The sequence below is a fragment of the Billgrantia endophytica genome (genome assembly GCF_002879615.1).
Classification (GTDB): Bacteria; Pseudomonadota; Gammaproteobacteria; order Pseudomonadales; family Halomonadaceae; genus Halomonas; species Halomonas endophytica.
Genome location: NZ_PNRF01000028.1, coordinates 55,273 through 157,195 on the forward strand (window position 1 = coordinate 55,273; position 101,923 = coordinate 157,195).

A 101,923-nucleotide genomic window follows, 5' to 3' on the forward strand; every position below is an offset into this window, starting at 1 on the left:
TGGCACGACCGCCAGGCGCCGGGCGGCTCGCTACTCGCTCCGAGGCTGTTGTCGATGCCGTAGCCGGTGGGTCTGCCCAGGGCTGTTCGTCGTTTTCTCGCCTGCCACCACCGTGTTGCGCCCCGCGCGCTTGGCGCGATACAGGCCTTCCATGTCATCGCCCGGCAGGTACTGGGTGATGCCCAGGCTGATGGTGATCGACAGCCCCTGGAGCCGGGTGTCGGCCACCAGCTGACGCAGCCGTTCGGCAAACACGGCGGCTCCCTTCAAGGAGGTGTCATGGAGCAGGATGGTGAACTCCTCTCCACCCCAGCGTGACAACAGGTCCGTACTTCTCAAGCTGCGCCCGACCAGTTTCGCCAGGCGCTTGAGAATGATGTCCCCGGTGTCGTGGCCGTGCAGATCATTGACTGCCTTGACATGGTCGATATCGAAGATCAGCAGCGAAAACGTATCGCCGCTGCGTTCGGCCTGGAGGATGGCCGCCAGGGGACGACGGAGCCTTCGAGGGGCCTGCGCGGGTGACGGCTGGAGCCTATCTGTCGCCCAGCGCTGCCAGCAACACAAAACGGCCACCGCGATGATTCGCTAAGTGGCCGTTTCATATGTTCTTTTTGGTCGGAGTAGCAGGATTCGAACCTACGACCTCTGCCTCCCGAAGGCAGCGCTCTACCAAGCTGAGCTATACTCCGATACTTGCCGGTTTTCAGCCGGTTTTCACTGTGCTGCCAGGCTCTTGGCGCCCGACGAGATCGGCATTATACGCAATTGCCTTGTGCTTGCAAGCCCCGGCGGCATGACCTCAGGTCTGCCGATCCACCGCCAGGCGAGCCAGTTCGGCCATGCTGTCTCGGTAGCGGCTGGCCGGCAGGGCATCGAGCTGCTCCAGGGCCTTGGCGGACATTTCCTCGGCCCGGGCGCGGGTGTAGTCCAGTGCGCCGGTATCGCGAACGATGGTCATCACCTCGTCAAGGTGGTCGAGGCCGCCCTGGCGGATGGCCTGGCGAATCGCCCTGGCCTGCTCGGGTGTGCCGGCGGACATGGCCTGGATAAGGGGCAGGGTCGGCTTGCCTTCGGCCAGGTCATCGCCCACGTTCTTGCCCATGGCGTCGGCGTCGCCCTGGTAGTCGAGCAGGTCGTCGATCAACTGGAAGGCCATGCCCAGGTAACGGCCGTAATGCTGCAGGGCGGCTTCCTGCTGGGGGTCGGCCTCGGCAATGATCGCGCCACTGTGCGATGCCGCCTCGAAGAGCATGGCGGTCTTGCCCTGAATCGTCTCGAAGTAGGTGGCCTCGTCAATGTCAGGGTTGCCCACATTGGTCAGTTGCTGCACCTCGCCTTCCGCGATCACGCAGGTAGCCCCCGAGAGCACGTCCATGATTCTCAGCGAGCCGATTTCCACCATCATCTGGAAGGAGCGGGAATACAGGTAGTCGCCCACCAGCACCGAGGGGGCGTTGCCCCAGGCATCGTTGGCGGTGGCCTTGCCGCGGCGCATATGGGATTCGTCCACCACGTCGTCGTGCAGCAGGGTCGAGGTGTGCATGAACTCGATCAGTGTGGCCAGCGAGATGTGCTTGTCGCCTTCATACCCCAGAGACCGGGCGGCCAGCAGCACCAGCAATGGGCGAAGCCGCTTGCCGCCGCTGGCGATGATGTACTGCCCGATGGTTTCCACCAGCGGCACGCGCGAGGCGAGTTGGGTCATGATGGTGCGGTTGACCGCGGCAAAATCCTCGGCAACCGCGGCATGAAGCGACGAGGCGGTGCTGGCTTTCGAATTCGAAGAGGCGTTGGCAGGCATGGAGTCGTTGTCATCAAGCAGTTGGGCCGGCACGCCGGAGACGTCGCCTGTGGCCTTGGGTTGCAGGCCATGCTATGGGCCCCCCATGGGGGCGTCAAGCGGCGTCACGAGCCGCCGCTACGCAGTGTGAAAGACAGTCGTGCTGCGACTTGAACGCCTTGCTGGCTACGGTTATAATGCGCGGCCCACTCATCCCGCTCCCTGTCAGATGGCTGCCGAAAGGGGCGCCACTCGAAGCAGGCCGATGAAGAGCCAACCCCGATGAGTTCTGGAGAGACACGCACATGTACGCAGTAATCAAGAGCGGTGGCAAGCAGTACCGCGTTCAGGAAGGCCAGACTCTCAAGCTCGAGAAGCTGGAAGTGCCGACTGGCGAAACCGTCGAATTCGATCAGGTGCTGCTGGTTGCCGATGGCGAGAACGTCACGGTTGGCGCACCGCTGGTTGACGGCGCCAAGGTGGCGGCCGAGATCGTTTCCCACGGTCGTGGTGACAAGGTGACCATCATCAAGTTCCGTCGCCGCAAGCACAGCATGAAGCGTCAGGGCCACCGTCAGTGGTTTACTGAAGTCAAGATCACCGGGATCTCCGCGTAAGGGCACCCGCGCTAGCGGATTGTTCTGCGAGATACCCCTGAACGAGCGAGGACTTTGCAATGGCTCATAAGAAGGCAGCCGGCTCTACCCGTAACGGCCGCGATTCAGAATCCAAACGCCTTGGCGTCAAGTTGTTCGGTGGCCAGGCCGTGACCGCCGGCAACATCATCGTGCGTCAGCGTGGCACCAAGTTTCACGCCGGCACCGGTGTCGGCCTCGGCCGCGATCACACCCTGTTCGCACTGAGCGACGGTGTGGTCAAGTTCGAGACCAAGGGTCCGAAAAACCGCAAGTTCGTCAGCGTCGTCTCTGCCTGAGACCGCACGAACCGGTAGTAGGAAGGCCCCGCCAAGGCGGGGCCTTCTTGTATCATGACGGCAGATGCCGTCGGGAGAGCAACGATGCAGTTCGTCGACGAAGCCTCGATCATCGTGGAGGCGGGCAGGGGTGGCAGTGGCTGCCTGAGCTTCCGCCGCGAGAAATACGTGCCCAAGGGTGGCCCCGATGGCGGCGACGGCGGGCATGGCGGCAGCGTCTACCTGGTGGGCGACGATTCCCTCAACACCCTGATCGACTTCAAGTTCCAGCGCTTCTACCAGGCCGAGAACGGCCGGCCGGGGCAGGGACGCCAGATGAGTGGCCGTGCCGGTAACGACCTGGTGGTCAAGGTGCCCGTGGGCACCACGGTGATCGACGAGGACACCCTGGAGGTGATCGTCGATATCACCGAGATCGGCCAGCAGGTGCTGGTGGCCCAGGGCGGCCGGCGTGGCCTCGGTAATATCCACTTCAAGTCCTCCACCAACCGGGCACCGCGCAAGACGACGCCGGGAACGGAAGGTGAACGGCGCAACCTGCGCCTGGAAATGAAGGTCATGGCCGACGTGGGGCTGCTCGGCATGCCCAATGCCGGCAAGTCGACGCTGATCCGGGCGGTATCCGCGGCGAAGCCCAAGGTGGCCAACTACCCCTTCACGACGCTGGTGCCGAACCTGGGCGTGGTGAAGCTGGGCCACCATGAGCATTTCGTGATGGCCGACGTGCCGGGCCTGATCGAAGGCGCTTCCGATGGCGCCGGCCTCGGGCTGCGTTTCCTCAAGCACCTGACGCGTACCCGGCTGCTGTTCCACGTGGTGGATGTGGCTCCGTTCGATGCGTCCGATCCGGTGGAAGCCGCTCGGGCCATCGCGCTCGAGCTCAAGACATTCTCGCCGACCCTGGCCGAGCGGCCGCGCTGGCTGGTGATCAACAAGCTCGATCTGCTACCCGGCGACGAGCATGAAGCCAGGGTCCAGGCCATCGTCGACGGCCTGGGCTGGGAAGGGCCGGTCTTCCGCATCTCGGCGATCAGCGGCGAAGGCACCGATGCCCTGGTTCAGGCGGCGCATCGCTGGCTGACCGATCAGCGCCGTCTCGAACACGAGGACGAAGCGGCCGCCGAGCGTGAGCGCGACATGCGTGCCCGTATGGAAGCCGAGTCGGTGGCGCGCACCGAGGCGCGGCTGGGTCGCAGGCGTAAGCCGCGCGACGAACATGACGACGATTTCGATGATGATGATTACGATGTCGAGGTCGAATACGCTCCTTGAGGTAACAATTGGCTGCGCTCGGCCATACAGCGTTAAAAATTGACTTAGAATACTCATTTACAGCTTGTAACTCCGTTTCTTCGTCAATTTTTGCCTTGTCTGGCCTTCGCGCGCTCAGTTGCGCTGACGTGACTGATTTGCTGGATGGGAGAGCAGGGTGTGAACGAGCGAGTACCGGGTCGTGATGCGCTGCGTGGCGCGCGCCGTGTCGTGGTGAAGATCGGCAGCGCGCTGCTGACCAATGACGGCCGTGGCCTCGACGAGACGGCCATTGGCGACTGGGTTGATCAGATCGCCGAGCTGCATCGTCGTGGCATCGAGGTGGTGCTGGTCTCCTCCGGTGCGGTAGCGGCCGGCATGGTTCGGCTGGGCTGGCAGGTGCGCCCGTCGGCGGTGCACGAGCTGCAGGCCGCGGCGGCGGTGGGGCAGAATGGCTTGACCGAGTGCTACGAGGGCCACTTTGCGCGCCATGGCCTGTTGACGGCTCAGGTACTGCTGACCCACGACGACCTTTCCAACCGCAAGCGCTACCTCAATGCCCGTTCGGCGCTGCGCACCCTGGTCGGCCTGGGGGTGGTGCCGGTCATCAACGAGAACGACACCGTTGTCACCGACGAGATCCGCTTCGGTGACAACGATACCCTGGGGGCCCTGGTCGCCAACCTGCTGGAAGCCGATGCGCTGGTGATCCTGACCGATCAGGAGGGGCTGTTCGATGCCGACCCGCGCCACAGTGCCTCGGCGCAATTAATCCACGAGGGACATGCCGATGACCCATCGTTCACCGCCATGGCCGGTGGCGGCGGGGCGCTGGGGCGTGGCGGCATGACCACCAAGGTGCAGGCGGCTCGCCTCGCGGCACGATCCGGCGCCTATACCGCGATTGCCAGCGGGCGTCAGCCTCACGTGTTGATCCGCCTGACCGAGGGGGAGCGCCTGGGTACGCTGCTCTGCCCGGAGCAGGCGCCCATGGCGGCGCGCAAGCGCTGGCTGGCCGGCCAGTTGCAGGTGCGTGGGACGCTGACGCTGGATGCCGGTGCGGTCAAGGTGCTGCGCGACAGCGGCTCCAGCCTGCTGGCGGTCGGGGTCAAGGCCGTCTCGGGAGGTTTCGTCCGCGGCGACATGGTCGTGTGTGTGGACGAGCAGGGCGCTCGGGTGGCCAAGGGGCTGGTCAACTACGGCGCGGAGGATGCCGTCCAGCTCATGGGCAAGCCGAGTCATCGGATCGAGGCGATCCTGGGCTATATGGAGGCGCCGGAGCTGATCCACCGGGACAACCTGGTGGTACTTTGAGCCCCGCTTCCCCAGTAGCAAGGCGATGGACGGCATGATAGAATATGCCATCCTCTCAGACACGGCCCGTCGACAACCTTCGCGTTGGCGGATGGCCAAGCCGGTTGGAAACGCTATTTTTCCAATCCGGACAAATCGTTATCAATGCCGCCGTATCGACACGGCGGCGTTCAAGTTTTCCAGGAGATAGTCAGTGGCGAACAGCAAGCAAGCCCGCAAGCGTGCCCGTCAGGCGGAAGGTCGTCGTGTTCTGAAGGCGAGCCAGCGTTCCATGGTGCGCACTTACCTCAAGCGTGTCATCAAGGCCATCCAGAGCGGTGACCACGCTCAGGCCATGAGCGAGTTCCAGCAGGCGCAGCCGGTCATCGACCGTATCGCCGACAAGGACGTGCTCTCCAAGAAGAAGGCCGCGCGCCTGAAGAGCCGCTTGAACAAGCGAATCAAGGCGCTGGCTGCGTAAGCCGGGCGTTCAGGAGAGTCGCGACGCGGTTGCGCCAGTGCGCCCACGTTTCACGATATCTCGCAAAAAACCGGCCGCGGCCGGTTTTTTTGTGGCCCGCCCTCCATGGCGGCCACCCTGCGGGCCGTCGCCGGCGCGACGTCAAAAATCTCTTCCGGAGATTTTTTGTGCCTGTTCCACAGTGGGTGACTCTCCATTGAGTGATTTTGCCGAGGAAGAGACAGCGTGACGGATCGCGAACAGCCGCCCGAGTCGCAGCAGCCGGACGCCGAGCATGCCTCGGTAGCGGTGGCCGATGACGACCGGGCCGTGGCGCCGAAAGCCGGAGGGCTGATGCGCTCCGGGCTGGTGGTCAGCGTGATGACCATGCTGTCGCGGGTCATGGGCCTGGCTCGCGACGTGGTGGTCGCCACCCTGTTCGGCGCCGGCAGCGGCGCCGATGCCTTTTTCGTCGCCTTCAAGATTCCCAACTTCATGCGGCGACTGTTCGCCGAAGGCGCCTTCAATCAGGCCTTCGTGCCGGTGCTGTCGGAATATGCCACCCGGGGCAGCAAGCGCGAGGTGCGAGAGCTGCTCGATGCGGTGTCGGGCAGTCTCACCGCGGTGCTGGCCCTGATCACGGCACTGGCGATGCTGGCATCGCCCTGGCTGGTATGGATCTTCGCTCCCGGCTTCGGCCGCGATCCGGACAAGCTGGCGCTGACCGCCGACATGCTGCAGCTCACGTTTCCCTATCTGTTGCTGGTCTCGCTGACGGCCTTCGCCGGCAGTGTGCTCAACACCTGGAACCGTTTCGCCGTGCCGGCCTTCACGCCGGTGCTGCTCAACCTGTCGCTGATCGGGGCGGCGCTGTTGCTGACGCCGCTGATGAATGAACCGGCCATGGCGCTGGCCTGGGGCGTGCTGATCGCGGGCGTGGCCCAGTTGGCCTTCCAGGTACCGTTCCTGGTTCGCCTGGGACTGATGCCGACACCTTGGCCGAACTTTGCCCACAGCGGGGTGAAGCGCATTCTGGTGTTGATGGTGCCTGCCCTGTTCGGGGTCTCGGTCTCGCAGATCAACCTGCTGCTCGATACCGTACTGGCCTCGTTGCTGGCGCCAGGCAGCGTTTCCTGGCTCTACTATTCCGACCGCCTGGTCGAGCTGCCGCTGGGGGTATTCGGCATCGCCATCGGCACGGTGATACTGCCGGCACTGTCGAAGCGGCACGCATCCCAGTCCAGCGAGCACTTCGCCGCCATGCTCGACTGGGCGGTGCGGACGGTACTGCTGCTGGGCCTGCCGGCAGCCCTGGCACTGGCGGTACTCGCCGAACCCCTGCTGATCTCGCTGTTCCATTATGGCGCCATGACCGGGCACGATATCACCATGGCCGCCATGAGCCTGCGGGCCTACGCCTTCGGCCTGGTCGCGTTCATGCTGATCAAGGTGCTGGCGCCGGGCTTCTTCGCACGCCAGAACACCAAGACCCCGGTGAAGATCGGCATCATCGCCATGGTGGCCAACATGGTCTTCAACCTGATTCTTGTCTGGCCGCTGGCCCACGCCGGACTGGCGCTGGCAACATCGCTGTCGGCCTTCCTCAACGCCGGCCTGCTGGGCTGGTTGTTGTGGAAGGAGCGGGTACTGGTGTTCCAGCCCGGCTGGGGACGCTATGGCGTGCAACTGCTGGGTGGCTGTACGGTGATGAGCGTGGGGCTCGCTTGGCTCTCCCCCGACTGGCAGCAGTGGCTCGGCTGGGGAGTGTGGGTCCGGGTGCAGTGGCTGGCCTTGCTGGTGATCGCCGGTGCGGCGGTCTACTTCGCCTGGCTGGCGGCGCTGGGCGTGCGTCTGCGGCACTTTCGAATGAGAGGGTAGGGGCGGCACGCCGAGGGGCGCTGGCCTGCCCCTGGATCAGCCCCGGTCGTTCGGTGTCTCAAACACAGGCGGCCGGCTGTCAAGGGGCGGGCTGTCCGGTATAATCCGGCACTTTATCTTGTTTCGATCTTTACGGGGCTGCGGCGATATTCATGGAAGTGATTCGAGGACTGCACAACCTGCGCGACGAGCATCGCGGCTGCGTGGCCACCATCGGCAACTTCGATGGGGTACATCGCGGCCATCAGGCGATTCTCGATCAGTGCCGCGAGCAGGCCTCCAGGCTTCAACTGCCGGTAACGGTCGTGGTCTTCGAGCCCCAGCCCCGCGAATTCTTCGCCGGCGATCAGGCCCCGCCGCGCCTGACGCGGCTGCGTGAAAAAGTGCGCCTGCTGGGGGAGGCGGGAGTGGAGACCGTGCTCTGCCTGCCATTCAACGATGCGCTGCGAAGCCTGACGGCTCGTGAATTCATCGACCGGGTTCTGGTCGAAGGGCTAGGCGTCCGCCATCTGGTGGTCGGGGATGATTTCCGCTTCGGCTGCGACCGCAGCGGTGATTTCAACCTGTTGACCGAAGAGGGCGAACGACGCGGGCCCCATGGTTTCAGCGTCGAGCACACCCGCACTTTCACCCTGGACGACGAGCGGGTTTCCAGTACCCGGGTGCGCACCCTGCTGGCCAGCGGCAATTTTGCCCAGGCAGCCCGCATGCTCAACCGGCCCTACCGCCTGGGTGGTCGAGTCGTGGCGGACCAGAAGCTTGGGCGCACCATCGGCGTGCCCACCGCCAATCTTCCGCTGCTGCCATTACCCCTGGCCCTGCGGGGGGTCTATGCGGTGGTGACCGAACTGTCCGGAGGGCGCCGCCTGCAGGGTGTGGCCAACATCGGCTGGCGGCCCACGATGGGCAGCACCCGACCGGTGCTGGAGGTCCACCTGTTCGATTTTGACGGCGACCTCTACGGCAAGCGGCTGACGGTATTTCCGTGTGCCAAGCTGCGCGGCGAGGTGAAGTTCGAGGATTTCGAGGTCCTCAAGCGACAGATCGCTGCCGATCAGGTGCGTGCCCGTTGCTATTTTGCCGACGCTTACCGCTCGGCAGCGCGCGATGTCGAAGCCGGGACTTCTTCAGTAGAAGGCTTCGGCCTGTCAGACGACACACTTCCACTGGCATCGGCGCCGCTGGCGCGCGAGGCCGTGGCTTCCGAACTTTCGGCGGGAAGCTCCGCCGACCACGACGACGGCTGACTTCCAGGATATGAGCGACTACAAGCACACACTGAACCTGCCCGAAACCGACTTTCCCATGCGCGGCATGCTGCCCAGGCGTGAGCCCGACCGAGTGGCACAGTGGCAGGAAATGAAGCTCTATCAGCGGCTGCGAGAAGAGCGCCGTGGCCGTGAGCAGTTCGTGTTGCACGATGGCCCTCCCTACGCCAACGGCAGTATCCATATCGGTCATGCCGTCAACAAGATTCTCAAGGACATCATCGTCAAGTCGAAGAACCTGGCCGGCTTCGACGCCCCCTACGTGCCGGGCTGGGACTGCCATGGCCTGCCCATCGAGCACAAGGTGGAGACCACCCACGGCAAGCACCTGGAAGCGCAGAAGGCCCGCGAGCTGTGCCGCGAATACGCCGGAGAACAGATCCGGACCCAGTTGACCGACTTCGTGCGGCTGGGTGTGATCGGTGACTGGGACAACCCCTATCGTTCCATGGACTATGCCAACGAAGCTGGCGAGATTCGTGCCCTGGCCGACATGGTCGAGGCCGGCTACGTGTTCAAGGGGCTCAAGCCCGTCAACTGGTGCTTCGACTGCGGCTCGGCCTTGGCCGAGGCCGAAGTGGAATACCAGGACAAGCAGTCCGATGCCATCGATGTCGCCTTCCCGGCCGCCGACGAGACGAAGCTGGCGGCCGCCTTCGGCCTCGAATCGCTGGCCAGGCCCGCCGCCATCGTGATCTGGACCACGACGCCCTGGACCATCCCGGCCAACCAGGCACTCAACGTTCATCCGGCCTTCACCTATGCACTGGTGGACACCGGCGAGCGGCTGCTGGTGCTGGCCGAAGAGCTGGTGGAAAGCTGTCTCGAACGCTTCGGGCTGACCGGTCGCGTGATCGCCACGACCAGGGGCGAGGCGTTGGACCAGGTCGCTTTCCGTCATCCTTTCTACGATCGCCTGTCGCCCGTCTACCTGGCCGATTACGTGGAATCCGAAGTGGGCAGTACGGGTATCGTCCACTCGTCCCCTGCCTATGGCGTGGATGACTTCAATACCTGCCGCGCCTACGGCATGGATTTCAGCGAGATCAAGAGTCCCGTGCAGGGCAACGGCGTGTATGCCGACGACCTTCCCTTCTTCGGCGGCCAGATGATCTGGAAGGCCAATGCCCGGATCGTCGATAAGCTGCGCGAGGTGGGGGCGCTGCTGGCCCACCATCCGATCACCCACAGCTACATGCACTGCTGGCGCCACAAGACGCCGGTGATCTACCGGGCCACCGCCCAGTGGTTCGTGGGCATGGACGTGGCGGGCAAGGACGGCAAGAGCCTGCGCCAGCGCGCCCTGGAGGGCATCGAGGCCACGCACTTCACGCCGGCCTGGGGGCAGGCGCGACTGCACTCCATGATCGTCAATCGTCCCGACTGGTGCATCTCGCGCCAGCGTAACTGGGGTGTGCCGATCCCGTTCTTCCTGCACAAGACCACCGGTGAGCTCCATCCGCGTACCGTCGAGCTGATGGAGGAGGCCGCCAGGCGCGTCGAGAAGGAGGGCATCGATGCCTGGTTCCGTCTCGACCCGGCAGAGCTGCTGGGCAATGAGGCCGCCGACTACGACAAGGTCACCGATACCCTGGACGTGTGGTTCGACTCCGGCACCACCCACCGGCATGTGCTGCGTGGCTCCCACCCCCATGGACACGACCAGGGCCCGCGGGCGGACCTTTACCTGGAGGGCTCCGACCAGCACCGCGGCTGGTTCCATTCCTCGCTGCTGACCGGCTGCGCCATCGATGGCCATCCGCCGTATCGCGGGCTGCTGACCCACGGTTTCACCGTGGACGCCCAGGGTCGCAAGATGTCCAAGTCCATGGGCAACGTGGTAGCCCCGCAGGAAGTGATGGACAGGCTCGGCGCCGACATTCTTCGCCTGTGGGTCGCTTCCACCGACTACTCCGGCGAGATGGCGGTCTCCGACGAGATCCTCAAGCGCACTGCCGACGTCTATCGTCGTATTCGCAACACGGCACGCTTCCTGCTCGCCAACCTCAACGGCTTCGATCCGGCTCGGGACCAGGTGGCATTCGACGACATGCTGGCGCTGGACCAGTGGGTGGTGGATCGTGCCGCTCAACTGCAGGCACGTATCGAAGCCGCCTATGAGGAGTACCGTTTTCTCGATGTCTACCAGCAAGTCCACACCTTCTGTTCCCGCGAGCTGGGCGGTTTCTACCTGGACGTGATCAAGGATCGCCAGTACACCACCCAGGCCGACTCACTGGCCCGGCGCAGCTGCCAGACCGCGCTCTACCAGGTGGTGGAAGCGCTGACCCGCTGGGTGGCACCGATCCTGTCGTTCACCGCCGAGGAAATCTACGAACACATCCCTGGCAAGCGCACCGACAGCGTGCTGCTCGAAACCTACTACGAAGGGCTCTCGACCCTGGCGGACGATGCCGAGATGGGGCGCGACTTCTGGGAGCAGGTCCTCGAGGTCAAGCAGGCGGTCAACAAGTGCCTGGAGGACGCCCGCAACGCCAAGACCATCAAGGGCAGCCTGGCCGCCGAGGTCACGCTGTACGTCAGTGACGAGCTGCTGGCGACCCTCGCCAAGCTGGGCGAGGAGCTGCGCTTCGTGATGCTGACCAGCGAGGTGCGCCTGGCTCCTCTCGACGAAGGCCTGGACGCCGAGGCCACCGAGCTGGATGGCCTGAAGGTGGCCGTCTCGGCCAGCGAGCATCAGAAGTGCGAGCGCTGCTGGCATCATCGCGAGGAGGTGGGCTCGCACAGCGAATACCCCGACCTGTGCGGCCGCTGCATTGGCAACCTGCCGGATGGCTCCGGCGAAGTGCGCCACTATGCGTAAGGAGATGAACAAGGAAACGAGCAAGGAGAAGGGGGCCAGGGAGGACGCACCGAGCGTATCGGTGCCCCCCATGTCACGGCCGCTGCGCTGGCTGTGGCTGGCGGTGGCCGTGGTGGCGCTGGACCTGGGTACCAAGGCGCTCATGTCCAGCCTGCTTACCTATGGCCAGCCGGTTGAGGTGCTGCCTTTCTTCAATCTGACGCTGCTGCACAACACTGGCGCGGCCTTCAGCTTCCTGGCCGGCCATCCTGGCTGGCAGCGCTGGTTCTTCGCCGTCATTGCCGTGGGGGCCAGCATCGGCCTGACCATCTGGATGAGCCGGCTCAAGGCAGACGAACCGCTGCTGGGAGCCTCGCTGGCCCTGATCATCGGTGGCGCCCTGGGCAATCTCCATGATCGCCTGGTGCATGGCTACGTCGTGGACTTCCTCTCCTTCCATGTGGCCGGCTGGTACTACCCGGCCTTCAACGTGGCGGATATCGGTATCACCCTGGGGGCCGTCGGCCTGATCTGGGAATCCGTCTTCGAAGGGCGCAAGCAATCGCGCCGCCGTGGCTGATGCTGACACGCACACCCTGAGCCGCGGCCTGACAGTACAGAGCGAGAGTCACAATGAGCGAATACCGTATCGGTGAAGGCATGGAAATCACCCTGCACTTCACCCTCAAGCTGGAGGACGGCACCGTCGTCGACTCCACCCGCGACAAGCAACCCGCCACCTTCCAGTTGGGGGATGGCAACCTGCCGCCGGGGTTCGAGAATCCACTGAAGGGAATGACGGATGGCGAGCACGGCAGCTTCCAGATCACCCCGGAGCACGCCTTTGGCCAGCATAACCCCCAGAACATCCAGCGACTCGGCCGCGACGATTTCGAAGAGATCGAGCCCGAAGTCGGCACCGTGATGTCGTTCGCCGACCCTTCGGGTGGTGAACTGCCCGGGGTGATCACCAGCGTCGACGACAAGCAGGTGGAAGTCGACTTCAATCATCCGCTTGCCGGGCGTATCCTGACCTTCGAGGTCGAGGTAATTGACGTTAGGCCCGCGCAGACGCACTGAGCGGTTAGCTCTATGATCGACTGTCATAAGGGCGTCGGGGGCAGGTCGTAGTGGAGGCCTTTTGCCAGGGAAGGCAAAAGTAGCGCCCAGGGATGGGTTCACAGCGCCTCCGCGAAGACCTGCCGCCGAGATAGCCCTGGACTGGAATACCAACATCAGATGCCAAGGCATCAAGGCGACGTAACCATGCAAGCTAACTCCGTGCGAATCAAGCTGGCCAATCCCCGCGGTTTCTGTGCCGGCGTCGACCGCGCCATCGAGATCGTCAATCGCGCCCTGGATGTCTTTGGCCCGCCGATCTACGTACGCCATGAGGTGGTTCACAACCGCTTCGTGGTGGACACGTTGCGCGAGCGTGGCGCCATCTTCGTCGAGGAGCTCCATGAAGTGCCCGACGACGTCATCGTCATCTTCTCGGCCCACGGTGTCTCCCGCGCCGTGCAGGAGGACGCCGAGCGTCGCGGGCTCAAGGTCTTCGACGCCACCTGTCCGCTGGTGACCAAGGTCCACATGGAGGTGCTGCGCTACGCCAGGCGCGGGCAGGAGTGCATCCTCATCGGCCACGCCGGGCACCCCGAGGTGGAAGGTACCATGGGGCGCTACGACACCAGCCATGGCGGAGAGATCCATCTGGTGGAGGAGGAGGCCGACGTGGAGCGGCTGGCCGTCAAAGACCCCTCGCGGCTCTCCTTCGTGACCCAGACGACCCTTTCCATGGATGACACCGCCCGGGTGATCGATGCCCTCCGGGCCAAGTTTCCCGAGATAGAGGGGCCGCGCAAGGACGACATTTGCTACGCCACTCAAAACCGCCAGGATGCGGTGCGTGAGCTGGCGGCAGGCAGCGACCTGCTGCTGGTGGTGGGCAGCCCCAACAGCTCCAACTCCAACCGCCTGCGTGAACTGGCCGAGCGGGTCGGCACGCCGGCCTATCTGATCGACGATGCCGACCAGATCGATGCCAACTGGCTGGAAGGGGTACGAACCATTGGCATCACCGCTGGCGCCAGTGCCCCGGAAGTGCTGGTGAAGGGTGTCATCGAGCGGCTGCAGGGTCTGGGCGCGCAGGCGCCGGAGGAGTTGGCCGGCCGCGAAGAAACCATCACCTTCTCCATGCCCCGCGAGCTACGCGAGCGTGTGATCGTCAGCGATTAGCGATTCCCGGGGGCAGGCTTGGCCGTCTGGTGCCGGTGTGTAACAAGGTATTCTGCGCTTCAATGGGGCAAGAGCCGGGCAAACGCCCGGCTTTTTTGATGGTGCGGCTAGCAGATGGCGGTGTCATGATTCATAATGAAACAGAATGTAACTGAATGATGGGGAAGCGCCGAGTGACGACGTACGCCAGTCCGGCTCGACAACGATCTCGACACGACATGCCCTGGTCCGAGCGTGGCTTCACGTTGATCGAGCTGATGATCGCCGTCGCCGTGATCGCGATCCTGGCCGCGATTGCGATTCCCAATTATCAGAACCATGTCAGAAATGCGCGCGTGACGGATGGTCAGTCGAAATTACTGGAGATGGCCGGTCGCTTGGAACGTTGCTATACGGCTACCCATTCCTATGCGAACTGCTTGTCGCTACCCGTTGACTCTGAAGAGAAATTCTACACGATCAGTTTTTCAGGGACGCCGACTGCCTCAACCTTCACTTTGCGAGCGTCAGCCAACATTTCCGGGCAGGTCAAATGTGCTTGGCTTGAGGTTGACCAGACAGGTGAGCGGGACAGCGATAATGACTGCTGGTAGCCGTGATAGACAAGCGGATTCGTCAATGTGCCGGACGCCCGGATTGTGCGTCCGTCTGCGAACTGACTGTTGCAAGCGGAGGAAAATGAGCGCGTGACAGAGGTGGTTTCATCAGGGCGAGCTGGAAAGCCACCGTCGGACTGAGATCTTCAATGACATATCATCGGCAAGTCTCTGGTTTTACCTTAATCGAAGCACTGATCGCCTTGCTGGTGCTGTCCATCGGCTTATTGGGCGTGGCGGCGATGCAACTCAAGGCATTGCAGAGCGCCCATATGGGATACCAGCGTGCCGTGGTCAGCCTGGCGGCGATCGATGCTCAGGAGAGGGCGTGGCAAGCCTTGTCAGAAAATGACGCTTGTCCGGGCTCTTCGCAATTGGCTGGTATCAATGACGATTGGATCGATGAATGGTTCGGGGGAATCCTGATAGACGCCGGCAGCAGTCTTGGCACCACTGGCAATTGCGCCTATACCGTCACGGTGGATTGGGAAGAAGGGCGCTTTTCGGGAGGGGAGGAGAACCAGGCGTTCGTCTACCAATTCAGGCTTCCCGAATCATGAACGGTGGCAGGGGAATGACGGTAAGGCCAGGCAGAAAAAGGGCCGGAAGTGCGGGGCGACAGGGTGGTTTTACCCTGGTCGAGCTGATGGTGGCGCTGGTGATTGGTCTGATCATCACTCTGGGGGCTGGCCAGCTGTTCCTGATGGGGTTTCAGACCATTCGCCAGACTGAGCTGCTGGGCAACAAGCAGGCAGCGCTCACCTTCGCCACCGAAACGCTCATCCGTGATATTCGCAGGGCGGATATGGTCGGTACCACGCCGCAGATCTTCTTCACCGGGGGAGAGCTCCAGGTCAGCTTTCCCAATGGCGGTGACACGAATGCTTGTAATGAAGGCGATACGGTCGTCCGCATCTACAGGCTCAGCAATAACCAGCTCAATGCCCGAGAGGGGTGGGCCCTGTCCATGGCGCAGAATTGTGGGACGCCACCAAGCGGAGGGTTTGAGCCGCTGGTAAGTTCATTCGCCAGCGGGGGGTTCGGTTACGACGATAGCGCAACCGATGAAGCAAACGGTGTATGGGTGATCAATTTCTCGCTGCTCTCGGGCCAGGATGGGGAGACCGATACGTACGCATTCAGGGCGGTGAATCGGAATGCCGCGATAGACTAGTACGACTGTGTCAAAGGCACAGCCCTTCACTCACCCCTCGCCCGCAGTGGTAGCGGGTCTCGAGATGCTCGGCGTACCAGCCCCGGGTATCTCTTCGCATCTGTAGCCGGTAGTCCTGGCCCAGCACCGCGTCATCCTTGAAACCCCACTGCATCACGATGCCGGTAGCGGTGTCGTCCTCCAGGTAGATTCGCTGGGTCTGCTCCCAGGCATCCTGCCCCAGTGACGCCATCAGGTCTGCTTCGCTCATCCACTCCTGCAGCAGAGCGCCAGGTGATGCGTGTCGTTCGCCGCCGGCGCCAAGGTGCCGGGGGATGGGGCGCTGTGCCTCCTGCCAGGCGGTACTGCCGGGCTCGAAGCCGAGGTCGCCGGGGAGAGACGCACGATACATTGCCAGACGGGGCTGGCTGGTCAGGCCATCGCGGCTCCACTGCGGGGCGGGATGCTCGTTTCCTGCTGCCTCGCCACCTCTGCCGCTATCGGCGCTACTCGTCGTGTCGTGGTTGCTGGTAGTTGTGGTACAGCCGGCCAATAGGAGCACGGCAAGCCCCGAGGAGACGAGCCTGGAGTGGAATCGTTGCATGGCAGCCTTCCGATCGTGCGAGCACACGGGTAGCGGTCAATGGCATGTGTGATCAGGTTTTCGTGGGTGCCCGGTAGTGACCGGGAACTCTCACGCGTTCACCGTTGGGCAGTTGTCGAACATGGGTGGGTACGTAGACCCGCTTGATGATGCTTCTTTCCTGATGCTCTGTCATCGAGAATCCTCCTGCTTGCCTGTCCTTTACAACATAAGCCCCTGACGGCCCGGTAAGCAATGCCGATTCGCCGCGCTTACAGGGCGTTCTCCCCATACGGGTCGCGTTCTCCTTGTGCTGGAGGGAGTTCGCGCTACGTTTGGTGAGAGGGCGCCGCAGGTCACAGGGAGTGAACCCATGCAGGAGATCAATATCGCGCTGGCTGTCGTCGGGGGCCTGGTGCTCGTGGTGGGGCTGCTGTCCAGCCCGTTGGATCGCTCCTGGCTTTCGGTACCCTTGCTGGCCTTCCTGCTGGGCGTGGCACTCAGCCCGCAAGGGTTGGGGGCGCTGAATCCCGAGGAATGGGTCGACAGCAAGCGGCTGTTCGAGGAGACCGCGCGCCTGACGCTTGGCATCAGCCTGATGGGCATCGCGCTGCGTTTGCCGCCCAGCTATCCCTTTGTCCACTGGCGGTCGCTGCTGCTGCTGTTGGCCATCGGTATGCCGGCCATGTTCCTGGTCAGTGCATTGCTCACACACTGGGTACTTGGGCTCCCTCTCCTCATGGCGCTGCTGGTCGGTGGCGCCGTCTGTGCCACCGACCCGGTGGTGGCGTCGTCGATCGTCACCGGCGGAGTGGCGAAGGAGAACCTCCCCGAGGCGTTCCGCCACCTGCTTTCCACCGAATCGGGGGCCAATGACGGCCTGGCGTACCCGATGGTATTGCTGCCGATCCTGCTGCTGACCCTGCCGGCGGGAGACGCCTGGATGGACTGGCTCGGCAGGGTGTGGCTATGGGAGACGGGAGGGGGCGTGCTCATCGGCGCCGTGCTGGGATGGGCGGGCGGGCGTGCCCTGCAGTGGTCCGAGGATCGTGGTTATCTCGACCAGCCTTCCTTCCTGTCGATCACGTTGGCCTTGACGATACTGGTTCTTGGCCTGGGCTCGCTGTTGGAGACCAACAGTCTCCTGGGCGTCTTTGCGGCAGGGCTGGCCTTCGACCAGGAGGTGGGCGGCAAGGAGCGTAGCGAGGAGGACAACGTGCAGGAGGCGGTGAACATCCTGCTGATGCTGCCCGTCTTCGTTCTGTTCGGCCTGATCGCCCCCTGGTCCGAATGGCTGGCCCTGGGCTGGAAGGGCGTGTGGCTGGCGCTGCTGGTGCTGGTGCTGCGTCGCCTGCCGGTGATCGTGCTGATGCGGCCGTGGCTGCCGACGCTGAGGGACTGGCCGATAGCCTTGATCATGGGCTGGTTCGGTCCGATCGGGGTGTCGGCACTCTACTACGCCACGCTGGTGTCGAGCCGGACGGGCTACGACATTGCCTGGACCGCGGGCAGCCTGATCGTACTCGCCTCGATGATCGCCCATGGCATGACCGCCGCTCCGTTTGCCAAGCGTTACGGTCGCAGGGAAATGCGGAACTCCTCTTCTAGCGATGCCTGAACGCAAAGTGCGCACGTATCCTGTGGAGCTCTGCATCGGTCAAGTCGTCGGGCTCGGTCAGGGAGAGCCAGGCGTCGATGTAATGGCTGGCGGCGATGGCGTGGCCATAACCGGGCGGTGCTCTGCCGATGGAGAGATCCGCCAGCAGTTGCAGCATGGTCACGATCGGGTACCAGCGCAGGTCTGGCGATACGTCTGGCGCACGTGGTTCGCGCATCCATTCGGGTTCCCGGTAGAGGCTCTGGGGTTCGAAGAAGGTGACCGGGTCGCTGGCGTACTGGAGATAGGCCACGCGGAAAGAGCCCCAGTCGGCGTCGGGTTCTTCCAGGTCCTGGTACTGGTTCATGAACCGCACCACCGCGCCGTTTCTGAAGGTGGGTAGCCAGGCCGGAGAGCCCGGGTCGCGACTGCGGGTCACGGCATCCCAAGTGGTGCTGCGATATGGCGGGCCGCTCCACAGGGCACCATCGAAGGGATCGTCGATGATATCGTAAAGATCGAAGGAGCGGTCGGAGTTGAGGGCGCCCAGACTGAGACCGTGCAGGTAGAGCCGTGGCCGGCTCTCGTCGGGCAGCGTCGTCCAGTAGTCATAGATGGCCTGGAACAGGGCCCGTGCGCTCTCGACACCGTATGCGCTTTCCACGAGCAGTGACAGGTGGCTGGGCAGGTAGGAGTACTGGGCCGTTACCGTGGCAATGTCGCCGCGGTGCAGGTACTCCACGGTGTCCTGTGCGTTGGGGTCGAGCCAGCCACGGCCGGTAGGGGTCGCCAGCAGCAGCACCGACCGCTCGAAGCCACCGACCCGTATGAGTTCCTCCAGGGCGAGCCGAGCCCGGGCTTGCGGGGTTTCCGCCGCATTCAGGCCGACATAGACCCGGATCGGAGAGGGTGCCGCTTCACCGAAGAAGGCGCTCAGTTCTTCGGCAGATGGCCCACGGGTGACGTATCGACGGCCACGGCTCCCCAGGGCTTCCCAACTGATCAGGGAGTCGGCGCTGCCGGTTGCCATCGGGTCGCCGGGTGGCAGCAGGTCGTCCTGCATCAACTCGTCCAGCTGCTGGTAGGAGTTGTCCGCAATACGCAGGGCCTGGGTGAAGATGACGCCATCGATGATCGACCAGAACAGTATCGCCGCCACGGCCAGGCCGATGACATTGGAGACCCGGTGGGGAATGTAGCGACGGAGATGCCGGGAAAAGAACCGGAAGGTTCTCCGGAACAGTCTGGCAAGCTGCAGCAGGACGAGGAAGATCAGCAGGGCGATGAAGGCAATGACCGGCTGGAGCCCGCGCACTTCACCCATCTCCATGAGGCCGCGGATGGTGTTCTGCCATTCCGACGCCCGCCACAGGAAGAAGGCGGCGATGACCACACAGATGGCCGCCGCCACTCGCTTGATGGTGCGCTCCGCGCGCGGACCGGGCTCGGGCAGCTCCAGGTAGGCCCAGAGCCAGTGGCCGGCGTAGCCGAGCGCATAGCCGGCGGAGAAGGAGAGCCCGGAAATGATGCCCTGGGTGTAGAAGGTCCGGGGCAACAGGCTGGGTGTGAGCGAAAAGGCGAAGAACAGCGTGCCGACCAGCAGACCTATCGTCGAGAATTGCCTGAGCACATGGAGAGAGACGTGTTTCATGTCGTCCTTGATGGCAGTACCGGCCGTATCAGCATCGAGCCTAGCTATCGGTGGCAGTGAAGTCCAATCGAGGCAGGCTCTTCGGGTGGGGCAGGCAGGGATGGTCTTGACGGTATGCCAGTGCAGACCGACCAGGCCCGCGACAAGCCGAACTGGCAGCAGCGTCACCAGACGCTCCACCCATTGGCTTGCTCGGATTTACCGCCGTTTTTCTATTCTGCTGCCGCTCCTAGGCCCTGCTTGTTTCACGCTGATCTGCGATGAACCAAAAATTCCAGCCCTCGTTATTTCGAATTTAACCCTTTTTATCACCAATCCCAGACCAACGCGCAGCCCACCTGATACTCGGTGACGCGTCGTCAGTGGTAGCTGCCCGGCAGCCGGGTGAAGCGAACCGGTGGGCTATATTTCTCGCCCGAAGGTGCCCGCTCCGGTGCCGGGCGGACACGCCAGCCACGCGAGGTCGCCCATTCCTTGAGCTCCCGGTAGTTGAGCAGCGGATACTCTCCCGAGTAGGGGTTGGGGGATGGCGAGGGAAAGGCGAAGGCCACATGGGGGTAGTGGGCCAAGGCGTCTTCGCTGTCATGGGCAGCGAGTGCCCGATCCAGGGCGGTCTGCCAGGCCTGGGGATCGCGACGTGCTTCTACGGATCGTGTTGCATGCATCGGATTGTCCTCCAAGGGTGGGGTAGAGTTCACTACCCCTTGGTAGCTTGAGTGTTATCGAGTATGACATTGAGGGATACAGTGAGCGCAGCCGTCTACGTTACCGTATATGGATCTGGCATAAGTAACTGCTGACCGACAGGTGGCGTGATGGCCAAGGTGGGTTTTGCTGTTGGCCTGTCCTAACCACCAGCATTCCTGTAAATGGACCTCTCGCTCTCCAGTGGGCTGGGGGGTGTCGTTTACGTAGTAATTTCCCATGACCTTCACCTCGTTTTTGCACTGTCGATAGCCTTGCTAAAGTATGCGAGATGGGGGTTATTTTGGTGGCGGGCGGCGATAAGGGCTTACCGGCACAGTTTTCGGACCGGGCTTGGGGGAGGGCTTGGCTGGTTGGGAGGGTGTTGAGCGGCGATGTGGTTTCACTGGAACAGTTTTACTAGACATAACGCACCTATCGAGTGGCTAATTTGGACTAGCGAAACAGCAGTAGACTCCTTTATCAGAGTGGTAATAGCCTCACCACTGAATGGTGAGGCTTGCAAAGTTCATATAAGGCTCAATCCCAGCTCAGCGCGCCGCCCACCTGGTACTCGGTGACGCGGGTCTCGAAGAAGTTCTTCTCCTTGCGCAGGTCGATGATCTCGCTCATCCACGGGAAGGGATTCTGGGCGCCGGGGAACTGCTCCTTGAGGCCGATCTGCGCCAGGCGGCGGTTGCAGATGAAGTGCAGGTACTCTTCCATGATCGCCGCGTTCATGCCCAGTACGCCACGGGGCATGGAATCGCGGGCGTAGGCGATCTCGAGCTCGGTGCCCTCGAGGATCATCTGGGTCACCTCGTCCTGGAACTCGGGGGTCCAGAGATGCGGGTTCTCGATCTTGATCTGGTTGATCATGTCGACACCGAAGTTCAGGTGCATCGACTCGTCGCGCAGGATGTACTGGAACTGCTCGGCCACGCCGGTCATCTTGTTGCGCCGGCCCATGGAGAGAATCTGGCTGAAGCCGCAGTAGAAGAAGATGCCTTCGGTGACGCAGTAGAAGGCGATCAGGTTGCGCAGCAGTTCCTGGTCGGTTTCAGGAGTGCCGGTGTTGAAGTCCGGGCGCGACAGCGACTGTGTGTGCTTGAGGCTCCAGGCCGACTTGGCGGCGACCGAGGGCACCTCGCGGTACATGTTGAAGACCTCGCCCTCGTCCATGCCCAGCGACTCCACGCAATACTGGTAGGCGTGGGTGTGGATCGCCTCCTCGAAGGCCTGGCGCAGCAGGTACTGGCGGCACTCGGGGTTGGTGATCAGGCGATAGACCGCCAGCACCAGGTTGTTGGCCACCAGCGAGTCGGCGGTGGAGAAGTAGCCGAGGCTGCGCATCACGATCAGCCGCTCGTCCTCGGTCAGGCCCTCCTGGCCTTTCCACAGGGCGATATCGGCGTTCATGTTGACTTCCTGGGGCATCCAGTGGTTGGCGCTGCCGTCCAGATATTTCTGCCAGGCCCACTCGTACTTGAATGGCACCAACTGGTTGAGGTCGGCACGGGCATTGATCATGCGCTTGTCGTCGACCTCGATGCGCGCCGCGCCCATTTCCAGCTCTTCCAGGCCGGCGGCCACGTCGAGCGCTTCCAGCGACTTGCGGGCGCGCTCGAGGCGCTCGGCTTCGGCGACCTGGTAGTCCCCGCCGGCCTCGTTCATCTCACCGGCTTTCGATGCCGGCACAGGCGCCGGTTGCGACTTGGCGGCGGGTGCCGGTTTCTCGGCGACAGAGGTGTCGTCTTCGTGGAATTCGTCCCAGTTCAGCATGTGTTCTCTACTCCCTGTGATGTTACTGGCAGGCTTCGCAGCCCAGCTCATCGATCTCGCCGGCCGAGGGGGGGCGCTGGCCACCCTTGCCATGCAGGAAATCCTCGATACCGCGGGGCTCCGCTGCGCCCGCCTGGGCAGGGGCCGCCGTGGGAGCCGGTGTGCCGCTGCTCACGGCGTTCAGCGTGCCGCGATCCACCGTGGATTTCTCCACCGAGGTGGCGCCCAGGGCACGCAGGTAATAGGTGGTCTTGAGGCCGCGGAACCAGGCCATGCGATAGGTCACGTCGAGCTTCTTGCCGGAGACGCCCTTGATGTAGAGGTTCAGCGACTGGGCCTGATCGATCCACTTCTGGCGGCGCGAGGCGGCCTCGACCAGCCACTTGGGCTCCACTTCGAAGGCGGAGGCGTACTTGGCCTTGAGGTCGTCCGGCACCCGGTCGATGGGCTGCACGCTGCCGTCGTAGTACTTGAGATCGTTGATCATCACCTCGTCCCACAGGCCGCGTGCCTTCAGGTCGTTGACCATGTAGGCGTTGACCACGGTGAATTCGCCCGAGAGATTCGATTTCACGAAGAGGTTCTGATAGGTCGGCTCGATGGACTGGGTCACGCCGCAGATATTGGAGATGGTTGCCGTAGGGGCGATGGCCATGACATTGGAGTTGCGCATGCCCTGCTTGGCGACCTTGTTGCGGATACGCCCCCAATCCTGGGTGCTGGACGTGTCCACTTCGATGTACCGCTCGCCGCGCTCGACCTTGAGCTTCTCGATGGAATCGATGGGCAGCACGCCCTGGCTCCAGAGCGAACCCTCGAAGCTTTCGTACCGGCCACGCACGGTGGCGAGATCGCTGGAGGCTTCGATGGCGTGGTAGCTGACCAGCTCCATGGAACGGTCGGCAAATTCGATGGCTTCGTGGCTGGCGTAGGCGACACCCAGGGCATAGAGCGCATCCTGGAAGCCCATGATGCCGAGCCCCACCGGACGGTGCTTGACGTTGGAGTTGCGTGCCTGGGGCACCGCGTAGTAGTTGATGTCGATGACGTTGTCGAGCATGCGCACGGCGGTACGCACGGTTCTGCGCAGCTTGTCGTTGTCGAGCCGGCCGTCGACCACGTGCTGGGCCAGGTTGACGGAACCCAGGTTACAAACCGCGATTTCGTCTACGCTGGTGTTCAGGGTGATTTCGGTGCACAGGTTGGAGGAGTGGACCACACCGGCATGCTGCTGCGGGCTGCGCAGATTGCAGGGGTCCTTGAAAGTGATCCAGGGGTGCCCGGTCTCGAACAGCATGGAGAGCATCTTGCGCCATAGGTCCTTGGCGCGGACCCGCTTGTAGAGCTTGAGCTGGCCGCTATGGGTCATGGCCTCGTACTCTTCGTAGCGCTTCTCGAAGGCGGCGCCGTAGAGGTCATGGAGATCCGGGCAGGTGGAGGGCGAGAAGAGGGTCCATTCCTTGTCGTCGAAGACCCGCTTCATGAACAGGTCCGGCACCCAGTTGGCGGTGTTCATGTCATGGGTGCGGCGGCGATCGTCGCCGGTGTTCTTGCGCAGCTCGAAGAACTCCTCGACGTCCAGGTGCCAGGTTTCCAGGTAGGCGCAGACCGCGCCCTTGCGCTTGCCGCCCTGGTTCACTGCCACGGCGGTATCGTTGACGACCTTGAGGAAGGGCACCACGCCCTGGGACTTGCCGTTGGTGCCCTTGATGTAGGAGCCCAGCGCGCGCACCGGAGTCCAGTCATTGCCCAGGCCACCGGCCCATTTGGAGAGCAGGGCGTTGTCGCGGATGGCGCCGTAGATGCCGTCCAACTCGTCGGGCACGGTGGTGAGATAGCAGGAGGACAACTGGCTGCGCAGGGTGCCGGCATTGAAAAGGGTCGGCGTCGAGGCCATGTAATCGAAGCTGGAGAGCAGCTCATAGAACTCGATGGCCCGCGCTTCCCGGTCATCCTCGTTCAGGGCCAGGCCCATGGCCACACGCATGAACATCACCTGGGGCAGTTCGTAGCGCACGTCATCCTTGTGGATGAAATAGCGATCGTAGAGGGTCTGCAGGCCCAGGTAGGTGAAGGCGTTGTCGCGGGTGTGGTCCAGCGCCTCGCCCAGGCGAGCCAGGTCGAATTCGGCAAGGCGTGGGTCGAGCTGCTCGAACTCGATCCCGCGGGCCACATAGGCGTGAAAGGCGGGGGCGTACAGTTTGGCCATCTCGCCGAAGGTGGCTTCATCGGCCACGCCCAGGAAGGAGAGCGCCTCGCGGCGCAGGTTGTCCTGCAGCAGGCGAGCGGTGACGTAGGTGTAGTTGGGGTCCTTTTCCACCAGGGTGCGGGCGGTCATCGTCAGCGCCTGGGAGACCCCGTCGATGCTGACACCGTCGTAGAGGTTCTTCAGCGACTCCTCGACGATACGATTGGGATCGACGTTGGCGAGACTCTCGCAGGCGTCGTACACCAGGGTCTCGATGCGGCCCAGGTCCAGCGGGCGGCGGCTGCCGTCGGCGGCGGTGACATTGAGGGTCGGGTGGGGCTTGGCAATATCGTCGCCCGCAGCCGCACGAGCGCGGGCATGGGCTTCGCGATAGAGCACGTAGGCGCGGGCGACCTTCTGTTCGCCGGCGCGCATCAGGGCCAGCTCTACCTGGTCCTGGATATCTTCGATGTGCACCGTGCCGCCATCGGGCATGCGTCGCTGGAAGGTATCGGCAATGGCTCGCGAGGCATTGGCGACGAAGTCGCGCACCCGAGAGGAGGTCGCGGCATTGTCGCCTTCCACGGCGATGAAGGCCTTGGACATGGCCACGGCGATCTTGCCGACATCGAAGGCCGCCACGTCGCCGGTGCGCTTGATGACGCGTAGTGTCTGTGGAGCGGTGATCGATAGCGTGGCCGCATCGGGGGTCTGGAGTCGTTCCATGGTCTGGGAGCCTCTTCGATTCGTCAGGCATGCCGTGAGCATTGACAGGCAAGTCACGGCTTGTTAGAAGCACATCATCTTGTGGTCAGGCTATTGGTGAGCACAAGATAGAGTGCTTTTTGCCACTCATCAAGTGGATAACCTGTGGGCTACCTGTGACTCTTCCAATGCCTCGTCGGGATTCGAGTCCCGGGGCGCAGAAGAGGGTTGTCTGGACGGGATAACACGACGGGAAGGCGAAATGTCGTATTTCGGGTATCCTTGATGGAGTAATGGCGGGACAGGGTGTCCCGGTAATGCAACGAGTGCCCAGCACGGGGATGACTAGGATGGATGACAACCTGCAAAGCAGCGACATGGAACACGTGCTGATTATCGAGGACGACGTACGTCTGGCGGAGCTCACCCGCGACTATCTCGAGGCCAATGGCTTCCAGGTGACCGTGGAGGCCGAGGGTTCGCGAGGCGTGGATCAGATCCTGGCGCTGCAGCCGGATCTGGTGATCCTCGATCTGATGCTGCCCGGAGAAGATGGCCTGTCGATCTGTCGCCGGGCCAGGCCCGACTATGCCGGGCCGATATTGATGCTCACCGCCCGCACCGACGACATGGATCAGGTGCTTGGGCTGGAGATGGGCGCCGACGACTATGTACCCAAGCCGGTCCAGCCGCGGGTGCTGCTGGCACGTATGCGAGCCCTGTTGCGCCGCGCGGACCACTCCGAGCAGAGCGGAGAGGTGCGGCTCGCCTTCGGCAACCTGGACATCGACAGCGCCACCCGGGAAGCCTGGCTGGAAGGCGATCGCATCGACCTGACCAGCGCCGAGTTCGACCTGCTGTGGCTGCTGGCCAGCAATGCCGGGCGAGTGCTCACCCGCGAAGAGATCTTCAGCGAACTGCGCGGTATCAAGTACGACGGCCAGGATCGCTCCATCGACGTACGGGTATCACGGATCCGGCCCAAGATCGGTGATGACCCCAACCATCCGCATCGTATCAAGACGGTGCGCAGCAAGGGCTACCTGTTCGTCAAGGATGCCTGAACGATGCGGCGGTTCCTGGCCGATGGCTCTTTCCTGCGTGTCTATCTGCTCCTGGCGCTGGCCCTGCTGCTGACCTTCGGGCTGGCGTTGATGGGGCTGGCCCTGGTGGACCGGGTGCGTATCGAGCAGTATCGCGAACAATTGGCCGAAGCGCCGCTGCAGCTGTTGACCCTGAAAGTGTCCGCCCTGCCGGCCAATGAGCGTGGCGACTGGCTGACCCAGCAGTCGGATCTGCTGGATATGCGGCTCTCGCTGCGTGGGCTGGATAGTGGGAACCTGGGCTGGTTCGACCACCGGCGTCTCGAGCGTGGTGGCGTTCTGGTAAAGACGGAGGGCGAGGATGGCTGGCGCCTCTTTCGCCGTCTGCCCGGTGAAGAGAGATTGCTGGAGGCTCGCCTTTCCGGGCTGAATGAGCGTCAGTTGCGCGGCCTGGCCCAGATGCTGGGCGACTGGCTGGCCGAGGTGAGCGGTGATGTACGAGAACGGCGCCTGGCAAGGGTGACCGGCGACGCCTTGCCGATTCAGCTCAGTGACCTGGCGCCGGCGGGACTGGACAGCCACCAATTATCCCGTCTCCGGGAGGGAGAGCTGGTCATTCGGCTACTGCCCGGCCACTGGGCGTTGACGGTCTATCTTTCCGTGCCGACTGCAGACGGCACTCGCCAGTGGTTGTCGATCGGTCCGGTGTCGGCGCTGGAGCCCACGCCGATCTCCCTGCTGCTACTGGTGTTGGTCATCATGCTCGCCGTTCTGGCGGCGATCATCTATCTGATAGTGCGCAGCGTGGAGGCTCGCCTGGCGCGGCTGGAACTGGCGGCCGGACGCATTGCGGGAGGGCGCCTCGATACCCGGGTCAAGGTGGATGGCGGCGGCTTCATCGGCCGTGTCGGCATGGCCTTCAACGCCATGGCGGCCCAGGTCCAGTCATTGCTTCGCTCCCAGCAGGAAATGATCCGCGCCGTCTCCCATGAGCTGCGCACCCCGGTAGCCCGCATTCGTTTCGCCATGCAGATGGTCGAGGACATGACTGACGACCCGGCCGTGCACCGCCAGCTGCATGGCATCGACGGGGATATCGAAGAGCTCGATCAGCTCATCGATGAGATCCTCACCTATGCCAGGCTCGACAGCGGCATCATCAATGGCACCGAGCTGGAACGTGCCCGGGTGGATTGTCGTGCCATCGCGAAGCGGGTCATCGAGACCCTGGCGCCGCTTCATGCCCATCTACGGCTCGAGCTGGCGCCGGGCGGCGAGGTCCAGGCCATGGCCGAGCCCCGTTACCTGCAACGGGCCCTGCAGAACCTGGTGGCCAACGCCTGCCGTCATGCTCAGTCCCGTGTCGTGCTGCGTCTTTCAGTCGAATCCCGCCTGGTGCGCCTGGACGTGGAAGATGACGGCCCCGGCGTGCCGGAGAATGAACGACAGGCGATCTTCAAGCCGTTTGCCCGGCTCGACGATAGCCGCACCCGCCGCTCCGGAGGCTACGGCCTCGGGCTCTCCATCGTGCAGAAGATCATGGCGTGGCATGGCGGCAGTGCGATCGTGGATACCAGCCACGACCTGGGCGGCGCCCGCTTCTCCCTGCTGCTGCCGACCCCGCCCGTTACCAGGACCCTGCCGGTCAAGCCGGCCTGATGCCATCCAGTACGGCAAAGGAGGTTTCCCGGGCGGTGCGCAGGAAGTCCTCCATCCACGGCTGTCCGCGGCTCTCCTCGCGAATGGCGGCGAAGAGGGTGCTCCATACCCCTTCCTCGCCTAGCGCCACGGCCTTCACATAGTCCCGTTCCAGGTATTCCGTCAGTGCCCAGTTGGGCAGCGCGCAGACGCCACGGCCGCTGGCCACCAGCTGCATCATCATGATGGTCAGCTCGGCGGTGCGTACTTCCCTGGGGCGCACGCCGGCGGGGTCGAGAAATTGCGTGAAGACATCGAGTCGAGTGTGCTCGACCGGGTAGGTGATCAAGGTTTCCTCGGCCAGTTCCTCGGGGGTGACGAAGGGCCTGCCGGCAAAGGGGTGCTGGCGGGCCACCGCCAGCAGCCCCTGGTAGCGGAACAGCGGCTCGTAGTAGACCCCGGCCAGGGGTTGGGGGTCGGCGGTGATCACCAGGTCGAGCTGCTCGCGGGCCAGTGCCGGCAAAGGGTCGAAGTGATGGCCGCCGGGAATATCGACTTCCACTTCCGGCCAGTGGTTGCGGAAGTGGTCGATGGTGGGCATCAACCATTGGAAACAGCTGTGACATTCGATGGCCATGTGCAGGCGGCCTGGCTCGTGCCCGATCAGGCGAGCCAGATCACGTTCGGCCATTCGCACCAGGGGCAGTACCTGTTCGGCAAGCACCAGCAGCCGTTGCCCCGCACGGGTGAACTCGACCGGTCGGGTCTTGCGAACGAACAGCTGGCTGCCCAGCCGCTCCTCGAGATCCTTGATCTGATGAGACAAGGCCGACTGGGTCAGGTGCACGCGCTCGGCGGCTTCCACCAGGGAACCGGCATCACGCAGCGCGACCAGGGTACGAAGATGGCGAAGTTCGAGCATGAGTGAATGGTTCTCATGTTTTGAATTAGAAACTTTAGTTTGATTCAGCGTGATCGGCCAGCGAGACTCTCCAGCATCATTCATGCAAGAGAGTCGTCATCATGACATTAGCTCATATATCTGGCTATCCGCGAATTGGCGCGAACCGTGAGCTCAAGCGGGCGGTGGAAGCCTACTGGCAAGGCGACCTCGATCGTCAGGCGCTGGAGGCGGAGGGACGTGAGCTGCGCGCGCGCCACTGGCAGGCGCAGCGTGAAGCGGGTCTCGACCTGGTCACGGTGGGCGACTTCGCCTTCTATGACCAGGTGCTCAATGTCTCCACGCTGCTGGGCGCGGTGCCGCCCCGCTTTGCCGCCGAAGAGGAAGTTGCCCGGGGCGACGTGGACCTGGACACGACCTTTCGCATGGCCCGTGGCCGGGCCCCCAGCGGCGAGTCGGCCGCCGCCTGCGAGATGACCAAGTATTTCGATACCAACTACCATTATCTGGTCCCTGAATTGCGTGAAGGGCAGGCCTTCCAGCTGGCCAGCACCCGGCTGTTCGACGAGGTGAAGGAGGCGCGCGATGCCGGGTATCCCGTCAAGGTAGTGCTGACCGGCCCCCTGACCTGGCTATGGTTGGGCAAGGTTCGATCAGAGGAAGGGCAGGGGGGCGATCGGGCGGGCGGTTTCGATCGCCTGTCACTGCTCGAGTCGATCCTGCCCGTCTACGGCGAGGTGTTGACGCGCCTGGCCAGGCTGGGCGTGGAATGGGTTCAGCTCGACGAGCCGGCGCTGGTCCAGGACCTGCCTCGCGAGTGGAAGCAGGCCTTCGAGGCCGGCTATAACGTACTGCGCTCATCGCCGGTCAAGCTGCTGGTGGCCAGCTACTTCGGTGGCCTGGGTGACAACCTGCGGCTGGCGGTGAACCTGCCCGTGGACGGCCTGCATATCGACGTGGTGCGGGCTCCCGAGCAGCTCGCATCGGTGATCGACAATCTGCCCGGCTACAAGGTGCTGTCGGTAGGGGCCATCGACGGACGCAACGTCTGGCGCGCCGACCTGGCCGCCCTGCGCGAACGGCTGGCCAGTGCCCGCATGCGCCTGGGCGAGCGGCTGTGGCTGGCGCCCTCCTGCTCGCTGTTGCACGTGCCGGTGGACCTGGCGGCGGAAACCGGGCCTGGCTCGAAGCTCGACCCGGAGCTCACCAGCTGGCTGGCCTTCGCCCGGCAGAAGCTCGATGAGACGGTAACCCTGGCCCGGCTGCTGGATAACCGCGCCACCGACGAGGATCGTGCGCGCCTGGAAGACGCCACCAGGGCGTTGGACGCTCGCCGCGCCTCGCCGCGCATCCACAAGGCGGCCGTAGCCGAACGCCTGGCCCGGGCGACGAAGGCCGATACCGCGCGAGCCAGTGCCTATGGCGAGCGGGCCCAGGCGCAGCGCCGTGCTCTGGACCTGCCGCTGTTTCCCACCACCACCATTGGCTCCTTTCCCCAGACGACGGAGATTCGTGCCGCCCGGCGCGCCTACAAGGCCGGTGAGCTGAGTCGCGACGACTATGACGCCCGCATGCGCGAGGAGATCGCCGATGCGGTGGTACGCCAGGAAGCGCTGGGGCTCGACATGCTGGTCCATGGCGAAGCCGAGCGTAACGACATGGTGGAGTATTTCGGCGAGCAGTTGGATGGTTTCGTGTTCACTCGCAATGGCTGGGTCCAGAGCTATGGCTCCCGCTGCGTCAAGCCGCCGGTGATTGTCGGTGACGTGACGCGCAGGGCCGCGATGACGGTGCGCTGGAGCGAACATGCCCAGTCACTCACCGACAGGCCGATGAAAGGGATGCTGACCGGCCCGGTGACCATGCTCCAATGGTCCTTCGTCCGTGACGATCAGCCCCGGTCGGCCACCTGTCGACAGATTGCCCTGGCGCTGCGTGACGAAGTCGCCGACCTGGAAGCGGCGGGAATCCCGGCCATCCAGATCGACGAGCCGGCGCTGCGGGAGGGCTTGCCGCTGCGCCGCGCCGAGTGGCAGCCGTATCTCGGCTGGGCGGTGGAATGCTTTCAGCTCACCGCTGCCGTGGCCGGGGATGCGACCCAGGTCCACACCCATATGTGCTATTCGGAATTCAACGACATCATCGATGCCATCGCCGCCCTGGATGCCGATGTGATCACCATCGAAACATCGCGCTCGGACATGGAGCTGCTCGATGCCTTCCGGAACTTCGCCTATCCCAACGAGATCGGGCCGGGTGTCTACGATATCCACTCGCCCAACATTCCCGATGTGGCCTGGATGGTGCGGCTGATGGAGAAAGCGGCGGAGCGGATCCCCGCCGAGCGGCTGTGGGTCAATCCGGACTGTGGCCTGAAGACCCGAGGCTGGGCCGAGGTGGAACCGGCGCTGAGCAACATGGTCGAGGCCGCCCGGCAACTGCGCCAGCAATATGGTTGATGGTCACGCCGGTGGTTTGCGTGAAAACGGGCGTCGGAGTCTTTGGCTCCAGCGCCTGTTATTCTGTGCGGGAACGAACAAACGATTCGCGCAAGGAACCTCCATGACCCTTTTTTCTTCGCCGCTTCCCGTCTTCCGGCCCGCACGCCTGCCGCTGGTGCTGGGTGCCATGCTGGTGCTGACCGGCTGTGTCGTTGCTCCGATGGATGGGCCTGGTCCCACGGTCAGCGAGTCGGCTTCGGTCACCATGCCCCAGGTCGACTCCAATGGACCCCAGGTGACGCCGCCGGCCGCACCGCTGATGCCTTCCCTGTTCTTCGCCGGCGGTGCCGACAGCTTCCAGGCCTGGCGCTGCACGCCGGCTCAGGACTTGGTGTCGGTCTTCACCGAGGATGAGCTGCGGCTATGGTCCGCTCATGGGGCCTATCGGTTACAGCCGGCAGTGGTGGCCAGTGGCGCGCGCTTCCAGCAGGGCGACCTCAGCTTCTGGTCGAAGGGCGACGAGGCGATGGTGGAGAGCGCCAATGGCCGCCTGGCGTGTCAGCGCGACGCCACGCGCAAGACGCTGTCCCGTCAGGACCGCCCGGGTGTCATGTTCCATGCTCGCGGCAACGAGCCGGGCTGGGTGGCCAACCTGGCCCATGATGCGCCGGAATTGACGCTATTGATGGATTACGGCTCGCGCGAGCTGACACTGCCCTATCGAGTGACGGAAATGGATAACGCCCTGGGGCGGGTGACCCTGGCCAGTGGCGAGGCGGAGCAGCCCTTCGAGCTCACGCTGGAAGCACGGGCCTGCTTCGACGACATGAGTGGCGAGCCGTTTCCGGCGCGGGCCACCCTCGCGATCGGGGGGCAGGTGTTGAGGGGCTGTGGCCAGGGCATCGCTCCCTGAGAGGGTGTTTACAAAAGTAGCGAGCGAAGGTCAGACAAGGCAAAATCAGTCGAAAAAGCGGAGTTTACGCGCTGTAAATGGGCATTTTTAAGCTGATTTCAACGCAGTATGGCCTAGCGCAGTAGTTTGTAAATACCCTCTGAGTCACCTTGGCGTCAGACGATAGGTGCAGCGGCGGGCGCCCGACAGCACATGATCGGTGCGCTCGACGCAGACCCGCTCGCCGAGTACGGCGCGAAATATCTGCAGTTCGGACCGGCAGAAGGCGGGGCAGGTGCGTGCTGCACTGCAGATGGGACAGTGGTTCTCGACCAGCATCAGGCTGCCGTCCTCCTCCTTCCACCACTCGGCCATGTAACCTTCCCGGGTGCGGATCCTGGCCAGGCGGGAAACTCGCTCGCGCAACGAGTCGGCACCGGCCAGTTCGCGGCGGTAGAGCGCCAACGTCTCGCTTTCGCGGGCTTCCACCAGTCGATCCAGCGCGCCCGGCCCCAGGGTATCGCGCACGCTGATGATCAGCTTGGCCGCCAGCTCGGCATGGGCATCAGGAAAGTGATCGTGGCCGGCTTCGGTCAGCCGCCACTCTGACACCGGTCGGCCGACACCGCCTGGCCGCGCTCGCTGGGTGACCAGCCCTTGCCGGGACAGCTTGCCTAGCTGCTGACGGGCATTCTCGCCCGTGGTACCTACCAGCTCACCCAGTTCGGAGGCGGAATGCGGCCCACGCATCTTCAGCAGGTGAAGCAACTGCTCGGCGGCACTGTTCATCGAACGGGAGGGCTTTTCATGGGGGTCGCTTGACATGGCGCCTGTTGGAATTAATCTAGTGTACACTTGGAAAATACCGACGGGGCGACCAATAGGCAAGTCGTAGTGTCATCGGCAAGCCGGGATCACCCCGATTCCCACCGTGAAAAGCAAGGAGCAAGACCCGATGGCATTTGAACTGCCCGCACTGCCCTACGAGAAGAACGCCCTCGAGCCGCATATCTCCGCCGAGACACTCGAATACCACTATGGCAAGCACCACCAGGCCTACGTCACCAAGCTCAACGAGCTGGTCGAAGGCACCGATGATGCCGGCAAGTCGCTCGAAGAGATCATCAAGAGCGTATCCGGTGGCCTGTTCAACCAGGCGGCTCAGGTGTGGAACCACACCTTCTACTGGCATTGCCTGTCACCCAACGGTGGCGGCGAGCCGACCGGTGCCCTGGCCGAAGCGATCGACGCCAAGTTCGGCTCCTTCGACAAGTTCAAGGAAACCTTCAATGCCAATGCGGCCGGCAACTTCGGTTCTGGTTGGACCTGGCTGATCAAGACCGCTGACGGTGGCGTGGATATCGTCAATACCAGCAATGCCGACACCCCCATCGCCCATGGCCAGACCCCGATTCTGACCATCGACGTGTGGGAGCATGCCTACTACATCGACTACCGCAATGCTCGTCCGAAGTATCTGGACAGCGTGTGGAACCTGATCAACTGGGATTTCGTCGCCCAGAACTTCAGCTGAGTCTGGCGCCGCTGCCGGCGCCGAATGGCTGATTGTCGAGGCCCTGCCCAAGCGGTGGGGCCTCGCGCGTTCGATGGTCCCATCCGTTCAGCACTGGGCGGGCACATCGACAACCCAGCGGTCGGCGACGAACCCGCTGGTGCACAGCGCCGGTTCGGGGCCAAGAATGCGTGATCCCAACTGCCCGAGCGCATCAAGGTCGGCGCGAGAGTGGGGGTGCAGTATCTCGGAGGTCTCCACCGGCCGCCAGTCGCCATCATCACGAACCGCCAGGGTGAAACTGAAAGGATGAAAGCCCGGGAAGCCCAGCCGCAGGTCGGTGGCGATCAGGGTCTCCCGCCCTTCGATCTCACGAGCTTCGTAGCGCAGGAAGGGGCCGGCGAACCAGTCGAGCCGTTGCCCCCGCTCGCTTGCCAATGCTGCGGGCTCCAGTTCGGCGCCGCGATCGAAGGTTTCAAACACCGGCCGAGTGCCCCCATCGAAGACGCTCACCAGGGTCTCGTGATGGTGCTCGCCATCGAGGATCGTCACGCGCCACAGCAGGGTGTTGAAGGGCGTGGGCTGTACCAGTCGCGGCGCATCCAGCAGCCCGCGATCTGCCAGGACCGGCTCGAGGCGAGTCTCCACCAGGCCCTTGGCCCCCATGGCGAAGACCAGGTAGGTGCTGGAAAGGGCTACCCCCCAGGCGGGGCCGCGACGGCCGTTGCCGGTGGCGAGCGCGACGACGACGCCGATCGCCAGCGGCAGGGTAAAGAGCGGGTCGATGATGAAGATGATTGGCCAGGCGCTGGGAGCCACGTCCAATGGCCACCATAGCTGGGTGCCATAGGTGGTCAAGGCGTCCAGTATCGGGTGGGTGGTCAGGCAGAGCACGAAGAACAGCCACCAGTGATGGAAGGCGATGTCGCGTGTTGGAGAGAACCTGGCACTCAATGCCGCCATCAAGGTGCCCAGCCCCGTCAGCACGAAAAGGGAATGGGTAAAGCCGCGATGTTCGGTGATATTGGCCACCGCATCGCCGTAGTCAAGAAAGACATCCAGGTCGGGCAGAGTGCCCAGGGCCGCGCCGATCAGCACCGCCTTGCGGCCCAGCCGACGGCCTAGCACTACGCCACCGACGGCAGCGCCGAGTGCTACCTGGGTAAGCGAATCCATGTTGCCTCCTTGAATGATGGTGATCCAGCTCCGTGCGCCGTGTCGGGCGCTACGCCACTACCCGGTCGATGACGCGACGGTGGCCCAGGGCGGCCCCGCGACGAGGATATGTTCCTGCACCGGGCACGCCTCGTGATGGGCGCCGGGTAGATAGCCGGTACTCATCAGGAACTCTCCGACGATCTCGGGCCCGGTGAAGCGGAAGGTTTTCCGGAACAGCTTGACCCAGTCGGCATGGGACAGGGGGTGATGGTGGTCCAGCCAGCCCTTGAAACTGCCGTGTTCCCGGCGCAATGACTGGACGATGCCGGCGTTGTGTATCACCGCGTTCACCTTGAGCCGGTTGCGGATGATGCCGGCGTCGGCGAGCAGGCGCTGCCGGTCGTCTTCTCCATACTCGGCGATCCGGTCGATGTGGAAGTCATCGAAGGCGTGCCGAAAGGCCTCGCGCTTCTTCAGCACGGTGAGCCAGGAGAGTCCCGCCTGATTGATCTCCAGCACCAGCCGCTCGAAGAGAGCCTGGTCGTCAACGACGGGAAAGCCATATTCCTCGTCGTGGTAGGGGCCGTGAAACGGGTGACCCGGTGCCAGATCACAATAATGCGACATTTTGACGTCTCCACTGTCTTGGCTATTGGCAAGCTCGTACCGTCTTGTCAGGATTCGGGTGACCACTTCGGCTTTTGACAGGAGCCAATTCCATGAAGATCATATCCGTAAAACGCAGGCCAGTGACAATCGGGCTTCCCCGTGCATTGGCCGGTACGCTCCTCGGCCTGTTTGCGACCGCAGCCTGGGCAGTCCCCGTGGTGGAAATGTATCAGGATCCCAGCTGCGGCTGCTGCACGGCCTGGGCCGACCACCTCAAGGAAGAGGGGTTCGAGGTTCGCCAGCACAAGACCCGGGACATGCGTTCGGTGAAGGTCGAGCACGGGGTCACGCCCGAGCTGTCGTCCTGCCACACGGCGCTGGTCGACGGCTATGTCATCGAAGGCCATGTTCCCGCCGCCGATATCCTTCGTCTGCTGGAAGAGCGTCCCGACGTGGTGGGCCTGACCGTACCGGGCATGCCCCACGGCTCGCCAGGCATGGAGACAGGGCGCTATGATGACTATGCGGTGCTGACCTGGCGACATGAGGATCGCACCCCGGCGATCTTCAGCGAATATATTCACGACTGAGGGAGCCTTACCCCGACGAACCGACAAGAGGTGCCCAATGCAATTTCTTCACACCATGGTGCGTGTCAGTGACCTGGATGCGTCACTGCGTTTCTACTGCGACCTGCTGGGATTGAAGGAGGTGCGTCGCAAGGAGAACGAGAAGGGGCGCTTCACGCTGGTCTTCCTGGCGGCGCCGGAGGATGAGTCGCGCTCGGCCGAGCTCAAGGCCCCGGAGCTGGAGCTCACGTGGAACTGGGACCCGGAAGCGTACACCGGCGGGCGCAGTTTCGGCCACCTGGCCTATCGGGTCGATGACATCTATGCCCTCTGCGAGCGCCTGCGGCAGGGTGGCGTGACCATCAACCGCCCGCCCCGGGACGGCCACATGGCCTTCGTGCGCAGCCCCGACGGCATTTCCGTCGAGCTTCTGCAGAAGGGCGACGCACTGCCGTCCAGGGAGCCCTGGGCCTCCATGGAGAACATCGGCACCTGGTAGCACTACACCGCTTGATCACGGCATCCGAGGCGTTCTGCTCGGTAATGGTGCTCGATCGATCCAACCCTTGTGCGCTCGTGTAAACTCCGGCTTTGTCCTTGCCGGCGTTGAGCGGTCTCCCTACGCCCGTGGCATCGATCTGTGTGGACTCGAAAGCATAAGGAAAGATTCATGTACAAGACATCTCTGGGCCGCCCGCTGATGATGATTCTGGCGGCACTGACCCTGGTGGCCTGCGGCAGCCAGCCAACGGATGTGTCCCGCCAGGATGACAGGGGAGCGGACAAGCTGGAGGGGGCCATGGTGGGGCAGCGCTGGAACCTGCTGCTGGTGGGCACCGACGAGCGACTCTCGATGCCCACCACGCCTCATTTCACGATTTCGCCGGATGGCCGGGTAAACGGTCACGATGGCTGCAATACGCTCAACGGCAAGGTGCAGCTAGGCGACAGCAACCGCATCGAATTCAGTGAACTGGCCACCACCCGGATGGGATGCCCGCAGCTCGATGACGCCCGCCGCGTCACCGGGATGATGGAAAACGCCTACCGCTACCTCATCGATCATGACAGGCTGGTCTTCTTCGGCCCGGATCAACGGGTGCTGGGCGGCTTTCGCAAGGCCAACTGAGAGGGTGTTTACAAACTACTGCGCTAGGCCATACTGCGTTGAAATCAGCCTCAAAATGCTCATTTACAGCGCGTAAACTCCGCTTTTTCGACTGATTTCGCCTTGTCTGACCTTCGCTCGCTACTTTTGTAAACACCCTCTGAGGAGCTCGGCACGAGGCCCTGTGGCCTGTTCGGCGTCACTTGCCCGGAAGGGCATTGCGTGCCTTGATCATCCCCGCCGTGAAGGCCCGGGACAGTAGCGGTGCCAACGGCGTGAGGAGAATCCAGGGGGCCACGACCAGATTGATGGCCAGCGCCGCAAAGTAGACATCGCTGAACCAGTGGGCGCCGCTGAGGATCCGCGGGGCGCTGAGAATGATGGCGATCAGGGCGCTGACCAGCATCACCTTGTGGCCGGCGAAACGCCACATGAAGGCGGTGAACAGGAAGAGGTTCACCCCGTGATCACCGGGAAAGCTGCTGCCGGAGCTGTCCTTGGTGGAGAACCCCACCATCTGGGTGATCAGGTTGACGTTTTCGTATACCAGGGTGGGGCTGGGGTGGTTATAGGACACCACCATGCGCACGCCCTGGGCGATGAATACCGCTGCCAGGAGCATGGTGATACCGATACCGCCCCAGCGCAGCATGCGATGGTGCGGTTCCGGATCATGGCTGATGGCCCACAGGTAGATGGCGAGCAGGATCAGGAAGCTGAAGACGTCGAACAGGCGGTTATTGCTGGCCGCCACGAACAGTACCCAGGCTGTGTTCTCTTCGCTGAGCCAGGCGTTGGTCGCGAAGAAGACGGCATCATCCAGCTCGGTCCAGAACAGCAGGCCGGGTGAGATCCAGCTCAGGATCAGGGCGACGCCCAACAGATTGAATAACAGGATACGGCCAAGCGCGAAGGTCGGTTCGGTCTGAAGCATTGGGGAGCGAGGGTTGGGGGATGTGATCCCATTCTAGGCGAAACGCTCATTGCAGAACAGTGTTCCCTAATCATGCCGTTGCCGCGTTCTTCCCAGTGCGCTCGGGAAGAACGGGCTGGATGGCGCTGCCGCCAGGGCTGGCCCGAGGCATGGCGGATGGCTCCGGTACGGCCGCCCTAGAGGGCGGCGATCTTGTCGCGCTGTTCGACCAGCAGCCGGCGAGCGGCCTGGAAGTCGGCCAGCTTGCCGCGCTCCTTCTCGACAACCGCCTCCGGGGCCCTGGCGACGAAGCTCTCGTTGCCGAGCTTTTTTTCGATGCCGCCGATGAGCGTGTCCTGCTTGTCGATCTCCTTGGCCAGGCGGGCCAGTTCGGTGTCCTTGTCGATCAGGTCGGCCATGGGCACCAGCACTTCCATGTCACCCACCAATTGCGTTGCCGAGAGCGGCGCCTCATTCGGGTTGTCGAGCCAGATGACGCTCTCCAGCTTGGCCAGCCTGGCCAGGAACAGGCGATTGGCCTCGAGGCGTGCCTTGTCGGCCGGGCCGCCCTTGGTCAACAGCACCTCGAGCGGCTTACCGGGGGCGATGTTCATCTCGGCGCGAATGTTGCGTACCGCGACGATGACGCCCTTGAGCCACTCGATGTCTCGGGTGGCCTGCTCGTCGATCTTCTCCGGCTCGGCCAGCGGCCACGGTTGGGCCATGATCGACTCGCTGTCATCGCCGCTGGCCTTGCCGGCCAGGGGCGCCACGCGCTGCCAGATCTCCTCGGTGATGTAGGGCATCATCGGATGGGCCAGGCGCAGGACCGCCTCCAGCACGCGCACCAGCGTGCGACGGGTACCGCGCTTGGCTTCCGTGGACGCGGACTCGTCCCACAGTACCGGCTTGGAGAGCTCCAGGTACCAGTCACAGTACTCGTTCCAGACGAAGTCGTAGAGCGCCTGGGAGGCATGGTCGAAGCGGAACTCTTCCATCGCCCTGGTGACCTGGGCCTCGGTCTGCTGCAGGCGCGAGACGATCCAGCGGTCGGCCAGCGACAGCTCGACGGGGTCGCCCCCGGTGCCGGTGTCCTCGCCCTCGGCATTCATCAGCACGTAGCGCGAGGCGTTCCACAGCTTGTTGCAGAAGTTGCGGTAGCCGTCCAGGCGTCCCATGTCGAACTTGATGTCGCGCCCGGTGGTGGCCTGGGAAAGGAAGGTGAAGCGCAGGGCGTCGGTGCCGTGGGGCTCGACCCCCGCGGGGAACTCGGCACGCGTGGCCTTGGCGATCGCCTTGGCCCTCTGCGGCTGCAGCATGTTGCCGGTACGCTTTTCCACCAGGGCTTCCAGTGCGATCCCGTCGATCAGGTCGATGGGGTCGAGCACGTTGCCCTTTGACTTGGACATCTTCTGGCCCTGGCCGTCGCGCACCAGGCCGTGGACATAGACCTGCCTGAACGGCACCTCGCCGGTGAACTTCAGGGTCAGCATGATCATCCGCGCGACCCAGAAGAAGATGATGTCGAAGCCGGTGACCAGCACGCTGGAGGGGTGGAAGGTGGCGAGTTCCGGTGTCTTCTCCGGCCAGCCCAGGGTACCGAAGGTCCACAGGCCCGAGCTGAACCAGGTGTCGAGCACGTCCTCGTCCTGGGTCAGTTCGACATCCGCGGAAAGGCCGTGCTTGTCGCGGGCTTCGGTTTCGGTTCTCGCCACGTAGACGTTGCCGGCGGCGTCGTACCAGGCGGGAATGCGGTGGCCCCACCACAGCTGGCGCGAGATGCACCAGTCCTGCAGGTCGCGCATCCAGGCGAAGTACATGTTCTCGTAGTTCCTGGGCACGAACTGGATGTTGCCATTCTCCACCGCCTCGATGGCCGGCTTGGCCAGCGTTTCCACGGCGACGAACCACTGGTCCGTCAGCAGCGGTTCGATGACGTCGCCGGAGCGGTCGCCGTGGGGCAGGGTATTGTTGACGGCTTCGACCTGTTCGAGCAGGCCGGCGGCGTCCATGTCGGCGACGATCCGCTTGCGTGCCTCGAAGCGGTCGAGCCCGGCGTACTTTTCCGGCAGGCTCGGGTCGATGTCGGGCAGCGGTCGGCCCTGGATATCGAAGGCTTCCGCTTGCGCCAGGATGCTGGCGTCCTGGGTGAAGACGTTGATCAACGGCAGGCCCTGGCGGCGGCCGACCTCATAGTCGTTGAAGTCATGGGCCGGGGTGACCTTCACGCAGCCCGAGCCCTTCTCCATGTCGGCGTGCTCGTCGGCGACGATGGGGATGCGCCGGCCGACCAGCGGCAGTTCGACGAACTTGCCCACCAGCGAGGCGTAGCGCGGGTCTTCCGGGTTGACCGCCACGCCGGTATCGCCAAGCAGGGTCTCGGGGCGGGTGGTGGCGACGACCAGGTAAGGCTCGCCGGCGTCGGTGGTCACGCCGTCGGCCAGCGGATAGCGGAAGTGCCAGAAGCTACCCTGCTGGTCGCGGTTTTCCACCTCCAGGTCGGAGATGGCGGTATGCAGGGTCGGGTCCCAGTTGACCAGGCGCTTGCCGCGGTAGATCAGGCCCTCTTCATGGAGGCGCACGAAGGTTTCCTGCACAGCCTTGTAGAAGCCGTCGTCCATGGTGAAGCGCTCGCGGGACCAGTCGACGCTGGCGCCCATGCGGCGTAGCTGGCGGGTGATGTGGCCGCCGGACTCGTGTTTCCACTCCCACACCTTGTCGATGAAGGCGTCGCGGCCCAGGTCGTGCCGGCTCTTGCCTTCCTCCTGGGCGACCTTGCGCTCCACCAGCATCTGGGTGGCGATGCCGGCGTGGTCGGTGCCCACCTGCCACAGGGTATTGCGGCCCTGCATTCGCCGCCAGCGGATCAGGGTGTCCATGATGGTGTCCTGGAACGCATGGCCCATGTGCAGGCTGCCGGTGACGTTGGGCGGCGGGATCATGATCGTGTAGGGCTCGCCCTCGCCCGACGGGGCGAAGCGTCCGTCGGCTTCCCAGCGCTGGTACCAGCGGGATTCGATCTGCTCGGGTTGGTAGGTCTTGTCCATGGGGCGTTCCGGGTCCAGAAATGGTCGCCGCCGGTGTGGGCCGGGCGGCGGGAAGTCGTCGAGGCGGTTCGAAAAATGGGCTCGATTATAGCGCGATGGGGCACTTGGCGTCAGCCGGGCGTGATAACCCTTCAGAGGGGCGCCGGGGGTTTCATCAACGGGGCTGATCCGGGAGCAGGCCTGCGAGGAGGCGCTGTGAACCCATCCCTGGGCGCTACTTTTGCCATCCATGGCAAAAGACCTCCTCTTCGGCCTGCCCCCGGCGCCCCTAGCTTGGTGGTATTAGCCGCGTAGCTGATGCGCCTTGACGGGATAGCCGCGCTGCTTGTAGGTCTGCCAGCACTCGCGTTTGGCGACGAGCACCTGCTGATGCTGGTTGATGATCTCGGCGACCCGTTCGAAGCGCGAGAACCACTCGGGTATGCCGGGGTCGAGGTTGAGCATCGCCATGGGGCCGTCCTGGCCCGGCTCGGGCGGATGCTCCCAGCCGATGGTTACCGGCACGCTGTCGGCCATGTCGCTGCCGAGCAGGGCGTGGGGCAGGTAGGCATCGGGACGGAAGGTCCACAGCTTGTCGTCCAGCTCACGGGCCATGGCCTCGTCCTCGGCGTGCAGGTGCAGGCGGTAGCCCTTGCGCTGGATGGTCTCGGCCAGCCGGCAGGCGAAGGCCAGGCGGGCCTCCAGCGTGGTGTCGGGTAATACGTAGAAGTCTACCTGGGTCATGGGGCTCGCTGACCTGGGTGAAGGAGGGGCTTTCTCGACGACAGGATTACGAGGAGGCGCTGTGAACCCATCCCTGGGCGCTACATTCGTCATCCCTGACGATGACCTCCTCTTCACCCTGTCCCCGACGCCCCTCGTCAAGGGTTCCGGATGAGCACAAACATCGATCAGACCAATCGGGTCAGCCAGCCGTGGGTGTCCTCGGCGCGACCGTACTGGAGGTCGAGCAGCTTGGTGCGCAGGCGCTTGGCGATGCGGTTGTCGCTGCCGGCGGCCAGTCGGATAGGGCCCTCTTCGGTGACGAGCTCGCCCACCGGGGTGATCACCGCGGCGGTACCGCAGGCGAAGACCTCGGTGATCTCGCCGGAGGCCGCACCTTCGCGCCACTCGTCGATGCTGATCGGACGCTCCTCGGGCGACAGGCCTTCGTCGCGGGCCAGGGTCAGCACCGAGTCGCGGGTCACGCCTTCGAGAATGGTATCGGTGAGCTTGGGCGTGACCAGGCAACCATCGCTGAAGACGAAGAACAGGTTCATGCCGCCCAGCTCCTCGATCCACTTGTTCTCGCGCGCATCGAGGAAGGCGACCTGGCCGCAGCCGTGGGTTTCGGCTTCCTTCTGCGCCGCCAGGGAGGCGGCGTAGTTGCCACCGCACTTGGCGAAGCCGGTACCGCCAGGGGCGGCGCGCTTGTAGTGGGAAGACAGCCAGATCGAGACGGGCTCCACGCCACCCTTGAAGTAGGCCGCGGCGGGAGAGGCGATGACGTAGTAGTCGACCTCGTGGGCCGGGCGCACGCCCAGGAACGTCTCGCTGGCGATCATGAAGGGGCGCAGGTAGAGGCTCGATTCGTCGGCCTCGCTGGACGGGGTTGGCACCCAGGCCTGGTCCTGGGCAAGCAGTGCGTGCAGCGAGCCGATGAAGGCCTCGTCATCCAGCTCGGGCAGTGCCAGGCGACGGGCAGACCGGCGAAAACGTTCGGCATTCTTTTCCGGGCGGAAGGTCCAGATCGAGCCATCGGCGTGACGGTACGCCTTGATGCCTTCGAAGATTTCCTGGCCGTAGTGCAGTACGGCAGCGGCGGGGTCCAGCGTCAACGGGCCGTAGGGGCGGACTTCGTGGCCGTGCCAGCCAGCATCCAGCGTCCAGCGGACATGCGCCATGTGGTCGGTGAAGTAGCGGCCGAAGCCGGGGTTCTTGAGGATGTCCTCACGGATCGGTGTCGCCGTGGGGGTGGCGTTGGGTAGTCGATCAAAGCTTGCAGTGGGCACGGCAAAGGGTCTCCGCAGTCCTTGGAGTCGGCGATCAGGCCTCTCCCAAGGGCGATACAGGAACATCGAGCCGGTGTGAGCCGGCCCGATGCGTTGACAATGTTTCAGATGTAAAGGTTGCCGAGCGTGATGGCAACCCTCATCGATCAGCTTGCTTGCTCCATCGGTGCATCCTGTCGGCTCAATCGTCACCGGTCTCGACGCGGGTGTCCGCCTCGCGATCGAGCAGATACTGGGTCAGAAGCCCCACCGGGCGGCCGCTGGCGCCTTTCTGCTTGCCGGAGATCCAGGCGGTGCCGGCGATGTCCAGGTGCGCCCAGGGGAACTTGTCGGCAAAGCGTGACAGGAAGCAGGCCGCGGTGATGGTGCCGGCCGGGCGACCGCCGATATTGGCCAGGTCGGCGAAGTTGGAGTCGAGCTGCTCCTGGTATTCGTCCCACAGTGGCATGTGCCAGGCACGGTCCCAGGCGGTCTCGCCGGCATCCAGCAGGTCCAGCGCCAAGTCGTCGTCGTTGGAGAGCAGACCGGTGGCATGGTGGCCAAGCGCGATGATGGCGGCACCGGTGAGGGTGGCGATGTCAATGACACTGGCCGGTTCGAAGCGCTCGGCATAGGTGAGGGCATCGCACAGCACCAGGCGGCCCTCGGCATCGGTGTTGAGCACTTCCACCGTCAGGCCCTTGAGGGTCTTGATGATGTCGCCGGGCTTGGTGGCGCGGCCATCGGGCATGTTCTCGGCGGCGGCGACGATGAAGACCAGATTGAGCTTGGGCTTGATGGCCAGTACCGCCTTGGCGGTGCCGAACACGCTGGCCGCACCGCACATGTCGAACTTCATCTCGTCCATGGCCTCGCCGGGCTTGAGCGAGATACCGCCGGTGTCGAAGGTGATCCCCTTGCCCACCAGTACGTGGGGCGCTTCGTCGGGATCCTCGGCGCCCTGATACCTCATCACGATCAGTCGCGTGGGCTCCTCGCTACCTCGGCCAACCGACAGCAGCGAGCCGGCGCCCAGCGCTTCCAGGGCCTCTTCGTCGAGGATCTCGACCGTGAGCGCACCGCTGGAGTCACGGCCCAGCCGTTCGGCCTGCTCGGCCAGGTAGCGGGGGGTGCAGACGTTGCCTGGCAGGTTGCCCAGGTTGCGGGTCAAGGCGACGCCCTGGCCCACGGCATCGCCGATCCGGGAGCCTTCGCGCGCCGCCTCCGCGTTATCGCCCTCGCTGACCAGCAGCGTGACACGGGCCAGCCTGGGAATCGGCGCCGGCTCCGACTTGAAATCATTGAAGCGATAGACGGCGCGATGGGCGGCCTCGGCTACCATGCGCGCCTTCCAGTCGCAGGCACGATCGGGTACCGGTACGTCGGTGAACGCGACGGCGGCATCGTCGACCGGCAGGCCGGCCAGGGCACCGAAGGCGGCATCCAGCGCCTTTCCGAAGGTCCGTTCCTGACACTTTTTCTGCTCACCCAGGCCCACCAGCATCAGGCGATCGGCGCCGAGGCCGGGAGCGAACGGCACCATTTGCACACTGCCCGGCTTGGCGTCGAAATCGCCACGCTCGATCAACTGACCGATCAGCCGCTCGCTGGCATCGTCGAGTTTGGCGGCGGCAGGCAGCAGATCGCCATCCTTGAACACCGGTACCACGAGGCAGGCCGTTTCGACTTTGGCGGGATTGGCCGTCTGAACTGGGAATTCCATGGTGACTCCACAAGACAAGCGATGGGGGATTCTGGATAATGCCGGCACGGCTTCAGGCCATTGCCGAATCTCACCAGTGTACTCAAGGCATGGCGCCATTGCATGGAAGACCGCCTCATGATCATTTTTCGTTACCTGACCCGCGAGATATTGCTGACCATGGCCGCCGTTGCCGGCGTCCTGCTGCTGGTGATCATGGGTAGCCGCTTTATCCGCTACTTTGCCGATGCCGCCGACGGTGATATTCCCGCCAGTATTCTCGGTACCCTGATGCTCTTCCATCTGCCGGGGTTTCTCGAGCTGATCCTGCCGCTGGCCTTCTTCCTCGGTATCCTGCTGGCCTACGGCCAGCTCTATCTGAACAGCGAGATCACCGTGCTGGTGGCCTGTGGCACCAGTCCTGCACGGCTCCTGCAGGTCAGTCTGGTACCGGCTGGCCTGGTTGCCATCCTGGTTGGGCTGTGCAGCCTGTGGCTGACCCCCGCCGGTGCGCTGCACAATGCCGTCATGCTCGAGGATCAGCGCAGCCAGCTCGATTTCACCGCTCTGGCACCGGGTCGCTTCCAGGATTTCGGCGGTGGGAGAACCGCCTATACCGAATCCTTCAGCAGCGACGGCAGCCGCATGGAGGAAGTCTTCATCAGCGAACGGCAGCGACGAGGCGACGGTACGCCGGATAGTGCCGTGACCCGGGCGACCAGTGGCTACCAGACCGTGGATGAGGAGACCGGCAGCCGCTTCCTGGTGCTGGCCGACGGCGAGCGCTACAGCGTCGAGCCGGGGCGCCACGAGGCCGAGCGGCTGGAGTTCGCAACCTATGCCGTCAGGCTCTCGCTCGGCCATGAACGGCGCGAGCTGGAGTCAACGGAGTACGCCACCACGGCGGCGCTACTGGAGGAGGACTCCGACCAGGCCCGGGCCCAGCTGCAGTGGCGGCTGTCATTGCCGCTGATGGTCTTCATCCTGACGTTGATGGCGATGCCGCTGTCACGGGTCAACCCGCGGCAGGGCCGCTTCGCCAAGCTGCTGCCGGCGATCTTCCTGCATGTCTGCTATCTGAGCCTGCTGCTGGCGGCACTGGACGCCATCGGGCGTGGTGTATTGCCTGCCGTGATAGGCATGTGGCCCATCCATGCCGCCTTCCTGATCCTTGGGCTGGGCATGATGATGCGGGCCCAGCGAAAGGGGATGCGCTGATGGGCGTGGATCGTCTCGACCGCTATATCGCCCGCAATGTCCTGGGGGCCATCATCGTCGTGCAGGTGGTGCTGCTGGGTCTGGATCTCGTGATTTCCTACATCAATGACCTGGACGACGTGGAAGGGGACTATGGTGCCTTCCAGGTGCTGCTCTACCTCGGCCTGCGCCTGCCCTGGCGTTTCTACCAGTATGCGCCGGTAGGGGTGCTGATCGGCGCGCTGATCGGCCTTGGCAGCATGGCCTCGAGCAACGAACTGACGGTCATGCGGGCGGCGGGCCGTTCGTTGACCCGTATCCTCTGGGGGGTGATGAAACCGATCATCCTGGTGGTGGCGGTGGTGCTGATCGTGGCCGAGTACGTCAGCCCGCGCACCGAACAGTTCGCCAGCGCCTGGCGCCTTGAGCAGTTGCAAGGCGAGGGGGCGATGGTGACCCAGAGTGGCGGATGGCAACGCGAAGGTGACAGCGTCTACCGCTTCGGTGCCATTCGCGCCGACAATACCGTGCTGGACCTGACGCGTTACCGGTTCGAAGGCCACCAACTGCTCGAGGCCACCGTGGCCGAGCGAGCCGTCTGGCGGGAGGGCGCCTGGGTGCTCGAAGAGATGGCCACGACGCATTTCACCGAGAATCGGACCGAAGTCGAGCGGCATGCCGAACACCCCTGGGAGACGAGCTTGACGCCCGCACAGCTCAATCGCTTGCTGCGTCCGATCAATAGCCAGGCGCCCAGTGAGCTGTGGGCCTATTCCCGCTTTCTGCAGAGCCAGGGGCTCCAGGCCACCCAGCCGCTGCTCTATTTCTGGCAGAAGATCCTGATGCCGTTGACCATGGCGTCGCTGGTGCTGGTGGCGGCCTCCTTCGTGTTTGGTCCCCTGCGCACCGTGGCCGCCGGCACGCGAGTCTTCTATGGCGTGGTCACCGGCCTCTCCTTCAAGTATCTCCAGGATCTGCTGGCCCCCGCCTCGACGGTATTCGGCTTTTCACCGGCCTGGGCGGTACTGGCACCGATTCTCATCTGTGCCGCCCTGGGGCTTTATCTACTGCGACGAACCGGATAGGGAAGCCAAGGACACTATGCAACGACGCTTTACTCAACTCGATGATGCCTGGCCAGCCGGTCTCGGACGGCGGCTGGGCGGCATGATGTACGATGCGTTCCTGGTCGCTGCCATCTGGATCCTGATCGCCATCCTGCACCTGGGATTCCTTCGCCTGGTGCTGGGCCTGGCGGCGGAGGAAGTGGGGGATGGCAGCCTGCAGCGGCTGACGCTTCAGCTGCTGTTGCTGGTCGGCGCCTTCCTCTTCTTCGCTTTCTCCTGGACCCGTGGGGGCATGACCCTGGGCATGCAGGCCTGGCGGCTGCGGGTGCAGACGCTGGACGGCCGGCAGATCACGTGGGCCCAGAGTCTCGTTCGCTATGTGGTGGCCTGGGTGTCGTTGGCCACCTTCGGGCTGGGCTATGCCTGGGTCCTGTTCGATAGCGAGCGTCGCAGCTGGCCCGATATCGTCTCCGGTACCCGCGTCGTGGTACTGCCAAAGCCGGCCCGATAGGTCCCGCGACATCTCGTGGAACGAGCTGATCAGAATCTTCTCGATTTCCCCTTGCGACAGCCTATGCGAATCATTTACATTACGACTAGTAGGCGATAGCGAGGTGACCTCATGTTCGTATGTCTTTGCAAGGGTGTGTCCGACCACAAGATCCGCGCGACTGTCGAGAGCGGAGCACGCAGCTGGCGTGAGGTGCGGGCCGAGACCGGCTGTGGTACCCAGTGTGGCAAGTGCGCCTGCGTGGCAAAGACCATCACCCGTGAAGCCGTCAAGTCGGAGCTGGTGGCGTCGGCAACCGACCTGGCCTACGCCGTATAGTGATCGCCAGCACTGTGACAACGCGAGGCTGATGCAGGGTTCGCCTCGGATGCCAATCTCTATCATTCTTGTTGTGCTTTATCCAAGCTCTTGTCGTTGTTGGACTTTTTGGCCAGCATGGCCAATAATGAATAATCCTCCGACATTCGACAAAAAGGGAGAAGCGCAATGAAAGGTGATGCCAAGGTCATCGAATACCTGAACACTTCGCTCGGCAACGAGTTGGTGGCGATCAATCAGTATTTCCTGCATGCCAAGATGTACAAGGACTGGGGCCTGAAGGCGCTGGCCAAGTGGGAGTACGACGAGTCCATCGAGGAAATGCAGCACGCCGACAAGCTGATCGAGCGGATCCTGTTCCTCGAGGGCCTGCCCAACCTGCAGGACCTCGGCAAACTGCATATCGGCGAAAATGTTCGTGAAATGCTGGAAGCCGACCTCAAGATCGAACATGAAGGTCGCGACGGCTATATCGAAGCCATCGCCTATTGCGAGCAGGTCAGGGACTACGTCACTCGTGACCTGTTCCGCGAGATCCTGGCCGATGAGGAAGACCACATCGACCATATCGAGACCGAACTCGGCCTGATCGAGAAGGTCGGTATCGAGAACTACCTGCTCAAGCAGATGCAGGAAGCCGGTAACGAGTAATACCGACGCCTCCAGAAACGGCTCTATCGCGATGCCTTCTTTCCCGACACCGGTGCCCATGGCGCCGGTGTCCGCCTTTCCGTCCTTCCGATACGGCACCCGCTGACAGGCTGCCGCTGGGAAACCCCGACCAGTGATCTATTCTGGTGCGTATGGGTGTGCATGAAGCCTGTTGTTGCACCTGTGCGGCGCTGCCGGCCGTCCATCATGCCCTTGTGTGAAGCATTTATCCTTCAGGGCCAGGGAAGTTCATGGTGTTGGCAGGATAACTGCATGACAACAACGACAACCAGAACCTTGCGAGGGCCAACCTTCATGAGCCGTTACCTTTCCCGTTCCTCCGGTCTGATCACCGGCGTGCTCGGCCTGTCCATGCTGTTCGCCCCACTGGCAATGGCTGACGAGACCCGCATTCGCTTTCAACTCGACTGGCGTTTCGAGGGACCATCGGCTCCCTTCCTGATGGCCATGGAACGTGGCTATTTCGCCGAGGAGGGACTCGACGTGCAGTTGGATTCCGGCAGTGGCTCCGCCGGCGCCATCAACCGAGTGGCGTCCGGCGCCTACGAGATGGGCTTCGGTGATCTCAATGCCCTGGTGGAGTTTCTTGCCGAGAACCCGGATGGCCCCGGCATTCAGGGCATATACGTGGTATATGACGGCACTCCGGCATCGGTCTTCGCCCGCAAGGACCGCGATATCGATACCCCCGCAGACCTTGCCGGCAAATCCATCGCCGCCCCGGCCTTCGATACCGGTTACCGGGCCTGGGGCATCTTTGCCGCCGCCAACGATGTCGATGCCGACGATGTCGAGTGGCAGAACGTCGATCCGACGCTGCGCGAGACCCTGCTGGTGCGCGGCGATGTGGACGCCATCACCGGTTTCTACTTCACCAGCCTGCTCAACCTGGAAGGGCGCGGCATGGGTGAGGATGAGCTCACCATCATGCCGTTCCCCGACTATGGCGTGCCGCTCTATGGCAATGCCATCATTGCCAGCGAGTCCTTCTCCAGTGAGAACCCCGAGGCCGTCGAGGGCTTTCTCCGCGCCTTCAACCGTGCCCTCGAGGAGACCCTGGCCGACCCGGATGGCGCCATCGACTATGTGTACAACCGAGACCCGCTGATCGACCGGGAGATGGAGACCCGGCGCCTGAAGCTTGCCATCGACAGCGTCATCGATACCGCGGATGCCCGTGCCAATGGCGCCGGTGCGGTGGACGAGGAGCGCTTGCGCGATGCCATCCAGCTGGTTGCGGACGCCTACGACCTGCCTTCGGTGCCCGACCCCGAACGGGTCTTCACCTCGCGCTTCCTGCCGCCTCAGGAAGAGCGGATGATCTTCCCCGGCCAGGGGGAGTGAAGGAATGCGCGAGGCGAACACCGAAGCGCCCTTCGTCTCTTTCGATCAGGTGAGCCTGGCCTACGACGGTTCGGGCAATGCCATCGAGGACATCAGCCTGACCGTCGAGGAGGGCGAGTTCGTCGCCTTCGTCGGGCCCAGCGGTTGCGGCAAATCGACCTTCATGAAGCTGTGTACCGGTCTGCACCCACCCACGGCGGGTAGCGTGCGGGTCGATGGTGAGCCGGTAACGGGGCCGCTGAAGATATCCGGCATGGCGTTCCAGAACGCCAACCTGCTGCCCTGGCGCACCACCCTGGACAATGTCCTGCTCCCGCTGGAGATCGTCAGACCCTATCGTTCACAGTTTCGCAAGCGGCGCACCGAGTTCGTCGGCTGGGCCCGCGACCTGTTGCGCACCGTGGGGCTGGAAGACTACGAGGAGCAGTTCCCCTGGCAGCTCTCCGGCGGCATGCAGCAGCGCGCCTCGATCTGCCGGGCGCTGATCCATCGCCCGCGCCTGCTGATGCTCGACGAGCCCTTCGCCGCCCTGGATGCCTTTACTCGCGAGGAGTTGTGGTGCGTGCTGCGCGATCTCTGGGAGTCCCAGCGTTTCACCGTGGTCCTGGTGACCCATGACCTGCGCGAGGCTGCCTTCCTGGCCGATACCGTCTACGTGATGAGTCGGCGACCAGGGCGCATCATCGAGCGGCGCACCATCGACCTGCCACGCCCGAGGGAGCTGGCGATCACCTACGGGGAGCCGTTTACCACCCTGGTGCAAAGCCTGCGCAAGCAGATCGGCGAGATTCGCGGAACCTGATCGAGGACGGTCACATGCAGCTAAGTGAAAAGAGCCGCCAGCGTATCGCCCCCTGGGCGGCGGTCGTGATCCTGGTGATGATCTGGGAAGCCACGGTGCGCCTGCTCGACGTACCGGAGTTCATCTTTCCTGGCGCCTGGGCCACGGCGCAGGCGCTGGTGACCTTCGCAGGCCCTATCGGCGTGCACTCCTGGCAGACCTTCTGGACTACCATGGTGGGGTTTGGCATCGGGGTCGTGGTGGGGCTGGTGCTGGGCTTCATCATCGGCTCGTCGAAGTTCCTTTATCACGCCTGCTATCCCTTGCTGGTGGGATTCAACGCCATCCCCAAGGTGGCCTTCGTGCCAATCCTGGTGGTGTGGTTCGGCATCGGCTCGGTACCCGCCATCCTCACCGCCTTCCTGATCTGTTTTTTCCCCATCGTGGTCAACGTGGCCACGGGCCTGGCCACCCTGGAGCCGGAGCTGGAGGACGTGCTGCGTGTGCTGGGCGCCAAGCGTCTCGATGTGCTTCTCAAGGTCGGCCTGCCGCGCTCGCTGCCGTATTTCTTCGCCTCGCTGAAGGTGGCCATCACCCTGGCCTTCGTCGGTACCGTGGTCTCCGAAACCGTGGCATCCAACCAGGGTATCGGCTACCTGATGATGAGTGCCGGTTCTCAGATGCGCATGGCACTGGTCTTTGCCGGCTTGATCGTGATCAGCGCCATGGCCATGGTGATGTACGAGCTGTTCGCCCAATTGGAGAAGCGCATGACCGCCTGGGCCCATCGCGGCCAACGCTAGAATGCCTTGTCGAGCTCGAAGCGCGGTACCGGCTCGCCCTGGACCTCCACGGTTTCGGTGAACATCTCGAGCGGTCGCACCCACAGGCCGTAATCGCCGTAGAGGGCGCGGTAGACGACCAGGGGTTCTTCGGTCTCGCTGTGGTGGGCTACGCCGAGCACTTCATAGCGATTGCCCTTGTAGTGGCTATAGATACCGGGGACGGGAAGCGGACGAGACATCAGGGGCTCCAGGAGCGGTGAGAGGAGTCGGGGTCAGGCGTTGGCCTGCCTGGCCAGTCGGGCGAGTACCCGCGACACGGCCACGAAGCCGAAGCTACCGGTCACGAAGGTGGCGGCCCCGATGCCCGAGGCGCAGTCGAGTCGGGTCGATTCGCCGCTTCCGGGCTTCTGGGCACACACTTCGCCATCCATGCCAGGATAGACCAGCTGTTCGTCCGAATAGACACACTCAACCGAAAAGCGCCGCTTCGGATTGCGCGAGAAGCCGTGATCGCGACGTAGCCGTGCGCGTACCTTGGCCAGCAGCGGGTCGTGCTCGGTGCGGGAGAGATCGGCGACCTTGATCCGGGTCGGGTCGGTCTGTCCACCGGCGGCTCCCGCGACGGTGATGGCCAGTTTCCTTCGCTTGCACCAGGCGATCAGGGCCGCCTTGGCCTCTACGCCGTCGATGGCATCCACCACATGATCGGTATCCTCGGGGATGCGCTGGCCAAGATTGCCAGGGGTGACGAAGGCCATGTCCGCCACCACCTGAATACCGGGCTGTATCGCCCGACATCGCTCGGCCAGCACCTCCACCTTGGGGCGGCCGATGTTTCCATCCAGGGCCGGAAGCTGGCGATTGACGTTGGAAAGGCAGACATCATCCAGGTCGATCAGCGTCAATTTGCCGACACCGGAACGGGCGAGCGCCTCGACCGCCCAACTGCCGACACCGCCTATGCCCACCACCACCACGTGGGCATGGCGAAAGCGCTCGAAGGCGCGCGTGCCATAGAGCCGGCGAATGCCGCCAAAGCGAAAGTCATGGTCGTCCCGGGACGCCGATGAAGCATCGAGGGGAGGGAGTGGAGCGCTCATGATGGGGCGTGGCCTCCTGTTCAGGCGGTGGGTTCGGGCTGGCGTGACGATGTGGCACGGTCGACTGGCAGGTGGCCCGCCCAGCCGAAGCGCTCGAACAGCGCTGTCATGCAGGCATCCAGCGCGCAGCTCACGTCCAGGCGATGGGCTTCCATCGGATGATCGAAGGACAGTCCGACAGCCGCCAACAGCAGGCGAGGGCAGTGCAGCTGCTCTCCGAAGAAACGATTGTGGTTTCCCTTGCCGTGCTTCGCATCGCCGATAATGGGATAGCCGCGCTGTGACAGGTGTCGGCGGATCTGGTGGCGTCGCCCGGTCAGCGGACGGGCCTCCATCAAGGAGTAGCGGCTCTGTGGGTAGCGGTCCACCCGCACCGGCAACTCCACACTGTCCAGGCGCCTCACCTCGGTCATGGCTTCCATGGCCGGCATTTCCGCCTTGGGCCGGCTGCCGTCTTCCTCGCGGAGCGGATATTCGAGCCGGTCCCGTTCGGGGCCGATACCACGCACTACCGCCAGGTAGCGCTTGGCGACCCGACGGGTGGCGAAGGCGTCACCCAGTCGTGTCGCGACGTCCGGGGAGAGGGCGAAGACCATGACGCCGGAGGTGGGGCGGTCCAGCCGGTGCACCGGGTAGACTCGCCGTCCCAACTGGTCGCGCAGTCGTTGCAGCAGGAAGTCGCGCTCGCCGCGGGCCAGGGGCGTCCGATGGACCAGTAGCCCGGCCGGCTTGTGCACGGCGACCAGGTGGTCGTCCTGATGAAGAATCGAGAGTGCTTCCGACATGACGGTCCGGCCTGTTCGATGAGGCGGCTATTGTCGCCGCCGCATTCGGCATTGTCATCCCGGCATTGGTGCATTGGTCGTCAAGGGGCGGGTCATTCGGTGTCCTGGCAGTTTCCACGCTCCAGGATGCCCTCGGCAATACGCTCGATGCCCTGCCGATAGGCCGCCTGTCGGTAGGAGATATCCTCCCGCTCTGCGCGTTCGAGCACCCGTCGGCCTTCGCGGACGATCTGTTCCTTGAGACGCTCGTTGATCGTCTCTTCGGACCAGCGCTCGCCGGTGAGGTTCTGCATCCACTCGTAGTAGCTGACGATGACGCCGCCCGTATTAACAAGCACGTCCGGCAGCACGGGGACACCCCGTTCGTTGAGCCGCTCGTCGGCCTGGCTGGAAACCGGGCCGTTGGCGATCTCCAGTAATGCCCTTGCCTGTACCTGGTCCACGTTGTTCGCATGGATCTGGTTCTCCAGTGCCGCCAGCGCCAGTACGTCGACATCCAGGGCCAGCAGGTCGTCCCGGTCGAGATGCTCCACATCCTCGGCGATGCACACCGACTCATCGCAGTAGACCAGGTCATGCAGGCGCTGGTTCTGGGTTTTCCGTTCCATGATGGCATCGGGGTCCAGTCCGTTTTCGCTGCGGATGGCCCCCTTCGAGTCGGAGAGAGCGACGATGCGATAGCCCCGTTCATGGGCCAGGCGGGCAAAGTGATATGCCGCATTGCCAAAGCCCTGAATGGCGACGGTGGTATCTTCGGGCTTGCGCTGTTCCTGTTCGGCCCACAGGTCCAGCACATGCAGGGCGCCTCGCCCGGTGGCAGCCACGCGGCCGTAGGAACCCCTCAGTGCCGTGGGCTTGCCGGTAATCGCGGCGGGTACCTTGCGACGAGCCAGGTGATCGTATTCGTCGGCCATCCACCCGATCACGGTGGCATTGGTGTTCACGTCGGGGGCGGGGATATCCCGGTCCGGGCCCATGATATCGGCGACGGCGCGGATGTAGCCCCGGGCCAGGCGCTCCAGCTCCAGGCGGGAGAGCCGCTTGGGATCGACCTTCACCCCGCCCTTGCCACCGCCATAGGGCAAGTCGACGACCGCGCACTTCACGGCCATCCAGAAGCTCAGCGTCGTCACCTCTTCCTGGTTGACGTCGGGGTGGAAGCGGATACCGCCCTTTGCCGGCCCCAGGGTGGTGTCGTACTGCACCCGCCAGCCGGGGAAGACGCGCAGGCTCCCGTCGTCCATGCGCACCGATACGCTCACCTGCAGAGAGAGGCTAGGCTGCATCAGGCGCTCCCTGACATCGTCGTGCACCTCGAGCGCCTCGCAGACTTCCTCCAGCCGAGAGCGAGCGTCGTCAAACAGGTTGGCATGATCCTTTTGCCGGGACATCGTCATCCTCCTTGAATTCGTGAACCTGACTGGCTTGCCAGAAGCGTAGCAGCCGGCAAGCCGATCCCGGTCAGGACCAGAGAGCCCTTGACGAAAAATTTCAGTCGCATACACGATGAAGCACTATCTTGGGCAGGTCACCGAAGGTGCTCTCGTCAAGCAGGGGGTCGCCCCGACCCGCATCTACTCGGACCGTTTCGATATCGTGTGAGGAGACCGCCATGCTGCACGTGTACGCCCATAGAGCCGGCAACCTCTGTGCGTTACTGCTCGTTCTCGTCGTCCTTGCAGCGGCACTGTGGCTGTCCCGCTAGGCTGACGCCTTTCCAACGGCAACGGACGCCTCACTCGGCGGTCAGGCTCACGACATAGCCGCCACTCTCACTGCCGCCGTAGGAGCGGGCAATGGCGCGATATTCGCCAGGCTCCAGGTGGGTATGAATGCGGGCATCGAGATGCTCGCCGCCATCGTCGTCGCTGAGAGAGATGCCTCCGCCTTCCAGCTCCAGGTAGGCATCCAGCTCGCTCGACATCATATCCAGGCGATAGTAGCCAGCTTCTTCCACTTGAAAAGAATAATGATCGCGGGCTCCGGCCCCCAGCCAGGCGTTCAGGGAGTGGCCGATCTCCAGGTGTCCACTGCTGGGCAGCTCATCGGGTTCCACGGCCATGGCCTTGAGTTCGAACATGCCGCTACCGCCGAAGCTGTGGCTGCGGGCGGTCAGGGTGTAGCTACCGGGCCCCAGGTGGTGCCGAATACGGGCATCGAGGCCCTCGCCACCGTCGTCGTCGCTGATGAATACCCCCTCGCCCCGCAGCTCGAGAAACGCATCGAAATCCGAAGAGAGCATGTCAATGGTGACCATGGCAGAGGTGTCGAGGGTCAACTGGTATTCCAGCCCCTGACCGTTGAGCCAGCCGTGCAGCGGCTCGTCGAAGGCCAACTCGCCGCTGTTGCGCAGGGAAGCGCCATCGGCCAGTGCGTGAGGGTCTACCGTCAGGGTGTAGAGGCCGCTGTCCTGTCCATAGGCACTGCGGGCGGTCAACTGATATTCCCCGGGCTCCAGGAAATCGGCAATGCGGGCGTCCAGGTTGCCGCCGCTATCGTCATCCTCGCGGTGATACCCGTGTGGCCCTTCCAGCACCAGGTAGGCATCGATATCGCCGGAGCGCATCTCGACCTGATAGAGACCGCTCTCCTCGATGGTCAACGTATAGGTATCAGCGCCGTCCTGCAGCCAGCCATCCGCACGTGAAGGCACCTCCAGGGCATCGCCGGTGGTGAGCTCCATGCCGCGGCTCGTGATGTCGAAGGGTCCATAACTGTGCTGGTCGTTACCGCTGACCACCAGGGTGTAGTCACCGCTTTCGTCGATGCGGCGGCGCAGCGCCGAGGGCTGCGACGGGTCGAGATGGTAGGAGCCGGTATACGTCGAAGCCAGGAGTCGATCCCGGTCGTCATACAGGGCCAGCCTGCCATGCAGCGGGCCACCCAGCTCGATCTCGACCAGGGCGCCTTCCTCCAGGGGCAGGATATAGCGCGAGAAGCGGCTCCCATCCTTGCCGTTGAGCTCACTGCGCGAGGTAATCTCGCCGCGGTGGCGTTCGCCCAGTTGAATGAGTTCGTTCACGGCGACCGTTTCACTGCCCGCTGCGTCAGGCGTGGAACCCGGCGCCGGTAGCTGCCAGCCAACGATGAAACCGGCGGCAACGCCGCCCAGAGCAATGAGGGTCAGGGAAGAGGCACGATTGGCCATTCAAGCATCCTTGTTCGATGGCAAGCACCGGGGATCGGAAAGCGGCGGCACGCCGGGCGGTTTTTTTACATTAAATGACTATTATATGATGCTTTCATCGTTGAGAGACACGCAGCGTATCGTAAGTTGACGTTCACGAGGTGAGCGTCGCTTCTATTCTGATAAGCAGCGGTTCATTCTGAACGTGACTCAACCAAGGAGACTGTCATGTCTGCCACTGTCTTGATCACCGGCGCCAATCGTGGCGTCGGCCTGGCCTTGTCCCGTCACTACCACGGTGCCGGCTGGTCGGTGGTCGGCGTGTGCCGCCGGGCATCCGCTGAGCTCGCCGAGGTCGCCACGCGTGTCATCGATGGTGTCGACGTGGCCAATACCGACGATGTGGCGCGTCTGGTCCATGAGCTGGAGGGACAGCGGCTGGACCTGTTGATCAACAATGCCGGCCTACTGCGCGACGAGCAACTCGGCGAGATCGACTTCGGCTCGATCCGCGAGCAGATGGAGATCAATGCCTATGCGCCACTGCGAGTGGCCGAGGCATTGCTCGACAATCTTGGTGAAGGCAGCAAGATCGCCAATATCTCCAGTCGCATGGGCTCTATTGCCGATAACGATTCCGGCGGCCGATACGGTTACAGGGCCTCCAAGGCTGCGCTGAATGCCTTCGGTAAATCGCTGGCCATGGACCTGGCCCCCCGAGGCATCGCCGTGATCCAGCTGCATCCCGGTTTCGTGCAGACCCGCATGGTCAACTTCGGTGGCCTGATCTCGCCGGAGGAAGCCGCTGCGGGCATCGCGGCGCGTATCGAGGCGTTGACGCTCGAGACCACCGGCTCCTTCTGGCACAGCAATGGTGAACCGTTGCCCTGGTAGGCGAGGCGGCGGGCGCCGATTCGCTCATGAACGGCAGGCGCTCGACCCAGCTCTCCGGTGGTCCAGTGGCCAGCAGCGACCATGCGATGGTGGCATGGGACTCATTCGCCCCACCTTCGCCGTGTCTTGTCGCGCAAGGCCTTTTCCCGGTCGCGCTTGCGCTGACGGGCCAAGGCGTTGCCATTGGCCAGTAGCGCCAGGAACTCGATTTCCTCGTCGCTGAGGGGGTCGCGTTTCTTGTTCGCCATGTCGGCACCGCTCCGTATGTCTCATACGCCTGTGGTGCCAGCCTAAACGTGCTGGATGACAGCGATATGTCAGTGCGGCGTCCCCCGCCGTCAGTCGATCAGGCCGTTGGCATCGAAGAACGGGTAGGGGCCAGGATAGGCGTCGATGAAGCCTTGATGGGTCAGCATGCCGGCGCCCGGAGTCCAATGGTGCAGCAGATAACCCGGGGGCTCCAGGGAGAAGGTCGCGGGGGCCTGGTGGCGCAGGTCCAGGGTGACCTGGTGCGAGATGCCGGGGCAGCTGTAGGCGATGGTATTGGCGAAGCGCCGCTGCACGCTGCGGTGCAGGTGGCCACACAACAGCCGTTCGACGTTGTGGTAGGCACCGAGGAGCTCTTCCAGGGCGTGCCGGTTCCTCAACTGCTGCCGGTCCATGTGGTCGATGCCGCTATCGAAGGGATGATGATGCAGCATGATCAGCGTCGGCGTGTCGGGTTTCTGCCTGAGCACCTCGTCCAGCCAGGCCAGGCGCTCCAGGCACAGCTCGCCATGCGGCTGGCCCGGTACGCTGGAGTCCAGGCCGATCAGCCGCACCGGGAAGTCATCGACCACCCACTGGACGAACTCGTCGTGCTGGTGCAGATAGGCGTGCCCGGCGAAGCGTTCCCTCAGGCGGCGGCGGTCGTCGTGATTGCCGGGAATCAGGTAGCAGGGCATCGTCAGGTCGGCGAGCAGTTCCTCGAGTACCGCGTACTCCTCCACGCGGCCGAAGTCGACCAGGTCGCCGCTGATCAGCAGTGCATCGGCCCTGGGCGTCAGGCGGTTGAGAAGAGCGATGGCATCGCGCAGGGCGCGCCGGGTATCCACCCGCCGGTAGGAGAGCTTGCCCGCCGCCTTGATATGGGGGTCGCTGATCTGGGCGATGAGACATCCGTTATCCATGGGCCGCTGCCTGTCCGAAAGTGAGGGGGTGGTGGGGGTGGAACAGCGCATCCGAGGCGACGCTGAGTCCGATGGCCTCGCCGCGCCGCCACTGCCGGCGCGCGGGGGCTTCCACTTGCAGTGGCGCGTCGCCGCCGGTGTCGACCAGCAGGCGCTGGCTCTGGCCGAGGAAGAAGCTCTGCACCACCCGGCCGCTGATGGGGGCGCTGGCGGGGTCGCCGACCTCGATGTCCTCGGGGCGGCAGTAGGCGTGGTCCGCGCCATGCAGGCGCGGACAGAACAGCCGGCCGCCGTCGACCTCGAGCCAGCCGTCCCGTGTGCCGCCGATCGCGATGCGGTTGACCGAGCCGATGAAGTCGGCCACGAAGGCGCTGTGCGGTTGGTGGTAGATTTCTCGTGGGCTGCCTATCTGGGCGATCCGCCCACGTTCCATCACCGCGACCCTGTCGCCCAGGGCCATGGCCTCGGCCTGGTCGTGGGTCACGTAGACCGCGGTGGTGCCGAGACGGCGCAGCAGGGTACCGATCTCCAGGCGCAGGCGGTCGCGCAGCTTGGCATCGAGTGCCGACAGTGGCTCGTCGAACAGCAGTACCTTGGGCCTGACGGCGATGGCCCGGGCCAGCGCCACGCGCTGCTTCTGTCCGCCGGAGAGTTCGTCGACACCGCGCCGGGCGAAGTCGTGCAAGCCGACCATCTCCATCACCTCGTCGACCCGCCGTCGGACCTCCCCGGCGCTCAGGCGCCTGATGCGCAGCCCATAGGCGATGTTGTCGGTCACATTCATGTTGGGGAACAGCGCATAGTTCTGGAACACCATGCCCACATCGCGCTTCTCGATGGGCAGGGCGGTGACATCGCGTTCGCCGAACCACACCCGGCCTCCCGGGTCCGGTGTTTCGAGGCCGCCGATGAGGCGCAGGGTGGTGGTCTTGCCGCAGCCGGAGGGGCCCAGCAGCACCAGGGTTTCCCCCGCCTCGACCCGCAGGTCGATCGGCTCGAGGGCGGTATGGCCGCTGGCGAAGGTGCGTCCGCACTGCTTGAGGGTGATGGCGATGGAGGATGACATGGGGGATTCTCGATGGTGGATGAGGACTCAGTGGCGACGGGTGACCAGGCTGCCCAGCCACTGCAGCGTGATCAGCAGGGGAACGATCATCAGCAGGAACAGCAGGGTGTAGGCGGAGCCGATCTCCAGCCGCATGGAGGCGTAGCTGTCGGCCAGGCCGACGGGCAGCGTCTTGTTGAGCGGGGTGTGCAGCATCCAGGTGATGTTGAATTCGCCGACGGAGAGCGTGACCACCATCAGCGCCCCGGCCAGGATGCCGCTGACGCAGTTGGGTATCACGATGCCCAGGAAGCGCTGCCGGAAACCGGCGCCGAGGCTGGCGGCCGCCTCCTCCAGGCGCTGCATGTCGCTGGCGCGCATCACCGACAGTACCGGCCTGACCATGAACGGCAGGGTGAACAGCACATGGCCGACCAGGATGAACAGCCAGCTGTCGCGGAAGTCGCGATGGTGTCCGTAGGCCAGCAGCAGCGCCAGCGCGGTGGCCAGGCCCGGGACGGCCACCGGCAGCAGCAGGGCCTCCTCGATGGCGTTGGCCCAGCGCCTGGAACTCTTCATCAGCGCATAGGCCGCCGGCACGCCGAGCAGCAGGGTCAGGACCAGGCAGGCCAGGGCCAGTTGGATCGATAGCCGGATGGTATCGGAATAGAGCCGCCACACTTCCTCGACCCAGCGCAGGGTCAGGCCGCTGCTCAGGCCGATGAAGTAGTTCTCGGTCAGGCCGGCCAGCACCGACATGACCACCGGTACGATCATGAACAGGCACACCAGCACGGTGAAGCCCAACTGGCAGTAGAACAGACCGCGGCGCTTCATGCCGATGCTCCCAGGCTGCCGCCGGCCAGGCGTCGTGCGAAGGACAGCGCGATCCAGGTGATCACCCCCAGGGTGACCGACAGCGCCGCGGCCATGGTGAAGTTGGCGTAGTTGGTGAATTCGCTGTAGATGCTCAGCGGCAGCACGCTCATGCGGGTGCCCAGGGTGAAGGCGGTGCCGAAGGCGCCCATGCTGGTGGCGAAGCAGATCGCACCGGTGGAGATCAGTGCCGGTGACAGCGCGGGTACGATCACGTCGCGGGTCACCCGCCAGGTACCGGCACCGAGTGAGCGTGCCGCCTCCTCGAGGCTGACGTCGAGTTTTTCACAGGCCGCCATCACCGTGGTGATTACCCGGGGAATGGAGAAGTAGAGGTAGCCGACGAACAGCCCGGCCAGCGAGTAGGCGAACATCCAGCGCTCACCGAACAGCAGCATGCTGAACTGGGCCAGGGCACCCTGGCGGCCACCGAGCATGATCACCAGGAAGCCCACCACCACCCCGGGAAAGGCCAGGGGAAAGGTCAGCATGGCGACCAGCATCGCCTTGCCGCGAAATCGGTTGCGAGCCAGGAAGAACCCCGCCACACCGGCGGTGGCCACCGCCAGCAGCGAGACACCGATCGACACCAGCAGGGTCCACAGCAGACTGTAGAGATATTGTGGCTGCGCCACGACTGCCCAGTAGGCAATCATGCCGCTGTTCTTGTCGGGCTGCATGCCCATCGCCACCAGGCGCGTGAATGGCAGCAGCCAGAAGGCGCAGAAGAAGGTCAGCGCCGGCACCAGGGCCAGCAGAACGGCCGGCTGACGCCTGAGCGTGCCCAGGTACGACCGTCGTCTCGCCGCCTTCGTCGTTACGTCGGCGGCGGCCCCCGACAGGGACCGCGCCTCGTGGTGTGACGTCAACGACATCAGCGCACCTCGGAGAGATACCGGTTGGAGAAGCCCGGCTGGGCCTCGGCCATGGCCTGGTAGTCGACCGGCTGGGCGCGTTGATAATCGCTGTCCGGCAGGAAGTAGCGACTCGCCTCCTCGGAGATGGCGTCCTCGCGCACCGGCCGCAGGAAGGCCTCGGCCCACACCGCCTGACCCTCGTCGGAGAGCACGAAGTCCAGTACCGCCTTGCCGTTGTCGGCGTTGGGCGAATCCTTGACCAGGCTCATCACGTAGGGCACCACCACGCTGCCCTCCTCGGGGATCACGAACTCGACGTTGGCGCCATCCTTGTACTTGGCGCGGTAGGCGTTGAAGTCGTAGTCGAGCAGGATCGGGATCTCCCCGGACAGCACCCGGGCATAGGCGGTCTGCCGGGGCACGATGGGAGCGTTGCGCGAAAGCTCGTTGAAGTAGTCGATGGCGGGCGTGAAGTCGTCGAGGTCGCCGCCCATGGCGAGGTTGACCGCCACCGCGCCGACGTAGCCGACGAAGGCGCTGGCGGGGTCGAGATAGCCGACCATGCCGCGATACTCGGGGTTCAGCAGGTCGTCCCACGAGGCGGGTACCGGCGCGCCGTCCAGGGCATCCACATTGACCATGAAGCCCATGGTGCCGGAATGGATGGTGAACCAGTTGCCGTCGGGGTCCTTGAGCCCGTCGGGGATCTCGTCCCAGTGCTCGGGCTGGTAGGGCTCGATGACGTCGGCGTCCTGGGCCTGGATGCCGAAGGTCACGCCATAGTAGACCACGTCCGCCACCGGGCTGTTGCGCTCGGCGACCAGTTGGGCCAGGGATTGGCCGGAATTCTTGTTGTCCTGGGGCACCCTGATACCGGTCCGTTCCTCGATCAGGCGCAGTTGGGTGCCCCAGTCGGCCCATTCGGGGGGGCAGTTGTAACAGATGGCCGAATCGCTGGCCTGGGCGGTGGACAAGGTGCCGGCCGCCAGCATGAGGGTGGCGGCAACGGCCTGACGTAGATAAGTCGACTGCATGGGGATCACCTGCGTTGAGTGGGAGAGGTCGAAGGGAATGGGGCGGCGGAGCCAGGCGTCGGAGGCCCGACGCTGTCGCCCTGGCGCAATGCATGGGACAGTCTTTCCCTCGTCGGGCTTTCGCCCTTGATCATGGCGAGCAGGGTGTTCACCGCCGCTTGCCCGATCGCCGCGCGAGGTTGCACGACGCTGCACAGGGATGGGTTCAGCAAAGCGCCCAGCGCGATGCCGTCGAAACCGACCACCGAGATATCCGCCGGGATCGAGAAACCGGCGCGTTGCAGATCGCCCATCAGGCTGATGGCCAGCATGTCGTTGGTGCAGAGCAGGGCGGTGAGTCGCTCGCTGCCGTACAGGTGCGGCTCGAGTACCGCCAGATCGGCATGCGTGTGGCGGGGCATCTCGATCAAGGGCAGCGGTGGCAGGCGGTGCGCCCGCATGGCCTGGCAGTAGCCTTCGTAGCGCAGCCGCGCGCGGTCGGATTGCAGTACCGGGCCGGCGATCATGCCGATGCGTCGGTGCCCCAGGTCGAGCAGATGGGTGGTGGCGTCGGCCATTGCCGCGCGGTTGTCGACGCTGATGGACGGCGTATCGGCATTCGCTGGCTGGTTGTAGACCAGCAGGCAGGGCACCGACTCCTTGCCCAGCTTGTCCAGCACGTCGTTGCTGTCGGCCTCGGCCACGGTGAGGATCAGTCCGTCGACACGCTGGCGCAACATCTCCTCGACGATCTCGGCTTCCTTGCTGGCGTCATACCCGGTGGTGGTGATCAACAGCGAATAGCCGGCCTGGCGCGCGGCGGTCTCCATGGCCTGCAACTGCTCGGCGAAGACCGGGTTGTCGAGGCTGGGAACCAGCACGCCGAGGATCCTGGTGGACCTGGTGCGCAGTTGCTGGGCAACCCGGTTGGGACGGAAGGCGAGGCGACGTGCCGCCTCCAGCACTCTCCTCCTGGTTTCCGAACGCAGCAGCTCGGGTTGCGAGAAGGCCCGGGCAGCCGTCGCCCGGGACACGCCGGCCAGTTTTGCCACGCTGAGCAGGTCCGCCATGTCGTTCGCTCACCCTCGAATCCGTGGAATGATATCGATCTCATTACGGCAGACTGTACGGGGCCAGGATGTCGGTTACGTGGCGGTTATGTGATCGTTTCGGGTTCCGCGAGGTGGGGGCGGTCAGCCTCTGTGGACTGAATGGCGACCCACACCAGACGGTGCTCGGCCATCTCGGCGAGTCTGGTGGCGATGGTCGTGTGTATCGAATGAGACCCGTCCAGCAGGACGAACAGGGTCAAGCGGCATACAACGGCAGCAGGAAACTGATCAGGATGATGATGCCGATGCCCAGCACGAATTGGAGTGGTACGCCGTCTTTTTCGGGTGGCAATTCCTCTTTGAGTATGTTCAGCATCATCCCTCCGGCGAGTGCCGCGAACATGAAGGCGGCGATTGGATAGCGATGCGGTGCCACCAGCCCGGCCGCCCAGCCGAGCAGGACCGCTCCCGCCAGGATCCATCGGTCAAATGCGAGATGCTTGCGCTGGCCGAGAAAGAGGCGGTCATTCATATAGAAATGCAGGCTCAACGCCGCCGTATAGGCCATCAGCCAAACTCCTCCCCGATCGGCATAGTTGGCCAGAACGAAGCCACCAGTCGCGCTGTAGAGCGCAAATCCGCCGATATGCAGCCAAGCCGCAGCGTATTTCTGGCGGCGGGCGTCAAGGCGGGTGACGCTGACTTCGAGCAGATAGTAGAGGCAAAGCCCCGCCATGGTGATGACGAAGACAAGCCGTTCGACCGGCATCTGCTCGCGCGCGTTGTCCTGCCATGTCGAAAGCGTGGGCAGAACGATGATGAAGATTATAACCCACCCCGACTCCGCCAGCGAAGGACCGCATCCTGGTCGGTGCGCTCCGCGTTGCGCCGCCCGCCAGGTGTGAACCCGCCAGAGTGAGTGCCGCCAATGCCGACCAGATCCAGATCATGCGAACGTTGCGGATCCCGCGCTCACGGCGCGAAACCCCAGGTCGAATTAGAGACAATCCCGCAAGACAGAGAGTCGGGGGCGTTCGGCGGATGCGAAGCGGCTGAACGGAATGGATTCAAGAAACGGCTCCGGCGAAAGTGACAAGGGGAAATGATAGCCAGCGGTGCCAAACAGGGGGCTTGAGACAACCCTACCCCCAAGTGCAGCATAGCGTCGAAGACGACACCGCACTACGACCTTCTCATCAGCACCTTTCGCTTGCCGTTATTCCGGCCATCGCCGAATCGGCGCGTGGAATACATCGTTCCCCTGTCGATTTTCTCCTTGCTCGTACGAGTGACAGGCACGCACTCATGAATTGCCCGAAGACGTATATGCTGATGAAGAAGCGTGCCCGAAAGCGAGAATCAGGAGAACGGTCATGACCTATGTGGATGGATTCGTTGCCGCGGTGCCTACCGCCGACAAGGCGCGATACATCGAGCACGCCCGCGATGCGGCCGTGGTGTTCAAGGAGAACGGTGCCCTGAAAGTAGTGGAGTGCTGGGGCGATGACGTGCCCGAGGGAAAGGTCACTTCCTTCCCCATGGCAGTGAAGTGCCAGCCCGATGAGACCGTCATCTTCTCGTGGCTGGTCTGGCCCTCCCGGCAGGTGCGGGACGAGGCCATGCCGAGAGTCATGGAAGACCCGCGCCTCCAGCCGGACGTCAACCCCATGCCGTTCGATGGCAAACGGTTGATCTATGGCGGTTTCGAGGTCGTCGTCGACGAGTGACAGGAATTGCAGCAGGAAGCCGTCGCACCCGGCATGGCGGAGACCGCCATGGTGGTATTGCCTTCGGCGTTTCTCCTGGCACAGACCTGCGCATAGAGCACGGCGAGTTCGGCGGCCTTGGCGTCCTCGTGCCAGCCCGCCGCGTAGGCCACGGCGCGGCACGACAGCTCGCTACGCAACGCGTTGTCCCCTAGCAGCCGGTTCACCTTGGCGGCGAAGTCGTCGAGATCCTCGTCGGCGATCAGGCAGCCCTCGCCATCCACCAGCACGTCGCGGGTGCCCATCATGGCGGTGGAGACCACCGGGGTGCCCAGCGCCATGGCTTCCAGCAGCACCAATCCCTGGGTCTCGGTGCGCGAGGCGAAGACGAAGGCGTCGGCGGCGCGGTAGGCGGCCTGCAACTGGCCGTGGCGGTCCAGGTAGCCGAGGAAGCGTACGGCATACTCCATGCCGATCTGTCGTGCCCGGCGCGCCAGCTCGGCCCGGGCCGGGCCCTCGCCGGTGACGATCAGGCGTGTGTCGGGATGTTCGGCGAGTACCCGGGGCAGAAGATCGATCAGGAAGGCGATGTTCTTCTCGAAGGCGAGGCGCCCGACGAACAGCAGCAGGCGGGCGTTGTCCGGCAGGTCGTAGTGGGTACGAAAATCCACTTCCTTGGTGGGACGGCTGAAACGCTCCAGCGCCAGGCCGGTGGGGATCACCACCATGGGCGTCTTGACGCCATAGCGTTCCAGCGTCTCGCGCATGGCCCGGGAGGGAGCCACCAGCGCCTCGAGCCGGCGGCACTGCCGCACCGAGAGGCGCCGGGCGACGAAGCGTAGCCAACTGCTGGGCACGCCGCGCACATAGTGGGGCAGGTATTCCTCGAACAGAGTGTGGTAAGTGGCCAGGACGGGGAGGCGCAGCCGTCGCGCCAGCGCCATGCCGGCATAGTGGGCGACGAAGGGGGTATGGATGTGCACCAGGTCGAAGCGCTCCTTGGCGAGCCGAGGCGCCAGCGCCATCACGTTGCGGTAGTGCATCATGCGGTCCTCGGGAGAGCCCGGCACGCCGCGCGAGGCGATGCGCAGCACGTCCGGCTCGTCCACCTGCCCCACGGGATAGTCGGGGCAGATCAGGGTGACCGAATGGCCGAGACGTTCCAGGGCGTCGCGGAAGCTGGCGATGGAGGTGGCGACGCCGTTGATGCGCGGAAAGTAGACGTCGGTGAGCATCAATATCTTCATGGGGCAGACTCGGCAAGGCGGCTGACCCCGCCATCCTGAGCCACCACGGTGACGCCATGGTGACAGTGCGGCGCTTTTTTCCCCGGTTTTCAGGAGGGACAGGCTCGCACTCATACTTCCCGGGGAAAGTGGTTTTGTCGTGCCGTGGAGCGAATCACATAGCCTTGCTTGGCATCGCCCGAGAACCCGCAGGCACGGTAAAAGGCGTGGGTCGTGGCCTCCTCGGAGCCTGTCAACAGCATCACCTTGTAGCAGCCACGGCTCCAGGCGTGTTCCAAGGCATGGTTCAGGAGGCGCTTGCCAATCCCTTGGTTGCGGTGGCTGGCACGGGTGACGACGTTCTCGATCAACGCATAGGGGCGACCGCCCCGCGTGAGGTTGGAAATGACGTTGAGATAGCAGGTCGCGAGTAGCTGACCGCCCGCTTCGACGACGAGCAATGTGAGGTCGGTGTGGCCGGTGATCCGCTCGAAAGCGTCCAGCGTATGGGCATCGGGGGCGGGATCGTCGGGATTGAGCTCCCGCAAGAGGTCGCAGAGCGGTTCGTAATCGGCGGCCTGTGCCTCTCTGATGGTGACGTGCATCTTCTCAATCCCCCGTGCGTTTGCCGCTTTTGCGGTCGAAGGGATGCAGCGCCTCTCGGGTGACATGAAAACGCAGCGTCTCGCCTTCGGCCACCGTGGGCTGGTGCTACCTGCCGAGGACCAGTGTCTTGAGGGTGATAGGCGGCATGGTGCGCTCCTTGAGTGGTGTCGATCACGCGGCCTCTGCGTCCGGTTCCATCTCGCGGGCACACCACGATGGCCATACGCTAGGCGGGCAAGATGACGCTGGAGTTACCTATGAGTGAAAGCTGAATGAAGCCTGAATGGTGACCTCGAAGTCGTGACGTCATATTGCTGTAAGGCTGTGGCACTAACGTGGGGCTGCTCATCCGACAGGAGACAGTCCCATGATGCTTCGCCCCTCTCGCTCGACGCTGGCCGTGGTACTGACCAGTGGCACCTTGCTGACCTGCGCCGTGGCCCAGGCCGACTCCCTGGTGCTCTATACCAGCCAGCCCAACAGCGATGCCCAGCAGACGGTGGATGCCTTCCAGGCCGCCCACCCCGGGATCGAGGTGGAGTGGGTGCGCGACGGCACTCCACGGCTGATGACCCGCCTGCGCTCCGAGCTGCAGGCGGGAGTCGCCAAGCCCGACGTACTCCTTATCGCCGACAGTGTGACCATGGAATCGCTCAAGCGGGAAGGGCACCTGCAGCCCTATCTCAGTGACGCCCGCGACGGCTATGCCCCCGAGCTGTATGACGCCGAGGGTTACTACTACGGTACCAAGCTGATCACCACCGGGATCGTCTACCACACCCGTGCCGAGCATGCCCCAGGGAGCTGGCGGGAGCTGGCTTCGCCGGACTATGCCGGGCAAGTGACCATGCCCAGCCCGCTCTACTCCGGTGCGGCGCTGATCCACTTGGCAGCCGTGACCGATTCACCGACGCTGGGCTGGGACTACTACGAAGCGCTGGCCGACAACCGTACCGAGGCCCAGGGTGGCAACGGGGGAGTATTCAATGACGTGGCGTCCGGTGCCAAGCCCTATGGCATCGTCGTCGACTACCTGCCGATCCGCGAAGCGGTCAAGGGCTCGCCGGTGGCGTTCGTGTTTCCCGAGGAGGGCGTCAGCGCGGTGACCGAGCCGGTCGCCATCCTCGAGCAGGCCGCCAATCCCGAGGCGGCGCGCAAGTTCGTCGATTTCCTGCTCTCCGAGGCGGGCCAGCAGTTGGTCAGCCGGCAGGGTTATCTGCCGGCCTTGGATGGTGTCGAGCCACCCGAAGGCTTCCCGGCCCGCGACGAGATCACTCTGATGCCGCTGGACGCGGCAAGGGCGCTGGAGAACGCCGAGGCTCAGCAGCGGCGCTTCAGCGAACTGTTCGGCGGCTGATCATGGCATCGGTCCTGTCTCACGGCGGCCAGCAGCGCCGGCTGTTTTCCCTGCTGCTGGTGCTGATCGTACTGCTCAGCCTTATCCCCAGTCTGCGACTGCTGCTGGAAGCGCTGAGCGATCTCGGGCAGGGCACCGGTTCGCCCCTGTGGCGGGTGCTCACCTCGACCAGCACCTGGCGCGCCTTGTGGCATAGCCTCTATACCTCCACCCTGGGCATGCTGCTCGCCCTGCTGCTGGGCGGGCTGTTTGCCTTTGTCATCACCCTCACCGACGTGCGCGGCAAGCCATGGCTGGTGTTCTGTTTCATGCTGCCGATGATGATTCCGCCCCAGGTCACCGCGCTGAGCTGGCTGCAGCTGTCCGGGCCGGCCAGCCCATTGCTCAACAGTCTGGGTATCGCCCCGGCGCTGGGTAGTCCCCAACCGCTCTACTCGGCGGGGGGCATCGCCCTGCTGCTGGGTATCCAGAGTGCGCCGCTGGTGTTTCTGGCGCTGCGCACCAGCCTGCTGTCGCTGCCCCGCGAGCTGATCGAGGCGGCGAGGATCAGTGGTGCAAGCCAGGCCCAGGTGTGGGGACACATGATCCTGCCGATCACTCGCAGCGGACTGATCGTCGGTGGCGCCATGGCCTTCATCTCCAGCCTCGGCAACTTCGGCATTCCCGCCATGCTCGGCATTCCCGCCGGCTACCTTGTGCTGCCGACCCTGATCTACCAGCGCATGGCCAGCTTCGGCACCGGCGTGCTGGCGGAAATGGCGGCATTGTCGATGCTGATCGGCTTGCTGGCCCTGGCCGGTGTGGCGCTTCAACAGTTCCTGTCGGGACGCAGCCGTTTCGGCCTGGTAGGCCACAGCGGCCGCCCCCATGACTTCGCCCTGGGTCGCTGGCGTGGTGGAGTGGAGGCTGTTCTGGTAACCATGCTGGCCGTCATTCTTGTCGCGCCGCTGGCGGCCCTGGTGGTGAGTTCGCTGGTGCCGGCCATGGGCGTGCCACTGACCCCGGAGACAGTCTCGCTCGAGGCATTTCGCGAGATGCTCGGTCGCCAGGGAGTGACGCGGCGAGCCATGCGCAACAGCCTGGTGCTGGCCGGTGGTGCGGCGCTGATGCTGATGGCGCTCAGCCTACCGCTGGCCTATCACCTGCAGCGCCTGCCTCGGCGTTGGCAGGGACTGACACTGAGCGCCATCGAGGTGCCCTACGCGCTGCCCGGCGTGGTGCTGGCGGTTGCCTGCATCCTGTTGTTCGTGCGCCCTCTGCCGATCGTCCAGGTCACACTCTACGGCACCCTGGGATTGATCTTCGTTGCCTATCTGGCGCGCTTTCTGGTGGTGTGTCTCAAACCGGTGGTCGCCAGCCTCGCTCAGCTGGACCCCTCGCTGGAGGAGGCCGCCCAACTGGCCGGTGCCGGTCCCTGGCGGCGTCTGGCGGGCATCATTTTCCCGCTGATGGCTCCGGCACTGTTCGCCGGTGGCATCCTGGTTTTCCTGCTGGCGGTCAACGAGCTTACCGTATCGGCGCTGCTGTGGAGTGCCGGCAACGAGACCCTGGGCGTACTGATCTTCAATCTCGACGAAGGCGGAGAGAGCGTGCTGGCTTCGGCGCTGGCGGTACTGGTCGTGGCCCTGGTCGCCGGCCTGATGCTGGCGCTGAATCTGCTGGCGGCTTGGCTACCCAAGGGAGTGATTCCATGGAAGGCCTGAGCATCGAGGGTGTCGGCAAGCGCTTCGGCGACCAGCATGCCGTGCGTTCATTGTCGCTTGAGATCGAGCCCGGCGAGTTCGTCGCCCTGCTGGGCCCCAGCGGCTGTGGCAAGACCACCATGCTGCGCATGCTGGCCGGCTTCGAACGGGTCTCGGCGGGGCGGATAGCCCTGGGCGGACGCCTGTGGGCCGATACCACCCATCACCTGCCACCCGAACAGCGCAACATGGGCATGGTATTCCAGAGCTATGCGCTATGGCCGCACATGAACGTGGCCGACAATGTTGGCTACCCGGTGAAGTTGCGCGGCATCGGCGGCAACGACTACCGGCGGCGAGTGCGCGAGGCCCTGGCGCTGGTGCGACTCGAGGCCTACGCCGAGCGCAGCCCTCAGGAGCTCAGCGGCGGCCAGCGGCAGCGGGTGGCCCTTGCCCGCTGCCTGGTCACCTCGCCCTCGGTGGTACTGCTCGACGAGCCGCTGGCCAATCTCGACCGTCACCTGCGCGCCTCGATGGAGGAGTGCTTTCGCGATTTCCACCATCGCACCGGGGCTACCCTGGTCTACGTCACCCATGACCAGAGCGAGGCGATGTCGCTGGCCGATCGGATCGCCGTGATGAAGGCGGGGGAGCTGGTGCAGTGGGCCACTCCCGAGACACTCTACCGTCAGCCGCGCAGCGAATGGCTGGCGGGCTTCATCGGCGATGGCAGTGTCCTGTCGCTGCCCGGCGGCACCCCGGGGCAGGTATTGGCGACTGACATGCTGATGTCGCTGGCAAGCCAGGCCAGCGGGGCGGGCCATCAGCCGGTGCTGGTGCGCCCGGAACACGTCCAACTGGGGGAGCAGGGGCTGAACGCCCGGGTCGAGCGCAGCATCTTTCGCGGCGAGCGCTACGAACTGAGCCTGCGCCTGGCGGACCTGACGCCGCTGGTGGCCTATTCCCCACGCGCCATCGCCGAGGGTAGCGAGGTCAAGGCGATGCTGACCCAGGGCTGGTGCCTGGAGGCTGACGCATGACGCATCGGAACTGTGGCGGCTTCGATCGGAAGGCCGTGGCGGCGATACCGGTGGAATGGCATGACAGCGACCTCGGTCACGACCGAACCCACTGCCTAAGGAGACCTATCATGTACCACTATCAACGCAGCTACCGTGGGCCGATTCGTGCCCTGATCATGGACCTGGCCGGAACCTGTGTGGACTTCGGTTCCACGGCCCCCATCCATGCCTTCAAGCAGCTTTTCGCCGACAACGGCGTGATGATCTCCGGTGTCGAGGCGCGTGCTCCCATGGGTAGCGAGAAGCGTGAGCATATTCGTGCCCTGCTGGCCATGCCGCGCATCGCCGAGGCCTGGCGAAGTACCCACGGCAGCGCCGCCGGCAAGGCCGACATCGACCGGCTCTATCGCGACTTCGTGCCGGTGCAGGTGGCGGCCATAGCCGAGCGGGCCCGGGCCATAGCGGGGCTTTCGGATCTGCTCGAGTACTGTCATCGCAGGGGGATACGGGTCGGAGTCAATACCGGCTACGGGCGGGAAATGATCGAGGGGCTGCTGTCGGCTCTGGCCGATCAGGGTTTCATGCCGGAATCGGTGGTCTGTGCCACCGATGTGGCGGCCGGGCGGCCCGCGCCTCACATGTGTCTGCAGGGTGCCATGGAGCTCGAGGCGCCCTGCGTGCAGGCGTGCGTCAAGGTCGACGATACCGTCGTGGGTATCGAGGAGGGGCTCAATGCCGGCATGTGGAGTATCGGCGTGGCGGTTTCCGGCAATGCCGTGGGCCTGAGCCTGGAGGCCTGGCGGGTATTGCCCGAACCTGAACGGCAGGTGCTGCGTGAACGGGCCCACCAGCGGCTGCGTTCGGCCGGGGCCCATGCGGTCATCGACTCCATCGCCGAGTTGCCGGACCTGCTGATCGAACTCGACGGCCGCCTGGCTCGCGGTGAGCGCCCGTAAGGCCGATGGCTTGATGCTGCCTCTTCCGTTGTTTCCATGATTTCAAGTATGTCATTCCGATGACAAAACCCATCTGGGGTAGATGCCGAATTCTCTACCCCTTTGTTTTATTGTTGATCCTGTTTTTTCCGCAAGAAATGCCAGCTGTTTCGGCAGGTAATTGTTCACGGTAATGAAATTATCTAGACAAGTCCTCTTCATCTGCCCCCCGTAATCTTGATCACAACAAACCACTGCATGACGCCATGCAAACCGGAAAGGGGTAAGGGCGATGCTACGAGTGGAAGGTGTCAGTAAATGCTTCGGCAAGACACGTGTGATTCATGATCTTCGCTTCGAGGTTCCCGAAGGCCAGATGGTCGGCGTTATCGGCCGATCCGGTGCGGGTAAATCGACGCTTCTGAGGATGGTCAATCAATTGACCGATGTCTCTGAGGGCATCATCACCTTCGGCGGAAGGCAGGTCAGCCAGTTGAAGGGAAAGTCGCTCCGCCGATGGCGGGGGCAGACGGCAATGATCTTCCAGCAATTCAACCTGATACCGCGCCTGGATGTGATCACCAATGTGCTTATGGGAAGGATATCCCACCACGCTACCCTGCCATCAATGTTCAAGGTTTTCACCCGCGAGGAGAAGGCGCAGGCGATCCAGGCCCTCGAACAGCTCGACATGGCTGACAAGGCACTGCAGCGAGCCGGCAACCTGTCCGGTGGTCAGCAGCAGAGAGTCGCCATCGCCAGAGCGATGATGCAGAAGCCTCGCATCATGCTTGCCGATGAACCGATTGCTTCGCTCGATCCGCGCAGCGCCGCGATGGTAATGGACTCGCTCAAGCACATCAACCAGTCACAGGGTATTACCGTGATGTGCAACCTCCACTCGTTGGAAACGGCGCGCCAATATTGCGATCGTGTGATCGGAATGCTTCATGGCGAAGTGGTCTTCGATGGCTCTCCACAGCAGCTTGATCGTGACTCAGTGCAGAGAATATATGGCATTGAAGATGGTGAGAAAGATGTGAATGAAAGTGTCACCTCTGGTGAGGTCTGGTCACGGCAGGGGCCTGACAATGTCGCCGCCTTTGCCTGATGTTCCTGCTTTGTTTGTACGGAAATTTCGATAATCCATGAGGCAAGAAATGAAACTGCATATGATCAAGACTACCCTGGCTACTGTCATGCTGGCCCCACTGGCTTTCACCGTGGCCCAGGCCGACTGGCGTGCCGACTATCCGATAGTGACCATGGGTGCCACCACCGTGGAGAACCAGGCCGCTACCATCGATCGCTTCCAGCCCCTTGCAGACTATTTCGAGGAGAAGCTGGGCATCGAGATGCGTATCCAGCAGGCCAACGACTATGCCGCTGTGGTGCAGGCCCTGACCGCCGGTCATGTTCACCTGGCTCGCCTGGGTGGATCGTCCTATGCGGCTGGCTGGATCGACAGCGATGGAGGTGTCGAGCCGCTGACGGTGCCGGCCGAGCTGGACGGTGAGCTGGGCTATCATTCGGTGTTGATCGTGCGCTCCGACAGCGACTACCACAACCTGGAAGACCTGGAAGGCAAATCCCTGGCCTGGGCCGACCCCAACTCCACCTCGGGCTACCTGGTGCCGTTGGTGAGTCTGCGTGAGGACGGTATCGAACCCAGCGATTTCTTCGGTAATACCGTCTTCTCCGGGGGGCATGAGCAGAGCGTGATTGGTGTACTCAACGGCTCCCTCGATTCCGCCTTCACCTGGACCTCCAAGGGGGACAATACCGGCCAGCTGCGCATGATGATGGATCGCGGCATGCTGGACCGCGAGGACATCCGGGTGATCTGGGAATCACCGCTGATTCCCAACCCACTCTATGCCGTTCCCAGCGACCTGCCCGAAGAGATGAAGCGGGACATCACCGAGTTCTTCCTGACCCTGCATGAGGAGCGTCCGGAGCTGGCCGATGCCGCCGCTTCCGGTCGTACCTCCGGTTTCGTGGTAGCCACCCATGAGATGTACCAGCCGATTCTCTCGGCGGTACAGGAACTGCGAGACTCCCGGCGCCAGCGCTAGTCGTCCTCGGGTTCGACCCCCGGCCGCCCAAGAGGATGCCTGCGAAAGGGCGGCCGGCAAAGGAGTCTCACAATGTCGACTCAGCATGACAATACCGGCTCCACGGCCTGGCAGAGCTTCCGGCGTCTCCAGCATCAGGCGCGAATAGAGAAGTACCGGGTCTGGCTACTGGGTGGTTCCGTGTTTCTGGCGCTGTTCATTACCTCTGCCTATCTCAGCCACTTCAGCCCCGGGAGGATCGCCGAAGGGCTGCCCAAGGTGCACGAGTACCTCGTCAAGATACTGCCGGAGCTTGGCGTCGCCACGTTTCGCGAGGACATGGCCTACTGGTTCTATGGCTTCCCCGGCTGGATGGTGCTGCTCGGCGAGACGCTGTTGATGGCCTATGTGGCCACGCTGCTGGGCACTCTTGGTGCCATCGTTCTCGGCTTCGTGGCGGCGCGCAACGTCAGCCCCGGTGCGTGGCTGACGGTACTGTCCCGGCGGGTGCTGGAAGTGGCGCGAACCGTCCCCGACCTGGTCTATGCGCTGATCTTCGTCTTCGCCTTCGGCCTTGGACCACTGGCCGGAATCCTGGCCATCGCGATCCACTCCATGGGGGCCTCGGGCAAGTTGTTCTCCGAGGCGATCGAAAACATCGACATGAAACCGCTCGATGGGCTCAGGAGTGTCGGTGCCGATTGGGTGCAGTGCATGCGCTTTGCCGTCTTTCCGCTGGTAGCGCCGAGCCTGATCTCTTACAGCCTGTGGCGCTTCGAAATCAATGTACGTACCGCCACGGTGATGGGCATCGTCGGTGCCGGCGGTATCGGTCAGGAACTGATCACCGCCATCCGCATGCTCTATTACGAGGATGTCAGCGCCCTGATCCTGCTTATCGTCGTCGCCGTGTCCCTCACAGACATGCTCTGCGAACGCATTCGGCATGGCTTCATCGGCAAGGAGAACTTCTCATGACGATTGCCCATCGTGCCGCCGGCCCCCTCACGGTGGCCATGGCAGAGCAGCGCTATCCCGAGATATTCGCCTTCAATGCCCGGCGCGGGATCGGTCTGGCGCTGGCCTGGGGCATACCTTTCGCGGTGCTGCTCTATGGCCTGGTGGTGTTCGATTTCTCACCGGTCAGGTTGTGGAACGGTCTGGGCCAGTTGGGGATGCTGATCAGATTCATGTTTCCCCCCTCCATTGATGGCGTGATGTGGGAGTTCATGAAAGCGATCTTCGAAACCCTGGCCATGGCCTTCATCGGCACCCTGTTCGCGGCCCTGATCGCGGTGCCCTTCGCCTTCCTGTCGGCGCGGAACGTGTTGCGTTTCAGCCCCGGGCGCTTCTTCGTGCGGCGCGGCATGGATTTTCTGCGCGGAGTGGACCAGCTGGTCTGGGCGCTGGTGTTCGTCAGGGCGGTGGGTCTGGGCCCCCTGGCAGGGGTGATGGCCATCATCATTTCCGATATCGGTACGCTGGCCAAGCTGTTCTCCGAAGCGGTGGAGGGAGCGGATCGCAAGCCCGGCGAGGGAGTCGCCGCCAACGGTGGCAACACCCTCCAGTGCGCCCGTTTCGGCATCCTGCCCCAGGTACTGCCGATGTTCATCTCCTCCACGCTCTACATCTTCGAGTCCAACATACGCAGCGCCACCATCCTCGGCATCGTGGGCGCCGGCGGCATCGGCTATCAGCTCTCCGAGCGCATTCGCGGGCATCACTGGGAGGAGGTCGCCACCATCCTGCTCATGATTCTGTTCACCGTCTATCTCATCGACTGGGTCTCCGGGAAGATCCGCAGCCGGTTGATCGAGGGGGCCTGAGCACACCAGAAGAGGTATCACGGAACATGTCTAGACAAAAGTCTCCCCCGGTCTATCGTCGCCTGGCCGACATCCTGGAAAGAGAGATCCGGCAACAGTATGGGCCAGGCGAGCTGTTGCCCTCCGAGAGCGAGCTGTCAGGTCGTTTTGACGTCAACCGGCATACCGTCCGGAGGGCGCTGGACGAGCTGGTAGCGGCGGGCATGGTGACCCGTCATCAGGGACGTGGCACCCAGGTCGTCGACCGGCGTCTCGACTATCCGGTCAGCGCCGACAGCAAGGTCACCCACAACCTGGCCGAGCTGGGCATGGCAACCGAGACACGCTGCCTGGCCCAGCAGTTGGCGGTGCCGCCGGAGTCGATCGCCCAGCGCTTCGTGCTGTCGGCCGGCGAGCCCCTGCTGTGCGTCGAAACCCTGCGCCATGTGGAGGCATCACCCCTGTTGCGACTGTGTCACTGGTTCGACCCGAGGCGCCTCCCCGACTGGCTGCGACGCTACCGTGGTGGCTCTACTCGGGCTTGCCTCGATCAGCACTACGGTCTGCGGCTTACCCGGCGGCGTGTACGCCTCGAAGCCGTCAGCGCGACGGCAGAGGATGCCCGCTGGTTGCAGTGTGCCTTGCATGCGCCGCTGCTGCAGCTGACCAGCGACAACATCGACCAGACCGGTGCCCTGGTGGAGGTATCGATCAGCCGAACCCGGGCCGACCGGATGGCTTATCACATCGATTTCTCGTCCACCAAGGACGCCTCCCCTATCGACGAGGTGGGTTCATGACGCAAATCCAACGCCAGCGTGTGCTGGCGCTGACGCCCCGGGAGCACCTGGAAACGCTTTGGGATGCCCTCGGCATTCGGGTCGACTACCGGCCGACCCGGGGACCGGAAACCGGAATGGCCATGGTTCGAGGCCGCATCGGCGGCACTGGCCGCACCTTCAATCTGGGGGAAATGACCCTGACCCGGGCCAGCATCGTCCTGATTGACGGTACCCCCGGAGATGGCTGGGTGCGTGGACGTGACAAGTCCCATGCCGAATTGATCGCCCTGGTCGATGCCTGTGCGCGCCATGAGCACTGGCAGCGGCGTATCGATGCAGAACTGATTGCACCGCTGGCCGATGAGTTGGCTGAGCGGCGTGAGGCAGCGTCGCGTACCGCCGCGTCCACGCGCGTCGATTTCTTCACCATGGTGCGAGGAGAGTGACCATGCCCTGGCAAGCCTTTGCCGATCCCGTTCACGACAGCCAGCGGCTGTTTCGCCAATTACTCACCGCGATGGCCGAACCGGGCACCCTGCACGAGGTGCTGGCTCCCTCCCCGCCCGGTGATTCACCGCTGGGCCCCGCTGCCTGGGGTGTGCTGCTGACGCTGTGTGACCTGGACTCCCGTCTTTGGATCGACCCTTCGATGGACAGTGACGAACTGCGCGAGGCCCTGGCCTTTCATGGCGGCTGTCGGTTCACGGCGCGGCCTGCCGAGGCTGATTTCGCCCTGGTGGTACCGGAGCGGTTCGAAGAGACGTCATTGGCTTTTGCCGAGGGTAGCGACAGCTACCCGGATCGCAGCACCACGCTCATCGTGCTGCTCGATGTCCTGGTGCCGGATGGCGCCTGGCAGCTCAGTGGCCCTGGCATCCGTGAGTCGCGTCGGCTCGGCGTGGGGCCGGGCGCAGCCCTGATGAAACGACTGCAGGCGAACCGGACTCGCTTCCCCCTGGGGCTGGATACGGTACTCACCTGTGCCGGCACGCTGACGGCGATCCCCCGCAGCACCCGTATTTTCCACATCCCCTGCAGCGAGGAGTCAGCCGCATGTATGTAGCCGTAAAGGGCGGTGAGAAGGCGATTGCCAATGCCCACCGGTGGCAGGCGGATCGGCGCCGTGGTGACCGTCGCCGGCCCGAACTCGAGGTATCCCAGCTTACCCGACAGCTGCCTTTGGCGGTGGACAGGGTGATGGCCGAAGCTTCGCTCTATGATCCTGAGCTGGCTGGCCTGGCGCTCAAGCAGGCCAGCGGTGATCTGATCGAGGCGGTCTTCCTGCTGCGTGCCTACCGAACCACCTTGCCCCGATTGGCGGTCACGGTGCCGTTGCAGACGGATGCCATGCAGATCGAGAGGCGTATCAGTGCCACCTACAAGGATATCCCCGGTGGCCAGATACTGGGACCGACCTACGACTATACCCACCGCCTGCTCGACTTCCTGCTGCTCGCCGAGGGCGAGACCCCTGGCCCCGAGCGTAGCGACCGTCCCCTGGACCCCTGCCCGCAGGTCCTCGAACTGCTCGACGCCGAGGGGCTGGTCGAGCGCGAGCGCGACGACGGCAGCGAGCCCGTCGACATTACCCAAGAGCCCCCCGGCTTTCCCGCCGATCGAGCCACCCGGTTGCAGATGCTGGCCCGGGGCGATGAAGGCTACCTGCTCGCCCTGGGGTATTCGACCCAGCGTGGCTATGGCCGTAACCACCCCTTCGCCGGTGAGATACGCCAGGGTCCGGTGGAGATCGAGATCGAAGTCGAGGGGTATGACGCGCCAGTCTGCATCGGTGAGATCGTCATCAGCGAGTGCCAGATGGTTAACCAGTTCTCCGGCTCCCGGGAAGAGGCGCCCTGCTTCACCCGCGGTTATGGGCTGGCTTTCGGACGTAACGAACGCAAGACCATGGCCATGGCGCTGGTCGATCGGGCGCTGCGTGCCGGGGAACTGGGCGAACCGATAGAAGGGCCGGCCCAGCAGATGGAGTTTGTGCTGGCTCACGCCGACAGCGTGGAAGCCTCGGGCTTCGTCTCCCATCTCAAGCTTCCCCACTACGTGGACTTCCAGGCGGAGCTCGAGTTGCTGCGGCGCCTTCGTCGCGAGCATGCCGAACGTCAAGCCGCGACAACATCTACCGACTCCGGGGAGGCGAGGGCATGAACGGTTACAACTTTGCCTATCTCGACGAACAGACCAAGCGGATGCTGCGCCGTGGGCTGCTGAAAGCCGTGGCGATTCCAGGCTATCAAGTTCCGTTCGGAGGCCGCGAGATGCCCATGCCCTATGGCTGGGGCACAGGTGGCATCCAGGTCACGGCGAGCATCCTGGGCCAGGACGACACGCTCAAGGTGATCGACCAGGGGGCTGACGACACCACCAACGCCGTGAGCATACGGGCCTTCTTCGAGCGCGTGGCCGGGGTGGCCACCACCACCGCCACGCATGCGGCCAGCCTGATCCAGACACGCCACCGTATTCCCGAGGCGCCTCTGCGCCGCGGTCAGATTCTGGTCTTCCAGGTGCCGATTCCCGAGCCGCTGCGCTTCATCGAGCCCAGCGAACAGGAGACCCGGCTGATGCACGCCATGGAGGAGTACGGCGTCATGCACGTCAAGCTCTACGAGGACATCGCCCGCCATGGCCATATCGCCACTACCTACGCCTATCCGGTCAAGGTGGACGGTCATTACGTGATGGACCCCTCGCCGATTCCCAAATTCGACAACCCCAAGTTGCACATGTCCGAAGCCCTGATGCTGTTCGGGGCGGGACGCGAGAAACGCCTTTACGCCATCCCCCCTCATACCCGGGTGGAGAGCCTCGACTTCGAGGACCACCCTTTCGACGTGCAGCGCTGGGACGCCCCCTGTGCCCTGTGTGGCGCATGGGACAGCTTCCTCGACGAAGTGATCACCGACGACGCCGGCGGGCGGCTTTTCGTCTGCTCGGACACCGACTATTGCCAGAGCCGTTGCGAGGAGGTGGCATGAATCGTCCCCCACTGGATCCGCCTGTGCTGCTGGAAGCACGCCGCATCAGTCGTCTCTATGGCCCCGGAAAGGGGTGCGAGGACATCGGTTTTCGTCTTCATGCCGGCGAGGTGCTGGGCATCGTGGGTGAATCGGGCTCCGGCAAGTCGACTCTGCTGAGGGTGCTCTCCGGGCTCGAGGCGCCAGACCGTGGACGAGTGCTCTATCACGGCCATGAAGGGGAACTGGACCTTTATGCCATCGGTGAAGCGCGTCGACGTGCCCTGCTGCGCCTGGAGTGGGGGCTGGTGCATCAGAATCCCCGCGACGGCCTGCGCCTCGGCGTTTCAGCCGGAGCCAACATCGGTGAGCGGCTGATGGCGCTGGGCGATCGTCATTATGGTCAGCTGCGCGCCGCTGGCCAGGACTGGATGGGCCGGGTCGAGCTGGACCCGCGACGCATCGACGATGTTCCCAAGACGTTCTCGGGGGGGATGCAACAGCGGCTGCAGATTGCCCGAACCCTGGTGACACGCCCCAACCTGGTGTTCATGGATGAGCCCACCGGGGGGCTGGATGTCTCGGTGCAGGCACGACTGCTCGACATGCTGCGAACCCTGGTGCGCGAACTGGGCCTTTCCGTCGTGCTGGTGACCCATGACCTTGCCGTGGCCCGTCTGCTGGCACACCGGTTGATGGTGATGCGCCGTGGCCGGGTCATCGAAGCCGGCCTGACTGACCAGATCCTTGACGATCCTCAGCATGCCTATACCCAGTTGCTGGTGTCGTCGGTGCTGACACCGTGAGGAGCCGAAACATGACGCTATTGACACAGCCCTTCCTGAGCGCCGTGGCCCTGGGCAAGACCTTCGTGCTCCACGGGCAGGGTGGACTGCGGATCGAGGTGATGCGTGACCTTTCGCTGTCGCTTCGGCCTGGCGAGTGCCTGGTGCTGACCGGTCGCAGCGGCATCGGCAAGAGTACGCTGCTGAAGATGCTCCATGGCAACTATCGCATCACCGACGGCGGCTTGCAGCTGCACTTCGATGACGGCCCCCTGGACCTGGCCGGCTTGCCCTCCCATGCCTGGCATGTGCTGCGCCGTGACGTGATCGGCTACGTCAGCCAGTTCCTGCGCGTGGTGCCCCGGGTTTCGGCGGAGGAAGTGGTGATGGAGCCCCTGTTGGCACGGGGAGCCGATGCCGTCGAGGCCCGTGGCCGGGCACAGGCCCTGTTGGCGCGACTCAACCTGCCTGAGCGGCTCTGGTCGCTTCCACCAGGCACCTTTTCCGGCGGTGAGCAGCAGCGGGTCAACATTGCCCGGGGCTTCATCGGCGAGCATCCATTGCTCCTGCTCGATGAACCCACGGCTTCGCTGGATGCCGCCAACCGTGAGGTGGTGGTGCAACTGATCCTCGAGGCCAAGGCTCACGGTACCGCGTTGTTGGGCATCTTTCATGACGAGGGCGTCCGTGACCGGGTCGCCGATCGCCTGCTGTCTCTCGACCGGCACATGAAGGCATCCATGACTGCCGCCACCGATCCGAACCCTGGGGAGTCGTTCCGATGAATGCTTGTGCTGAACAGGTCCTGACCCATGCTCGTCTGGTGCTCGATGACGAGGTGATCGACGGTAGCCTGGTAATCCGGGATGGCCGCATCGCCGAACTGGATACTCGGCCCAGCCAGGTGCATGGGGCGGTGGACTGCGGTGGCGATTACCTGCTGCCAGGCCTCATCGAGTTGCATACCGACAACATGGAAAAGTATTTCCAGCCTCGGCCCAAGGTCGCGTGGCCGGCCCGTCAGGCGGCGCTGGCCCATGATGCCCAGATGGCAGCCAGTGGCATCACCACGGTATTCGACTCGCTCTCCATCGGTACGATCGACATGAACAGCATGCGTGAAGGGGCGCTTCATGGCATGCACGATGCGATGCTGGACATTCAGGCGCATGGGATGGCGCGTGTCGACCACCGCCTCCACTTGCGCTGTGAAGTCTGCCATCCGGCTACGTTGGAAACCTTCCAGCGTCTCGTCGATTCGCCCCTGTTGGGCCTGGTGTCGTTGATGGATCATGCCCCAGGGCAGCGCCAGTTCATTAGCCTGGATGCCTACCGTACCTATTACCAGGGAAAGTACGGATTCTCTGATGAGGAAATAACAACCTTCATCGACAGGCAACTGGCCAATAGCGTCCGCTACAGCAGCGACCATCGCCGCGGCATCGCGGCAGAGTGTCAGCGGCGGGGCCTGGCACTGGCCAGCCACGACGATGCCACCATCGAGCACGTTGCCGAGAGCCGCGAATACGGCATTCGCGTGGCGGAGTTTCCTACCACCCACGAAGCCGCCGAGGCTTCTCACCGCGCTGGCATGGCGGTATTGATGGGCGCCCCCAATGTGGTGCGGGGCGGTTCCCACTCCGGCAATATCGCAGCGGCCGACCTGGTGAGGCTCGGAGTGCTGGATGTGCTGTCATCCGACTACTATCCGGCGTCGATGCTTGATGCCATCTTCCACATTGCGGGGATGGAAGAGGGCTATGGCCTTCCGCGCGCCGTCGCCACTGCCACGCGTAACCCTGCCGAAGCGGTGGGCCTGGCCGATCGTGGGCGGCTGGCCGAGGGGCTGCGTGCGGACTTGCTGCGGGTTCGCCTGGTCGATGGGCACCCCCTGGTCCAGCGTGTCTGGTGTGCCGGCCGGCAGGTGCACTGATGAGTCGCCTGGTCTATTTGATGGGTGCCAGTGGGGTGGGCAAGGACACCCTGCTCGATGCCGCGCGGGTTCGACACCCCGAGTGGCTCGTGGCCCACCGCTATGTCACCCGGGCAAGTGGCGCCACGGAGAACAGCGTGGCGCTTTCCCCGGAGGAGTTCGAGGCCAGGCGCCGTTCTGGCCTTTTCTGTCTGAGCTGGACTGCCCACGAGCTCGACTATGGGCTCGGGATCGAATTGGAGGCCTGGCTCGCGCGGGGGGCGACAGTGCTGGTCAATGGGAGCCGCAACGCACTTCCTCTGGCCAGGCAGCGCCTGGGAGATGCACTGTTGCCCGTGGTGATCACTGCGCCGGAGACGGTGCTGAGGGGGCGGCTCAGGCAGCGCGGAAGGGAAAGTGACGCACAGATCGAGGCGCGTCTGGCGCGTCACCGCGAACTCGCATCGGCGCTCCCCGATGCAGCGCGCATCGACAACGGCGGAACGCTGGCCGCGAGCCTGGACGCCCTCGACAAGCTGCTGATCCTGGAGTGCCATCCATGAGGTTCCGATTCGTGGGTACCGGCGACAGTGCCCAGGTGCCATGCTTCGGCTGCGACTGTCCGGCCTGTGCACGAGCCCGTGTGGTTACCAGCTATCGGCGCGGCCCCTGCTGCGCCGAAGTCTATGCCGATGGGCATCGCTACCTGCTGGATGCCGGGCGCATGGATCTGGCCGATAGCTGTGAGCGGGATCGCCCGACGGCCATCCTGCTCACCCATTATCATGCCGACCATGTCCAGGGACTCCTCCACCTTCGCTGGGGGAAAGGAGATACCATTCCGGTTCACGGTCCCAAGGATGCTCAGGGTTGCGCGGATCTCCATCGCAATCCCGGGGTGCTGGAGTTTCGCCCCGGGCTCAAGCCTTTCCGACCGTTACACCTCGAAGGGTTGACGGTGACGCCCGTACCGCTTGCTCACAGCAAGCCCACCCTGGGGTACTGTCTCGATGACGGTGGCGCCCGACTGGCCTATTTGACGGACACCCTGGGTCTGCCGGCCGAGACCGAGCGCTTCCTTCGAGACTGGTCGCCTGACGTGGTCATCCTGGATGCCACGCACCCCGCTTCGCACTCGGAACCGAGAAACCACAATACCCTGCCAATGGCGTTGCAGATCATCGAGCGGCTGAAGGTGCCCATGGCTTATCTCACCCATATCAGTCACGTCCTCGACGCAGAGAACCTGCATGCCGAGCCAGACCTGCCGGCCAATGTGCGTCTCGCCCGGGACGGAGAGGTCTTCGTTCCTGCCGCTGCCGTTGCTTGCTCGTCCCTGCCGTGAGGCGGCACTTGGCCTGGTAAGGCGTCGTGCACTGTCTCGAATGACTTGAGCCGGGAAGGGTACTCTGATAGATTTGCTGATAATCGTTATCATTAGCATGAGGCATTGAATCGCATGAAGCCGCCTGACGATTCATCCCGTGACGCGGCTAACGGCCTTGAGACATGTCCCGGCAATGGACAGGACCGCGAGGTCGACAGCCGCTCCCTTCTCGGCCCTGATGACAAGTTGATCATTCATCACGAGGGACGTCGCTATGTGCTGCGCCGTACCCGTCTGGGCAAGCTGATTCTGACCACCTGATACACCATTCGACATCCCGCCAGCCAGGCAGCGGCCACGCCGCCCCCAGTCAGCCGATCACGTCCTCTGTCGATATGGCGCAGCCTGTTTGCAGCCCTCAACCTTCAGTGGTAACTCAGGAGGATCGCATGACAACGCCATCTTCACGTCAACGTGCCATTCTGGAAGCCTTCGATGCGGCGCGCGAGGCGCGGCCGCGTCTGCCCGCCATCAACATCGCCGAGTGCCTGTCGATCAGCGAAGGGGAGTTGCAGGCGGCACGACTCGGGCGTGATGTCTGGAACCTGCCCCTCCCGCCTCGCGATCTGGCATCCCGCATGCATCAACTGGGGCGCGTCAAGGCACTGACCCGATCGCGACTGGCGGTGCTGGAGCAGGAGGGGAGCTACCCACGCTTGAGCGGCGGTGCCCATGCTGGCCTGATGCTGGCTCCTGGCGGCCTGGACCTGCGTCTGCTGTTCAGTCAGTGGCGCTGGGCCTGCCTGATTCGCGACGTATCGGCTCCCGGGGAAGGCGCCGCGAAAGTGCGCTGGAGCCTGCAGATCTTCGATCGCCATGGCCGTGCCCTGCACAAGTGCTTCGCTCTCGACGATGAGCTGGCGCCCACCTGGCAGACTCTCGTCAAGGTGGGGAATGGCGTGTCGCCCGCCTTTACGCAGATGGCGACCTGCGAAGCGCGACCGCTGCCCCGAGTGCCCGAACTGGCCGCCGAGTGGGAGGCGATGACCGATGTGCATCAGTTCTTCGGCCTGATGCGGCGACATGGGCTCGAACGCCGCGAGGCGAATGCACTGATGGAAGGCCGTTTTACCCAGGCACTGGCACCCAGCGCCGTGGAAGACGTGCTGACGCGCGCGGCGGAGCAGCGCCTGCCGATGATGCTGTTCGTGGCGAGTCCAGGCTGCGTGCAGATTCGCACCGGCCAACTGGTGACTCCACAACGTCGTCGTGGCTGGCTCAACCTGTTTGGCCACGACTTCACCCTGCACCTCGACGACTCGGCCATCGCAAGTGTCTGGCGTGTCTTCAAGCCCAATCGCGATGGCGGCGTCACCAGCCTGGAAGCCTTCGACGCCGAGGGGGAACTGGTGCTGCAACTCTATGCCGAGCGTCAGGAGGGACGACCCGAACGGTCCACGTGGCGTCGCCTGCTGGAGGGCTGCCAGCCACAGGCGGCGGTGGCATGACAGGGCCTCGCCGAGACAAGCGGCGAGACAAGAATTGGCGGGAACTGACTGATTGTGTGTAGGCTAACGGTTTTCTCCGCCTGGAACCGTTCCTATGCCTCCTCCCCAGCCCTCCGAACTCGAAACGTCGCCGCTGCGGGGTCAGGGGGAGGAGGGCCTTGCGGTACTGGTGGCCGCCACCTGGGTTCAGGCGCTGTGCAGCGCGGGAATGCTGCTGGTGCCGACCCTGGCGCCGCAGATTGCCGCTGCCTTCGGCTTGCCGACCGGGCTCGTGGGGCTGCAGGTGAGCCTACTGTACGGTATCGCCATGCTCGCCTCGTTGCAGGCGGCGGTGCTGGCTCGCCGGGTCGGTGCCTGCCGGGCCAGCCAGCTTGCCCTGTCGCTGGTCGTGGTGGGCTGTATGGTGGCGTTGGCCGGCACGCCTATGGCGCTGTTCGTTACCACCATGCTGCTGGGGGTCGCCTATGGAATGACCAACCCTGCCGCCGCCCAGCTGTTGGCCCGCTTCACGCCGCCCGAGCGGCGTAATCTCGTCTATTCGATCAAGCAGACCGGCGTACCGCTGGGTGGGATCCTCGCCGGCCTGGCGGCACCGCCCCTGGCGTCGCTATGGAACTGGCAGGCAGTGTTTCTGATACTGGGTGGGGCGACACTACTGACGGCTCTGCTGCTTCAGATACGCCGGCAGCGTTGGGACAGTGACCGTGATGCCGCCGTGCGCATGCAGGGTGTCGGAAGCCTGACGGTTCTCCACCGGCACCGGCCACTGTTCTGGATGGGGCTGGCCGGCTTCTGCCTGGCAGCAGCTCAGCTGTCGCTGCTCAGCTTTGCGGTAGCCTTCATGGTCGAGGAGCTGTTCATTACGCTGGTAGCCGCCGGGGTCATCATCTCCTTCATGCATGCGGCGGGCGTGCTGGGCCGCATCGGTTGGGGAATGCTGGCCGATCGCCTGGGGCGCAGCCTGCCGGTGCTCTTCGGCCTGTCCGTTGCCATGGCCGGCCTGTTCGTCCTCATCTCCGCGCTGGGTGGCGTCCTGCCGCAATGGCTGGCTGTCCTGTTGCTGGTGATGGCGGGCGCCACCGCCATCGGCTGGAATGGGGTCTACCTGGCCGAGGTGGCCCGCCGCAGCCACCCCGCCGAGGTGGGAGAGGCCACCGCGGCGGTGCTGGTGCTGACCTACATGGGGGTATTGGTGGGGCCGGCGCTGTTCAGCCTGATCGTCGGGCTGAGCGACAGCTACGCCCTCGGTTTCCTGCTGCCTGCCGTGGCGGCCATGCTGGCCATCGTCTGCCTGGCCAATTGTCGACGGGCAGGCGACGCGGGGGCGTCGCGCACCTGACCGAGCGGACCTCAGATGATCGCATGGCGCACCCGGGCGGAGATCCACTCGGAAACCAGCACCGTGACGAAGATCATCAGAAAGATCACGCTGACCTGGTTCCACGCCAGGCTGTTGATCGCGGCATTGAGCTGCAGGCCGATCCCTCCGGCACCCACCAGCCCCAGCACCGTGGACTCGCGGATATTGATGTCCCAGCGATAGACGCTGATACCGGCGAAGGCGGGCATCACCTGGGGCAGCACCCCGTAGCTCATCACCTGCAGGCGCCCGGCGCCGGTGGCGCTGATCGCTTCCACCGGGGTGGGGTGGATCTCCTCGATGGCTTCATAGAGCAGCTTGCCGATGAAGCCGATGGAACGCAGCGCGATGGCGATGATGCCGGCCAGCACGCCGGGGCCGAGGATGGTCACCAGCAGCATGGCCCAGATCAACGAGTTGATCGAACGCGACGAGACGATGATCACCAGTGCCACGCTGCGCACCAGCGGATGCGGCGTGGTGTTGCGCGCCGCCAGGAAGGCCACCGGAAAGGCCATGGCAATGCCCAGCAGCGTTCCCAGGGTGGCGATGTTCAGGGTGTCCCACATCGGCTTCCACAGGCGGTGGGCATAGCCCCACTGGGGCGGCAGCATGCGGCCGATGAGATTGCTGCCCTGGCGGCCGGCATCCTCGACGAACACCCACATGGTGTTGTCGGAGATCAGCTTCCAGCACAGCAGGAACAGCGAGATGCCGGCCAGCCAGGCCAGGTAGCCGAGCCACTGGGCGCGGGTGGTGCGCAGGCGCCAGGCCGGCTGGCCCTGCGGCGTCGTCGAAACGGGCATCAGTGACTCCTTCGGGGGTCGAGCAACACAGCGATTCGTTCGCGCAGCCATTGCATCACTGGGTCCAGCGGCGAACATGGCTCGAGCTGTACTCACACAACAGCACGATGGCGATGATGATCAGCAGAATGGCTGCCGACGTGTCGTATTCGTAGCGGCTGATCGAGGTGTTGAGCGTCGCGCCGATACCACCGGCGCCGACGATGCCGATCACGGCGGATTCGCGAAAGTTGATGTCCAGCCGATACATCGAAAGACCGATCAGACGCGGCATCACCTGGGGCTGGACGGCGTGATTCATGGTCTGCCACCAGCTCGCCCCGGTGGCGCGCACCGCCTCGACCTGGCGCCAGTCGAGATCCTCGATGTCCTCGGCCAGCAGCTTGGCCATGAAGCCGATGGTGGCGAAGGCCAGGGTGATCATGCCGGCGAGCGGGCCGAAGCCGAACATCACCACGAACAGGATGGCGATGATGATCTCCTGGAAGGTGCGAGACACGGTGATGATGCCGCGGCACACCAGGTAGACCGGCCAGGGCGCGATGTTGCGTGCCGCGCCCAGCCCCACCGGAATCGCCAGCGCCACCCCGATCACCGTAGAGGTGAGCGTCATGGTCAGGCTCTCCAGCAGGCCATTGACGATGTCGGTGCGGCGGCTGATGAAGTCCGGCTGGGCAAAGGCGGCCAGGAAGTTGAGCCCGCGGCTGGCGCCCTCGGCGACGCGCGCCCAGTTGACGTCCACGGTGGAGAGCGCCAGCACCAGGTAGATGACAGCACCGACGGCCAATCCCCAGCGCAGCGTCGGGTCGGCGATGAACGGCAGGCGTCGCCATTTTCCCTTGCTGGCGAGCTGTTCCCGACTCATCGAATGCCTCCCGCAGTCAGGCCCGGGGCCAACTGGCCCGTCCTGGCCAGTGGCGCCAATGGCTGGGCAGAAGGGGGCGCGTAGCGCTCATCCTCCGTGGCCTGGGTATCCCAGTCCTCCTCGCCGTAGATGGTGGTGAGTATCTCACTGGTCAGTTCGCCCGGCTTGCCATCGAAGACGATTTCGCCGGCGCGTAAACCGACGATACGATCGGCGAACTGACGGGCCAGCGCCACATCATGGATATTGATGATCGCCGCCAGCTCGCGCTCGGCGCACAGCTCGCGGATCAGCCGCATGATCTGACGCGAGGTCTTGGGGTCGAGGCTCGCGGTGGGTTCATCGACCAGCAGCAGCTTGGGGCTCTGCAACAGGGCACGGGCGATGCCGACCCGCTGGCGCTGGCCGCCGGAGAGCGCGTCGGCACGCTTGTCCAGCGCATGGGCCAGGCCGACCCGCTCGAGCAGGCGGAACGCCTCGGTCACGGTCTCCTGGGGGTAGCGGCGCAGGAAGCTGCGCCAGAAGCCCACGTAGCCGAGTCGTCCCGACAGCACGTTTTCCATCACCGTCAGGCGATCCACCAGGGCATACTCCTGGAAGATCATCGCCATGGTGCGGCGTGCTTCCCGCAGTTTGCCGCTGGAAAGCCGCGTGATCTCGGTATCATTGAGCCGGATGCTGCCCGTGGTGGGTTCGACCAGGCGGTTGACGCAGCGGATCAGGGTACTCTTGCCGGCCCCGGAAGGGCCGATCAGCGCCATCACCTGGCCGCGAGGCAGGGCCAGGTCGATGTCGGTCAAGGCCAGGTCCCCGGTGGGGTAGCGCTTGCAGACCGCCGATAGGGTCAACATGGGAAGTCTCCGTCATCAATCGCAGTCGTAGGTCACATCGTTGGCTTCATCGATGGTACGGATCACCGACCACTGCTCCTGGTAGGTGATGGGCAGGAAGCGGGTCATCCCGGCGGTGGCGAACTCCTCCTCCAGCGCGCTGCCGGCCCAGTCGAACGTCTCGAATGACTCGCGCACCCTGTCGGCCAGATCGGGATGCAGGTCATAGACGTGGCCATAGCCGGTGGTGGGGAAGGTCTCCGAGGTGTAGATGATCTCGTAGTCGCCCTCGTCGACCACGCCGCGCGCGATCATCCGCGTTGCCACCTCGTTGGCGATGGCCGCGGCGTCGTAGTCGCGATTGACCACACCGAGGATCGAGTTGTCGTGGGAACCGGAAAAGGCCGTGGCGAAATCCTCGTCGGGCAGCAGGCCGAATTCACTGCCCAGCAGCGCCGAAGGCGCACGGAAGCCGGAGTTGGAGGTCGGCGAGGTAAAGGCCAGGGTACGCCCGGCCAGGTCCTCGACACCCCCGATGCCACTCCCCGGATAGGTGATGATCTCCATCTCGTAGCCGAACGTCCCATCGTCATCGGCCATGATGGTGAATGGCACGAAACCGGCACAGTTGACGGCCAGCGGCACCCCGCCGGTATTGAAGCCAGCCACGTGCAAACGCCCGGCACGCATCGCCTCGAGTTGGGCGGCGTTGGACTGCACCGGGAAGAATTGCACGCGCTTGCCGGTCACCTCTTCCATATGCTCGAGGAAACCCGCCCACACCTCGGCATAAACCGCCGGATCTTCCACCGGGGTATAGGCAAACACCAGAGTATCGGGATCGACCCACTGCGACTCATCGCCCGGGGCATCGGCCACCAGGTCACCGTCCTCATCGGTCAAGTGCGATGCCAGGTCGGCGTTGACCAGCATCGAGAGGGACAGGGCGGCCACTGCGGTGGAAGCCAGCAGACAGGAGCGTTTGCGAGAGAAAGACATGAAGGCGCCTCGAAGGTGTTTGGATACATGAGGCAACACCCTAGGCAATGATCGTGACAGTGAGGCGACGCCCCCATGACGGTTCGACGACGAAAGCATGATACCGAACCGCCATGGCACCCGATTGGCCTCTTCAGGCAAGTGCCGAAGCTCAATCGCAGTCGTAGGTCACGTCATTGGCTTCGTTGATGGTGCGGATCACCTCCCAGTGCTCCTGGTAGGAGATCGGGATGAACTGCGCTTCGTCGGCGCTGGCGAACTCTTGCGCGAGCGCCGTGCCTTCCCACTCGAAGGAGAAGAACGCCTCGCGAATCTTCTCCGCCAGGTCGGGATGCAGGTTGTACAGGTGGCCATAGCCGGTGGTGGGGAAGGTCTCCGAGGTATAAAGGATTTCGTAGTCGCCCTCGTCGACCACGCCGCGCGCGATCATACGCCCGGCCACCGAATTGGCGATGGCCGCGGCATCGTAGTCGCGATTGATCACACCGAGAATGGAATTGTCGTGGGAACCGGAAAAGGCGGCCTCGAAATCCTCCTCGGCGACCAGGCCGAACTCGCTGCGCAACAGCGCCGACGGGGCGTTGAACCCGGAGTTGGAGGTCGGCGAGGTGAACGCCATGCTGCGCCCCGCCAGGTCCTCGACGTTCTCGATGCCACTCCCCGGATAGGTGATGATCTCCATCTCGTAGCCGTAGCTGCCATCCTCGGCCGCCATCATGGCGAATGGCACGAATCCGGCGCAATTGACCGCCAAGGGGTTGCCGCCGGTATTGACGCCGGCGACATGCAGTCGCCCGGCGCGCATCGCCTCCAACTGAGCGGCATTGGACTGTACCGGAAAGAACTGCACGCGCTTGCCGGTCACTTCCTCCATGTGTTCGAGGAAACCCGCCCACACCTCCACATAGACCGCCGGATCTTCCACCGGGGTATAGGCAAAGACCAGGGTATCGGGATCGACCCACTGCGACTCATCGCTTGGGGCGTCGGCCACCAGGTCACCGTCGCTGTCGGTGAAGCGCGGCGCTAGGTCGGCACTGGCCTGCAGGGCGGTGAATGCAAGGGCGCCGGCAAGGGTAGTGCCGAGAAGGGCGCGAGGGATGGTGGCAAGGGGCATGTTCTGGAATGGCATGGGTCTCACCTGCTGAACGGGAAGGAATGACAGGCATTATCTTGGTGCCCGCTTGTGACGATGCCGGGGCAGGAGGGTGTCGGTGAGATGAAGTTGGGATGACGCTTCCCTTAACCGACGAGATAAAGGCTTGCCAGTGCAAATGCCCAGCCAATGGCGGCACCGGCAAGCACATCGCTGATGTAATGCAGGCCCAGCCCTACCCGTGACAGGGCGATCAGCAGCGACAGGGGCACCAGGAGCGGCAGCAGCCAGGGGGCATGGGCGGCTGTCAGCACGCAGAACATCACAGCGTGCATGGTGTGGCCGCTGGGGAAGCTGTAGCGGTCGCGGGCGGGTTCGACACAGAGAATGCATTTGTGAAAGGTGATGAAGGGACGTTCGCGGCACAGACGGGTCTTGATCAACCGGTAGACGGCGATGGCGATCAGGGCCGTGATGCCGTACTGGAGCATATGCCGGGTGCCCGAGCCGGGCTGAAGCAGTGGCTGGATGGCTATCAGTGCCACCCATGCCGGCCAATCGCCCAGTTTGCTCGCCATCCGCAGCGTGGCCAGCCAGGGGCGGTAGAGGCTGAGATTGGCGAAGCGCTGGCAGAGCTGCCACTCCAGCAGGTCGAGCCGATCAAATACCGCAGGGGTGCGTGGTCGCATCGGCGGCCTCCCGGGACTGTTCGAGGACTGACAGGAACCTGTCGGCGATGGCCGGCCACCGGCAGCATAGTGCGCGCCGCCGCGCAGCGCGCCCCAGCCGTGCATAGTGGGCGGGCTGCTGGCACAGCGTGACGGCAGCCTCGCGAAACGCCTCGGCATCGCCGGCGGGCACGGTCACGCCGTTGACGCCGCTATCGATGAGCTCGGCGGCGGCGGCGTGGCGATAGGCCACCACGGCCAGGCCGCTGGCCATGGCTTCCGGTACCACGTTGCCCCAGGTCTCGGAAAGAGAGGGAAACAGGAACAGGTCGGCGCTGGCGTAGTGCTGGGCCAATGCTTCCGGCGAGATGAAACCGGTAAAGTGCGCGTCCGGCAGTGCCTTTTCGAGCGAGCGGCGCGCCGGGCCGTCGCCGACGATTACCTGGGCCATGTCGGGGTGCGCGCTGCGCATGGCGTGCAGGGTCTCGCGCAGCAGCGTGAGGTTCTTCTCTGCCGCCAGGCGGCCGACGTGCAATACCACCGGACGGTGCTCATCGGCGCCCCAGCTGCGACGCAGCTTGGCACAGCGCAGTGTCGGGTCGAGCCGCTGGTGGTCGATCCCGCGTCCCATGACCTCGAGACGCTGAAAGCCCTGACGGGAGAGCTCGCCCGCTTGTTGACGGGTGGGGATCAGGGTGGCCTGACAGCCGTTGTGGAAATGGCGCAGCGTACGCATCAGCGCCGGGGCCAGCCAGGGCACGCCATAGTCGCCGCAATAGTGGTCGAAATTGGTATGCCAGCCGGCCACGACCGGGATGGCCAGGCGTATGGCGGCGCGTCTCGCCGACCACCCCAGGGGGCCTTGGGTGGCCAGGTAGACGACATCGGGACGCTGCTTCTGCCACAGGCGCTCGATGCGTCGTGTGGCGGGCAGCCCGATGCGCACGGCACGGTAGCCGGGCATTGCCATGCCCCTCACTCGTAGCTCGGCCTGCATGCCTGGCGTATGTCGCGGGGCATCGGCATCCGCCGGGTGCGGGCGAATGAGCTGCAGCAATGCACCCCGCGCCAGCAGTTCGCGGCTCAGCTGTGCAAGGGTGTGGGCGACGCCATTGATCTCGGGCGACCAGGTCTCGCTGACAAGACAGATTCGCATGGCATCCTCGCTGCCGGAGAGCATGACGGCGAGAATGACAGTTGCATGTGACGACCCGGCGTCGATGACATGATGAAACCATGACAACTGGCTCCACTGCGGGGTGCAGGCTCGGTCACCATCCGGGTGATAGAGTTTTTCTACTACTGGAAATTTAATTAATTAAGAAAAACGTCATTTTTCTTACATGATCTCTTGCTAATTTTCACTTTATAATTAAAAGAAACATTTCGAATCTGTTGGCTTCTTCGGTGCTTTACCAGCAACGATAGCCCGCCTTTTCCCACTATCCCAAGAGATCATTCAGGAACCTTCTCATGTTCAAGAAATCACTCATCGCCACCAGTCTGGTCGGTGTCATGGCTGCCTCTGCCCAGGCGGCGACCGTCTACGATCAGGACGGTACCAAGGTAGATGTTTATGGCCGACTCAACTACATGGTTACCTCCGGTGGCCCGCAGGATCTGTCTCCCGACTCCCGCAAAGTCAGTGGTAGCCAGTTCCGGAACAACGGCTCGCGCTTCGGTTTCCGTGCAAACCATGCACTGAACAGCGACTTGAGCGCCTTTGCCAACATGGAGTTTCGCTTCAGGGCCGATGCGGTCAACTCCGATCCCATGACCATTCGCAACAGCTTCCTGGGGCTCCGGAGCCAGCAACTGGGAACGGGCACCGTTGGAAATTTCGACAGTGTCTATTTCCAGACAGTCAGCAGCCTGTTCGATGTCTATGAGAACGCTGGCTTTCTCAGCCTGGATACCGGGTCGATCGGCTCACGGGGCGATAGCCTGGCCTACTCCTCGCCGGTATTCAGCGGCCTGCAGGCCCATGCGCAGGTCAAGCACCTGAGCGGTAACAATACGGCTATCGGTGCTCGGGACAACAGCTCTGCGACCTCGGTGGCGGCGGCAATCTCCTACACCTGGAACGACCTCTACCTGGCCGCGGGCTACAACCAGTCGAAGGATGTCTCAGAGCGTGGCGCGAGTTATGATGGAGGTGCAAACAACGCAGCCGGTGAAGACATCTGGGGCGTGTCCGCTCAGTACAAGTTCCTGCCCAACTTCTCGGCGCGTATCAAGTACGAGGAACTGGGCTCGGTGAATGCGCAGGCCGCTGACACTGCCGTGAAGGAAATCTTCGGCCTGGGTGCTACCTTCAACTACGGTCAGGGTAACCTCTATGCCGACGTCTATGACGTCAGCTATGTGGGCGATAGCAGCAGCAACCCCTGGGCGGTCGGCATCGACTATCGCTTCAGTCCGGTACGCGTCTATGCCGAGATGTTCGATCAGGATGTCAACGGCGAGAACATCGACGATAACCCATTATATACGGTGGGAATCCGATACGACTTCTAGGGAAACACTGAACAAATGCCTACGCGAGCGAATCGCTGCGTTGCGTGGTGCTCGGAATCCTCACATATACCCCATATGCTCCGGTTCCTGTGCTCCATGCGCCTTGCGTTTCATCCCGCTCGTCGATTTGTTCAGCGCTTCCCTAAGCCTGGCCATGCTTGTTCCAACCGGCTTTCGTCACTGAGAGGGTGTTTACAAAAGTAGCGAGCGAAGGTCAGACAAGGCGAAATCAGTCGAAAAAGCGGAGTTTACGTGCTGTAAATGAGCATTTTGAGGCTGATTTCAACGCAGTATGGCCTAGCGCAGTAGTTCGTAAACACCCTCTGAGGGGATGACGAAAATCGACTGGATAGTCGCTTTCACGTTTGCATTGTTGTGTTTTTTTAGCGTGCTGTTTCGATTTTGCCGGACGGGAAACCTCCGGCTCTTTTCTGTGTTTTTTTCCTGTGATGCCTGCCAGTTAGCGGTCAACGCATGGCTGGCGAGCATGCCGTGGCGGCCCATCAGGCCGAACGGCAGGTTCTGCCGCACCGAGAGGTGACGGCCTGGCTCCGCGCTCGGTCGCGAAACTACAGCATGCCCCACCATGGTCGGCTCGCATCCCGGGCGAGAATTGGCGAAGCTGTCGGCCTACGCCTCCCGGAGTTTGCCATGAAGCACTCGCCCGCCTATCGTCTTGCCGCCACCATACTGCACGGTTTCGACGAGTACCGTTCACGCTTCAAGGAGATCACCGCGGACGCCAGCCGCCGCTTCCGCGATGCCGCATGGCGGGAAGCGCAGCAGGCTTCCGCGGAACGTATCAACCTCTACGACCAGAAGGTCGAGGAAACCCTCGACAGGCTCAAGCGTTCCTTTGGTGACGAGGACCTGACCCACTGCGAGTGCTGGCGCGAGGCCAGGAACCACTATGCCGAGTTGATCAGCCAGCGCCTCGACTACGAGTTGGCCGAGACCTATTTCAATTCGATGTTCTGTTCGATCTTCCATCACCGCCATATCCGTAACGACTGGATGTTCGTCTACAGCTCCCGGGACGCGGCGGCTCACCACTCGGGCATCGAGCGATGTCGCCGTCTGGCGGTGGAAGGGAAGTGGGAGCAGGCCATTCATTGGGCGCTGGCGGACGCTCCCTTCGAGACGCCCTTCGATGATCTGCAGCGCGATACGCGACTGGCCGCTGAATTCCTGCGTGACCACCTGCCGGCCGCCATCCTCGATGCGCCGGATACCGAGGTCGAACTGCTCAAGAGCGTCTTCTACCGAAACAAGGGGGCTTACCTGGTTGGGCGGGTTCGGGGTGGCGGTGAGCAGGTCCCGCTGGTGTTGCCGGTGCTCCACGACGAGGGGCAAGGCCTGCACCTGGACACGGTGCTCATCGAGTCCGACGAGGTCTCGATCATCTTCTCCTTCACCCGCGCCTACTTCCAGGTGGAAGTGCAGGTCCCGGGCGAGTTCGTGGATTACCTGCAGGAGCTCATGCCCGACAAGCCGGAAGGTGAACTGTATGCCACCATCGGCTTCTTCAAGCACGGCAAGACGGAATTTTTCCGCGCCTTGAACCGCCAGGTGGCCAAGCGCGAGGACAAGTTCATCATCGCCCCCGGGGTGCGTGGCATGGTGATGGCGGTATTCGTGCTGCCGTCGTTTCGTACGGTGTTCAAGATCATCAAGGATCGCTTCGACCCCACCAAGCAGATGAGCCGGGAGAACGTGCGCGAGAAGTACAGCCTGGTCAAGCGCCATGACCGGGTCGGGCGCATGGCCGATACCCAGGAGTTCTCCAACTTCATCGCCCGCAAGGATCACTTCGCTCCGGAGTGCCTGGAGGAACTGCTGGAGGTGGCTCCCTCCAACGTCCAGCTCAGGGGTGACAAGGTCATCATCAAGCACTGCTACACGGAGCGGATGATGACGCCGCTCAATATCTACCTGGAGCAGTGCGACGCGGACGAGACCCGCGCCGTGCTCAAGGACTACGGCAACGCCATCAAGCAGATGGCGGCAGCCAACATCTTTCCCGGTGACATGCTGCTGAAGAACTTCGGGGTCACCCGCCATGGCCGCGTGATCTTCTACGACTACGACGAGGTCTGTTATCTCACCGAGTGCAATTTCCGCCATATTCCGGAACCGATGTATCCCGAACAGGAACTCTCCGATGAACCCTGGTACTCGGTGGGGCCGAATGATATTTTCCCCGAGGAATTCGGCCCTTTCCTGTTCGCCGACATACGTCTGCGCAAGCTCTTCTATGAGTTGCACCCGGAGCTGCTCGATGCGGATTACTGGAAGGGGCTTCAGCAGGCCATCCTCGATGGGCGCGTCATCGATGTCTATCCCTATCGCAACAAGCAGCGGTTCGCCGGCACCGAGGGGAATGGCCTGGTCTATTGAGGCGAGCCGTCGTGAGGCCTGGCGAGGCGATACCCCCGGCTGGCAGCGGCAATGACGAGGCAACGAATGGCTGAGGACAGGCGCCCCCATCTGGTGGTCTTCACCGGCTCCGGCATCAGCGCCGAGAGCGGCATCCAGACCTTTCGGGCCGGCGACGGCCTGTGGGCCGACCACCCCCTCGAGGAGGTGGCCACCCCCGAAGCCTGGCGCCGCGACCCCCGGCGCGTACTGGCGTTCTACAACATGCGCCGGACCCAGGTGCGCCGGGCCCGACCCAACGCGGCCCACAAGGCCCTGGCGGCCCTGGAAAAGAGTGGCTTTCGGGTCAGTATCATTACCCAGAATATCGATGACCTCCACGAGCGGGCCGGTTCGCGAAACGTGCTGCACCTGCATGGGGAAATCCTCAAGGCCCGCTCCACGGTGGATGCGCGCATGCAGTATCGACTGCCGCGTGGCGGTATCGAGCTGGGAGACATCTGTGACAAAGGCAGTCAGCTGCGCCCGGATGTCGTCTGGTTCGGCGAGAGCGTGCCGCACTTCAGCGAGGCCTGTAAAACCGTTGCCGAAGCCGACCTGCTGCTGGTGGTCGGCACGTCCCTGGCGGTGATGCCGGCCGCATCGCTGCTGGACCATGCCCCGCTGGAGGCCCCCTGTGTGCTGGTGGATCCCGAGGCCGAGGTTCTCTCACCACCCGGTGTGGCGCGGCTCAGTCAGACAGCGGGAAAGGGAGTGCCTCGACTGGTGCGTTACTGGAAGCGGGAAGGGCGGCTGTGGATACCGGAGACCCTGATGGCCTAATGCCACTCGGCTTGCAGCCTCTCCCGAAGCGAGAGGCATGGTAGAATGCCGCCCCTTTCAGCACCCGCGACAAACCAACATGCCGGACGACACCCCCAGCGATTTCATCGACCGCGACCCCGCAACGGGCCATCCCCGGCCGCCACGGCGCGAGTTCAAGGCGCGAGGGAGTTCCGTCGAACGATGCCCGGGCTGCAACCTGCCCCGCCTGAACTGCCTCTGCCCCTACCGGGTCACGGTCGAGAGCACGGCGCGTATCTGGCTGCTGACTCACCCTCTGGAGCACCACAAGCCCACCAACACCGGGCGGCTGATCCGCGACGTGCTGCCCGACACCGAAGTATTCACCTGGTACCGGACCACGCCGGACGAGCGCCTGCTGACGCTGCTCGAAGATCCTCGTTACGCTCCCTTCGTCATCTTTCCCGACGACCAGCCGGACTACGCCGAACGCGTGGTGGGAATCGATGCGGTGACCGAGGCCAGGGCGGCGGGAAAGGTGCCGGCCTTCATCCTGCTCGACGGTACCTGGCGCCAGGCGCGGCGTATCTTCCGCAAGAGCGCCTACCTGGATAGCCTGCTGGTGCTGCCGCTGGCCACCGAGCGGCTGACGCGCTACCGGCTGCGCAAGCCGGCGTCAGCGGCGCACCTTTGCACGGCCGAGGTGGCGGTTGAGCTGCTGCGTCAGAACGGCGACGTCCTGGCCGGCCAGGTGCTGGACGATTACTTCGACGCCTTCAATGACAGCTACGCCGCCAGCCGCCGTTTCGAGAAGCTGGAGGCGCCGACGCCGGCGATGCAGCGGCTGTTGCTGCTAAAGAAAAGTTGAATGTGGCCGATGCTGATGATGGCGGGCAGGCTCGACGTTCATGCCCGTATGCCGAGGAGGCGTGGGTTCGCAAGGGGATCGAGCGTTGTCTGCCACGAACACGAAGCACTCATCCGCCCGTGGCATCGGGTGGTTATCCTTTCCGTTGCTGCTGCTGGGGGGCGTAATCGGGAGTGTCGGCGCCCAGGCCCAGACGCCGCCCGCCGATGACGAGTTGCTGCGCCAGCGCGAGCGTGACCGGGCCCTGCAGGAGCGCCAGGAGACGGTGCCGGATGTGCGCCTGTCGGTGCCGCTGGAAACGGTGGGGCGTTTCCCTGACCAGGAATCGCCATGTTTCGTGATCGATACGCTGGCATGGCAGGGCGAGGACCTTCAGCGTTTCCCATGGCTCGATGCTGCGGTGGCCGGTGACGGCGCGGACGATACGCCCATCGGACGCTGCCTGGGTACCCAGGGCGTCAACCTGGTGGTACAGCGCGCCCAGAATGCGCTGATCGAGCGCGGCTTCGTCACCAGCCGCGTGCTCGTGGAGCCCCAGGATCTCAGCGATGGCACTCTCACCCTCACGCTCCTGCCCGGGCGTATCGCCAGTCTGCGCGTCGCCGATCCCGACCGCCCCCATGCGTCCCTGCGCAACGCCGTGCCGGCCAGGCCGGGCGACATCCTCAACCTGCGCGACATCGAGCAGGCGCTGGAGAACTTCCAGAGCCTGCCTTCCGTGGACGTCGACATCCAGATCGCCCCCGCCGACGAACCCGGCAGCAGCGACCTGGTGATCGACTACGCACAGGGATTCCCGCTACGCCCCGGATGGTCGCTGGACAATGGCGGCAGCGATGCCACGGGCCGGTATCTCAATGGCGTCACCGTGGCCTATGACAACCCGCTGGGCATCAACGACCTGTTCTATGCCTACCTGGGCAAGGACCTGGGAGGCGGTGACAGCGGTAGGCGTGGCAACAAGAGCCGTACCCTGCACTACGCCGTGCCCTGGGGGTATTGGCGCCTGGCCGCCACCGCCAGCGACCACGACTACCACCAGACCGTGGTGGGGGCCTTCGAAGACTACGTCTACAGCGGCACCAGCCGCACGCTCCGGGCCGGCCTGTCACGTGTGATCCATCGCGATGCCTCGCGCAAGACCTCCTTCGACCTCGCCGGCTTCCAGCGCCAGTCGCGCAACTATATCGATGACCTCGAGATCGAGGTACAGCGGCGTAACGTGGGCGGCTGGGAAGCCGGCGTGGCACATCGCGAGTTCCTCGGCCGGGCGGTGCTGGACCTGGGGCTGGGCTATCAGCGAGGCACCGGCGCCTTCGGTGCGCGACCGGCTCCGGAAGAACCCTTCGGTGACGGCACCTCGCGTTTTCAGATCGTCACCTCGAATGCCGACCTCGACCTACCGTTCCAGCTCGGCGAACAGAGGCTGCATTATCGCGGCCACTGGCGCATGCAGCGCAACCTGACGCCGCTGTCGCCGCTGGAGCGTTTTTCCATCGGTAGCCGTTATACGGTGAGAGGCTTCCACGACACCAGCCTCTCCGCCGAGCGCGGCTGGCTGGTGCGCAACGAACTCGAAGCGCCACTGGGCAACAGCGCCCAGCGGCTCTATGCCGCGCTCGACCACGGCCATGTCGGGGGGCCAAGTACGGAATGGTTGTTGGGAACGCAACTGACCGGGGCCGCCGTGGGGCTGCGAGGGGCATTGCTGCGCCACCTGCACTACGACGTCTTCGTGGCCACGCCGGTCAAGAAACCGGACGGGTTTCGCAGCGACGGGCATGATGTGGGGCTCAGCGTGAATCTGGTGTTCTAGCGGTGCACTAAAGCTATCGTCGTGTTGGCCGATATCGGAAATATTCTCATTCAGCAAGGAGCTGAGCGATGAACAGGTATCGTTACCGCCTGGTGTTCAACCAGGCCAAGGGACAACTGGTCGTCGCCGCCGAGCTCGGCATGACGCGGGGCAAGGGCGGTAGCGTGGCGGCGGGGCCAGCAGGCGGCGAGCCGCCATCCACGTTCTTTCTCGGCCGTCTCACGCCCCTGTGCTGGGCCATCCTGGTCGCGTCGAGTCTGGCATGTGCGCTGCCCGCCCAGGCGCAGATCCTTCCCGATCGCAACGCGCCGGGGGCGCAGCGGCCGCACGTGCTGGAGAGCGCCAACGGTACCCCCCAGGTCAATATCCAGACGCCCAGCGCCCAGGGCGTGTCGCGTAACGCCTATCGCCAGTTCGATGTGGATGGCAAAGGCGCAATCCTCAACAACGCGCGCCAGGCCACCCAGACCCAGCTCGGCGGCTGGGTGCAGGGCAACCCCAACCTCGCCACCGGCGAGGCGCGGGTGATCGTCAATGAAGTCAACTCGCGCGATCCCAGCCAGTTGCGCGGCCATGTGGAAGTCGCTGGGCGGCGTGCCGAGGTGGTCATCGCCAACCCCGCCGGCATCCACGTCGATGGCGCGGGCTTTATCAACGCCAGCGGCACCACGCTGACCACCGGGCGCCCCGAATTCAGCGGCGGTGACCTGGCTGGCTACCGGGTCGAGGAGGGCACCATCCGCATCGCGGGCGATGGCCTGGATACCCGCGACAGCGACTACACCGCCATCCTGGCGCGGGCCGTCGAGGTCCAGGCCGGGGTCTGGGCCAACGACCTGGAGGTCGCCGCCGGGGCCAACGCCATCAGCGCCGACCGCGCCGAGATCACCCCCATCGCGGGCCGGGGCGAGGCCCCTGAAGTTGCCATCGACGTCGCCCACCTGGGCGGCATGTATGCCGGCAAGATCCATCTGCTGGCCACCGAGCGCGGGGTCGGCGTCCACCACGCCGGCGACCTTGCCGCCTCGCAACAACTGACCCTGAGCGCCGATGGCCGGCTGGAGAGCCGTGGCGCCCTGGTAAGCGAAGGTGAACTCCACCTGCGCGCCTCGCGCCTGGAAGCCGGCGGCGCCACCCTGGCGGCGGGCGGCCTCTATGCCGAGGCGGACAGCATCTCGCTGCGGGGCGGTCAGCTCCAGGCCGAGGAGATCGCCATCACCGCCCGCGAAGGCGGGCTCGACGCCACGGGCGGCGAACTCACCGCGCAAACGCGCCTCGCCCTGCACGCCGCCACCGGCCTCGCCACCGATGGCGCCCGCGTACAGAGTCAACACCTGGACCTTCAAGCCGATACGCTCTCCAACCGGGGCGGCGACATCGTGCAGCACGGCACCCAAGCCCTGCGTTTGGAGATCGCCCAACTCGACAACAGCCAAGGCCGCATTCTCGCCGAGCAAGATGTCGAGATCACGGCGGACAACCTGGACAACACCGCCGGTTTGATCGGCTCAATAGCGGGCGAGCTCACTATCATCGCCGATGACATCGACAACACCCAGGGCCGCCTGGAGGCGCAGCGTGATTTGACACTCGACGTTGCCGGTACCCTGGCCAACGCTCAGGGCGAAATCGCTCAGTTGGGCGAAGGCGATGTGCAACTGAGCGCCCGCCAACTGCAAGGCGACGAAGGCTTGATCGTCAGCCAGGGCGAGCTGGCGATACAGGGCGAGGCAATCGACCTTGCGGGCGGGCTGACCCAAGCCGAGCGTATCAGCGTGCAAGCAGGCTCGCTCAGCCACCATGGTGGCGAAATGCGCCACCTGGGCGAAGATGGTCCGCTGACGCTCGATATCGACGGCGAACTGGACAACCGCGAAGGCGTGATTCTCAGCGCCGCCGATATCGAACTTAGCGCCGGCAAACTGAACAACGCGGACGGTCTGCTGCACGCCGAGGGTGAACTCTCCATTGAGGCGGATAGTGTCGACAACCAGCGCGGCGAGCTTGCCACCGCCGGTGCCCTGCGCCTTGATGCTGAAGACCGGTTGGACAACAGCCAAGGCCGCATTCTCGCCGAGCAAGATGTCGAGATCGCGGCGGGCGGTCTCGACAACACCGTCGGGCTGATCGGCTCCATAGCGGGCGAGCTCACCCTTGACGCCGACACCCTCGATAACACCCAGGGCCGCCTGGAGGCGGAACGTGACTTGACGCTCGACGTTGCCGGTACCCTGCGCAACGCCGGCGGCGAGATCGTCCAACTGGGCGAGGGCGATATGCAACTGAGCGCCCGCCAACTGCAAGGCGACGAAGGCTTGATCG

At 64.0% G+C, this 101,923-nt stretch carries 100 protein-coding genes and 1 tRNA gene; 60 read left to right on the forward strand and 41 right to left on the reverse strand.

The genetic code is table 11. From position 1 onward, the window contains the following. Positions 1-30: 30 nt before the first annotated feature. From C1H69_RS13500 to ispB, 3 genes are all read right to left on the reverse strand, one after another. Positions 31-576 (reverse strand): GGDEF domain-containing protein, encoded by a 546-nt coding sequence (locus C1H69_RS13500; RefSeq protein ID WP_240609939.1) that lies wholly within the window; start codon positions 574-576, stop codon positions 31-33. Positions 577-615: 39 nt separating this feature from the next. After that, positions 616-692, reverse strand: a tRNA-Pro gene (locus tag C1H69_RS13505). Positions 693-802: 110 nt separating this feature from the next. Further along, on the reverse strand, positions 803-1,804 hold the full coding sequence (ispB, locus tag C1H69_RS13510; RefSeq protein ID WP_102654135.1) for an octaprenyl diphosphate synthase: 1,002 nt from the start codon (positions 1,802-1,804) through the stop codon (positions 803-805). A gap of 284 nt (positions 1,805-2,088) precedes the next feature. Between ispB and rplU the strand changes: the two genes are divergently transcribed. The 14 genes from rplU to C1H69_RS13580 all read left to right on the forward strand — a co-directional run bounded on the left by rplU (position 2,089) and on the right by C1H69_RS13580 (position 15,675). Continuing rightward, the gene (gene rplU / locus C1H69_RS13515) at positions 2,089-2,400 is read left to right on the forward strand and encodes a 50S ribosomal protein L21 (RefSeq protein ID WP_102653916.1); all 312 of its coding nucleotides are present in this window, start codon (positions 2,089-2,091) and stop codon (positions 2,398-2,400) included. Positions 2,401-2,459: 59 nt separating this feature from the next. After that, positions 2,460-2,717, forward strand: a complete 258-nt coding sequence (gene rpmA / locus C1H69_RS13520; protein ID WP_023006956.1) for a 50S ribosomal protein L27 — start codon at positions 2,460-2,462, stop codon at positions 2,715-2,717. Between the two features lie 84 nt (positions 2,718-2,801). After that, positions 2,802-3,989, forward strand: coding sequence for an Obg family GTPase CgtA (gene cgtA, locus C1H69_RS13525; RefSeq protein WP_102653917.1), 1,188 nt, complete (start codon positions 2,802-2,804; stop codon positions 3,987-3,989). Between the two features lie 144 nt (positions 3,990-4,133). Then, entirely contained in the window at positions 4,134-5,282 is a 1,149-nt protein-coding gene (gene proB, locus C1H69_RS13530; RefSeq protein ID WP_102653918.1) for a glutamate 5-kinase, read from the forward strand. A 193-nt stretch (positions 5,283-5,475) separates the two neighbouring features. Continuing rightward, positions 5,476-5,742 (forward strand): 30S ribosomal protein S20, encoded by a 267-nt coding sequence (gene rpsT, locus C1H69_RS13535; RefSeq protein WP_102653919.1) that lies wholly within the window; start codon positions 5,476-5,478, stop codon positions 5,740-5,742. A gap of 333 nt (positions 5,743-6,075) precedes the next feature. Beyond that, positions 6,076-7,599, forward strand: a complete 1,524-nt coding sequence (gene murJ, locus C1H69_RS13540) for a murein biosynthesis integral membrane protein MurJ (RefSeq protein ID WP_102654136.1) — start codon at positions 6,076-6,078, stop codon at positions 7,597-7,599. Between the two features lie 152 nt (positions 7,600-7,751). Then, the gene (ribF, locus tag C1H69_RS13545) at positions 7,752-8,846 is read left to right on the forward strand and encodes a bifunctional riboflavin kinase/FAD synthetase (RefSeq protein ID WP_102653920.1); all 1,095 of its coding nucleotides are present in this window, start codon (positions 7,752-7,754) and stop codon (positions 8,844-8,846) included. Positions 8,847-8,856: 10 nt separating this feature from the next. Then, the gene (gene ileS / locus C1H69_RS13550; RefSeq protein ID WP_102653921.1) at positions 8,857-11,691 is read left to right on the forward strand and encodes an isoleucine--tRNA ligase; all 2,835 of its coding nucleotides are present in this window, start codon (positions 8,857-8,859) and stop codon (positions 11,689-11,691) included. Between the two features lie 4 nt (positions 11,692-11,695). Beyond that, entirely contained in the window at positions 11,696-12,250 is a 555-nt protein-coding gene (gene lspA / locus C1H69_RS13555) for a signal peptidase II (RefSeq protein WP_240609941.1), read from the forward strand. 53 nt (positions 12,251-12,303) lie between these two features. Beyond that, the gene (fkpB, locus tag C1H69_RS13560) at positions 12,304-12,750 is read left to right on the forward strand and encodes an FKBP-type peptidyl-prolyl cis-trans isomerase (RefSeq protein WP_102653922.1); all 447 of its coding nucleotides are present in this window, start codon (positions 12,304-12,306) and stop codon (positions 12,748-12,750) included. A 186-nt stretch (positions 12,751-12,936) separates the two neighbouring features. Continuing rightward, positions 12,937-13,905 (forward strand): 4-hydroxy-3-methylbut-2-enyl diphosphate reductase, encoded by a 969-nt coding sequence (gene ispH / locus C1H69_RS13565; protein WP_102653923.1) that lies wholly within the window; start codon positions 12,937-12,939, stop codon positions 13,903-13,905. A 218-nt stretch (positions 13,906-14,123) separates the two neighbouring features. Continuing rightward, positions 14,124-14,498, forward strand: coding sequence for a type IV pilin protein (locus C1H69_RS13570; protein ID WP_102653924.1), 375 nt, complete (start codon positions 14,124-14,126; stop codon positions 14,496-14,498). A 152-nt stretch (positions 14,499-14,650) separates the two neighbouring features. Further along, complete coding sequence (pilV, locus tag C1H69_RS13575; RefSeq protein ID WP_102653925.1) at positions 14,651-15,061, forward strand: type IV pilus modification protein PilV; 411 nt, start codon at positions 14,651-14,653, stop codon at positions 15,059-15,061. After that, positions 15,058-15,675 (forward strand): PilW family protein, encoded by a 618-nt coding sequence (locus C1H69_RS13580; protein WP_240609942.1) that lies wholly within the window; start codon positions 15,058-15,060, stop codon positions 15,673-15,675. The genes pilV and C1H69_RS13580 overlap by 4 nt, the downstream gene beginning before the upstream one ends. 10 nt (positions 15,676-15,685) lie before the next feature. Here C1H69_RS13580 and C1H69_RS13585 read toward each other — a convergent pair whose 3' ends face one another. Both C1H69_RS13585 and C1H69_RS24420 read right to left on the reverse strand, forming a co-directional pair. Then, positions 15,686-16,258, reverse strand: a complete 573-nt coding sequence (locus C1H69_RS13585) for a hypothetical protein (RefSeq protein WP_102653927.1) — start codon at positions 16,256-16,258, stop codon at positions 15,686-15,688. 52 nt (positions 16,259-16,310) lie between these two features. Further along, the gene (locus tag C1H69_RS24420; protein WP_276308764.1) at positions 16,311-16,433 is read right to left on the reverse strand and encodes a hypothetical protein; all 123 of its coding nucleotides are present in this window, start codon (positions 16,431-16,433) and stop codon (positions 16,311-16,313) included. Between the two features lie 177 nt (positions 16,434-16,610). Between C1H69_RS24420 and C1H69_RS13590 the strand changes: the two genes are divergently transcribed. After that, a complete protein-coding gene (locus C1H69_RS13590; protein WP_102653928.1) occupies positions 16,611-17,855 on the forward strand; it encodes a cation:proton antiporter domain-containing protein in 1,245 nt (414 codons plus the stop codon). On the opposite strand, the gene C1H69_RS13595 is transcribed toward C1H69_RS13590, so the two are convergent. The 4 genes from C1H69_RS13595 to C1H69_RS13615 all read right to left on the reverse strand — a co-directional run bounded on the left by C1H69_RS13595 (position 17,842) and on the right by C1H69_RS13615 (position 24,865). Beyond that, the gene (locus C1H69_RS13595; RefSeq protein ID WP_240609943.1) at positions 17,842-19,653 is read right to left on the reverse strand and encodes an alpha/beta hydrolase; all 1,812 of its coding nucleotides are present in this window, start codon (positions 19,651-19,653) and stop codon (positions 17,842-17,844) included. The two genes, C1H69_RS13590 and C1H69_RS13595, sit on opposite strands and share 14 nt — an antisense overlap. Positions 19,654-19,844: 191 nt before the next feature. Then, positions 19,845-20,150, reverse strand: a complete 306-nt coding sequence (locus C1H69_RS13600; protein ID WP_240609944.1) for a hypothetical protein — start codon at positions 20,148-20,150, stop codon at positions 19,845-19,847. A 559-nt stretch (positions 20,151-20,709) separates the two neighbouring features. Beyond that, positions 20,710-21,951, reverse strand: coding sequence for a ribonucleotide-diphosphate reductase subunit beta (locus tag C1H69_RS13610; protein WP_102653931.1), 1,242 nt, complete (start codon positions 21,949-21,951; stop codon positions 20,710-20,712). Between the two features lie 22 nt (positions 21,952-21,973). Continuing rightward, positions 21,974-24,865, reverse strand: a complete 2,892-nt coding sequence (locus C1H69_RS13615; protein WP_102653932.1) for a ribonucleoside-diphosphate reductase subunit alpha — start codon at positions 24,863-24,865, stop codon at positions 21,974-21,976. Between the two features lie 329 nt (positions 24,866-25,194). Between C1H69_RS13615 and C1H69_RS13620 the strand changes: the two genes are divergently transcribed. Then, positions 25,195-25,908, forward strand: coding sequence for a winged helix-turn-helix domain-containing protein (locus C1H69_RS13620; RefSeq protein WP_102653933.1), 714 nt, complete (start codon positions 25,195-25,197; stop codon positions 25,906-25,908). A gap of 3 nt (positions 25,909-25,911) precedes the next feature. Then, on the forward strand, positions 25,912-27,546 hold the full coding sequence (locus tag C1H69_RS13625) for an ATP-binding protein (protein ID WP_102653934.1): 1,635 nt from the start codon (positions 25,912-25,914) through the stop codon (positions 27,544-27,546). Here the strand turns inward: C1H69_RS13625 and C1H69_RS13630 are convergent. Further along, on the reverse strand, positions 27,533-28,447 hold the full coding sequence (locus C1H69_RS13630; protein WP_102653935.1) for a LysR family transcriptional regulator: 915 nt from the start codon (positions 28,445-28,447) through the stop codon (positions 27,533-27,535). The genes C1H69_RS13625 and C1H69_RS13630 overlap by 14 nt on opposite strands. Before the next feature lie 101 nt (positions 28,448-28,548). On the opposite strand from C1H69_RS13630, the gene metE reads away from it, so the two are divergent. Together metE and C1H69_RS13640 are read left to right on the forward strand one after the other, a co-directional pair. After that, positions 28,549-30,885 carry a 5-methyltetrahydropteroyltriglutamate--homocysteine S-methyltransferase gene (metE, locus tag C1H69_RS13635; RefSeq protein WP_102653936.1) on the forward strand — a complete coding sequence of 779 codons (2,337 nt, stop codon included), beginning with the start codon at positions 28,549-28,551 and terminating at the stop codon, positions 30,883-30,885. A gap of 103 nt (positions 30,886-30,988) precedes the next feature. Then, positions 30,989-31,780 carry an MliC family protein gene (locus C1H69_RS13640; protein WP_240609945.1) on the forward strand — a complete coding sequence of 264 codons (792 nt, stop codon included), beginning with the start codon at positions 30,989-30,991 and terminating at the stop codon, positions 31,778-31,780. Positions 31,781-31,924: 144 nt separating this feature from the next. Here C1H69_RS13640 and C1H69_RS13645 read toward each other — a convergent pair whose 3' ends face one another. Further along, positions 31,925-32,584, reverse strand: a complete 660-nt coding sequence (locus C1H69_RS13645) for a helix-turn-helix transcriptional regulator (protein ID WP_102653937.1) — start codon at positions 32,582-32,584, stop codon at positions 31,925-31,927. 130 nt (positions 32,585-32,714) lie between these two features. On the opposite strand from C1H69_RS13645, the gene C1H69_RS13650 reads away from it, so the two are divergent. Next, entirely contained in the window at positions 32,715-33,293 is a 579-nt protein-coding gene (locus C1H69_RS13650) for a superoxide dismutase (protein ID WP_102653938.1), read from the forward strand. Between the two features lie 87 nt (positions 33,294-33,380). On the opposite strand, the gene C1H69_RS13655 is transcribed toward C1H69_RS13650, so the two are convergent. Both C1H69_RS13655 and C1H69_RS13660 read right to left on the reverse strand, forming a co-directional pair. Further along, positions 33,381-34,448, reverse strand: coding sequence for a metal-dependent hydrolase (locus tag C1H69_RS13655; protein WP_102653939.1), 1,068 nt, complete (start codon positions 34,446-34,448; stop codon positions 33,381-33,383). A gap of 57 nt (positions 34,449-34,505) precedes the next feature. After that, the gene (locus C1H69_RS13660; protein WP_102653940.1) at positions 34,506-35,057 is read right to left on the reverse strand and encodes a DNA-3-methyladenine glycosylase I; all 552 of its coding nucleotides are present in this window, start codon (positions 35,055-35,057) and stop codon (positions 34,506-34,508) included. Positions 35,058-35,149: 92 nt separating this feature from the next. Between C1H69_RS13660 and C1H69_RS13665 the strand changes: the two genes are divergently transcribed. The 3 genes from C1H69_RS13665 (at position 35,150) to C1H69_RS13675 (ending at position 36,737) form a co-directional block, all read left to right on the forward strand. Then, positions 35,150-35,629, forward strand: coding sequence for a DUF411 domain-containing protein (locus C1H69_RS13665; protein ID WP_102653941.1), 480 nt, complete (start codon positions 35,150-35,152; stop codon positions 35,627-35,629). 37 nt (positions 35,630-35,666) lie between these two features. Continuing rightward, positions 35,667-36,107, forward strand: a complete 441-nt coding sequence (gene gloA / locus C1H69_RS13670) for a lactoylglutathione lyase (protein ID WP_102653942.1) — start codon at positions 35,667-35,669, stop codon at positions 36,105-36,107. 171 nt (positions 36,108-36,278) lie between these two features. Continuing rightward, positions 36,279-36,737, forward strand: a complete 459-nt coding sequence (locus C1H69_RS13675) for an META domain-containing protein (RefSeq protein ID WP_102653943.1) — start codon at positions 36,279-36,281, stop codon at positions 36,735-36,737. A gap of 178 nt (positions 36,738-36,915) precedes the next feature. On the opposite strand, the gene C1H69_RS13685 is transcribed toward C1H69_RS13675, so the two are convergent. The 5 genes from C1H69_RS13685 to C1H69_RS13705 all read right to left on the reverse strand — a co-directional run bounded on the left by C1H69_RS13685 (position 36,916) and on the right by C1H69_RS13705 (position 44,369). Beyond that, positions 36,916-37,650 carry a phosphatase PAP2 family protein gene (locus tag C1H69_RS13685; protein ID WP_102653945.1) on the reverse strand — a complete coding sequence of 245 codons (735 nt, stop codon included), beginning with the start codon at positions 37,648-37,650 and terminating at the stop codon, positions 36,916-36,918. 176 nt (positions 37,651-37,826) lie between these two features. Next, complete coding sequence (locus C1H69_RS13690) at positions 37,827-40,676, reverse strand: valine--tRNA ligase (protein ID WP_102653946.1); 2,850 nt, start codon at positions 40,674-40,676, stop codon at positions 37,827-37,829. A gap of 282 nt (positions 40,677-40,958) precedes the next feature. Beyond that, on the reverse strand, positions 40,959-41,399 hold the full coding sequence (locus C1H69_RS13695; protein WP_102653947.1) for a DNA polymerase III subunit chi: 441 nt from the start codon (positions 41,397-41,399) through the stop codon (positions 40,959-40,961). 167 nt (positions 41,400-41,566) lie between these two features. Then, positions 41,567-42,667 carry a branched-chain amino acid aminotransferase gene (locus tag C1H69_RS13700; RefSeq protein WP_240609946.1) on the reverse strand — a complete coding sequence of 367 codons (1,101 nt, stop codon included), beginning with the start codon at positions 42,665-42,667 and terminating at the stop codon, positions 41,567-41,569. A 181-nt stretch (positions 42,668-42,848) separates the two neighbouring features. Beyond that, positions 42,849-44,369 carry a leucyl aminopeptidase gene (locus C1H69_RS13705; protein WP_102653949.1) on the reverse strand — a complete coding sequence of 507 codons (1,521 nt, stop codon included), beginning with the start codon at positions 44,367-44,369 and terminating at the stop codon, positions 42,849-42,851. A gap of 117 nt (positions 44,370-44,486) precedes the next feature. On the opposite strand from C1H69_RS13705, the gene lptF reads away from it, so the two are divergent. The 8 genes from lptF (at position 44,487) to C1H69_RS13745 (ending at position 51,041) form a co-directional block, all read left to right on the forward strand. Beyond that, positions 44,487-45,566: an LPS export ABC transporter permease LptF gene (gene lptF, locus C1H69_RS13710; RefSeq protein ID WP_102654140.1), complete on the forward strand. Its 1,080-nt coding sequence runs from the start codon at positions 44,487-44,489 to the stop codon at positions 45,564-45,566. Next, positions 45,566-46,630 (forward strand): LPS export ABC transporter permease LptG, encoded by a 1,065-nt coding sequence (gene lptG, locus C1H69_RS13715; protein ID WP_102653950.1) that lies wholly within the window; start codon positions 45,566-45,568, stop codon positions 46,628-46,630. Before lptF ends, lptG begins: the two co-directional genes overlap by 1 nt. Positions 46,631-46,646: 16 nt before the next feature. Continuing rightward, entirely contained in the window at positions 46,647-47,123 is a 477-nt protein-coding gene (locus C1H69_RS13720) for an RDD family protein (protein WP_102653951.1), read from the forward strand. Positions 47,124-47,234: 111 nt separating this feature from the next. Next, positions 47,235-47,441, forward strand: coding sequence for a (2Fe-2S)-binding protein (locus tag C1H69_RS13725; RefSeq protein ID WP_102653952.1), 207 nt, complete (start codon positions 47,235-47,237; stop codon positions 47,439-47,441). 168 nt (positions 47,442-47,609) lie between these two features. Then, a complete protein-coding gene (gene bfr / locus C1H69_RS13730) occupies positions 47,610-48,092 on the forward strand; it encodes a bacterioferritin (RefSeq protein WP_102653953.1) in 483 nt (160 codons plus the stop codon). Positions 48,093-48,365: 273 nt separating this feature from the next. Then, the gene (locus C1H69_RS13735) at positions 48,366-49,457 is read left to right on the forward strand and encodes an ABC transporter substrate-binding protein (RefSeq protein WP_240609947.1); all 1,092 of its coding nucleotides are present in this window, start codon (positions 48,366-48,368) and stop codon (positions 49,455-49,457) included. Between the two features lie 4 nt (positions 49,458-49,461). Continuing rightward, complete coding sequence (locus tag C1H69_RS13740; RefSeq protein WP_102653955.1) at positions 49,462-50,259, forward strand: ABC transporter ATP-binding protein; 798 nt, start codon at positions 49,462-49,464, stop codon at positions 50,257-50,259. 14 nt (positions 50,260-50,273) lie between these two features. Beyond that, on the forward strand, positions 50,274-51,041 hold the full coding sequence (locus C1H69_RS13745) for an ABC transporter permease (protein WP_102653956.1): 768 nt from the start codon (positions 50,274-50,276) through the stop codon (positions 51,039-51,041). On the opposite strand, the gene C1H69_RS13750 is transcribed toward C1H69_RS13745, so the two are convergent. From C1H69_RS13750 to C1H69_RS13770, 5 genes are all read right to left on the reverse strand, one after another. Next, positions 51,038-51,262, reverse strand: coding sequence for a DUF1653 domain-containing protein (locus C1H69_RS13750; RefSeq protein ID WP_102653957.1), 225 nt, complete (start codon positions 51,260-51,262; stop codon positions 51,038-51,040). The genes C1H69_RS13745 and C1H69_RS13750 overlap by 4 nt on opposite strands. Before the next feature lie 33 nt (positions 51,263-51,295). Continuing rightward, positions 51,296-52,123, reverse strand: coding sequence for a tRNA cyclic N6-threonylcarbamoyladenosine(37) synthase TcdA (tcdA, locus tag C1H69_RS13755; protein ID WP_102653958.1), 828 nt, complete (start codon positions 52,121-52,123; stop codon positions 51,296-51,298). A 20-nt stretch (positions 52,124-52,143) separates the two neighbouring features. Continuing rightward, positions 52,144-52,908, reverse strand: a complete 765-nt coding sequence (locus C1H69_RS13760; RefSeq protein ID WP_102653959.1) for a pseudouridine synthase — start codon at positions 52,906-52,908, stop codon at positions 52,144-52,146. Between the two features lie 92 nt (positions 52,909-53,000). Further along, positions 53,001-54,299, reverse strand: coding sequence for a Glu/Leu/Phe/Val family dehydrogenase (locus tag C1H69_RS13765; RefSeq protein ID WP_102653960.1), 1,299 nt, complete (start codon positions 54,297-54,299; stop codon positions 53,001-53,003). A 344-nt stretch (positions 54,300-54,643) separates the two neighbouring features. Beyond that, a complete protein-coding gene (locus C1H69_RS13770; RefSeq protein WP_102653961.1) occupies positions 54,644-56,056 on the reverse strand; it encodes a hypothetical protein in 1,413 nt (470 codons plus the stop codon). Between the two features lie 207 nt (positions 56,057-56,263). On the opposite strand from C1H69_RS13770, the gene C1H69_RS13775 reads away from it, so the two are divergent. Continuing rightward, a complete protein-coding gene (locus C1H69_RS13775) occupies positions 56,264-56,929 on the forward strand; it encodes an SDR family oxidoreductase (protein WP_102653962.1) in 666 nt (221 codons plus the stop codon). 101 nt (positions 56,930-57,030) lie between these two features. On the opposite strand, the gene C1H69_RS23600 is transcribed toward C1H69_RS13775, so the two are convergent. The 8 genes from C1H69_RS23600 to C1H69_RS13810 form a co-directional block, all read right to left on the reverse strand. Continuing rightward, the gene (locus C1H69_RS23600; RefSeq protein ID WP_165789481.1) at positions 57,031-57,177 is read right to left on the reverse strand and encodes a hypothetical protein; all 147 of its coding nucleotides are present in this window, start codon (positions 57,175-57,177) and stop codon (positions 57,031-57,033) included. 90 nt (positions 57,178-57,267) lie between these two features. Beyond that, the gene (locus C1H69_RS13780; RefSeq protein ID WP_102653963.1) at positions 57,268-58,098 is read right to left on the reverse strand and encodes a phosphodiesterase; all 831 of its coding nucleotides are present in this window, start codon (positions 58,096-58,098) and stop codon (positions 57,268-57,270) included. After that, positions 58,091-59,164, reverse strand: a complete 1,074-nt coding sequence (locus C1H69_RS13785) for an ABC transporter ATP-binding protein (protein ID WP_102653964.1) — start codon at positions 59,162-59,164, stop codon at positions 58,091-58,093. The genes C1H69_RS13780 and C1H69_RS13785 overlap by 8 nt, the downstream gene beginning before the upstream one ends. 27 nt (positions 59,165-59,191) lie before the next feature. Beyond that, positions 59,192-59,980 (reverse strand): ABC transporter permease, encoded by a 789-nt coding sequence (locus C1H69_RS13790; RefSeq protein WP_102653965.1) that lies wholly within the window; start codon positions 59,978-59,980, stop codon positions 59,192-59,194. Then, positions 59,977-60,894, reverse strand: a complete 918-nt coding sequence (locus tag C1H69_RS13795) for an ABC transporter permease (protein ID WP_240609948.1) — start codon at positions 60,892-60,894, stop codon at positions 59,977-59,979. Before C1H69_RS13795 ends, C1H69_RS13790 begins: the two co-directional genes overlap by 4 nt. Next, complete coding sequence (locus C1H69_RS13800) at positions 60,894-61,910, reverse strand: ABC transporter substrate-binding protein (RefSeq protein WP_102653966.1); 1,017 nt, start codon at positions 61,908-61,910, stop codon at positions 60,894-60,896. Before C1H69_RS13800 ends, C1H69_RS13795 begins: the two co-directional genes overlap by 1 nt. 5 nt (positions 61,911-61,915) lie before the next feature. Next, the gene (locus C1H69_RS13805; RefSeq protein WP_102653967.1) at positions 61,916-62,959 is read right to left on the reverse strand and encodes a substrate-binding domain-containing protein; all 1,044 of its coding nucleotides are present in this window, start codon (positions 62,957-62,959) and stop codon (positions 61,916-61,918) included. A 238-nt stretch (positions 62,960-63,197) separates the two neighbouring features. Continuing rightward, positions 63,198-63,710 carry a hypothetical protein gene (locus C1H69_RS13810; RefSeq protein WP_102653968.1) on the reverse strand — a complete coding sequence of 171 codons (513 nt, stop codon included), beginning with the start codon at positions 63,708-63,710 and terminating at the stop codon, positions 63,198-63,200. 604 nt (positions 63,711-64,314) lie between these two features. Between C1H69_RS13810 and C1H69_RS13815 the strand changes: the two genes are divergently transcribed. Then, entirely contained in the window at positions 64,315-64,668 is a 354-nt protein-coding gene (locus C1H69_RS13815) for a DUF1428 domain-containing protein (protein WP_102653969.1), read from the forward strand. On the opposite strand, the gene C1H69_RS13820 is transcribed toward C1H69_RS13815, so the two are convergent. Together C1H69_RS13820 and C1H69_RS13825 are read right to left on the reverse strand one after the other, a co-directional pair. Next, positions 64,635-65,894 carry a glycosyltransferase gene (locus tag C1H69_RS13820; RefSeq protein WP_102653970.1) on the reverse strand — a complete coding sequence of 420 codons (1,260 nt, stop codon included), beginning with the start codon at positions 65,892-65,894 and terminating at the stop codon, positions 64,635-64,637. The two genes, C1H69_RS13815 and C1H69_RS13820, sit on opposite strands and share 34 nt — an antisense overlap. Positions 65,895-66,004: 110 nt before the next feature. Then, complete coding sequence (locus C1H69_RS13825; protein ID WP_102653971.1) at positions 66,005-66,478, reverse strand: GNAT family N-acetyltransferase; 474 nt, start codon at positions 66,476-66,478, stop codon at positions 66,005-66,007. Between the two features lie 371 nt (positions 66,479-66,849). Here C1H69_RS13825 and C1H69_RS13830 point away from each other — a divergent pair, with 371 nt between their 5' ends. The 21 genes from C1H69_RS13830 to C1H69_RS13930 all read left to right on the forward strand — a co-directional run bounded on the left by C1H69_RS13830 (position 66,850) and on the right by C1H69_RS13930 (position 85,956). After that, the gene (locus C1H69_RS13830; RefSeq protein ID WP_102654142.1) at positions 66,850-67,836 is read left to right on the forward strand and encodes an ABC transporter substrate-binding protein; all 987 of its coding nucleotides are present in this window, start codon (positions 66,850-66,852) and stop codon (positions 67,834-67,836) included. Between the two features lie 2 nt (positions 67,837-67,838). Further along, a complete protein-coding gene (locus C1H69_RS13835; RefSeq protein ID WP_102653972.1) occupies positions 67,839-69,539 on the forward strand; it encodes an ABC transporter permease in 1,701 nt (566 codons plus the stop codon). After that, complete coding sequence (locus tag C1H69_RS13840) at positions 69,527-70,558, forward strand: ABC transporter ATP-binding protein (RefSeq protein ID WP_102653973.1); 1,032 nt, start codon at positions 69,527-69,529, stop codon at positions 70,556-70,558. The genes C1H69_RS13835 and C1H69_RS13840 overlap by 13 nt, the downstream gene beginning before the upstream one ends. 110 nt (positions 70,559-70,668) lie before the next feature. Beyond that, on the forward strand, positions 70,669-71,496 hold the full coding sequence (gene phnX, locus C1H69_RS13845) for a phosphonoacetaldehyde hydrolase (RefSeq protein ID WP_205738485.1): 828 nt from the start codon (positions 70,669-70,671) through the stop codon (positions 71,494-71,496). A gap of 271 nt (positions 71,497-71,767) precedes the next feature. Beyond that, on the forward strand, positions 71,768-72,586 hold the full coding sequence (gene phnC / locus C1H69_RS13850) for a phosphonate ABC transporter ATP-binding protein (protein WP_102653974.1): 819 nt from the start codon (positions 71,768-71,770) through the stop codon (positions 72,584-72,586). Between the two features lie 49 nt (positions 72,587-72,635). Further along, positions 72,636-73,550, forward strand: coding sequence for a phosphonate ABC transporter substrate-binding protein (phnD, locus tag C1H69_RS13855; RefSeq protein WP_165789482.1), 915 nt, complete (start codon positions 72,636-72,638; stop codon positions 73,548-73,550). A 72-nt stretch (positions 73,551-73,622) separates the two neighbouring features. After that, positions 73,623-74,507, forward strand: coding sequence for a phosphonate ABC transporter, permease protein PhnE (gene phnE, locus C1H69_RS13860; protein ID WP_102653976.1), 885 nt, complete (start codon positions 73,623-73,625; stop codon positions 74,505-74,507). After that, a complete protein-coding gene (phnE, locus tag C1H69_RS13865; protein ID WP_205738486.1) occupies positions 74,504-75,355 on the forward strand; it encodes a phosphonate ABC transporter, permease protein PhnE in 852 nt (283 codons plus the stop codon). The genes phnE (C1H69_RS13860) and phnE (C1H69_RS13865) overlap by 4 nt, the downstream gene beginning before the upstream one ends. Positions 75,356-75,381: 26 nt before the next feature. Then, positions 75,382-76,134 (forward strand): phosphonate metabolism transcriptional regulator PhnF, encoded by a 753-nt coding sequence (phnF, locus tag C1H69_RS13870; RefSeq protein ID WP_102653977.1) that lies wholly within the window; start codon positions 75,382-75,384, stop codon positions 76,132-76,134. Beyond that, positions 76,131-76,562 (forward strand): phosphonate C-P lyase system protein PhnG, encoded by a 432-nt coding sequence (gene phnG / locus C1H69_RS13875; protein WP_102653978.1) that lies wholly within the window; start codon positions 76,131-76,133, stop codon positions 76,560-76,562. The genes phnF and phnG overlap by 4 nt, the downstream gene beginning before the upstream one ends. A gap of 2 nt (positions 76,563-76,564) precedes the next feature. Then, positions 76,565-77,179, forward strand: coding sequence for a phosphonate C-P lyase system protein PhnH (phnH, locus tag C1H69_RS13880; protein WP_102653979.1), 615 nt, complete (start codon positions 76,565-76,567; stop codon positions 77,177-77,179). Next, positions 77,170-78,276: a carbon-phosphorus lyase complex subunit gene (locus C1H69_RS13885; protein WP_102653980.1), complete on the forward strand. Its 1,107-nt coding sequence runs from the start codon at positions 77,170-77,172 to the stop codon at positions 78,274-78,276. The genes phnH and C1H69_RS13885 overlap by 10 nt, the downstream gene beginning before the upstream one ends. Further along, positions 78,273-79,106 (forward strand): alpha-D-ribose 1-methylphosphonate 5-phosphate C-P-lyase PhnJ, encoded by an 834-nt coding sequence (locus C1H69_RS13890; protein WP_102653981.1) that lies wholly within the window; start codon positions 78,273-78,275, stop codon positions 79,104-79,106. Before C1H69_RS13885 ends, C1H69_RS13890 begins: the two co-directional genes overlap by 4 nt. Then, the gene (phnK, locus tag C1H69_RS13895) at positions 79,103-79,891 is read left to right on the forward strand and encodes a phosphonate C-P lyase system protein PhnK (RefSeq protein ID WP_102653982.1); all 789 of its coding nucleotides are present in this window, start codon (positions 79,103-79,105) and stop codon (positions 79,889-79,891) included. Before C1H69_RS13890 ends, phnK begins: the two co-directional genes overlap by 4 nt. 11 nt (positions 79,892-79,902) lie before the next feature. Then, positions 79,903-80,655: a phosphonate C-P lyase system protein PhnL gene (gene phnL / locus C1H69_RS13900; RefSeq protein WP_102653983.1), complete on the forward strand. Its 753-nt coding sequence runs from the start codon at positions 79,903-79,905 to the stop codon at positions 80,653-80,655. After that, positions 80,652-81,803 (forward strand): alpha-D-ribose 1-methylphosphonate 5-triphosphate diphosphatase, encoded by a 1,152-nt coding sequence (locus C1H69_RS13905; protein ID WP_102653984.1) that lies wholly within the window; start codon positions 80,652-80,654, stop codon positions 81,801-81,803. Before phnL ends, C1H69_RS13905 begins: the two co-directional genes overlap by 4 nt. Beyond that, on the forward strand, positions 81,803-82,345 hold the full coding sequence (gene phnN / locus C1H69_RS13910) for a ribose 1,5-bisphosphokinase (protein ID WP_102653985.1): 543 nt from the start codon (positions 81,803-81,805) through the stop codon (positions 82,343-82,345). The genes C1H69_RS13905 and phnN overlap by 1 nt, the downstream gene beginning before the upstream one ends. Beyond that, positions 82,342-83,127: a phosphonate metabolism protein PhnP gene (gene phnP / locus C1H69_RS13915; RefSeq protein ID WP_102653986.1), complete on the forward strand. Its 786-nt coding sequence runs from the start codon at positions 82,342-82,344 to the stop codon at positions 83,125-83,127. The genes phnN and phnP overlap by 4 nt, the downstream gene beginning before the upstream one ends. Before the next feature lie 114 nt (positions 83,128-83,241). Next, positions 83,242-83,430, forward strand: coding sequence for a hemin uptake protein HemP (gene hemP, locus C1H69_RS13920; RefSeq protein WP_102653987.1), 189 nt, complete (start codon positions 83,242-83,244; stop codon positions 83,428-83,430). Positions 83,431-83,558: 128 nt separating this feature from the next. Then, positions 83,559-84,617, forward strand: a complete 1,059-nt coding sequence (locus C1H69_RS13925) for a hemin-degrading factor (protein WP_102653988.1) — start codon at positions 83,559-83,561, stop codon at positions 84,615-84,617. Positions 84,618-84,711: 94 nt separating this feature from the next. Continuing rightward, complete coding sequence (locus C1H69_RS13930; protein ID WP_102653989.1) at positions 84,712-85,956, forward strand: MFS transporter; 1,245 nt, start codon at positions 84,712-84,714, stop codon at positions 85,954-85,956. 11 nt (positions 85,957-85,967) lie between these two features. Here the strand turns inward: C1H69_RS13930 and phnE (C1H69_RS13935) are convergent, their stop codons facing one another. The 7 genes from phnE (C1H69_RS13935) to C1H69_RS13965 all read right to left on the reverse strand — a co-directional run bounded on the left by phnE (C1H69_RS13935) (position 85,968) and on the right by C1H69_RS13965 (position 92,397). Beyond that, the gene (gene phnE / locus C1H69_RS13935; RefSeq protein WP_102653990.1) at positions 85,968-86,783 is read right to left on the reverse strand and encodes a phosphonate ABC transporter, permease protein PhnE; all 816 of its coding nucleotides are present in this window, start codon (positions 86,781-86,783) and stop codon (positions 85,968-85,970) included. Positions 86,784-86,838: 55 nt separating this feature from the next. Continuing rightward, positions 86,839-87,648: a phosphonate ABC transporter, permease protein PhnE gene (phnE, locus tag C1H69_RS13940; protein WP_102653991.1), complete on the reverse strand. Its 810-nt coding sequence runs from the start codon at positions 87,646-87,648 to the stop codon at positions 86,839-86,841. Beyond that, a complete protein-coding gene (gene phnC, locus C1H69_RS13945) occupies positions 87,645-88,499 on the reverse strand; it encodes a phosphonate ABC transporter ATP-binding protein (RefSeq protein ID WP_102653992.1) in 855 nt (284 codons plus the stop codon). Before phnC (C1H69_RS13945) ends, phnE (C1H69_RS13940) begins: the two co-directional genes overlap by 4 nt. A 15-nt stretch (positions 88,500-88,514) precedes the next feature. Beyond that, positions 88,515-89,477 carry a phosphate/phosphite/phosphonate ABC transporter substrate-binding protein gene (gene phnD, locus C1H69_RS13950; RefSeq protein WP_102653993.1) on the reverse strand — a complete coding sequence of 321 codons (963 nt, stop codon included), beginning with the start codon at positions 89,475-89,477 and terminating at the stop codon, positions 88,515-88,517. Between the two features lie 151 nt (positions 89,478-89,628). After that, positions 89,629-90,609, reverse strand: coding sequence for a phosphate/phosphite/phosphonate ABC transporter substrate-binding protein (gene phnD, locus C1H69_RS13955; RefSeq protein WP_422666902.1), 981 nt, complete (start codon positions 90,607-90,609; stop codon positions 89,629-89,631). Between the two features lie 110 nt (positions 90,610-90,719). Continuing rightward, positions 90,720-91,262 (reverse strand): phosphatase PAP2 family protein, encoded by a 543-nt coding sequence (locus C1H69_RS13960; protein ID WP_102653994.1) that lies wholly within the window; start codon positions 91,260-91,262, stop codon positions 90,720-90,722. Further along, positions 91,234-92,397: a glycosyltransferase family 4 protein gene (locus C1H69_RS13965; RefSeq protein WP_102654146.1), complete on the reverse strand. Its 1,164-nt coding sequence runs from the start codon at positions 92,395-92,397 to the stop codon at positions 91,234-91,236. Before C1H69_RS13965 ends, C1H69_RS13960 begins: the two co-directional genes overlap by 29 nt. A 317-nt stretch (positions 92,398-92,714) precedes the next feature. On the opposite strand from C1H69_RS13965, the gene C1H69_RS13970 reads away from it, so the two are divergent. Beyond that, positions 92,715-93,758 carry a porin gene (locus C1H69_RS13970; RefSeq protein WP_102653995.1) on the forward strand — a complete coding sequence of 348 codons (1,044 nt, stop codon included), beginning with the start codon at positions 92,715-92,717 and terminating at the stop codon, positions 93,756-93,758. A gap of 297 nt (positions 93,759-94,055) precedes the next feature. Here the strand turns inward: C1H69_RS13970 and C1H69_RS23605 are convergent, their stop codons facing one another. Continuing rightward, a complete protein-coding gene (locus C1H69_RS23605; RefSeq protein WP_165789483.1) occupies positions 94,056-94,346 on the reverse strand; it encodes a hypothetical protein in 291 nt (96 codons plus the stop codon). Between the two features lie 63 nt (positions 94,347-94,409). On the opposite strand from C1H69_RS23605, the gene aceK reads away from it, so the two are divergent. From aceK to C1H69_RS13995, 5 genes are all read left to right on the forward strand, one after another. Continuing rightward, positions 94,410-96,155 carry a bifunctional isocitrate dehydrogenase kinase/phosphatase gene (aceK, locus tag C1H69_RS13975; protein ID WP_102653996.1) on the forward strand — a complete coding sequence of 582 codons (1,746 nt, stop codon included), beginning with the start codon at positions 94,410-94,412 and terminating at the stop codon, positions 96,153-96,155. Between the two features lie 66 nt (positions 96,156-96,221). Beyond that, positions 96,222-96,956 carry an SIR2 family NAD-dependent protein deacylase gene (locus tag C1H69_RS13980; protein ID WP_102653997.1) on the forward strand — a complete coding sequence of 245 codons (735 nt, stop codon included), beginning with the start codon at positions 96,222-96,224 and terminating at the stop codon, positions 96,954-96,956. Between the two features lie 79 nt (positions 96,957-97,035). Then, entirely contained in the window at positions 97,036-97,785 is a 750-nt protein-coding gene (locus C1H69_RS13985) for a tRNA-uridine aminocarboxypropyltransferase (RefSeq protein ID WP_102654147.1), read from the forward strand. An 85-nt stretch (positions 97,786-97,870) separates the two neighbouring features. Beyond that, positions 97,871-99,601 carry a ShlB/FhaC/HecB family hemolysin secretion/activation protein gene (locus C1H69_RS13990; protein ID WP_205738487.1) on the forward strand — a complete coding sequence of 577 codons (1,731 nt, stop codon included), beginning with the start codon at positions 97,871-97,873 and terminating at the stop codon, positions 99,599-99,601. Positions 99,602-99,669: 68 nt separating this feature from the next. Then, the coding region (locus tag C1H69_RS13995; RefSeq protein WP_133154975.1) for a two-partner secretion domain-containing protein at positions 99,670-101,923 on the forward strand (2,254 nt) is incomplete at its 3' end.

Excerpts from the sequence above, each read along its gene's own strand:
- C1H69_RS24420 (WP_276308764.1), bottom strand. The coding sequence starts at position 16,433 with ATGACAGAGCATCAGGAAAGAAGCATCATCAAGCGGGTCTACGTACCC.
- C1H69_RS13735 (WP_240609947.1), top strand. The coding sequence starts at position 48,366 with ATGACAACAACGACAACCAGAACCTTGCGAGGGCCAACCTTCATGAGC.
- C1H69_RS13785 (WP_102653964.1), bottom strand. The coding sequence starts at position 59,164 with ATGTCATCCTCCATCGCCATCACCCTCAAGCAGTGCGGACGCACCTTC.
- C1H69_RS13790 (WP_102653965.1), bottom strand. The coding sequence starts at position 59,980 with ATGAAGCGCCGCGGTCTGTTCTACTGCCAGTTGGGCTTCACCGTGCTG.
- C1H69_RS13970 (WP_102653995.1), top strand. The coding sequence starts at position 92,715 with ATGTTCAAGAAATCACTCATCGCCACCAGTCTGGTCGGTGTCATGGCT.
- C1H69_RS13960 (WP_102653994.1), bottom strand. The coding sequence starts at position 91,262 with ATGCGACCACGCACCCCTGCGGTATTTGATCGGCTCGACCTGCTGGAG.
- C1H69_RS13890 (WP_102653981.1), top strand. The coding sequence starts at position 78,273 with ATGAACGGTTACAACTTTGCCTATCTCGACGAACAGACCAAGCGGATG.
- C1H69_RS13985 (WP_102654147.1), top strand. The coding sequence starts at position 97,036 with ATGCCGGACGACACCCCCAGCGATTTCATCGACCGCGACCCCGCAACG.
- ispH (WP_102653923.1), top strand. The coding sequence starts at position 12,937 with ATGCAAGCTAACTCCGTGCGAATCAAGCTGGCCAATCCCCGCGGTTTC.
- C1H69_RS13690 (WP_102653946.1), bottom strand. The coding sequence starts at position 40,676 with ATGGACAAGACCTACCAACCCGAGCAGATCGAATCCCGCTGGTACCAG.
- ileS (WP_102653921.1), top strand. The coding sequence starts at position 8,857 with ATGAGCGACTACAAGCACACACTGAACCTGCCCGAAACCGACTTTCCC.
- C1H69_RS13720 (WP_102653951.1), top strand. The coding sequence starts at position 46,647 with ATGCAACGACGCTTTACTCAACTCGATGATGCCTGGCCAGCCGGTCTC.
- C1H69_RS13805 (WP_102653967.1), bottom strand. The coding sequence starts at position 62,959 with ATGGCGGACCTGCTCAGCGTGGCAAAACTGGCCGGCGTGTCCCGGGCG.
- bfr (WP_102653953.1), top strand. The coding sequence starts at position 47,610 with ATGAAAGGTGATGCCAAGGTCATCGAATACCTGAACACTTCGCTCGGC.
- lptG (WP_102653950.1), top strand. The coding sequence starts at position 45,566 with ATGGGCGTGGATCGTCTCGACCGCTATATCGCCCGCAATGTCCTGGGG.
- C1H69_RS13745 (WP_102653956.1), top strand. The coding sequence starts at position 50,274 with ATGCAGCTAAGTGAAAAGAGCCGCCAGCGTATCGCCCCCTGGGCGGCG.
- C1H69_RS13615 (WP_102653932.1), bottom strand. The coding sequence starts at position 24,865 with ATGGAACGACTCCAGACCCCCGATGCGGCCACGCTATCGATCACCGCT.
- phnG (WP_102653978.1), top strand. The coding sequence starts at position 76,131 with ATGACGCAAATCCAACGCCAGCGTGTGCTGGCGCTGACGCCCCGGGAG.
- C1H69_RS13580 (WP_240609942.1), top strand. The coding sequence starts at position 15,058 with ATGAACGGTGGCAGGGGAATGACGGTAAGGCCAGGCAGAAAAAGGGCC.
- C1H69_RS13765 (WP_102653960.1), bottom strand. The coding sequence starts at position 54,299 with ATGTCCCGGCAAAAGGATCATGCCAACCTGTTTGACGACGCTCGCTCT.
- C1H69_RS13665 (WP_102653941.1), top strand. The coding sequence starts at position 35,150 with ATGAAGATCATATCCGTAAAACGCAGGCCAGTGACAATCGGGCTTCCC.
- C1H69_RS13725 (WP_102653952.1), top strand. The coding sequence starts at position 47,235 with ATGTTCGTATGTCTTTGCAAGGGTGTGTCCGACCACAAGATCCGCGCG.
- lptF (WP_102654140.1), top strand. The coding sequence starts at position 44,487 with ATGATCATTTTTCGTTACCTGACCCGCGAGATATTGCTGACCATGGCC.
- C1H69_RS13600 (WP_240609944.1), bottom strand. The coding sequence starts at position 20,150 with ATGCATGCAACACGATCCGTAGAAGCACGTCGCGATCCCCAGGCCTGG.
- metE (WP_102653936.1), top strand. The coding sequence starts at position 28,549 with ATGACATTAGCTCATATATCTGGCTATCCGCGAATTGGCGCGAACCGT.
- phnD (WP_165789482.1), top strand. The coding sequence starts at position 72,636 with ATGAAACTGCATATGATCAAGACTACCCTGGCTACTGTCATGCTGGCC.
- C1H69_RS13620 (WP_102653933.1), top strand. The coding sequence starts at position 25,195 with ATGGATGACAACCTGCAAAGCAGCGACATGGAACACGTGCTGATTATC.
- phnL (WP_102653983.1), top strand. The coding sequence starts at position 79,903 with ATGACGCTATTGACACAGCCCTTCCTGAGCGCCGTGGCCCTGGGCAAG.
- C1H69_RS13775 (WP_102653962.1), top strand. The coding sequence starts at position 56,264 with ATGTCTGCCACTGTCTTGATCACCGGCGCCAATCGTGGCGTCGGCCTG.
- proB (WP_102653918.1), top strand. The coding sequence starts at position 4,134 with ATGGGAGAGCAGGGTGTGAACGAGCGAGTACCGGGTCGTGATGCGCTG.
- phnX (WP_205738485.1), top strand. The coding sequence starts at position 70,669 with ATGTACCACTATCAACGCAGCTACCGTGGGCCGATTCGTGCCCTGATC.
- rpmA (WP_023006956.1), top strand. The coding sequence starts at position 2,460 with ATGGCTCATAAGAAGGCAGCCGGCTCTACCCGTAACGGCCGCGATTCA.
- phnC (WP_102653974.1), top strand. The coding sequence starts at position 71,768 with ATGCTACGAGTGGAAGGTGTCAGTAAATGCTTCGGCAAGACACGTGTG.
- C1H69_RS13760 (WP_102653959.1), bottom strand. The coding sequence starts at position 52,908 with ATGTCGGAAGCACTCTCGATTCTTCATCAGGACGACCACCTGGTCGCC.
- C1H69_RS13820 (WP_102653970.1), bottom strand. The coding sequence starts at position 65,894 with ATGAAGATATTGATGCTCACCGACGTCTACTTTCCGCGCATCAACGGC.
- phnE (WP_102653991.1), bottom strand. The coding sequence starts at position 87,648 with ATGAGTCGGGAACAGCTCGCCAGCAAGGGAAAATGGCGACGCCTGCCG.
- phnK (WP_102653982.1), top strand. The coding sequence starts at position 79,103 with ATGAATCGTCCCCCACTGGATCCGCCTGTGCTGCTGGAAGCACGCCGC.
- C1H69_RS13705 (WP_102653949.1), bottom strand. The coding sequence starts at position 44,369 with ATGGAATTCCCAGTTCAGACGGCCAATCCCGCCAAAGTCGAAACGGCC.
- C1H69_RS13660 (WP_102653940.1), bottom strand. The coding sequence starts at position 35,057 with ATGTCGCATTATTGTGATCTGGCACCGGGTCACCCGTTTCACGGCCCC.
- C1H69_RS13965 (WP_102654146.1), bottom strand. The coding sequence starts at position 92,397 with ATGCGAATCTGTCTTGTCAGCGAGACCTGGTCGCCCGAGATCAATGGC.
- phnF (WP_102653977.1), top strand. The coding sequence starts at position 75,382 with ATGTCTAGACAAAAGTCTCCCCCGGTCTATCGTCGCCTGGCCGACATC.
- C1H69_RS13750 (WP_102653957.1), bottom strand. The coding sequence starts at position 51,262 with ATGTCTCGTCCGCTTCCCGTCCCCGGTATCTATAGCCACTACAAGGGC.
- C1H69_RS13675 (WP_102653943.1), top strand. The coding sequence starts at position 36,279 with ATGTACAAGACATCTCTGGGCCGCCCGCTGATGATGATTCTGGCGGCA.
- phnH (WP_102653979.1), top strand. The coding sequence starts at position 76,565 with ATGCCCTGGCAAGCCTTTGCCGATCCCGTTCACGACAGCCAGCGGCTG.
- C1H69_RS13570 (WP_102653924.1), top strand. The coding sequence starts at position 14,124 with ATGCCCTGGTCCGAGCGTGGCTTCACGTTGATCGAGCTGATGATCGCC.
- lspA (WP_240609941.1), top strand. The coding sequence starts at position 11,696 with ATGAACAAGGAAACGAGCAAGGAGAAGGGGGCCAGGGAGGACGCACCG.
- C1H69_RS13655 (WP_102653939.1), bottom strand. The coding sequence starts at position 34,448 with ATGGATTCGCTTACCCAGGTAGCACTCGGCGCTGCCGTCGGTGGCGTA.
- C1H69_RS13740 (WP_102653955.1), top strand. The coding sequence starts at position 49,462 with ATGCGCGAGGCGAACACCGAAGCGCCCTTCGTCTCTTTCGATCAGGTG.
- gloA (WP_102653942.1), top strand. The coding sequence starts at position 35,667 with ATGCAATTTCTTCACACCATGGTGCGTGTCAGTGACCTGGATGCGTCA.
- C1H69_RS13780 (WP_102653963.1), bottom strand. The coding sequence starts at position 58,098 with ATGGATAACGGATGTCTCATCGCCCAGATCAGCGACCCCCATATCAAG.
- pilV (WP_102653925.1), top strand. The coding sequence starts at position 14,651 with ATGACATATCATCGGCAAGTCTCTGGTTTTACCTTAATCGAAGCACTG.
- phnE (WP_102653976.1), top strand. The coding sequence starts at position 73,623 with ATGTCGACTCAGCATGACAATACCGGCTCCACGGCCTGGCAGAGCTTC.
- cgtA (WP_102653917.1), top strand. The coding sequence starts at position 2,802 with ATGCAGTTCGTCGACGAAGCCTCGATCATCGTGGAGGCGGGCAGGGGT.
- phnE (WP_102653990.1), bottom strand. The coding sequence starts at position 86,783 with ATGCCCGTTTCGACGACGCCGCAGGGCCAGCCGGCCTGGCGCCTGCGC.
- C1H69_RS13640 (WP_240609945.1), top strand. The coding sequence starts at position 30,989 with ATGACCCTTTTTTCTTCGCCGCTTCCCGTCTTCCGGCCCGCACGCCTG.
- C1H69_RS13825 (WP_102653971.1), bottom strand. The coding sequence starts at position 66,478 with ATGCACGTCACCATCAGAGAGGCACAGGCCGCCGATTACGAACCGCTC.
- phnC (WP_102653992.1), bottom strand. The coding sequence starts at position 88,499 with ATGTTGACCCTATCGGCGGTCTGCAAGCGCTACCCCACCGGGGACCTG.
- tcdA (WP_102653958.1), bottom strand. The coding sequence starts at position 52,123 with ATGAGCGCTCCACTCCCTCCCCTCGATGCTTCATCGGCGTCCCGGGAC.
- phnN (WP_102653985.1), top strand. The coding sequence starts at position 81,803 with ATGAGTCGCCTGGTCTATTTGATGGGTGCCAGTGGGGTGGGCAAGGAC.
- C1H69_RS13585 (WP_102653927.1), bottom strand. The coding sequence starts at position 16,258 with ATGCAACGATTCCACTCCAGGCTCGTCTCCTCGGGGCTTGCCGTGCTC.
- phnD (WP_422666902.1), bottom strand. The coding sequence starts at position 90,609 with ATGCCATTCCAGAACATGCCCCTTGCCACCATCCCTCGCGCCCTTCTC.
- C1H69_RS13685 (WP_102653945.1), bottom strand. The coding sequence starts at position 37,650 with ATGCTTCAGACCGAACCGACCTTCGCGCTTGGCCGTATCCTGTTATTC.
- C1H69_RS13625 (WP_102653934.1), top strand. The coding sequence starts at position 25,912 with ATGCGGCGGTTCCTGGCCGATGGCTCTTTCCTGCGTGTCTATCTGCTC.
- C1H69_RS13650 (WP_102653938.1), top strand. The coding sequence starts at position 32,715 with ATGGCATTTGAACTGCCCGCACTGCCCTACGAGAAGAACGCCCTCGAG.
- C1H69_RS13810 (WP_102653968.1), bottom strand. The coding sequence starts at position 63,710 with ATGCCGGTCGAACGGCTTGTCTTCGTCATCACCATGGCGGGGCTTTGC.
- C1H69_RS13930 (WP_102653989.1), top strand. The coding sequence starts at position 84,712 with ATGCCTCCTCCCCAGCCCTCCGAACTCGAAACGTCGCCGCTGCGGGGT.
- C1H69_RS13925 (WP_102653988.1), top strand. The coding sequence starts at position 83,559 with ATGACAACGCCATCTTCACGTCAACGTGCCATTCTGGAAGCCTTCGAT.
- C1H69_RS23605 (WP_165789483.1), bottom strand. The coding sequence starts at position 94,346 with ATGGTGGGGCATGCTGTAGTTTCGCGACCGAGCGCGGAGCCAGGCCGT.
- C1H69_RS13980 (WP_102653997.1), top strand. The coding sequence starts at position 96,222 with ATGGCTGAGGACAGGCGCCCCCATCTGGTGGTCTTCACCGGCTCCGGC.
- hemP (WP_102653987.1), top strand. The coding sequence starts at position 83,242 with ATGAAGCCGCCTGACGATTCATCCCGTGACGCGGCTAACGGCCTTGAG.
- C1H69_RS13905 (WP_102653984.1), top strand. The coding sequence starts at position 80,652 with ATGAATGCTTGTGCTGAACAGGTCCTGACCCATGCTCGTCTGGTGCTC.
- aceK (WP_102653996.1), top strand. The coding sequence starts at position 94,410 with ATGAAGCACTCGCCCGCCTATCGTCTTGCCGCCACCATACTGCACGGT.
- C1H69_RS13590 (WP_102653928.1), top strand. The coding sequence starts at position 16,611 with ATGCAGGAGATCAATATCGCGCTGGCTGTCGTCGGGGGCCTGGTGCTC.
- C1H69_RS13815 (WP_102653969.1), top strand. The coding sequence starts at position 64,315 with ATGACCTATGTGGATGGATTCGTTGCCGCGGTGCCTACCGCCGACAAG.
- C1H69_RS13885 (WP_102653980.1), top strand. The coding sequence starts at position 77,170 with ATGTATGTAGCCGTAAAGGGCGGTGAGAAGGCGATTGCCAATGCCCAC.
- phnP (WP_102653986.1), top strand. The coding sequence starts at position 82,342 with ATGAGGTTCCGATTCGTGGGTACCGGCGACAGTGCCCAGGTGCCATGC.
- rplU (WP_102653916.1), top strand. The coding sequence starts at position 2,089 with ATGTACGCAGTAATCAAGAGCGGTGGCAAGCAGTACCGCGTTCAGGAA.
- phnE (WP_205738486.1), top strand. The coding sequence starts at position 74,504 with ATGACGATTGCCCATCGTGCCGCCGGCCCCCTCACGGTGGCCATGGCA.
- C1H69_RS13840 (WP_102653973.1), top strand. The coding sequence starts at position 69,527 with ATGGAAGGCCTGAGCATCGAGGGTGTCGGCAAGCGCTTCGGCGACCAG.
- C1H69_RS13795 (WP_240609948.1), bottom strand. The coding sequence starts at position 60,894 with ATGTCGTTGACGTCACACCACGAGGCGCGGTCCCTGTCGGGGGCCGCC.
- C1H69_RS13830 (WP_102654142.1), top strand. The coding sequence starts at position 66,850 with ATGCTTCGCCCCTCTCGCTCGACGCTGGCCGTGGTACTGACCAGTGGC.
- fkpB (WP_102653922.1), top strand. The coding sequence starts at position 12,304 with ATGAGCGAATACCGTATCGGTGAAGGCATGGAAATCACCCTGCACTTC.
- murJ (WP_102654136.1), top strand. The coding sequence starts at position 6,076 with ATGCGCTCCGGGCTGGTGGTCAGCGTGATGACCATGCTGTCGCGGGTC.
- phnD (WP_102653993.1), bottom strand. The coding sequence starts at position 89,477 with ATGTCTTTCTCTCGCAAACGCTCCTGTCTGCTGGCTTCCACCGCAGTG.
- C1H69_RS13695 (WP_102653947.1), bottom strand. The coding sequence starts at position 41,399 with ATGACCCAGGTAGACTTCTACGTATTACCCGACACCACGCTGGAGGCC.
- C1H69_RS23600 (WP_165789481.1), bottom strand. The coding sequence starts at position 57,177 with ATGGCGAACAAGAAACGCGACCCCCTCAGCGACGAGGAAATCGAGTTC.
- C1H69_RS13645 (WP_102653937.1), bottom strand. The coding sequence starts at position 32,584 with ATGTCAAGCGACCCCCATGAAAAGCCCTCCCGTTCGATGAACAGTGCC.
- C1H69_RS13770 (WP_102653961.1), bottom strand. The coding sequence starts at position 56,056 with ATGGCCAATCGTGCCTCTTCCCTGACCCTCATTGCTCTGGGCGGCGTT.
- ispB (WP_102654135.1), bottom strand. The coding sequence starts at position 1,804 with ATGCCTGCCAACGCCTCTTCGAATTCGAAAGCCAGCACCGCCTCGTCG.
- ribF (WP_102653920.1), top strand. The coding sequence starts at position 7,752 with ATGGAAGTGATTCGAGGACTGCACAACCTGCGCGACGAGCATCGCGGC.
- C1H69_RS13630 (WP_102653935.1), bottom strand. The coding sequence starts at position 28,447 with ATGCTCGAACTTCGCCATCTTCGTACCCTGGTCGCGCTGCGTGATGCC.
- C1H69_RS13800 (WP_102653966.1), bottom strand. The coding sequence starts at position 61,910 with ATGCAGTCGACTTATCTACGTCAGGCCGTTGCCGCCACCCTCATGCTG.
- C1H69_RS13835 (WP_102653972.1), top strand. The coding sequence starts at position 67,839 with ATGGCATCGGTCCTGTCTCACGGCGGCCAGCAGCGCCGGCTGTTTTCC.
- C1H69_RS13610 (WP_102653931.1), bottom strand. The coding sequence starts at position 21,951 with ATGCTGAACTGGGACGAATTCCACGAAGACGACACCTCTGTCGCCGAG.